Origin of the sequence: Marinicauda salina (assembly GCF_003122085.1) — a bacterium.
GTDB lineage: Bacteria > Pseudomonadota > Alphaproteobacteria > Caulobacterales > Maricaulaceae > Maricicauda_A > Maricicauda_A salina.
In genome coordinates this window covers 54,796-165,669 of sequence record NZ_QEXV01000006.1, presented here as the reverse complement: position 1 = coordinate 165,669, position 110,874 = coordinate 54,796, and the positions used below count along the sequence as shown (strand labels likewise).

Annotated in this window: 109 protein-coding genes and 6 tRNA genes (2 of these 115 cut by a window edge); 94 read left to right on the top strand and 21 right to left on the bottom strand. The window is 68.6% G+C overall.

Annotation, left to right across the window (positions count from 1 at the left end):
• Together astB and DDZ18_RS12670 are read left to right on the top strand one after the other, a co-directional pair.
• Positions 1-1,297, top strand: the 3' portion of a protein-coding gene (astB, locus tag DDZ18_RS12675) for an N-succinylarginine dihydrolase (RefSeq protein WP_109253768.1). 47 nt of this gene lie to the left of the window's left edge; the window shows 1,297 of its 1,344 coding nt (coding positions 48-1,344); its start codon lies beyond the left edge, outside the window; its stop codon occupies positions 1,295-1,297.
• 106 nt (positions 1,298-1,403) lie between these two features.
• Positions 1,404-1,850, top strand: coding sequence for a hypothetical protein (locus DDZ18_RS12670; protein ID WP_109253767.1), 447 nt, complete (start codon positions 1,404-1,406; stop codon positions 1,848-1,850).
• Between the two features lie 4 nt (positions 1,851-1,854).
• Here the strand turns inward: DDZ18_RS12670 and phhA are convergent, their stop codons facing one another.
• The 4 genes from phhA to DDZ18_RS12650 all read right to left on the bottom strand — a co-directional run bounded on the left by phhA (position 1,855) and on the right by DDZ18_RS12650 (position 7,852).
• On the bottom strand, positions 1,855-2,739 hold the full coding sequence (gene phhA, locus DDZ18_RS12665) for a phenylalanine 4-monooxygenase (protein WP_109253766.1): 885 nt from the start codon (positions 2,737-2,739) through the stop codon (positions 1,855-1,857).
• Between the two features lie 92 nt (positions 2,740-2,831).
• Positions 2,832-3,755 (bottom strand): beta/gamma crystallin-related protein, encoded by a 924-nt coding sequence (locus tag DDZ18_RS12660; protein WP_109253765.1) that lies wholly within the window; start codon positions 3,753-3,755, stop codon positions 2,832-2,834.
• 78 nt (positions 3,756-3,833) lie between these two features.
• A complete protein-coding gene (gene ggt / locus DDZ18_RS12655; RefSeq protein WP_408631539.1) occupies positions 3,834-5,567 on the bottom strand; it encodes a gamma-glutamyltransferase in 1,734 nt (577 codons plus the stop codon).
• Between the two features lie 149 nt (positions 5,568-5,716).
• A complete protein-coding gene (locus DDZ18_RS12650; protein ID WP_158272160.1) occupies positions 5,717-7,852 on the bottom strand; it encodes an AsmA family protein in 2,136 nt (711 codons plus the stop codon).
• 173 nt (positions 7,853-8,025) lie between these two features.
• Here DDZ18_RS12650 and DDZ18_RS12645 point away from each other — a divergent pair, with 173 nt between their 5' ends.
• The 3 genes from DDZ18_RS12645 to DDZ18_RS12635 all read left to right on the top strand — a co-directional run bounded on the left by DDZ18_RS12645 (position 8,026) and on the right by DDZ18_RS12635 (position 9,808).
• Positions 8,026-8,808: a M48 family metallopeptidase gene (locus DDZ18_RS12645; RefSeq protein WP_109253762.1), complete on the top strand. Its 783-nt coding sequence runs from the start codon at positions 8,026-8,028 to the stop codon at positions 8,806-8,808.
• A 100-nt stretch (positions 8,809-8,908) separates the two neighbouring features.
• Positions 8,909-8,985 (top strand) — tRNA-His (locus DDZ18_RS12640).
• 136 nt (positions 8,986-9,121) lie between these two features.
• Positions 9,122-9,808 carry a hypothetical protein gene (locus DDZ18_RS12635; protein ID WP_109253761.1) on the top strand — a complete coding sequence of 229 codons (687 nt, stop codon included), beginning with the start codon at positions 9,122-9,124 and terminating at the stop codon, positions 9,806-9,808.
• A 15-nt stretch (positions 9,809-9,823) separates the two neighbouring features.
• Here DDZ18_RS12635 and DDZ18_RS12630 read toward each other — a convergent pair whose 3' ends face one another.
• Positions 9,824-10,222: a DUF6491 family protein gene (locus tag DDZ18_RS12630; RefSeq protein WP_146190674.1), complete on the bottom strand. Its 399-nt coding sequence runs from the start codon at positions 10,220-10,222 to the stop codon at positions 9,824-9,826.
• 75 nt (positions 10,223-10,297) lie between these two features.
• Between DDZ18_RS12630 and DDZ18_RS12625 the strand changes: the two genes are divergently transcribed.
• The 3 genes from DDZ18_RS12625 to DDZ18_RS12615 all read left to right on the top strand — a co-directional run bounded on the left by DDZ18_RS12625 (position 10,298) and on the right by DDZ18_RS12615 (position 13,575).
• On the top strand, positions 10,298-11,464 hold the full coding sequence (locus tag DDZ18_RS12625; protein ID WP_109253759.1) for an NAD(P)/FAD-dependent oxidoreductase: 1,167 nt from the start codon (positions 10,298-10,300) through the stop codon (positions 11,462-11,464).
• Between the two features lie 75 nt (positions 11,465-11,539).
• Positions 11,540-12,343, top strand: a complete 804-nt coding sequence (locus DDZ18_RS13815; RefSeq protein ID WP_233245836.1) for a hypothetical protein — start codon at positions 11,540-11,542, stop codon at positions 12,341-12,343.
• Positions 12,344-12,417: 74 nt separating this feature from the next.
• Positions 12,418-13,575 carry a DUF2336 domain-containing protein gene (locus DDZ18_RS12615; protein ID WP_109253757.1) on the top strand — a complete coding sequence of 386 codons (1,158 nt, stop codon included), beginning with the start codon at positions 12,418-12,420 and terminating at the stop codon, positions 13,573-13,575.
• Positions 13,576-13,584: 9 nt separating this feature from the next.
• On the opposite strand, the gene DDZ18_RS12610 is transcribed toward DDZ18_RS12615, so the two are convergent.
• The 4 genes from DDZ18_RS12610 to DDZ18_RS12595 all read right to left on the bottom strand — a co-directional run bounded on the left by DDZ18_RS12610 (position 13,585) and on the right by DDZ18_RS12595 (position 16,468).
• Positions 13,585-14,079 carry an Hpt domain-containing protein gene (locus DDZ18_RS12610; protein WP_109253756.1) on the bottom strand — a complete coding sequence of 165 codons (495 nt, stop codon included), beginning with the start codon at positions 14,077-14,079 and terminating at the stop codon, positions 13,585-13,587.
• A gap of 18 nt (positions 14,080-14,097) precedes the next feature.
• Entirely contained in the window at positions 14,098-14,544 is a 447-nt protein-coding gene (locus tag DDZ18_RS12605; RefSeq protein WP_158272159.1) for a response regulator, read from the bottom strand.
• 74 nt (positions 14,545-14,618) lie between these two features.
• The gene (locus tag DDZ18_RS12600) at positions 14,619-15,377 is read right to left on the bottom strand and encodes an NAD kinase (RefSeq protein WP_109253754.1); all 759 of its coding nucleotides are present in this window, start codon (positions 15,375-15,377) and stop codon (positions 14,619-14,621) included.
• A 41-nt stretch (positions 15,378-15,418) separates the two neighbouring features.
• Complete coding sequence (locus DDZ18_RS12595) at positions 15,419-16,468, bottom strand: DUF2336 domain-containing protein (RefSeq protein ID WP_109253753.1); 1,050 nt, start codon at positions 16,466-16,468, stop codon at positions 15,419-15,421.
• Positions 16,469-16,562: 94 nt separating this feature from the next.
• On the opposite strand from DDZ18_RS12595, the gene egtB reads away from it, so the two are divergent.
• The 5 genes from egtB to DDZ18_RS12570 all read left to right on the top strand — a co-directional run bounded on the left by egtB (position 16,563) and on the right by DDZ18_RS12570 (position 23,884).
• Positions 16,563-17,852, top strand: a complete 1,290-nt coding sequence (gene egtB, locus DDZ18_RS12590) for an ergothioneine biosynthesis protein EgtB (protein ID WP_109253752.1) — start codon at positions 16,563-16,565, stop codon at positions 17,850-17,852.
• Positions 17,853-17,906: 54 nt separating this feature from the next.
• Positions 17,907-18,677, top strand: coding sequence for a class II aldolase/adducin family protein (locus tag DDZ18_RS12585; RefSeq protein WP_109253751.1), 771 nt, complete (start codon positions 17,907-17,909; stop codon positions 18,675-18,677).
• Positions 18,678-18,762: 85 nt separating this feature from the next.
• Positions 18,763-19,554: a hypothetical protein gene (locus tag DDZ18_RS12580; protein ID WP_109253750.1), complete on the top strand. Its 792-nt coding sequence runs from the start codon at positions 18,763-18,765 to the stop codon at positions 19,552-19,554.
• 73 nt (positions 19,555-19,627) lie between these two features.
• Entirely contained in the window at positions 19,628-20,761 is a 1,134-nt protein-coding gene (locus tag DDZ18_RS12575; protein WP_109253749.1) for an efflux RND transporter periplasmic adaptor subunit, read from the top strand.
• Positions 20,762-20,764: 3 nt separating this feature from the next.
• The gene (locus DDZ18_RS12570) at positions 20,765-23,884 is read left to right on the top strand and encodes an efflux RND transporter permease subunit (protein ID WP_109253748.1); all 3,120 of its coding nucleotides are present in this window, start codon (positions 20,765-20,767) and stop codon (positions 23,882-23,884) included.
• Positions 23,885-23,891: 7 nt separating this feature from the next.
• Here DDZ18_RS12570 and DDZ18_RS12565 read toward each other — a convergent pair whose 3' ends face one another.
• Positions 23,892-24,458: a c-type cytochrome gene (locus DDZ18_RS12565; RefSeq protein WP_109253747.1), complete on the bottom strand. Its 567-nt coding sequence runs from the start codon at positions 24,456-24,458 to the stop codon at positions 23,892-23,894.
• 195 nt (positions 24,459-24,653) lie between these two features.
• Between DDZ18_RS12565 and DDZ18_RS12560 the strand changes: the two genes are divergently transcribed.
• The 5 genes from DDZ18_RS12560 (at position 24,654) to DDZ18_RS13810 (ending at position 30,116) form a co-directional block, all read left to right on the top strand.
• A complete protein-coding gene (locus DDZ18_RS12560) occupies positions 24,654-25,373 on the top strand; it encodes an ABC transporter ATP-binding protein (RefSeq protein WP_109253746.1) in 720 nt (239 codons plus the stop codon).
• A complete protein-coding gene (locus DDZ18_RS12555) occupies positions 25,370-27,745 on the top strand; it encodes an ABC transporter permease (protein WP_109253745.1) in 2,376 nt (791 codons plus the stop codon). The genes DDZ18_RS12560 and DDZ18_RS12555 overlap by 4 nt, the downstream gene beginning before the upstream one ends.
• Positions 27,746-27,752: 7 nt before the next feature.
• On the top strand, positions 27,753-28,949 hold the full coding sequence (locus tag DDZ18_RS12550) for an efflux RND transporter periplasmic adaptor subunit (protein WP_109253744.1): 1,197 nt from the start codon (positions 27,753-27,755) through the stop codon (positions 28,947-28,949).
• A gap of 88 nt (positions 28,950-29,037) precedes the next feature.
• Positions 29,038-29,601: a PAN domain-containing protein gene (locus DDZ18_RS12545; protein WP_158272158.1), complete on the top strand. Its 564-nt coding sequence runs from the start codon at positions 29,038-29,040 to the stop codon at positions 29,599-29,601.
• Positions 29,602-29,738: 137 nt separating this feature from the next.
• The gene (locus DDZ18_RS13810; protein ID WP_146190673.1) at positions 29,739-30,116 is read left to right on the top strand and encodes a hypothetical protein; all 378 of its coding nucleotides are present in this window, start codon (positions 29,739-29,741) and stop codon (positions 30,114-30,116) included.
• Positions 30,117-30,262: 146 nt separating this feature from the next.
• Here the strand turns inward: DDZ18_RS13810 and DDZ18_RS12540 are convergent.
• Positions 30,263-30,338, bottom strand: a tRNA-Thr gene (locus DDZ18_RS12540).
• Positions 30,339-30,417: 79 nt separating this feature from the next.
• Here DDZ18_RS12540 and DDZ18_RS12535 point away from each other — a divergent pair.
• Positions 30,418-31,614, top strand: coding sequence for an APC family permease (locus DDZ18_RS12535; protein ID WP_109253742.1), 1,197 nt, complete (start codon positions 30,418-30,420; stop codon positions 31,612-31,614).
• An 18-nt stretch (positions 31,615-31,632) separates the two neighbouring features.
• Here the strand turns inward: DDZ18_RS12535 and DDZ18_RS12530 are convergent, their stop codons facing one another.
• Together DDZ18_RS12530 and DDZ18_RS12525 are read right to left on the bottom strand one after the other, a co-directional pair.
• Entirely contained in the window at positions 31,633-32,982 is a 1,350-nt protein-coding gene (locus DDZ18_RS12530) for a VCBS domain-containing protein (protein WP_109253741.1), read from the bottom strand.
• 129 nt (positions 32,983-33,111) lie between these two features.
• Positions 33,112-33,549 carry a DUF1761 domain-containing protein gene (locus DDZ18_RS12525; RefSeq protein ID WP_109253740.1) on the bottom strand — a complete coding sequence of 146 codons (438 nt, stop codon included), beginning with the start codon at positions 33,547-33,549 and terminating at the stop codon, positions 33,112-33,114.
• A gap of 105 nt (positions 33,550-33,654) precedes the next feature.
• Between DDZ18_RS12525 and metG the strand changes: the two genes are divergently transcribed.
• Positions 33,655-35,373 carry a methionine--tRNA ligase gene (gene metG, locus DDZ18_RS12520; RefSeq protein ID WP_109253739.1) on the top strand — a complete coding sequence of 573 codons (1,719 nt, stop codon included), beginning with the start codon at positions 33,655-33,657 and terminating at the stop codon, positions 35,371-35,373.
• A gap of 181 nt (positions 35,374-35,554) precedes the next feature.
• On the top strand, positions 35,555-36,058 hold the full coding sequence (locus DDZ18_RS12515) for a hypothetical protein (RefSeq protein WP_109253738.1): 504 nt from the start codon (positions 35,555-35,557) through the stop codon (positions 36,056-36,058).
• Positions 36,059-36,061: 3 nt separating this feature from the next.
• On the opposite strand, the gene DDZ18_RS12510 is transcribed toward DDZ18_RS12515, so the two are convergent.
• The gene (locus DDZ18_RS12510) at positions 36,062-36,646 is read right to left on the bottom strand and encodes a hypothetical protein (protein WP_109253737.1); all 585 of its coding nucleotides are present in this window, start codon (positions 36,644-36,646) and stop codon (positions 36,062-36,064) included.
• Between the two features lie 137 nt (positions 36,647-36,783).
• On the opposite strand from DDZ18_RS12510, the gene DDZ18_RS12505 reads away from it, so the two are divergent.
• The 4 genes from DDZ18_RS12505 to DDZ18_RS12490 all read left to right on the top strand — a co-directional run bounded on the left by DDZ18_RS12505 (position 36,784) and on the right by DDZ18_RS12490 (position 40,525).
• Positions 36,784-38,124 carry a M20 metallopeptidase family protein gene (locus DDZ18_RS12505; protein ID WP_109253736.1) on the top strand — a complete coding sequence of 447 codons (1,341 nt, stop codon included), beginning with the start codon at positions 36,784-36,786 and terminating at the stop codon, positions 38,122-38,124.
• A 49-nt stretch (positions 38,125-38,173) separates the two neighbouring features.
• Complete coding sequence (locus tag DDZ18_RS12500) at positions 38,174-39,370, top strand: DUF819 family protein (protein WP_109253735.1); 1,197 nt, start codon at positions 38,174-38,176, stop codon at positions 39,368-39,370.
• Between the two features lie 82 nt (positions 39,371-39,452).
• Positions 39,453-39,926 carry a hypothetical protein gene (locus DDZ18_RS12495; protein WP_109253734.1) on the top strand — a complete coding sequence of 158 codons (474 nt, stop codon included), beginning with the start codon at positions 39,453-39,455 and terminating at the stop codon, positions 39,924-39,926.
• Positions 39,927-39,931: 5 nt separating this feature from the next.
• On the top strand, positions 39,932-40,525 hold the full coding sequence (locus DDZ18_RS12490) for a YkgJ family cysteine cluster protein (RefSeq protein WP_109253733.1): 594 nt from the start codon (positions 39,932-39,934) through the stop codon (positions 40,523-40,525).
• Here the strand turns inward: DDZ18_RS12490 and DDZ18_RS12485 are convergent.
• Together DDZ18_RS12485 and DDZ18_RS12480 are read right to left on the bottom strand one after the other, a co-directional pair.
• Positions 40,520-42,178: an acyl-CoA dehydrogenase family protein gene (locus DDZ18_RS12485; RefSeq protein ID WP_109253732.1), complete on the bottom strand. Its 1,659-nt coding sequence runs from the start codon at positions 42,176-42,178 to the stop codon at positions 40,520-40,522. The genes DDZ18_RS12490 and DDZ18_RS12485 overlap by 6 nt on opposite strands.
• A 58-nt stretch (positions 42,179-42,236) precedes the next feature.
• Complete coding sequence (locus DDZ18_RS12480) at positions 42,237-43,031, bottom strand: TrmH family RNA methyltransferase (protein ID WP_109253731.1); 795 nt, start codon at positions 43,029-43,031, stop codon at positions 42,237-42,239.
• A 101-nt stretch (positions 43,032-43,132) separates the two neighbouring features.
• Here DDZ18_RS12480 and DDZ18_RS12475 point away from each other — a divergent pair.
• From DDZ18_RS12475 to DDZ18_RS12465, 3 genes are all read left to right on the top strand, one after another.
• Positions 43,133-43,218: transfer RNA gene (locus tag DDZ18_RS12475), tRNA-Tyr, on the top strand.
• 150 nt (positions 43,219-43,368) lie between these two features.
• Positions 43,369-43,442, top strand: a tRNA-Gly gene (locus DDZ18_RS12470).
• Between the two features lie 101 nt (positions 43,443-43,543).
• On the top strand, positions 43,544-44,347 hold the full coding sequence (locus tag DDZ18_RS12465) for a hypothetical protein (protein ID WP_109253730.1): 804 nt from the start codon (positions 43,544-43,546) through the stop codon (positions 44,345-44,347).
• Positions 44,348-44,364: 17 nt separating this feature from the next.
• Here DDZ18_RS12465 and DDZ18_RS12460 read toward each other — a convergent pair whose 3' ends face one another.
• Complete coding sequence (locus DDZ18_RS12460) at positions 44,365-44,937, bottom strand: DUF7010 family protein (RefSeq protein ID WP_109253729.1); 573 nt, start codon at positions 44,935-44,937, stop codon at positions 44,365-44,367.
• Between the two features lie 269 nt (positions 44,938-45,206).
• Between DDZ18_RS12460 and tuf (DDZ18_RS12455) the strand changes: the two genes are divergently transcribed.
• The 48 genes from tuf (DDZ18_RS12455) (at position 45,207) to DDZ18_RS12220 (ending at position 89,825) form a co-directional block, all read left to right on the top strand.
• Positions 45,207-46,382 (top strand): elongation factor Tu, encoded by a 1,176-nt coding sequence (gene tuf, locus DDZ18_RS12455; RefSeq protein ID WP_109253712.1) that lies wholly within the window; start codon positions 45,207-45,209, stop codon positions 46,380-46,382.
• 155 nt (positions 46,383-46,537) lie between these two features.
• On the top strand, positions 46,538-47,299 hold the full coding sequence (locus tag DDZ18_RS12450) for a 2OG-Fe(II) oxygenase (protein WP_109253728.1): 762 nt from the start codon (positions 46,538-46,540) through the stop codon (positions 47,297-47,299).
• Between the two features lie 47 nt (positions 47,300-47,346).
• Entirely contained in the window at positions 47,347-49,425 is a 2,079-nt protein-coding gene (locus tag DDZ18_RS12445) for a tetratricopeptide repeat-containing sulfotransferase family protein (protein WP_109253727.1), read from the top strand.
• Positions 49,425-51,227, top strand: coding sequence for a tetratricopeptide repeat protein (locus DDZ18_RS12440; protein ID WP_109253726.1), 1,803 nt, complete (start codon positions 49,425-49,427; stop codon positions 51,225-51,227). Before DDZ18_RS12445 ends, DDZ18_RS12440 begins: the two co-directional genes overlap by 1 nt.
• 206 nt (positions 51,228-51,433) lie before the next feature.
• Entirely contained in the window at positions 51,434-54,271 is a 2,838-nt protein-coding gene (locus DDZ18_RS12435; protein WP_109253725.1) for a TonB-dependent receptor domain-containing protein, read from the top strand.
• A gap of 131 nt (positions 54,272-54,402) precedes the next feature.
• The gene (locus tag DDZ18_RS12430) at positions 54,403-55,371 is read left to right on the top strand and encodes a class I SAM-dependent methyltransferase (RefSeq protein ID WP_109253724.1); all 969 of its coding nucleotides are present in this window, start codon (positions 54,403-54,405) and stop codon (positions 55,369-55,371) included.
• A gap of 129 nt (positions 55,372-55,500) precedes the next feature.
• Positions 55,501-55,576: transfer RNA gene (locus DDZ18_RS12425), tRNA-Trp, on the top strand.
• A 24-nt stretch (positions 55,577-55,600) separates the two neighbouring features.
• Positions 55,601-55,900: a preprotein translocase subunit SecE gene (secE, locus tag DDZ18_RS12420; RefSeq protein WP_233245835.1), complete on the top strand. Its 300-nt coding sequence runs from the start codon at positions 55,601-55,603 to the stop codon at positions 55,898-55,900.
• A gap of 6 nt (positions 55,901-55,906) precedes the next feature.
• Entirely contained in the window at positions 55,907-56,440 is a 534-nt protein-coding gene (gene nusG / locus DDZ18_RS12415; RefSeq protein WP_109253722.1) for a transcription termination/antitermination protein NusG, read from the top strand.
• A gap of 127 nt (positions 56,441-56,567) precedes the next feature.
• Positions 56,568-56,996: a 50S ribosomal protein L11 gene (gene rplK / locus DDZ18_RS12410; RefSeq protein WP_109253721.1), complete on the top strand. Its 429-nt coding sequence runs from the start codon at positions 56,568-56,570 to the stop codon at positions 56,994-56,996.
• A gap of 5 nt (positions 56,997-57,001) precedes the next feature.
• Positions 57,002-57,709 (top strand): 50S ribosomal protein L1, encoded by a 708-nt coding sequence (gene rplA / locus DDZ18_RS12405; protein WP_109253720.1) that lies wholly within the window; start codon positions 57,002-57,004, stop codon positions 57,707-57,709.
• Positions 57,710-58,022: 313 nt separating this feature from the next.
• Complete coding sequence (gene rplJ, locus DDZ18_RS12400; protein WP_109253719.1) at positions 58,023-58,538, top strand: 50S ribosomal protein L10; 516 nt, start codon at positions 58,023-58,025, stop codon at positions 58,536-58,538.
• 54 nt (positions 58,539-58,592) lie between these two features.
• Positions 58,593-58,970, top strand: a complete 378-nt coding sequence (gene rplL / locus DDZ18_RS12395) for a 50S ribosomal protein L7/L12 (protein WP_109253718.1) — start codon at positions 58,593-58,595, stop codon at positions 58,968-58,970.
• 230 nt (positions 58,971-59,200) lie between these two features.
• Positions 59,201-63,280, top strand: coding sequence for a DNA-directed RNA polymerase subunit beta (gene rpoB, locus DDZ18_RS12390; RefSeq protein ID WP_109253717.1), 4,080 nt, complete (start codon positions 59,201-59,203; stop codon positions 63,278-63,280).
• 84 nt (positions 63,281-63,364) lie between these two features.
• Positions 63,365-67,582, top strand: a complete 4,218-nt coding sequence (gene rpoC, locus DDZ18_RS12385; RefSeq protein ID WP_109253716.1) for a DNA-directed RNA polymerase subunit beta' — start codon at positions 63,365-63,367, stop codon at positions 67,580-67,582.
• Positions 67,583-67,915: 333 nt separating this feature from the next.
• Entirely contained in the window at positions 67,916-68,287 is a 372-nt protein-coding gene (gene rpsL, locus DDZ18_RS12380) for a 30S ribosomal protein S12 (protein ID WP_109253715.1), read from the top strand.
• An 11-nt stretch (positions 68,288-68,298) separates the two neighbouring features.
• A complete protein-coding gene (gene rpsG / locus DDZ18_RS12375; protein ID WP_109253714.1) occupies positions 68,299-68,769 on the top strand; it encodes a 30S ribosomal protein S7 in 471 nt (156 codons plus the stop codon).
• Positions 68,770-68,800: 31 nt separating this feature from the next.
• Entirely contained in the window at positions 68,801-70,876 is a 2,076-nt protein-coding gene (fusA, locus tag DDZ18_RS12370) for an elongation factor G (protein WP_109253713.1), read from the top strand.
• 52 nt (positions 70,877-70,928) lie between these two features.
• Positions 70,929-72,104 carry an elongation factor Tu gene (gene tuf, locus DDZ18_RS12365; protein ID WP_109253712.1) on the top strand — a complete coding sequence of 392 codons (1,176 nt, stop codon included), beginning with the start codon at positions 70,929-70,931 and terminating at the stop codon, positions 72,102-72,104.
• A gap of 95 nt (positions 72,105-72,199) precedes the next feature.
• Positions 72,200-72,514, top strand: coding sequence for a 30S ribosomal protein S10 (rpsJ, locus tag DDZ18_RS12360; protein WP_109253711.1), 315 nt, complete (start codon positions 72,200-72,202; stop codon positions 72,512-72,514).
• Positions 72,515-72,518: 4 nt separating this feature from the next.
• Positions 72,519-73,337, top strand: coding sequence for a 50S ribosomal protein L3 (gene rplC, locus DDZ18_RS12355; RefSeq protein ID WP_109253710.1), 819 nt, complete (start codon positions 72,519-72,521; stop codon positions 73,335-73,337).
• Positions 73,334-73,972 carry a 50S ribosomal protein L4 gene (gene rplD / locus DDZ18_RS12350; RefSeq protein ID WP_109253709.1) on the top strand — a complete coding sequence of 213 codons (639 nt, stop codon included), beginning with the start codon at positions 73,334-73,336 and terminating at the stop codon, positions 73,970-73,972. Before rplC ends, rplD begins: the two co-directional genes overlap by 4 nt.
• Positions 73,972-74,265, top strand: a complete 294-nt coding sequence (locus DDZ18_RS12345) for a 50S ribosomal protein L23 (RefSeq protein ID WP_109253708.1) — start codon at positions 73,972-73,974, stop codon at positions 74,263-74,265. Before rplD ends, DDZ18_RS12345 begins: the two co-directional genes overlap by 1 nt.
• A 24-nt stretch (positions 74,266-74,289) precedes the next feature.
• Positions 74,290-75,126, top strand: coding sequence for a 50S ribosomal protein L2 (gene rplB / locus DDZ18_RS12340; protein WP_109253707.1), 837 nt, complete (start codon positions 74,290-74,292; stop codon positions 75,124-75,126).
• Between the two features lie 17 nt (positions 75,127-75,143).
• The gene (rpsS, locus tag DDZ18_RS12335) at positions 75,144-75,422 is read left to right on the top strand and encodes a 30S ribosomal protein S19 (protein WP_109253706.1); all 279 of its coding nucleotides are present in this window, start codon (positions 75,144-75,146) and stop codon (positions 75,420-75,422) included.
• Between the two features lie 3 nt (positions 75,423-75,425).
• Positions 75,426-75,806, top strand: a complete 381-nt coding sequence (gene rplV / locus DDZ18_RS12330; RefSeq protein WP_109253705.1) for a 50S ribosomal protein L22 — start codon at positions 75,426-75,428, stop codon at positions 75,804-75,806.
• Positions 75,806-76,510: a 30S ribosomal protein S3 gene (gene rpsC, locus DDZ18_RS12325; RefSeq protein WP_109253704.1), complete on the top strand. Its 705-nt coding sequence runs from the start codon at positions 75,806-75,808 to the stop codon at positions 76,508-76,510. The genes rplV and rpsC overlap by 1 nt, the downstream gene beginning before the upstream one ends.
• A gap of 23 nt (positions 76,511-76,533) precedes the next feature.
• Positions 76,534-76,947, top strand: a complete 414-nt coding sequence (gene rplP / locus DDZ18_RS12320; protein WP_109253703.1) for a 50S ribosomal protein L16 — start codon at positions 76,534-76,536, stop codon at positions 76,945-76,947.
• Between the two features lie 13 nt (positions 76,948-76,960).
• A complete protein-coding gene (gene rpmC, locus DDZ18_RS12315; RefSeq protein WP_109253702.1) occupies positions 76,961-77,164 on the top strand; it encodes a 50S ribosomal protein L29 in 204 nt (67 codons plus the stop codon).
• A gap of 4 nt (positions 77,165-77,168) precedes the next feature.
• Positions 77,169-77,405 carry a 30S ribosomal protein S17 gene (gene rpsQ / locus DDZ18_RS12310; RefSeq protein ID WP_109253701.1) on the top strand — a complete coding sequence of 79 codons (237 nt, stop codon included), beginning with the start codon at positions 77,169-77,171 and terminating at the stop codon, positions 77,403-77,405.
• A gap of 42 nt (positions 77,406-77,447) precedes the next feature.
• On the top strand, positions 77,448-77,816 hold the full coding sequence (rplN, locus tag DDZ18_RS12305; RefSeq protein WP_109253700.1) for a 50S ribosomal protein L14: 369 nt from the start codon (positions 77,448-77,450) through the stop codon (positions 77,814-77,816).
• A gap of 2 nt (positions 77,817-77,818) precedes the next feature.
• Positions 77,819-78,136 (top strand): 50S ribosomal protein L24, encoded by a 318-nt coding sequence (gene rplX / locus DDZ18_RS12300; RefSeq protein ID WP_109253699.1) that lies wholly within the window; start codon positions 77,819-77,821, stop codon positions 78,134-78,136.
• Entirely contained in the window at positions 78,129-78,689 is a 561-nt protein-coding gene (gene rplE, locus DDZ18_RS12295; RefSeq protein WP_109253698.1) for a 50S ribosomal protein L5, read from the top strand. Before rplX ends, rplE begins: the two co-directional genes overlap by 8 nt.
• A 50-nt stretch (positions 78,690-78,739) precedes the next feature.
• Positions 78,740-79,045, top strand: coding sequence for a 30S ribosomal protein S14 (rpsN, locus tag DDZ18_RS12290; RefSeq protein ID WP_109253697.1), 306 nt, complete (start codon positions 78,740-78,742; stop codon positions 79,043-79,045).
• Positions 79,046-79,058: 13 nt separating this feature from the next.
• Positions 79,059-79,457: a 30S ribosomal protein S8 gene (rpsH, locus tag DDZ18_RS12285; RefSeq protein WP_109253696.1), complete on the top strand. Its 399-nt coding sequence runs from the start codon at positions 79,059-79,061 to the stop codon at positions 79,455-79,457.
• A gap of 15 nt (positions 79,458-79,472) precedes the next feature.
• On the top strand, positions 79,473-80,006 hold the full coding sequence (rplF, locus tag DDZ18_RS12280) for a 50S ribosomal protein L6 (RefSeq protein ID WP_109253695.1): 534 nt from the start codon (positions 79,473-79,475) through the stop codon (positions 80,004-80,006).
• Between the two features lie 13 nt (positions 80,007-80,019).
• The gene (rplR, locus tag DDZ18_RS12275) at positions 80,020-80,382 is read left to right on the top strand and encodes a 50S ribosomal protein L18 (protein ID WP_109253694.1); all 363 of its coding nucleotides are present in this window, start codon (positions 80,020-80,022) and stop codon (positions 80,380-80,382) included.
• Between the two features lie 13 nt (positions 80,383-80,395).
• A complete protein-coding gene (rpsE, locus tag DDZ18_RS12270; RefSeq protein ID WP_109253693.1) occupies positions 80,396-80,977 on the top strand; it encodes a 30S ribosomal protein S5 in 582 nt (193 codons plus the stop codon).
• 11 nt (positions 80,978-80,988) lie between these two features.
• On the top strand, positions 80,989-81,183 hold the full coding sequence (gene rpmD / locus DDZ18_RS12265) for a 50S ribosomal protein L30 (protein WP_109253692.1): 195 nt from the start codon (positions 80,989-80,991) through the stop codon (positions 81,181-81,183).
• Between the two features lie 29 nt (positions 81,184-81,212).
• Positions 81,213-81,725: a 50S ribosomal protein L15 gene (gene rplO / locus DDZ18_RS12260; protein ID WP_109253691.1), complete on the top strand. Its 513-nt coding sequence runs from the start codon at positions 81,213-81,215 to the stop codon at positions 81,723-81,725.
• Between the two features lie 80 nt (positions 81,726-81,805).
• Positions 81,806-83,155, top strand: coding sequence for a preprotein translocase subunit SecY (secY, locus tag DDZ18_RS12255; RefSeq protein ID WP_109253690.1), 1,350 nt, complete (start codon positions 81,806-81,808; stop codon positions 83,153-83,155).
• The gene (locus DDZ18_RS12250) at positions 83,152-83,718 is read left to right on the top strand and encodes an adenylate kinase (RefSeq protein ID WP_109253689.1); all 567 of its coding nucleotides are present in this window, start codon (positions 83,152-83,154) and stop codon (positions 83,716-83,718) included. Before secY ends, DDZ18_RS12250 begins: the two co-directional genes overlap by 4 nt.
• A 193-nt stretch (positions 83,719-83,911) precedes the next feature.
• A complete protein-coding gene (gene rpsM, locus DDZ18_RS12245) occupies positions 83,912-84,280 on the top strand; it encodes a 30S ribosomal protein S13 (protein WP_109253688.1) in 369 nt (122 codons plus the stop codon).
• A 12-nt stretch (positions 84,281-84,292) separates the two neighbouring features.
• Positions 84,293-84,682: a 30S ribosomal protein S11 gene (gene rpsK / locus DDZ18_RS12240; protein WP_109253687.1), complete on the top strand. Its 390-nt coding sequence runs from the start codon at positions 84,293-84,295 to the stop codon at positions 84,680-84,682.
• 76 nt (positions 84,683-84,758) lie between these two features.
• Positions 84,759-85,778, top strand: coding sequence for a DNA-directed RNA polymerase subunit alpha (locus DDZ18_RS12235; RefSeq protein WP_109253686.1), 1,020 nt, complete (start codon positions 84,759-84,761; stop codon positions 85,776-85,778).
• 48 nt (positions 85,779-85,826) lie between these two features.
• Positions 85,827-86,246, top strand: a complete 420-nt coding sequence (gene rplQ / locus DDZ18_RS12230; RefSeq protein ID WP_109253685.1) for a 50S ribosomal protein L17 — start codon at positions 85,827-85,829, stop codon at positions 86,244-86,246.
• A gap of 168 nt (positions 86,247-86,414) precedes the next feature.
• Positions 86,415-87,860, top strand: a complete 1,446-nt coding sequence (locus tag DDZ18_RS12225; RefSeq protein ID WP_109253684.1) for a DegQ family serine endoprotease — start codon at positions 86,415-86,417, stop codon at positions 87,858-87,860.
• A 432-nt stretch (positions 87,861-88,292) separates the two neighbouring features.
• Positions 88,293-89,825 carry an acyl-CoA carboxylase subunit beta gene (locus DDZ18_RS12220; RefSeq protein ID WP_109253683.1) on the top strand — a complete coding sequence of 511 codons (1,533 nt, stop codon included), beginning with the start codon at positions 88,293-88,295 and terminating at the stop codon, positions 89,823-89,825.
• Between the two features lie 273 nt (positions 89,826-90,098).
• On the opposite strand, the gene DDZ18_RS12215 is transcribed toward DDZ18_RS12220, so the two are convergent.
• Positions 90,099-90,365: a Txe/YoeB family addiction module toxin gene (locus DDZ18_RS12215; protein ID WP_109253682.1), complete on the bottom strand. Its 267-nt coding sequence runs from the start codon at positions 90,363-90,365 to the stop codon at positions 90,099-90,101.
• Complete coding sequence (locus tag DDZ18_RS12210) at positions 90,362-90,667, bottom strand: type II toxin-antitoxin system Phd/YefM family antitoxin (protein ID WP_109253681.1); 306 nt, start codon at positions 90,665-90,667, stop codon at positions 90,362-90,364. Before DDZ18_RS12210 ends, DDZ18_RS12215 begins: the two co-directional genes overlap by 4 nt.
• Before the next feature lie 538 nt (positions 90,668-91,205).
• Between DDZ18_RS12210 and DDZ18_RS12205 the strand changes: the two genes are divergently transcribed.
• From DDZ18_RS12205 to DDZ18_RS12190, 4 genes are all read left to right on the top strand, one after another.
• Positions 91,206-92,174 (top strand): class I SAM-dependent methyltransferase, encoded by a 969-nt coding sequence (locus DDZ18_RS12205; protein ID WP_146190672.1) that lies wholly within the window; start codon positions 91,206-91,208, stop codon positions 92,172-92,174.
• Between the two features lie 90 nt (positions 92,175-92,264).
• On the top strand, positions 92,265-93,239 hold the full coding sequence (locus DDZ18_RS12200; RefSeq protein ID WP_109253679.1) for a YncE family protein: 975 nt from the start codon (positions 92,265-92,267) through the stop codon (positions 93,237-93,239).
• Between the two features lie 72 nt (positions 93,240-93,311).
• Positions 93,312-94,316 carry a hypothetical protein gene (locus tag DDZ18_RS12195; protein WP_109253678.1) on the top strand — a complete coding sequence of 335 codons (1,005 nt, stop codon included), beginning with the start codon at positions 93,312-93,314 and terminating at the stop codon, positions 94,314-94,316.
• A 119-nt stretch (positions 94,317-94,435) separates the two neighbouring features.
• Positions 94,436-95,545 (top strand): serine hydrolase domain-containing protein, encoded by a 1,110-nt coding sequence (locus DDZ18_RS12190; protein WP_109253677.1) that lies wholly within the window; start codon positions 94,436-94,438, stop codon positions 95,543-95,545.
• Positions 95,546-95,560: 15 nt separating this feature from the next.
• On the opposite strand, the gene DDZ18_RS12185 is transcribed toward DDZ18_RS12190, so the two are convergent.
• Positions 95,561-96,433, bottom strand: a complete 873-nt coding sequence (locus DDZ18_RS12185) for a TauD/TfdA dioxygenase family protein (RefSeq protein ID WP_109253814.1) — start codon at positions 96,431-96,433, stop codon at positions 95,561-95,563.
• A gap of 305 nt (positions 96,434-96,738) precedes the next feature.
• On the opposite strand from DDZ18_RS12185, the gene DDZ18_RS12180 reads away from it, so the two are divergent.
• The 6 genes from DDZ18_RS12180 (at position 96,739) to DDZ18_RS12155 (ending at position 103,104) form a co-directional block, all read left to right on the top strand.
• Positions 96,739-98,691, top strand: coding sequence for a BCCT family transporter (locus DDZ18_RS12180; RefSeq protein ID WP_109253676.1), 1,953 nt, complete (start codon positions 96,739-96,741; stop codon positions 98,689-98,691).
• A gap of 62 nt (positions 98,692-98,753) precedes the next feature.
• Positions 98,754-99,275, top strand: coding sequence for a potassium channel family protein (locus tag DDZ18_RS12175; RefSeq protein WP_109253675.1), 522 nt, complete (start codon positions 98,754-98,756; stop codon positions 99,273-99,275).
• A gap of 76 nt (positions 99,276-99,351) precedes the next feature.
• Entirely contained in the window at positions 99,352-101,379 is a 2,028-nt protein-coding gene (locus tag DDZ18_RS12170; protein ID WP_109253674.1) for an acetyl-CoA carboxylase biotin carboxylase subunit, read from the top strand.
• 84 nt (positions 101,380-101,463) lie between these two features.
• Positions 101,464-102,009, top strand: coding sequence for a DUF805 domain-containing protein (locus DDZ18_RS12165; protein WP_109253673.1), 546 nt, complete (start codon positions 101,464-101,466; stop codon positions 102,007-102,009).
• 92 nt (positions 102,010-102,101) lie between these two features.
• Complete coding sequence (locus DDZ18_RS12160) at positions 102,102-102,485, top strand: DUF805 domain-containing protein (protein ID WP_109253672.1); 384 nt, start codon at positions 102,102-102,104, stop codon at positions 102,483-102,485.
• 91 nt (positions 102,486-102,576) lie between these two features.
• On the top strand, positions 102,577-103,104 hold the full coding sequence (locus DDZ18_RS12155; protein ID WP_109253671.1) for a hypothetical protein: 528 nt from the start codon (positions 102,577-102,579) through the stop codon (positions 103,102-103,104).
• On the opposite strand, the gene lipB is transcribed toward DDZ18_RS12155, so the two are convergent.
• Entirely contained in the window at positions 103,105-103,785 is a 681-nt protein-coding gene (gene lipB, locus DDZ18_RS12150; protein WP_233245833.1) for a lipoyl(octanoyl) transferase LipB, read from the bottom strand. It abuts the gene before it with no gap.
• Positions 103,786-103,889: 104 nt separating this feature from the next.
• Here lipB and DDZ18_RS12145 point away from each other — a divergent pair, with 104 nt between their 5' ends.
• The 8 genes from DDZ18_RS12145 to DDZ18_RS12110 all read left to right on the top strand — a co-directional run.
• Positions 103,890-104,135 (top strand): FliM/FliN family flagellar motor switch protein, encoded by a 246-nt coding sequence (locus DDZ18_RS12145; protein ID WP_109253669.1) that lies wholly within the window; start codon positions 103,890-103,892, stop codon positions 104,133-104,135.
• A gap of 76 nt (positions 104,136-104,211) precedes the next feature.
• Positions 104,212-104,298 (top strand) — tRNA-Leu (locus tag DDZ18_RS12140).
• Between the two features lie 167 nt (positions 104,299-104,465).
• Positions 104,466-105,857, top strand: coding sequence for a magnesium transporter (mgtE, locus tag DDZ18_RS12135; RefSeq protein WP_109253668.1), 1,392 nt, complete (start codon positions 104,466-104,468; stop codon positions 105,855-105,857).
• Between the two features lie 37 nt (positions 105,858-105,894).
• Entirely contained in the window at positions 105,895-106,905 is a 1,011-nt protein-coding gene (locus DDZ18_RS12130) for a Kelch repeat-containing protein (protein ID WP_158272157.1), read from the top strand.
• 62 nt (positions 106,906-106,967) lie between these two features.
• Complete coding sequence (locus DDZ18_RS12125) at positions 106,968-108,593, top strand: lysozyme (protein WP_109253666.1); 1,626 nt, start codon at positions 106,968-106,970, stop codon at positions 108,591-108,593.
• A 51-nt stretch (positions 108,594-108,644) separates the two neighbouring features.
• Entirely contained in the window at positions 108,645-109,817 is a 1,173-nt protein-coding gene (locus DDZ18_RS12120) for an isovaleryl-CoA dehydrogenase (protein WP_109253665.1), read from the top strand.
• A gap of 64 nt (positions 109,818-109,881) precedes the next feature.
• Positions 109,882-110,721: an aldo/keto reductase gene (locus DDZ18_RS12115; protein ID WP_109253664.1), complete on the top strand. Its 840-nt coding sequence runs from the start codon at positions 109,882-109,884 to the stop codon at positions 110,719-110,721.
• Between the two features lie 130 nt (positions 110,722-110,851).
• Positions 110,852-110,874: the 5' end (the start) of a flavodoxin family protein gene (locus DDZ18_RS12110; protein WP_109253813.1), read on the top strand. The gene runs 700 nt beyond the window's last position; the window shows 23 of its 723 coding nt (coding positions 1-23); its start codon is at positions 110,852-110,854; its stop codon lies off the right edge, out of view.

The following is a 110,874-nucleotide window of genomic DNA, read 5'->3' as shown; positions in this document are numbered from 1 at the left end:
GCACAATTACGGCGGCCTCGCGCCGGGCAATCTCGCCAGCGCGAAGAACAAGGGCGACGTCTCCTCTCCGCGCGCCGCGGTGATCGAGGGGCTGGCCAAGATGAAGCGGCTGGCCGAAGCCGGCCTCGTCCAGGGCGTGCTGCCGCCCCACGAGCGGCCCTTCATTCCGGGCCTGCGCGCGCTCGGCTTCTCCGGCTCGGACGCCCGGGTCTGGGAGACGGCGTGCCGTCAGGCGCCGGCGATCGCGCGCAACATGGTCTCGGCCTCGCCGATGTGGGCGGCGAACGCCGCCACCGTTTCGCCCGGCGCCGACACCGCCGACGGCCGCCTTCACTTCACGCCGGCCAACCTGCTCACCGCGCTGCACCGCTCGATCGAGGGCCCGCAGACCGAGACCGCGCTCAACGCCATCTTCCCCGAGGCGGACCGTTTCGCCGTGCATCCGACCCTGCCCCACCAGTCGAGCTTCGCCGACGAGGGCGCGGCCAATCATGTTCGTCTCGCCGCCGAGCACGGCGCGCCGGGCGCCGAGATCCTGGTCTATGGCCGCGACGCGTTCGAAGGCTGGCAAGCGAAGTTCCCCGCCCGCCAGACCAGGCAGGCGAGCGAAGCCATCGCGCGCCGCCACGGGCTCGACCCGGCGCGCACGGTGTTCGTGCGCCAGGCCCGCGCGGCGATCGAGGCCGGCGCCTTCCACAATGACGTCGTCTGCGTGGGCGACGGGCCGGTGCTGTTCTTCCACGAGCAGGCATTCGAGGATCGCGACGCCGCGCTCGCCGATATAAGGCGCGCGGCCGAAGGCCTGTTCGAGCCGGTCTTCGTCGAGGTTCCCGCCGACGAGGTTCCGATCGCCGACGCGGTGCGTTCCTACCTGTTCAACTCGCAGCTGCTGAGCTGGCCCGGCGAGGACCGCAAGGTGCTGCTGGCGCCCAAGGAGACCGAGGAGACGGAGTCCACGCGCGCCTACTGCGAGCGCCTGGTCGCGGGCAACGGCCCGATCGGCCGGGTGGAATATGCTGACGTACGCCAATCGATGCGCAACGGCGGCGGGCCGGCCTGCCTGCGTCTGAGGGTGGTTCTCACGGACGTAGACCGCGCCGCGGTCAATCCGGACGTGATCATGGACGACGCCCTGCACGCCCGCCTCGTCGACTGGGCCGAGCGTCACTATCGCGAGGAAATGTCGCCCGACGACTTGGCGGATCCGGCGCTGGTCGACGAATCCCGCGCCGCGCTGGATGCGCTGACGGAGATTCTCGGACTGGGCGCGGGCTTCTATCTGTTTCAGCGGATCTGAACATCGCCCTGGCGGAGGTTTCGCCGATCGGCGGCCTGCAGTAATCTGATTATTACCTGGCGCGGGAATCATGCGCCGGGCGATGCGAGCTGCCGGCGAGCGCCATATGCCTGTCGAGGTCTTTCAGGACGCCCGGGAAAGGGTGCGGCTGACAGTTCTCGGCGGGGTCGTGCGTCCGGAGGAGCTTCGCGCGCTTGGCTCCATCTACGGCGATCGAAAGCGGTTCGACCCCAATGCGCGCGCCTTCGTTCATCTGCAGCCGAACGCCGAGGTCGGCGCAATCGACGTCGACGATCTGCTGGAGCTGGACGCCGCGATGATGGAGGGTTTCTCGAACGATCGCGACGTCGACATCCAGGTCGCCGTCGTCGCCGACACCACCCGCGCGCTGCCGGCGATGCGCCTGTGGCGTGAGATATCGCGGGTGCAGACGCTGTACACGCTGGCCTATACGCTGTTCACGAATTTCGCCGACGCCGTGGACTGGCACGGCCTCGGGCCGCACTGGACGGATCGGTTGGCGAAACGGGACGGCCTGATCCAGGTCCTCTAGCGGGTCACACCCACTCGACTTCCTTCTCGAGCCCGCCGGCCTTGGCGTATTCCTGCGTGCCGCGATGGTAGACCTTGTCGCCGCCGACGATCTCGGAGGCCTTGAAGTCGGGCAGTCCCTTGATGCGCTCGTAGATCGGGCTGAAGTCGACATCGGCGGTCGACCGCATCAGCTCCTCGTAGGAATCGATGACGAAATAGGTCTGCTGGAAGTCGTCATAGCGATAGTCGGTGCGCATGATCCGCTCGAGATCGAAGTGGATCCGGTTCGGCGACCGGCCCTCGAGGCAGAACTTGCTTTCGGACTCCGACGACACGATCCCGGCGCCGTAGATGCGCAGGCCGTCCTCGGAGTCAATCAGGCCGAACTCGACCGTATACCAGTACAGGCGCGTGAGGTTCTCGATCGTGTCGTATTCGATCGCCTTGTAGCCGCCCTCGCCGTAGGCCTGCATGTAGTCGGCGAAGACCGGCTGGGTCAGCAGCGGCACATGGCCGAACACGTCGTGGAAGATGTCGGGCTCGGGCAGGTAGTCGAGCTTGTCGGCGTCGCGGATGAAGCGCCCGGCCACGAAGCGCCGATTGGCCAGGTGATTGAAGAACACGTCGTTGGGAATCAGCCCGTGGACGGGCACGACCTCCCAGCCGGTCAGCTTGCGCAGCTTCGCGTTCATCTTGTCGAAGTCAGGGATGCCGCCCTGGTCGAGGTCGAGCAGCTCCAGCCCCTTGAAGTGTTCGGGCGCGGCGCGGCCCTTCAGCACGTTCATCTGGCGCTTGTAGAGCGTGTCCCAGACCCAGTGCTCCTCGTCCGTGTAGCGGTCCCAGCACTGGTCGATCGTGTGGTCCTCGGCCGGGGTCTGCTCGGCGACGACGGGATCGTTGACGGGCATAGGGGGTCTCCCGAAACAGTTTCATTTGTAACTATCATACACCAACGCCCCGCGCGAAGGCGAGGGGCGCCGCCGACGCAGGACCCGGTTCGTCAGCGGACGCAGAGCAGGTCGACGAGCACGCCCTCGCGGGCGGATCCGTAGCGGCGGGAGCCCAGGAAATAGGCTTCGCCATAACCGCGATCGACGGCGTAATGGGCCGCGCGGCCGTATCCGACCGCTCGACACGCCAGGTCGGCGGCGCGCCGTCCGCAATCCCGGCCGTAGTCGTCCAGGCAAGCCGCCACCGGGCGGCCGCGCACTTCCGGGTGGGGGAAGAACAGGCTGCGCGCGCCGCGCACGCCGTTGTCGATATCCACGCGGCCATAACCGGACCCGCCATAGTCGGGCTGGTTGCGACGCCTGTAGACGTCCAGCGGCGCGACCGAGGACACGCGCCGATCGAGATTGTAGCGCGCGAGATCGCTGGTTCCCCGGCGAAGCACCTCGCAGCGGCCGCGGAAATCCGCGTGCTCGCACACCACCCATTCGCCGGAATGGATTTCGATCGAGCGCGCGTCGTCATTGAACCCGCGCCGCGACAGGTCCTCCACCGTGTCGATGAGGGTCAGGCTGCGGCCGCGATATCCGCGCTCGCTCCACAGGGTCAGACCCTCGTCGCCTCCGCGTCCGCGGAAGCGCACCGGCCGCGCCGAACTGATCCGGTCGTTGAACGCCCAACGGCTCATGTCGGGAAGGTCGGAGTCGATGACCTGGCAGGCGCCGCGATAGTCGGCGTCGATGCAGACCTCCCAGGGCCCGCCCTCGACGCGGATGGAGCTCACCCGGTCATTGAAGCCGAGATACTGGAAATTCGGCGCCGCGCCGTCGATGCGGATCGACCGGCCCGAGAACCCGACATCCTCGTAGAGGACGAGCGCGCCGTCGGAGCGGTGACGCTCGGTCCCCGCCTGCGCGAGCGCGACGGCGGGCAGGATGATGAAGGCGGCGAGCGCGGCGGACAGAAGGCGCAGCATGGTTCAAGCTCTCTACAGTCAACGACTTGCCCGCCATCGTCCGCGGCGGCGGCTGAACGCGTGATGAAGCCGCGCGGCTCAGTAGCCCTGCGCCGCCCCGTCCTTGCGCATCTCGGAAGCGGCCGAATACACGCCGGTCTCCGGATCGCGCAGGATCGCCTGGTAGCCGCCGAACCCGCCGTCGCCGTCCTCGACGACATGGCCGCGGGATTCCAGTTCTTCGCGGACTTCCTGCGGCACGCCGCTCTCGACCTGGAGGACGCCGCGCCCGCCGGCCTCGGTCACCGCATCGGTGGGCTGGGTGGAGCCGGTGTGGCGCCAGCGCGCCGCATCGCCGGCCTCCTGCACGTTGAGCCCGAAATCGATGATGTTGGTGACGATCTGGACGTGACCCTGGGGCTGCATCGCGCCGCCCATCAGGCCGAAGCTCATCCAGGCCTGGCCGTCGCGGGTGATCATCGCGGGAATGATGGTGTGGAAGGGCCGCTTGCCCGGCTCGTAGACATTGGGGTGATCGGGATCGAGCGAGAACAGCTCGCCGCGATCCTGCAGCATGAAGCCGAGCCCGTCGGGCACGAGACCCGAGCCCATGCCGCGATAGTTCGACTGGATGAGCGAGACCATCATGCCGTTCTCGTCGGCGACCGTGAGATAGGTCGTGTCGCCGTCCTCGAGCGCGGCGGGATCGCCGTGGGGAACGCTGTCCATCGCCGCGTCCATGGAGATGAGGTCGCGGCGCGCGTCGGCGTATGCGTCGGAGACCAGCGTCTCGACGGGGGCGTCGGCGAAGTCGGGATCGGCGTAGAAACGCGCCCGGTCCTCGAAGGCGAGCCGCTTGGCCTCGACCATGACGTGGAGCGCCTCGGCGCTCATGAAGCCCATTTCCGCCAGGTCGTAGCCTTCGATGATCTGCAGCATCTGCAGCGCGGCGATGCCCTGGCCCTGCGGCGGCAGCTCCCAGACGTCGTAGCCGCGATAATTGACGCTGACCGGCTCGATCCATTCCGCCTCGTAGCCGGCGAGGTCCTCGTAGGACAGCCAGCCGCCGATGCGCTCCATGTAGGAGTCGATGGTGCGGGCGACGTCGCCCTCGTAGAACTCGCGCCAGCCGTTCTCGGCGAGCGCCTCGAGCGTGTTCGCGAGATCGGGATTGGCGAACATCTCGCCCTCGCGCGGGGCGTCGCCGTCCTCGGTTAGATAGGTCGCCCGCGCGTTGTCGAACTCCTCGAAATTGCCCTGCTCGAACTGGTCGGCGAGGATCGTCATGTTGCGATCCCAGTAATAGGCGATCGTCTCCGGCACCGGGTGGCCCTCGCGGGCGTAGCGGATTGTCGGCGCCAGGATCTCGGCGCGCGACAGCGAGCCGAAACGCTCGTGCATCGCCGCCCATCCGCCGACCGCGCCGGGGACCGAGACGGGCAGGGCGCCCAGCGGCGGGATCGCCCCGTCCTCGCCGACGATGGAGACGATCTCCTCGCGGGTCAGGCTCTGCGGCGAGGGGCCCGCGGCGTTGAGGCCGTAGACCTGCTCGGTCTCGGGGTCCCAGATGATGGCGAACAGATCGCCGCCCATGCCGTTGCCGGTGGGCTCCATCAGGCCGAGCGCGGCGTTGGCCGCGATCGCCGCGTCGACGGCGTTGCCGCCGGCCTTGAGCGTGTCGATCGCGATCTGGGTGGCCAGCGGATGAGCGGTCGCCGCCGCGCCGTGCGGCGCGATCACCGGCGAGCGCGTGGCGAAATGCTCGCCGGAGACGCGGTCGCCGGGATAGCTGGTCTGCGCCTCGGCGGCGGGGGTGTAGTCGGACGCGGCCATGACGGCTCCCAGGCTCAGCGCGGCGGCGGGCAGTCGGATCATGATCTCCTCCCTCGTGCGCCGCGTCAGGGACGGCCCGGGGGCCGGGCGCGGCGTCTGTGTTCGGCCGAAGTAGATAGACCGCCGCAGCGCGGATCAAGCCGACCAGGCTAGCCGTCGCTGGGCGGCTCTTCGGTTTCTTCGGGCTGTTCCTCGCCGAGCGCTCCGGAGAGCAGCCCCTCGAGAATGCTGCGCGCCGGGCCGGGGACCTCGATCGCGGGGTCTTCAGAGTCGGTCTCTGCAGCCGGCTCCGTGTCGGCCTCCGTCTCGCCCGGCGTCTCGGAAGACGCGTCGTCCTCGTCCCGCCCCATCAGCCGGTCGAGCAGGGCCTCGGCCGCCACATCCTCGATCGAGCGGCCTTCGCCGAGCGCCTGGCCGGCCTCGCCGCCGATCAGCTCGCCGGCGCGGGCGCGGACCAGATCGCGGGCGACCGCCTCGAAGTCGACGCCGATGGAGACGTCGTTGAAGCCGCCGCGAATGCGGATCGGCACCTCCAGCCCCTGCAGATCGACATCGCCGCCCTGTCCGGTGAGCGAGCCCACCGCGCGCGGATTGATCCGGTAGTCGATGCGCTGTTCGGCGAGACTCACCTCGCCGTCGCCGCGCACGCGCAGGAGCGGGCTCAGCATCAGCAGGTCGGTATTGCGCGCCAGCCCGTTTTCGATCGCGATCGTGCCCGCCAGCGCTGTGAAGTCCGTCTGCTGGCGCTCGCCGAAGCCGGACGGCAGCTCGCCGGTTTCGACGGCGGTCTGGATGGTGCGGACGACCTGGGCGAGATTGGCGCCCTTGATCGCGCCGTCCTCGAAGCTGAAGCCGCCCTGGCCCGAGATCGAGTCCATGATCGCGGCCGGGCTGGCGCCGCTGGCGGCCAGGTCGAGATTGATCGACCCCAAGCCTTCGAGACGCTCGAAATTCGCCGCGGCGCGCAGGAAGGGCAGGGCGTCGAGCGCGTCCAGCTCGGCGTCCAGCGAGAAGGACGGCGTCGCCGAGCGCGTGTTCGCCACGGCCACCGCGCTGCCCCGTCCGCCGTACAGCAGGAAGTCTTCGAGATCCGCCTGAAGGCGGCCGTTGGCGAGCACGGCGCGCAGCGTCACGTCGGTGACCTCGATGTCGCGGACGCGCAGGCGTCCGACCGCCGCGTCCACCGCGGCGTCGACGAGCGAGAGCGGGCCCAGATCGACGGGCTCGTCGCTCCAGGGCTCCATCGCGCCGGAGTTCGCGTCCTCCCCGCCGGCGGGCAGGTAGGGGTTCAGGTCGAGCGCAGGGATATCGAGCTGGGCGTTGACCGCCGGGCGGCCCTCGCCGTGGTTGATCACGAGGTCACCCGCTGCGGCGATGTCGTCGAGCGCGATCTCGGCGTCCGATAGCGTGATGCGGCCCTGGCGACCGGCGATCTCCGCGTCGGCGTCGAAGCGCCGGAACCCGTCGCCGTCGGGAAGCTCCGAGCCCAGGAAACGCGCCAGCCGGCGCAACGCCAGCGAGACGTCGGCCCGGCCGTCATAGTCGAAGCGCTCGCTTTCCAGCAGCGCGCCGTCGAAGGCGATCTCGGCCATGTCGCTGTCGAGATCGAGCGCCACCGGGGTGCGCGCGCCCTCGAACAGGCCGCGCACCGATCCGGCCTCGAGCGTGAAGTCGATCGCCTCGCCGTCGGCGGTGAACCCGCCGCGGAGCCGCGCCGGCGCGTCGAGCGAGGGCAGGTCGGCCTGGAGATCGAGATCGCGGACCTCGCGCGTTTCGCCGTCGGCGGTGTAGCTGAGCGCGCCGTCCACGATGCGCACGTCGCCGAAGCTCGCCTCGAAGGGCAGGGCGCCCGGCCGGCGGACGAACCCGCCGTCGGGGGCGGCCGGCGCGCCGGCCGCGGTCTCGCGGAATGTCCAGTTGTTGCGGGCGCCGCGCTGCTCCAGCCGGATCACGGGTTCGACCAGGACGAACTCCTCGATCACGATCTGTCGCGTGAGCAGCGGCCAGAGCGCGAGCGTGAAGCGCATCTCGGCCATCTCCGCGAGCGGCTGCTCGCCGAACCCCTCGGCGTTGGCGACGCTGACCTGGCCCGCCCGGGCCTGCACCCGCGGCAGGATCGACAGGCCGACCTCGCCGTCGAGGCGGACCTCGCGGCCGAGGCGTTCGCTCGACTGCGCGCTCAGACGGTCGCGCAGGAAGTCGGACGGGATGAGGACCGGCGCCAGCAGGGCGACGGCGACGAGCACGCCGACAAGCACCAGAATGATCACCAACAGGCGCCGCATGCCGATCTCCATGTCTTCGCCGCTTCAACGCGTGAGGACCGCGATTCGGTTTCCGGTCCCGGGCGAGTGTGATTAAATCTCAAACATCATGGCGGTTCCACGGCGCGATCGAGCCGCAGGGGCCGAAGGGGGCGCGCACCCTTGCGCGCGGCCGCAACAGGATGGGTCGCATCATGCACAAGGTGAAGATGAGTCGCCGCGAGATCATTCGCGGACTGGCGGCGGGAACGGTGTTCCCCATCGCCGCGGGCTGTGCGGAGAACGCCGCGCTCGGCCGCAGCCAGCTCATGCTGGTGTCGGACCAGCAGGTCGCCCAGATGTCGGCGCAGGCCTGGCAGGAGGCGCTGCAGTCCGAGCCGATCAGCCGCGATCCCGCGATGAACGCCCGGGTGCGCCGGGTCGGCGACCGGATCGTTCGCGCCTCCGGCATGAGCCAGTACGACTGGGAGTACGTGGTCTTCGATTCCGACCAGCAGAACGCCTGGACGCTGCCGGGCGGCAAGGTCGCCTTCTATCGCGGCATTCTCGAAACGATGGAGAATGACGACCAGGTCGCCACGGTGATGGGCCACGAGGCCGCCCACGTCGCCGGCCGGCACGCCGCCGAGCGCGCCTCCCAGCAGATGGCCGCCGGGGTCGGGCTCGGTCTGGCCGCGGTCGCGATGGACGGCGCGGACTCGGAGAACGCGCAGCAATGGGCGGGGATCCTGGGAATGGGCGTCACGTTCGGCGTGCTGCTTCCCTTCTCGCGGCGGCACGAGCTCGAGGCCGACCGGATCGGCGTCGACTACATGATGGGCGCCAATTACGACCCCCGCCAGGCGTTGCGATTCTGGCAGGCGAAGGCGGCGCAGAACCAGCGCCAGACCGTCGAGTTGCTGTCGACGCATCCCTCCGACGCCACGCGGATCGCCGCGCTCGAGGAGCACCTGCGCCGGCGCGGCTACTCTGTCTGATCGCGCCCCTGCGCCCGGCGGGGCGCGGGTCTTGCGCGGACCGGGCGCCGGAGCTAGTTTCCGCCGCCTCCGGACGGGCTTCGCCGCCCGTGTCCGATGCGCCGCCTTAGCTCAGTAGGTTAGAGCGCCAGATTGTGGATCTGGAGGTCCCCCGTTCGATCCGGGGAGGCGGTACCATCCTTCTCTTCATGACATTCGCGCCAGCCCGTTCGAAGCCGCTTTTCCACAAGCGGGCTGCGCACCGGCCTTCGGAAAGGTTAACGAATCGCTACACTGACGCGCTCATAAGCAAATCAGCGGCGACGGAGCGATCATGGCGAGGCTTTCCGAGGGCGGCGGCGCGCGCTTCATGATCCTCGACGAGGATCAGCTTTACGACGAGGCGGAGATCGACCGCATTTGCGCCCGCCATCGCATCGAGGGCCAGCAGACTCGGATGGCGTTGTGGCGCACGCTCGAGGAGGCGGGTCGCCGGTTGCTCGATCGTCGCCGGTTGAAGGCGCGACGCGTCCATCTCAGCCGCCTGAAGCAGGAGCTGCAGCTGGGCATGCGCCTGGCCGACCAGCTGTCCTCGCATGTGCCGTCGCCGGAGCAGTTGTCCGGCGATCAGCCCAGCATCGGTCTGAGCCGGCATCACCTCGCCGCCCTGCGCGAAGGCGAACGCCTTCTGGCGCGGGACGATCGCTCGGGCCGCGCCGCGCGGCTCGAGGACGCCGCTGCGGCGCTGTCCTATCTATCGGATGTCTATGAAGCCGCGCTCGAAGCCTGCACTGAGCGCGGCGTGGAGGAGTGCGAGGAAGAGGCCTGGCGCGCGCGGCTCCAGTCCTTCTACACGCGAACGCTGGCCCGGCCGTGGTCGAGCGAGGGGGACAATGGCGGCGAACGTTTTCTCGCCGATTGCCGCGCGCCGTTGCGCGACGGCGAGCCGGATAGCCCCGACGCCTCGGCCGAGGACCGGGATGCGCCGGGTCCTGCGCGCCTCGCCGCGGCGGAAGGCTGACCCGGCGCGGCCGCCTCAGTCTTCGCTGTTCTCGTCAGCGCTGCGCTGTTCGATCAGCTCGCGGGCGGCGTCGATATCGGCCACCGGCTCGATCGACTCGATCGGGCAACGCCAGCCGTCATCGGTGACCAGGTGCTCGACCAGCGGCGGGCAGAGCCGCTCGTTGTCGTCGAAGCTGGCGCCGATCTGGATGCCGAAACGGAGCCCCGAGCAACGCGTGCTCGTGGTGATCAGAAAGTGGCGGCTGGCGCCGCTATTGAGCAGCACGTGGCGGTCGTCGATCACGCTGTAGCCGGTGATGTTGCGCAACTGAACGCAGCGCGATCCGGTTTCCTCCTGGGCTCCTGCGGCCGGCGCGGCGACACACAACGCGGCCATAGCGGCGAAACTCGCGGCGATTGCGGGTTTGAACATCGCGCATTCCCTCACTTGTAGTCTGCTGCGCCCCCTTCTATCGCTCCGCGATCCGGGATCGACGCAACGAAAGCAATGAGCCCCCCGATCATAAACCCTTCCAGCCGGCCGCGCATCCTCGTCGTCGGCGCCGGCGTGTCCGGCCTGTCCATCGCATGGCGGCTGGCGCGCGCCGGCGCGGATGTGCGCGTGCTCGAGGCCGGCCGTGCGACCGCCGGCGCGCTGCCGGCGTCGGGGGGCATGCTCGCGGCGGGTTTCGAATCCTGCCTGGAGCAGGATCCCGATGCGCCGCTGGCCGACGCCTTCGCACGGCTCGCCGGTGAAGGCGCCGGGCGTTGGCGGGATTTCGCCGCCGCCCTCGAAGCCGAAGGCGGCGTCCGCATCGGCTATGAACGGCGCGGCTCGATCACGCCGGCCTACGCCGCCGACGAAGTGGCGCGGCTGTCGGCGGGCCTCGACCGGGCGCGTCGCCGGCGGATCGACGCCCGCCTCGTCGACGCGGAGACGGTGGCCGGGCTCGAACCGTCGCTTGCGACCTGTCTCGGCGCGCTGGTCTTTGACGGCGACGGTCAGCTCGACAACCGCGCGTTGGCGACGGCGCTGGCGGCCGCGGCGCGCCGCGCTGGAGCGGACATCGCCGAGCAGACGCCATGCGCGCGCCTCGCGTTCTCGGGAGACCGCGTCGTCGGCGCCGTGCGCGCCGACGGCGGGCGCGAGCCGGCCGATGCGGTGGTGCTGGCCACGGGCGCCGGCCCGCTCGCCGGGGAGGCCCCTGAGCGGCTCGCAATGACGCCGGTCAAGGGCCAGATGATCTCCTTCGCCGCGGCGCGCCCGCTGGCGCCGGAGCGGATCGTGCGCGGCTTCTCCATCTATCTCGCCGCCAAGCCGGACGGCCGTCTCGTGGCCGGCGCGACGAGCGAGCCCGGCGTTGATGATGGCGCGACCGACGATGAAGCCGTCGAGCGCCTGGCGGCGCGAGCCCGCGAGGTGCTACCCGGGCTTGCGCCGGTTCCGATCTTCGAGCGCTGGGCGGGGGTGCGCCCGGCCGCCGCCGATCGGATGCCCGTTCTCGGTGAGTCCGAGGCGGCCGGCCTCTATTACGCGCTGGGCGCGTACCGGAACGGGGTGCTGCTCGCGCCGGCGGCGGCCGAGGACCTGACGCGCCTGATCCTCGACGGCGCCGCGCCGGACGCGATCGCGCCGTTCTCTCCGCGGCGGTCTGCGCTGCGCGCGGCCGGTTAACGAAGGATTATCCCCGCCGGCGTCAGCCTGCGGAACGAGGCCGTCGATTCGACGGCGCGAGCGAAGGTGGCGGGCGTGTCCGACGCGATCTCCAGCCTGGCCGAACGCAGCGGCGGCGCGATGCGCACGATCGCCGCGGCGGCGCAATCGACCGGCGCGGACTTCGACTTCCTCGTCCGGACCGCCGCGCGCGAGAGCAATTTCGACGCGCAGGCGCGGGCCTCGTCGTCGTCCGCGGCGGGCATGTTCCAGTTCATCGAGCAGACCTGGCTGGCCATGATCCACCGTCACGGCGCCAAGCACGGCTACGCGGCGGCGGCCGGGGCCGTGCGGGAGACGACGGCGGGCCGCTTCGTCGTCGACGATCCCGAGCAGCGCGCCGCCATCCTCGACATGCGCTTCGATCCCCGGGCCGCCAGCGTGATGGCCGGCGAACTCGCCGCGGACAACGCTGCGATCCTGCGCGAGCAGACCGGCCGCGAACCCGGCGCCGGCGAACTCTACGCGGCCCATTTCCTCGGCGCGCGCGGGGCGGCGCGCCTGATCAACGAAGCCGCGGCGAATCCCGACGCCCGCGCCGATCGGCTGTTTCCCGCCGCCGCGGCGGCCAACCGGCCGATCTTCTACGCCGACGGCCGGCCGCGAAGCGCGCAAGAGCTGCTGGCCAATCTCGCCGGCGAAGCGGCGGCGGCCGGCGTCGGCGCGACGCCGGCGCCGTCTTCGCCCGAGCCGCGCACGCCGGTTGTTCCGGCCGCCACGGGCGGCGGCGGGCGGGCTTCGGGCGGCTGGGCGCGATCCTCGCCCGGCGAGCTCTCGCCCCTGCTCGTGGAGATCCTCGCCTCGCTCGAGGCGCCGCGCGCGCCGGAGCGGAAGGCGTGAAGTCCCGCTCCGCAAGGCCGCGTTAAGAATTGCGGCGCAGGATTGGCCGTCAATCGCGTGAAAGGCGGTGCGACATGGGCGTCGAAACGATGCGAGCGCGGCTGACCGCCGACGACGTGCGCCGGATTTGCGATTCCGGCGACGAAAGGGCGCGCGCCGATGCGGCGCGCAAGGTCTGCCAGCGGATTTCATTCGCCGATCTGGGCGCGTCCGACCAGGCCGCCGCCGAGCAGATCGTGCGCATCCTCGCCGCCGACGCCGCCGACCGCGTGCGGCGCGCGCTTGCGGTGACGCTCCAGCGCTCCGACCAGCTGCCCCATGACGTCGCGCGCAAGCTCGCCGAGGACATCGAATCCATCGCCGTGCCCGTGATCGCGGGCTCGCCCGTGCTCACCGACGAGGATCTCGTCGAGATCGTGCGCGGCGGCGACGCCATCCGCCAGACCGCCGTGGCCTCCCGGCCGCGGGTGTCGAGCGGCGTGGTGCGCGAGATCGTCGCGCGCGGCGCGTCCAGCGCGGTCGGCGCGGCGGCGTCGAACGACGGCGCCGATTTCGACGACGAATCCTACGACGCGGCGCTCGAGCGCTTCGCCGACGCGCCGGCGGTGCTGGAACGCTTCGTCGAGCGTTCGCACCTGCCCGTGGAGATCACCGAGCGGCTCATTTCGCAGATTTCAGATGCAGCGCTGGAGAAGCTCGTCTCGCGCCACGCCCTGCCGCCGCAGCTCGCCGTGGAGCTCGCCGAGGGGGCGCGCGAGCGCGCGACCGTCGACCTCGTCGAGCAGGCCGGCCTCGCGCCGGACCCGCGCCGCTTCGCCCAGCAATTGCAGCTCAACGGGCGTCTCACGCCATCGCTCATCCTGCGGGCGCTGTTCCGCGGTCATGTGAGTTTCTTCGAGCACTGCGTCGCCGAGCTGGCCGCGATCGATCACGCCAAGGCGTGGCTGCTGATCCATGACGCCGGGCCGCTGGGTCTGCAGGCCGTGTTCGAGCGCACCGGCCTGCCCAAGCGGATCCTGCCGGCGGTGAAGGCGGCGCTGAGCGCCTGGCATTCCCTCGAGGTCGGCGACGGCGGCGTGCGCGACCAGATCGCGTTCAGAAAGCGCCTGACAGAGCGCATCTTCACCCAGTTCCAGGGCGCGCCCGAGGCGGATCTCAATTACTGCCTGGAACGCCTCGACGCCGACGAGCGCCTTGTCGGCGAGGACGAGGGTCTGCGCGCGGCGTCCTGAGCCCGCGGCTCAGTCGGATTCGCCGACCAGCTCGACCACGTGGCCCTCGAGGGTTTCGACCAGCTGGCGGCCGATCTCGTCGCACTCGTCGCGGACATTCTGCAAGAGCGCGGCGCGGACCGCCCCGACATGGGCGTCGACCAGCTTCTTCGGCGCGGCGGCGCGCTTTTCCTCGGTCTCGATGAGCTTCGCCAGCGAGGCGCAGATCCGCGTCACGATCGGAAACTCGTAGGTCGTGCCGAGACCGCGCAGGTCGTGGGCGACATTGAAGAGTTCCTCGCCGGCTTCCCCGGCCAGGCCTTCCGAGCGGACCTTCGCCATCGCGGCCTCGAGCTTTTCGACCTCTTCCTCGAGCCAGCCGCGAAATTCGTGGCGCAGCTCGTCGAGGGCGGCCTCGGCGCGCGCCACGGCGGCGGGGTCGGTCTGCGGAACCCGCCCGCCGACTTTCACCCGCAACATGTTCGGCGGGTTGATCATTTCGATGGGCTTTTCGGATTCGCTCATGAGGGGGCTCCGGCTGAGCTAGAGGGCGGCTTCGTGAAGGCGGGCCGCAGGGCGAGCGCGCGCGTCGCGGGTCGCCAGCGCCGCGATGGCGTCGAGCAGGGCCGCCGGCGTGATCGGCTTGGTCAGGAGGGAATCGGCGCCGGCCTCGCGGGCTTCGCGGGTCCGCGCCTCGCCGTCATAGGCGGTGAGCATGATGGCGGGCGGCGCGGCGGCGCCGTGCTCGTCGCGGAGGCGGCGCAGCAGGGCCACGCCGTCCATGGTCGGCATCTTCCAGTCGCAGATCAGTAGATCGAGCGATTGCTCGCGTACCATGCGCAGCGCGGATTCGGCGTCGGCGGCCTCGAAGACGCTGCGGCAACCGGCGGCGGACAGGATCGAGCGCAGAAGCCCGCGTACGGCGGGGTTGTCGTCGATGACGCCGACCTGGTGAGGCTCGAGGCCCGATTTGTCGCCTGCACTCGCCAAGCGGCGCTCCTTCGAGAATGACTCTCCGGAGCATCTAGACCGAATTTGTTTAATGTGCGGCTAAACAAGGCCCATCAGGACGTGAACTGCTCCAGCAGGATGCGCTCGTCCAGCGTCCGGCCTTCCTCGAACAGCATGGTCAGCGTGACGTCGCCGGCCTCCGAGATGGTCACCGTCTCGGCGTCGCGAAACTCCTTGTTGTCGCCGACCACGGAGACCGGGCGCTTCTCCGGCTCCAGCACGTCCAGCGTGACCACGCAGGAGTGCCGCAGGAGCGCGCCCCGCCAGCGCCGCGGTCGGAAGGCGCTGATCGGCGTGAGCGCCAGCAGCTGGGAGTCTAGGGGCAGGATCGGTCCGTAGGCCGAGAAGTTGTAGGCCGTCGAACCCGCCGGCGTGGCCACCAGCACGCCGTCGGCGGCGAGCTCCTGCAGGCGCACCTTGCCGTCGATCGATATGCGGATCTTCGCAGTCTGGCGCGTCTCGCGCAGCAGCGAGACCTCGTTGATGGCGAGCGTCTCGAAAGGCCCGCCGTGCACGGTGCGGCCGACCGCGCGAAGCGGGTGGATCGCGGCGCGCTCGGCGCGCTCCAGCCGTTCCGGCAAGCCGTCCTCGTCGGGTTCGTTCATGAGAAAACCGATCGAGCCGAAATTCATCCCGTAGACGGCAATCCCGCGCCCCATGACGGAGTGAAGCGCGTCGAGCATGCTGCCGTCCCCGCCGAGCGCGACGAGCACGTCGGCCTCGTCGAGCGAAGCCTCCCCGTAGGCCGCCTTCAGGCGCTGATGGGCCGCGCGGGCGTCCTCGCGGTTGCTGACATGGTAGGCGATGCGCATGGAAACGAACTCGGCCGGTCGGGGCGGGCGCGCGCCGCCCGTCAGTGGATTGAAGCCGCGGCGCCGAGGCGACGCAAGGCCCGGCGGGCGTCCTCGCACGAATAGAGCCGCTGCATCTCGTCGAGCGCCTGGCGGAACCGCGCCGGTTCGAGCGCGTGCACATGGCCGGCGCGGCGCAGGGATTCGTGGACGGCCTCGACTTCGTCGTCGGCCAGGCCGATCGCGCGTCCCGCCAGCGCGCAGGCGCGCAGGCCGGAGCGCGACACGGCGGTTCGCCAGTCCTCGACATCGACGCCCGCCAGCCGGCTGATCGCGTGATCGAGGACGTCGTGGCGATCGGCCCGCGCCGCCCGCAGCAGATGCACGGTGTCGAGCTGGCCGCGCGCATGGAGCTTGGCGATCAGCGCCGCCGCCGCGGCGTCGCCGTTGCGCGTGTCGGCCTCCGCGGCGGCCTCCGCGGCGGCGTCGAGCCGATCGGCCGGAAGATCGGGAAAGCGCTCGGCGAGCCGCTGGCGGATTGCATCAGCGGCGACGGCCTGCAGCGCGCTTGCAAAGCGTTCGCTCAGATCGGGGCGTTCGGCCAGCAGCGCCTGGAGTTCGGCGTCGTCGCGCGCGACCGAGGCGAAATCGAGCGCGGCGGCGTCAGGCAGAACGGCGCCGGGATTGGCCGCGAGCCGGCGAATGACGGGCGGCTCCAGATGACGCGCCAGGGCCAGCGTCAGACGCGGCGGGGTCTCGCCGCGGCCCGCGAGGGCCAGTCGATGGTCCGGTCCGATCTCCGCGGCCGCGAGCAGATCATCGATCGTCAGCCGCACGGAGCGCTCGAGCACGGGCCGCGCACACTCGATCGCGTCGAACGCCAGCTCCTGGATCACGGCGGGCGGCGCCCACTCGCAATCGGCCAGGCGCTCGGCCATCGCGACGCGGACGCGACGATCGACCGCGCGGACGAGCTCAAGCAGCGTCGGTTCGATCTCGCGGGAGGCGGTTTCCGACAGGCGGCGCGTCGTGCAAAGCTCTGTGACCGCCATCGCGAGGCGGGAGCGCCGATCGTCGCCGGCCTGCCGGGCGCCGGGATCTCGGGCCGTCATGAGCGGGACGCGCTCCTCTCGCGTTTGCGTGATTCGTCAGCCAAGCTGCGCGGATTATGGTTACGACGACGTTAGCGGCGAGCGGAGGCGCGCCATGCCGAAGGACCAGATCTCCGCGCCGGAGGAGAGCCTCGCAGACGCCTTCCAGCGCGTCAGGGCGCGGTCCCTGGCCTGGGCGGAGCCGCTGAGCGCCGAGGATCTGTGCGTCCAGACGATCCCCGACGTCTCGCCGGGCAAGTGGCATCTCGCGCATACGACCTGGTTCTGGGAGGCGTTTCTGCTCGGCCCGTTCTCAAGCGGTTACGACCCCTTCGACCCAAGATTCAACTACCTGTTCAACTCGTATTACGAAGCGATCGGCGAGCGGCATCCCCGGCCGCGCCGCGGCGAGCTGACGCGGCCCTCCCTCGACGAGATCCGGGCCTATCGCGCCCATGTCGACGCCGCGGTGCTCGACTGGCTTGGAGCGGCGCCGGAGGAGGAACTGGAACGCGCCGGGCCCGTCATACGGACCGGCCTCGCCCATGAGGAGCAGCACCAGGAGCTTTTCCTCACCGACATCAAGCACGTCCTGTCCTGCAATTCCTTCCCGGAGGCGGCCTACGAGCAAGGCGCGGGCGCGGCCGTCGGCGCCGCCGCGCCGCGACCGCCCGCTCCGGAGTGGGCGGTCTTCGAGGAGGGGCTGCACGAGTTCGGCCATTCCGGCGACGGTTTCGCCTTCGACAATGAGGGTCCGCCGCACAAGGCCTGGATCGCGCCATTCGCGCTGGCGACCGCGCCGGTGACCAACGCCGAGTTTCTCGCCTTCATCGAGGACGGCGGATATCGGCGCCCGGAGCTCTGGCTGTCCGACGGCTGGGCGGCGATCCAGGCGGAGAACCGTCACGCGCCCTATTACTGGCGCAAGCGGGACGCCGGCTGGGCCGAGCACACGCTTCACGGCGAAGAGCCGCTCGATCCCGCCGCGCCAGCGTGTCACCTGGATTATTACGAGGCGAGCGCTTTCGCCGAGTGGACGGGCTACCGTCTGCCCGAGGAGCGCGAGTGGGAGCTCGCCGCCCGGGCGCTCGACCCCGCCGCCGGTCGATGGGCGGAACCCGGCGGCCGCCTGCATCCGGTCGAACCGCCGGCCGGTGAGGGGCTGCGCGGCGTCTTCGGCGAGGTCTGGGAGTGGACCCGTTCGGCCTACGCGCCCTATCCGGGCTATCGCGCGCCGGCCGGGGCCATCGGTGAGTACAACGGCAAGTTCATGTGCGGCCAGTTCGTCCTGCGCGGCGGATCGGCGCTCACCCCGCCCGGGCACGTGCGGGCGACCTATCGAAACTTCTTCCCCCCGGACGCGCGCTGGCAGATGACGGGTCTGCGGCTTGCGCGCGACGTTTGACCCGGCCTCGCGCCGGCGCGATCATTCCTCGACGCGGCATCAGGAGGCGCTCCGATGGACGACCAGCCCAACATTTCAGTGAAAGAACAGGTTTCCGAAGCCGAGTGGAAGGCGCGTTGCGACCTCGCCGCACTCTACCGGCTGGCCTTCATGCACGGCTGGGACGACCTCTTCTTCACGCACATCTCGATGCGGGTGCCCGGCGAGCCGGACCATTTCCTGATCAACCCCTTCGGGCTGCTCTTTGAGGACGTGACCGCCTCGAACATGGTCAAGGTCGACGAGGAGGGGAACGTGCTTCCGCCGAGCCAGTACGGCATCAACCCGGCGGGCTTCACCATCCATTCGGCGATCCACGCCGCCCGGCCGGACGTCCACGTCGTGATGCATCTCCACACCGACCAGGGCGTGGCGGTGTCGGCCCAGAAGCGCGGGCTCCTGCCGATTTCGCAGCTGGCGATGAACGTGATGAAGGACGTGGCCTACCACGACTACGAGGGCATCGCGCTGGACGCCGATGAAAAGGAACGCCTCGTCGCCGATCTCGGCGAACACAACCTGCTCATGCTGCGCAATCACGGCACGCTGACCTGCGGCGACCATCCCTTCACCGCCTATACGCGCATGTACATCCTCGAGCGCGCCTGCAAGGTCCAGACGCTCGCCCAGGGCGAGGGCGCCGAGCTCATCGAGTGGGACGAGAAAATGCAGAAGCGCGTTTACGAGCAGGGCGAGGAGGCCTTCACGAACGACCTCTTCAAGGAGATCGGCTGGTCGGCGATCCGCGGCCGGGTCGACCGGCAGAGCCCGGGCTACGACGCCTGAATCGCGTGGCGCGCGAGCGGATTCGACTCTTCCCGCATTAGTTGATTAACTGCCTCTCCGTCGCCGGCGCGCGGGGAGGGAGGACATGCCGAATGCGAGGCCCGTCGTCATCGTCCTCGCGTGCGCGCTGGGTCTCGCCTCCGCAGGTCGCGCCGAGGCCGGCGCCTGGGTGCGCAAGAAGGGCGACGGGCTGCTCATCACCACCCTGTCGCACCACCGCCTCGAGGCGCCCTCCGACGGCGCCGCGCTGAACAAGCGCGAGCTGGCCTTGTACGGCGAGTACGGCCTGACCGGCCGGCTGACGCTCGTCGGCCGCGGCGCGTTGCAGGACTTTCGAGCGCCGCCCGCCGAGACCGCAGGGCCGATCGAAACCAGCGTGCGCACGCTGGGCGGTTCGCAGGCGGGCCTGCGGATGCGGCTTTTCGAGAAGGGCCGCTGGGCCGGGGCCGCCCAGGCGCTCGTCACCCTCGAGAGTCCGGGGGAGAACCGGAACAACGCCGAGCTCGGCCAGGGCGGAGGCGACCTCGACGGACGCGTGATGATCGGTCGGGCGATCGGGGATCGCGGCTTCATCGAGGTGCAGGCCGGCTGGCGCGACCCGGCCGATGAAGACGCCGCCGCGGAAGTGCGCCTCGACGTGGTTGCGGGGCTCCCCGTGCGCGAGCGGGTGCGGCTGGTGGTCCAGACCTTCTCGGTGTGGTCGGCGGATTCCGCGACGGCTTCGCTGCCGCACTATTCCGGTCACCGCGCGCAAGTGTCGCTCATGCGCGAGTTCCGCGGCGGCCGCCACGTGCAACTCGGCGTGCTCTCCACGGTGAGGGCGGACTCGATGGCCGATGAATTCGCCGTGATGGCGGGCGTCTGGCAGGAATTCTGAACGAATTTTTAGGTCGCCGTCTTTGATTTCGACCTGCGCGAGCGCATATATCGCTGCGACACAAGGATCATCCATGCGCCGCGCCATTTTCCTGCTCATCGTTCTCGCCGTGTTCGCCGCCATGGCCGCGGCCGTCACGCTTCGCGCCATCGGCCCGTTCGGCGGGGAGGGCGGCGCGGCGGGCGGATTCGGCGGCCGCTCGACGCCGGTGGCCGTCGCCGAGGTTCAGGTCGAGGAATTCGCGGATATCGTCGAGGCGCTCGGCACCGCCAACGCCAACGAATCCGTCACGATCACCGCGAAGGTCTCCGACACGATCGCGCGGCTGAATTTCGATTCCGGCGATTATGTCGAGGCCGGGCGGATCCTCGTCGAACTCTCCGACGCAGAGGAGGCCGCCGGACTGTCCGAGGCGCGCGCGACGCTGCGCGAAGCCCAGCGGGAGATCGACCGCGTGCGCGACCTGACCGAGCGCGGCGTGGCGCCGCGGTCGCGCCTCGACGAGGCGCTGGCGGTCGTGGAGCGTGCGCGCGCGCGAGTCGAGGCGATCGAGGCGCGTGTCGCGGACCGGATCATCCGCGCGCCATTCTCCGGCGTGGTCGGCCTGCGCCAGGTCAGCCTCGGCCAGCTCGTCCGGCCCGGCGACGCGATCGCGCGAGTCGACGACACCAGCGTCATCAAGCTCGACTTCACCGTGCCGGAGCGGTTCCTCTCGGTGATCGAGCCGGGCATGGGCGTTGAGGCGAGAACCTCGGCGTTCCCCGACCGCGCTTTCGAGGGCGAGATCGCCCAGATCGACTCGCGCGTCGATCCCGTGACGCGCACGGTGATGGTGCGCGCATTGATCGATAATGAAGCGGGCATGCTCAGGCCGGGCCAGCTGATGACGGTCGAGGTGCGCCGCGATGTCCGGGAGCGGCCCGCCGTGCCGCAATCGGCGGTCACGCTCGTCCGGGACCAGGCCTTCGTCTACCGCGTCGCGGACAGCGAGGGCGGCGCGGTCGCGCGCCAGACCCCGGTCGTGCTCGGCATGCGCCGGGACGGCCTGGTCGAGATCACGGACGGCTTGTCGGTCGGCGATCGCGTGGTCGCCGAAGGCGTGCACAGGGTGCGCGACGGCGCGCCGGTCTCCGTCGTGGACGGCGGAGAGCGTCGCGAGCGTTCGCAGCGGTCGGGCGGGCCGGCCAGCACGGTCTCCGGAGACTGATCGATGACGCTCTCCGACGTCGCGGTCCGACGCCCCATCCTCGCATTCGTCTTCTCCGCGCTGATCGTGGTGTTCGGCGTTCTGGCGCTTCAGCAGCTGCCTCTGCGCGAGCTGCCGGACGTCGATCAGCCGATCGTGTCGGTTTCGGCGAACTTCCCCGGCGCCAACGCCGAGGTCGTCGAAAACCGCGTCACGCAGGTGATCGAGGACCGCCTGTCGGGCATCGACGGCGTCGACACCATCACCTCGTCGTCGCGCGACGGCGAGTCCCGGGTGACCATCACCTTCAATCTGGGCCGCAATATCGAGGCGGCCGCCAACGACGTTCGCGACGCCGTCTCGCGCACGCGCGACGCGCTGCCCCAGGACGTGCAGGACGTCGAGGTCCGCAAGCAGGATTCCGACGCGCGCCCCTTCCTCTGGTACATGCTCGTCTCCGACCGGATGACGTCGGAGGAGCTGTCCGACTACGCCGACCGCTTCATCATCGACCGTTTCACCGTGCTCGAGGGCGTCGCCCGGGTCCGCATCGGCGGCGAGCGCCGTTACGCCATGCGCATATGGCTCGACCCGCGCGCCATGGCGGCGCGGAACATGACCGTCGCAGACATCGAGTCCGCGCTGCGCGCGGAGAATGTCGAGGTGCCCGGCGGCTCGGTCGAGACCGAGGACACCAATCTCGTCGTCAGGGTCGAAAGGCTGTTCTCCGATCCGGGCGAGTTCGCCCGCCTGCCGATCCGGACCGCCGAGGACGGCCATGTCGTCCGCCTGGGCGAACTCGCCGATGTCGAGCTCGCCGCCGAAGAGCCGCGCAACCTGTTCCGGGGCAACGGGCGGAACATGGTCGGCATCGGCTTCGTCCGGCAGAGCCGGTCCAACGCCGTCGATGTCGCCGACCGGATCCACGCCGAGGTCGAGCGGGTGCGGACCCAGCTTCCCGAAGGCATGGAGATGGTGGCCGGCTCGGACGACACCATCTTCATCAAGGAGTCGATCCGGGAAGTCTGGCGGACGCTCGCCATCGCCGCGGTGTTCGTGCTGGCGGTGATCTATCTCTTCCTCGGCTCGTTCCGCGCGGCGATCGTGCCCGCCGCTGTGGTGCCGGTCTGTCTCATCGGCGTGTTCGCCGTGCTGTCGCTCTTCGGCTTCTCCATCAACATCCTGACCCTGCTGGGCCTCGTGCTCGCAATCGGGCTGGTCGTCGACGATTCCATCGTCGTGCTGGAGAACATCCAGCGCCGCGTCGACATGGGCGAGCCGGCCATGCTCGCCTCGCTGCGCGGCGGCCGGCAGGTCTTCTTCGCCGTGGTCGCGACGACGGCGACCCTGGTGGCGGTGTTCGTTCCGCTCATCTTCCTGCCCGGCTTCATCGGCCGGATCTTCACCGAGCTCGCCGTCACCATCACCGGCGCGGTGGTGCTCTCCAGCCTGGTCGCGCTGACGCTGTCGCCGATGATGGCCTCGAAGCTGCTGGAAGCCTCGAGCGAGCATCGCGGGCCCGCCCGCTGGGTCGACAATGTCGTGCAGCGCGCCCGTTCGGCGTATCGCGACAGCCTCGAGATCGCGATGAGGGGACCCCTGCTGATCGTTCCCGTGGTCGTCGTCGCGCTCGGCGGTTCGGCCTTTCTGTTCACCCAGCTCCCCGGCGAGCTGACGCCGCCGGAGGACCGCGGCGGCTTCTTCGGCTTCTTCTCCGGACCGGAGGGCGCCAGCCACGAATACATGGCCGAGCAGGCGCTCGAGATCGAAGACGTGGTCATGGACTATGTCGAGGCTGGCGAGCTGCGCCGCGCGCTGGTGATCACGCCGGGGTGGGGCGGCGGCTTCAATTCCGGCTTCGTCATCGGATCGATGGTCGACTGGGACGACCGCCGGGACGGGCGCGAGATCGTCAACGAGATCAATGGCCGGTTCGGTCAGCTCACGGGCGTGCGCGCCTTCGCCTCGATGCGTTCGTCGCTCGGCGGCGGGGGCGGCGGCGACGACATCCAGATCGTTCTCCAGGGACCGGAGTACGAGGCCCTCAACCAGGAGGCCGAGCGGCTGCTCGCCGCGATCCGCAGCGAGGCGCCGTTCATGCTGCGGCCGCGCAAGGACTACGAGCCGACCTCGCCGCGACTCATCGTCGACATCGATCGCGAGCGCGCCGCCGCGCTCGGCGTGTCGGTGAGCGAGATCGGCCGCACGCTGCAGACCCATCTCGGTTCGCGCCGCGTCGGCCAGTTCATCGACCGGGGCGAGTCCTACAACGTGATCATGGAGAACCGCCGCGAGGCGCGCTCCAGTCAGAACGATCTCGAGTGGCTCTATGTCCGCGCGGGGTCCGGCGAGCTCATTCCGCTATCCAATCTCGTCGATTTGCGCGAGGTAGGCGAGGCGGCCGAGCGCAGCCGGGTGGACCGCCAGCGTTCGGTCTCGGTCTCGGCGACGCTCGCTGAAGGCGCGACGCTGGGCGACGCCATCGCCTTCCTCGACGCCTGGGCGCAGGAGAACCTGCCGCCGAGCATCGGAACGACCTATCTCGGCGGGGCGAAGGAATTCCTGGAATCCAACAACGCGATCTATTTCGCCTTCGCGATGGCGCTTCTGATCGTGTTCCTGGTTCTGGCTGCTCAGTTCGAGAGCTTCATCCAGCCGCTGGTGATCATGCTGACGGTCCCGCTCGCCGTGGCGGGCGGGCTGTTCGGCCTCTACATGGCCGGCTCCAGCCTCAATATCTACTCGCAGATCGGGCTGGTGATCCTGATCGGGCTGGCGGCGAAGAACGGCATCCTCATCGTCGAGTTCGCCAATCAGCTCCGCGAGCAGGGCCGGGACGTGCGCACGGCGACGCTCGAGGCCGCCGAGACGCGCTTCCGCCCCATCCTGATGACGGGCCTGTCGACCGCCATCGGCGCGCTGCCGCTGGTGCTGGCCGCCGGGCCGGGCTCGGAGAGCCGCATCACGATCGGCGTCGTGATCTTCACCGGCGTGCTCGTGGCGACGCTGTTCACGCTGTTCGTGGTGCCGGTCGCCTACGCCGTGTTCGGGCGCTTCACGAAGACGCCGAACTGGGTCTCGCGCCAGCTGGCCGAGCAAGCGGACGCCCGGGGCGACCGCGCTGTGGAAGTTCCCGCCGAGTAGGACGCGGTTACTCGTCGGCGTGGGTCTCGACGGCGAGATAGGCGATGACGTCGGCCCGGGTCTCCTCGTCGCGCAGACCGGCGAAGCTCATGCGGTTGCCCGGCAGGAAGTCGCGCGGATTGGCGAGCCATTCGTTGAGCTGTTCCGGCGTCCAGGCGAAGTCGGCCTCTTGCAGAGCGTTGGAATAGCGGAAGTCCTCCGCCTCGCCGACATTCCGGCTGAACAGGCCATGCAGGTTCGGCCCGACCATGTGACGGTCGTCCTCGCCCAGCGTGTGGCAGGTCTGGCAGACGCGGAAGGCGCGCCGACCCGCCTCCAAGTCCGCGCTCGCCCAGGGCTCGCCGTACTGCGCCAGTATCTCGCGCGCTTCGGCCGCTTCACCCTCGTCCTCGTGTTCATCCTCGTCCGCCTCGGATTCCCCGCTGCCGGAGGATTGCGTCTCCTCCGTCCCGGACGCGCGGCTCGCCTCCGTCTCGTCGGCGTTCGGTTCGGGCGCCTCCGCGGGCTCCTCGCCGCCGCAGGCGGCCAGGGCGAGAGCGCTCAGGGCGGTGAAGGCGGTCAGCGTGCGGCGCATCGCGGTCTCCTTTGTTCGGTCCGCTCGAAGCGGTCTTAATGCGGTAGCGCGGCGCCGCCCGGGAATCAACGCTGGCGAGGGCGCCGGCGCGTCGCGTGAGAGGAAACGCCGCACGCCCGGATTGGCGATGCCTGCTGCGCCGTGACGCGCTAGGCTGGACCCGCTGTCAACGCGCGAGGAGCCGTGCAAGGCCGGATGGCGGATCGACCGGAGACCCTCTGCTTCGAGACCCGTGACCTCTCGAAGGTCTACGGCTCGGGCGTCAGCGCCGTCCACGCGCTGCGCGGCGTCGACCTGCGGGCGCCGGAAGGCGAGCTGTCGGTGCTGCTCGGCCCGTCGGGGTCGGGCAAGTCGACGCTTCTCAACATCCTGGGCGGGCTCGACCGGGCGAGTTCGGGAGAGGCCTATTTCCGCGGCAAGGCGCTCCACGACGCCAGCGACCGCGAGCTGACGCGCTATCGCCGCGACCATGTCGGTTTCGTCTTCCAGTTCTACAACCTGATGCCGAGCCTGACCGCCGAGGAGAACGTCGCGCTGGTCACCGAGATCGCCACCGACCCGATGGAGCCCGCCGAGGCGCTCGAGATCGTCGGGCTGAAGGCGCGCATCGGCCATTTCCCAGCCCAGCTCTCCGGCGGCGAGCAGCAGCGCGTCGCGATCGCGCGCGCCATCGCCAAGAAGCCCGAGGTCCTGCTCTGCGACGAGCCGACCGGCGCGCTCGACTCCGCGACCGGCATCAAGGTGCTCGAGGCGCTCAAGCACGTGAACGAGACGCTCGGCGCGACGACTTTCATCATCACGCATAACGCCACGGTCGCCGATATGGCCGACCGGGTGATCGTCTTCGGCGACGGCCAGATCCGCGAAACGCGGGTCAACGAGACGAAGGTGGAGCCCAAGGAGCTGAGCTGGTGACCGGCCTCTTCTCCATGCTCGACCGCAAGCTCTTCCGGGAGCTGCGCGCGATGTGGGGGCAGGCGCTGGCGATCGCGGCGGTCATCGCCGGCGGGATTTCGGTCCACGTGGTGATGGCGGGCATGCTCGCATCGCTCGAGGAAACCCGGACAGCCTATTATGAACGCTACCGTTTCGCCGATCTCTGGGCGCCGGTGGTTCGCGCGCCAAACGCGCTGATCGACGACATACGCGCCGTCGAGGGCGTCGCCGCCGCCGAGACGCGGATCCGCGCGCCGGTGCTGTTCGACATGCCAGACATGACCGAACCCGCCAGCGGGGTGATCTACTCCCTGCCGCGGGGGCGGGGCGCGTCGGTGAGCGACATCCATCTCGCCCGCGGCCGCCTGCCGGATCCCGCCCGTCGCGACGAAGTGGTCGTCCTGGAGAGCTTCGCGACCGCCCACGAGCTCGACATCGGCGACGTGGTCCCGGCCACGATCCGCGGCAAGCGCGAGCGGCTGACCGTCGTCGGGCTCGCCCTGTCGCCGGAATATGTCTACGCGATCGCGCCCGGCCAGCTCGTCCCCGATCCGCGCCTGTTCGGCGTGCTGTGGATGGACCGCAATGCGCTGGAGAACGCCGCCGATCTGGAGGGGGCGTTCAACGAGGTGGCGCTCAGGCTGATGCGCGGCGCCGACGCCGCGCCGGTCAAGGACGCCCTGGACCGCATGCTCGAGCCCTATGGAGCGCCCGGCGCCTACGGCCGGCGCGATCACGTCTCCGACGCGTTCCTGTCGAGCGAGATCGAGCAGCTTCAGACGATGGGCGCGCTGATGCCGCCGATCTTCCTGGCCGTGGCGGCCTTCCTGGTGAACGTCGTGATCTCGCGGCTGATCGCCGTCGAGCGCGAGCAGATCGGGCTGTTGAAGGCGTTCGGCTACAGCTCGGGAGCGGTCAGCCGGCACTATCTCAAGCTCGTCGGCGTAATCGCCGTCATCGGGCTGGCCGTCGGCTTCGGGGCCGGCGCCTGGCTCGGCCGGGCGATGGCGGTGATGTACACCCAGTACTACAACTTTCCCTTCCTGGTGTTCGCCTTCACCCCGTCGGTCTACGCCATCGGCGCGCTGGTCACGTTCGCCGCTGCGGGCGGCGGCGCGGCCTGGGCGGTGAGCAAGGCGGCGCGGCTCGAGCCGGCCGTGGCCATGCGGCCGCCCCCGCCGCCGGACTATTCGCGCGGCGCCGGCGCGGCGGTGATCCGCTGGCGCGTCCTCGACCAGCAGACGCGCATGATCCTCAGACAGATCGTCCGCTGGCCGGTCCGGGCGGGCCTCTCCGTGGTCGGGGTGGCGGCGTCGGGCGCGCTGCTGGTGACGTCGCTCTACTTCCTCGACGCCATGGAGGTGATGGTCGAGACCTATTTCGGCGTCGCCAACCGGCACGACGTCTCGGTCAGCTTCGTCGAGGCCCGCGGCATGACGGCCTATCACGATCTCGCCCGGCGCGACGGCGTGCTCCAGTCCGAGCCCTATCGCAGCGCCGCGGCGCGGCTGCAGTTCGAGAATCGCGAGGTGCGCATGGGGATCACCGGCGTCGTCGCCGATCCGGAGCTGTCGCGCATGGTCGACGCCGACAACCGCTCGATCGCGCCGCCGCCGGGCGGGCTGATCCTGTCGCGGGACCTGGCCGACCGGCTGGGCGCCGAGGCCGGCGACACCATCCGCGCGGCGATCACCGAGGGGCGCCGGCCGGTCCTCGAGCTGCCCGTCGTCTCGACGCCGGTGGTGCTGGTGGGCTCGGGCGCGCAGATGCGCCTTGAGGAGCTCAACGCCGCGCTCGGCGAGGGCCGGGTCGTCTCCGGCGCCTATCTGCGCGTCGATCCCGAGCGCGTCGACGCGCTCTACACCGAGCTGAAGCAGGCCCCGGCGGTGGCCGGGGTCGGGCTGCACGGCGTCGCGCGGCGGAACTTCCAGGAGCTCATGGATCGTTCGATCGGGGTGAGCATCTGGGTCTATACCGGCTTTGCGGGAATGATCGCCGCCGGCGTGATCTACAACGCCATGCGCGTCTCGCTCGCCGAGCGCCAGCGCGAGCTGGCCAGCCTGCGCGTGCTCGGATTCTCCAAGGCCGATGTGAGCTACATCCTGCTCGGCGAGGCGGGCTTCCTGACGCTGGCGGCCATCCCGCTCGGGCTGGTCATGGGCACGGGGCTGGCCTGGTCGCTGTCGAAGGCGATGAGCACGGACTTCTTCCGCCTGCCCTTCATCATCACCGCGGGCACCTACGGTTACACGGCGCTGGTGCTCATCCTCATCTCCGCGGCGAGCGCGCTGTTCGTGCGCAACCGCATCGACCATCTCGACCTCGTCGCCGTTCTGAAGACACGCGAGTAACGCCCTGATGAAACTTCGATTCCGCACCGTCTTCTGGAGCGCCGCCGGCGTGATCGTCGCCGCGCTCATCGTCTACGCCTTCCTGCCGCGGCCGGTGCTCGCCGACTTCGCGGTCGTCGAGCGCGGCGACCTCGTCGTGCGCGTGCGCGACGAGGGCTATACCCGGGTGCGCGAGGTCTACGTCGTCTCCGCGCCGGTGGGCGGACGCCTGTTGCGCGTCGATCCCGAGGCCGGCGACGCCGTCGAGGCCGGCGCGACCCTAGCCAATATCCTGCCCTCGGATCCCGCCTTCCTCGACGTGCGCAGCCAGGCCGAGGCGCGCGCCGCGCTGCGTTCGGCGGAGGCCGCGATGGGCTTCGCCGAGGCCGAGCTCGAACGCGCCGAGGCGGAGGCCGAGTTCGCGCGCACCGAGATGAACCGCATCCAGACCCTGTTCGAACGCGGCACCGTGAGCCAGGGCGCGCTCGACCGCGCCCGCCTGCAGCTCAGGTCGGCCGAGGCCGCGCTCAACACCGCCCGGGCCAATGTCCGCATGCGGGCGGCCGAGCGCGACGCCGCCCAGGCGCGGCTCGTCGAACCGGGCCAGAACGGCGAGGTCGAGGGCGTCGTCGAGGTCGCAAGCCCGATCGCCGGCGAGGTGTTGCGCGTCGTCCAGGAAAGCGAATCCGTGGTCCAGCCCGGCCAGCCCATCCTCGAGCTGGGCGATCCGCGCGATCTCGAGATCGTCGCCGAGCTGCTCTCGACCGACGCGGTCCGGGTCGAGGAAGGCGCGCCGGCGATGATCGAGGACTGGGGCGGCGAGGATCCGCTGCGCGCGCAGGTCCGCCGGGTCGAGCCCTACGGCTTCCTCAAGGTCTCCGCGCTCGGCGTCGAGGAGCAGCGCGTCAACGTCATCCTCGATCTCGTCGACCCGCCGGAACAGTGGGCGAGCCTGGGTCACGGCTATCGCGTCGAACCCGCCATCGAGGTCTGGCGCGGCGAGGACGTCGTGCGCGCGCCCTCGGCGGCCCTGTTCCGCCACGAGGGCGGCTGGGCGGCCTTCGTCGTGGAGAACGGCCGGGCGCGCCTGCGCGCCGTCGAGATCGGCCGGACCAACGGCGTCCACGCCCGCGTTGTCTCCGGCCTCGAGCCCGGCGACACGCTCATCCTCTACCCCTCCGACCGCATCGAGGACGGGGTCGCCGTGGAGGAGAGGGAGGCGTAGGGAGCGTCGTGCGCGCCGACCTCAATTCGTGCTCCCGGCTGCGCCGTGCTATCCCTGAGCGACCATGCGTCGCCAGGGGAGGGACGTGATGCGCGTCTTGATAGTGCTTGCAGTCGCATTCTTGCTCGCCGTCGTATTCGCGGACGTCGCGCGAACACAGATGGTCGTGCCCGTGCAGGGGCATCTCGGACGACAATGCAATCTGGACAGCCAGTGTGACGCGCCGCTCGTCTGCAGCCCGGCCGGCCGGTGCGTGCAGGCCTGCGAGACCGTCCGCGACTGTCCCCACGGGCAGTATTGCGTGCAAGGCCGGCCGCAGGACGACTACAGGGTCTGCGCGCCGCGCTCGGCGATCGCGCAGGACTGGTTCCCCGCGCTCGAGCGCAACACCGACCGGCCAGGCAGCGACCTCGTCGGTTTCCCCCTCGACCGGGCCGACCCGATCGCGTGCCATTCCGAATGCGCGAACGATCCCCGGTGCCGGGCCTGGACCTATGTCGAGCCGGGACGGCAGGGCGCCCTGCCGCGTTGCTATCTGAAGAATCCCGTGCCGGATCCCCGTCCGAACCGCCACACGGTGTCGGGCGTCATCCGCGGCCCGTCGGGCGCCTATGCGGTGGGCGGCATGGCCCGTGAGGCCGGGCCGGATTGAGGCGGGGGAGGCGTAGGGCAGTCCGCCTTCGCCTGACGGCTCCGGCGAGACAGCCTTCGCTCGTGGGAACCTAGCTGAAGGTGACGCGCAACGTGCTCGGCGAGCCGCCGTTTACAGGTGAGTTTAAGCGTTAGAGGATGATTTGGCAGCGTTTTGGGTGCCAGAACGATTTAGCTTGGGGGTTCGAAATGCAGGTGCGAACATCCTATGAAACCGACAAGGAATATAGAGAAAAGGTCAATAAATTTGAGAGGGATACCGGACTGGAATGGGATCCCGAACTCGTCGGGAGCATGAACACGTTCGGCGTGCGTGCGGGATACTTGGTTTTCGTTCTCGTGCTCATCGCCGGTGTATGGCTCACCATCGACACCCTCAGCGGATGGGGATGGAGAGTGCTGGGTGTGATCGGTTCGCTCGTTGTTGCAACGATTGTGGCTGCTGTTGTTCAGAACGTTGTGGGGAACCGTGATGCTGATCATCGCTGGAGACGGAAGTCTGGGCGCAACACTTAGCATTAGGCACGGTGTCCCGAGCATTCGTGGGACGAGCCGCCGGGTCGGAGGCCTGCAAACCATCGACAACCCGTTCCGCGCGAGCGTGTCACCCACGTCTTAGGTGCGTTCTGTTACCTATGTGTCCGGGGCGGACAAGCGAAGGCTGGCGCCGGCTGAGGGACTCGAACCCCCGACCTTCGGTTTACAAAACCGCTGCTCTACCAGCTGAGCTAAGCCGGCGCGTTCGGTCCATGTACGCGCCCGGGGTTTCGCGCTCAAGCGTTCCGCCGCACGATGGCGTGCGAAGGGAGGCGGGCGCTTGACCGAACTCCGCCGCGCCGTCGGCCCGCTGGGGCTGTCGCTCTACGGGATCGGCGTCACCGTCGGCGCCGGGATCTACGCGCTCATCGGCGAGGCCGCCGGGCTGGCGGGGCAGTGGACGCCGCTCGCCTTCGTCATCGCCTGCGCGCTCGCCGGCGTAACCGCGCTGTCCTACGCCGAGTTGTCGACGCGCCATCCCGAAAGCGCCGGAGAGGCGGCCTATGTCGCCTCCGGCCTCAGGCGGCGATGGCTCGCCGCAGCGGCGGGCTACGGCGTGGCGTTCACTGGAATGATCTCTTCGGCGACGATATTGCGCGGCTTCGCCGGCTATCTCGCCGAATTCGTCGTCCTGCCCGACTGGCTGACGATGGCCGCGCTGATCACCGTGCTCGCCGGCGTGGCGCTGTGGGGCGTGCGGCAGACGGTGATGGCGGCCGCCGTCGTGACGCTCATCGAGGTCGCCGGGCTGATCTTCGTGATCGTCGCCGCCGCGCCGCAGGCCGTGACCGATCCGCTGCAGATCGACGCGCCGCTCCGCGCGGCCGGCCTGCTGCAGGCTTCGGTGCTCGCCTTCTTCGCCTTCATCGGCTTCGAGGACATCGTCAACATGGCCGAGGAGGCGCGCCGTCCGCACCGCGACATGCCGATCGCGATCGGCGCGACGCTCGCTGCGGCGCTGGTGCTCTACACGCTGGTGGCCTGGACGGCGACGGCGATCGTGCCTGGCGCGGAGCTCGCCGCCAGCGGCGCGCCGCTGGCGCGCGTGGTCGAAGCCGCGCTCGGCGGGGGCGGGCGGCTGATCGCCGGAGTCGCGCTGATCGCCATGGTCAACGGGGTGCTGATCCAGATGGTGATGGCCGCGCGCGTGCTGTACGGCCTGTCGCGCCGCGGCCTTGCTCCGGACGCTTTGTCGGACGTGCACGCCCGCGCCCGGACCCCGCATGTCGCCACGCTGACCGCCGCCGGCGTCATCGCCGTTCTGGCGCTGAGCGCGCCGATCGCGACGCTGGCCGAGGCGACCTCGCTGGTCACGCTCGCCGTCTTCACGCTGGTCAATCTGTCGCTCGCGGCGATCCGTGTCCGCGGCGATGTCAGCGCCGAGCGAGTCTTCGTCGCGCCGGCCTGGACCCCGGCGCTGGGCGCGGCGGCGAGCCTTGCGATGCTCGCCGCCGCGTTGACGCTGCGCTTGATCTAGGGGGGCGATCGAGCGGGGTCAGACCCCGGCGGAGGCCGCCGCCATCATGTCGGCCTCGAGGCCGTCGAGGCCCGGGGCGGCGTTCACCGCGTCGTGCGCGACCGGGCCGGCGTGCGCCGCGCCGGTCGCGGATCCCGGGAAGAAACTGTCGAGCGAGCCCTCGGTCTGGCTTTCGACCATGGTCGCGAAGAGGTCGCCGTCGGTTTCCGACGTCGTGACCGTTTCGGGTTCGGAGACCGACGCCGTGGTCAGGCTCGACGCCGTCGATCCGCTCGTCTCCACGACCAGGTCGGTGATGGTCAGCGTCGGTCCGAAGAAGGGGTCGTCCATGTCGACCGCGCCGAAGCCGATCTCGTAGGTTCCGGCCTCGAGCTCGATGGAGAAGCTCTGCGGGCCCTCCACGCCGGGATACTGCTCGAGCATGATCGGCTCGCCGTTGATGGTGATGAAGCCGAAATCGCGGAAGACCGAGCTGCCCTCGTCGCCGCCGGCGAGGTCGAACGTGAAGCTGAGCGTTCCCGCCGCGTCGAGCGTGACCGTCGTCATAATCGCCGAGCCCGACGCCGCGTCGCCGAGCGAGAAGGCGTCGAGCGTCGTGGTCATGCCGAGGAAGGCCTCGATCTCGGAATCCGTCTGCCGGTCGTCGGTCTCGGCGATGACCTCGATGGTCCCGTCGGCGATCGCGGATTCGCCGATCGTCTGCCAGCCCGACAGCGTCTGCTCGGACGTGTCGGCGGTTCCCGTGATCGTCACCGTGACGACGCCATCGGTGACGTCCTGGCCGTCGCTGGCGGTGAAGCCCACCTCGACGTCGACCGTCTCGCCTTCGCCGAGGCCCTGGTAGGCGTCGCCGGGATCGAAGGTGATTTCGCCGGTTGCGGGATCGAAGCTCACCTCGCCGTCGAAGGCCGAGCCGTCGACGGAGACCAGCGAGACCGCATCGTTCTCGAAGTCCCAGGCGTCGGCGAGCGCGTCGACCGTGACCGCCTCGCCGTCCTCGACGAGATCGACGGCGTGATCGTCGACGACGGGGGCGTTGTTGCGCCCGTCGAGATAGACGGTCGCGTTGTCGAACTGCGCGGCCTCGATCTTGATGAGCACATCGTTTCCGTCTTCGCCGGACACGCTGGCGCCGCGTCCGCTCGTCGCGAAGGCGTAATCGCGCGCGTCGCCGTCGAAGATCACGGTGTCGACGCCGCCGCCGCCGACGAAGGTCTCGTCCGCAGCCGTGCTGACGAAGACGTCATTCTCGCCCGATCCGGCGATACGCGCGCCTGCCGGGCCGCGTCCGGGCGGCGGGCCGCCGGCGGCCTGAGCGGGCGGGCCCTGGACGTCCGGGCGTCCGGGAGTCTCCTGGGGTTTCGGCATGACGGCGCCTTTCTCCAGCCAAAGCGCGTTCCTGCGCGTCCGGGGAAAACGGTGCCGACGGCGCCGCCCGCCGCCAAGGCATCGCTGTTAATCCCGGTTAATGGATGGCTAATGCGCCGACGCGACGTTCTAGAGAGAGGCGGCCTCGACGATGCGCGGCGTCTTGCGCCAGACCAGCACGGCCGCGGCGGCCAGCGCGCCGAGAAGCACGTGGATCGCATCCATCGCGAACAGGCCGAGCGGATAATCCGCGCCGTAGACCCAGCCGTACATGAGCGCGGTGAAGGCGAAGCCGAGCCAGGCGAAGAAGCCGACCTTGAGATGGCCGGCGATGTCGCGCGCCCCGCTCATTTCGATGAGCGCGGAAAGCCCGATCACGGTGAGGATCGGCATGACCGGCGACAGCGCCATCTTCCATTCCTGGCCAGCATAATCGGCCTCCGTGACGCCGGCGAGGCTCATCCAGAGATCCTGGAAGACCACGCCGTAGATCAGGAAGCCGATGAGGTAGATCGCCGCCACGGCGGCGACCGCGGCGATGAGGTCGTGACCGAAAATCCGGGGCATGATGTTTTCCTCCCCCGCCGGGGCGGCTATTGCTGCGCCCTCGACACTGGTTCGGCGCGCGTTCGCGCCGTGAATGAATCATACTCCTCATGGGGATTCGCCGCCATGGCCCGCATCCTGATCACGAGCGCGCTGCCCTACATCAACGGCGTCAAGCACCTGGGCAATCTCGCCGGCTCGATGCTGCCCGCCGACGTCTATGCGCGTTTCGAGCGGATGCGCGGAAACGACGTGCTCGCGATCTGCGCGACCGACGAGCACGGCACGCCCGCCGAGCTGGCCGCGGCGGCGGCCGGCCAGGACGTGAAGAGTTATTGCGACGAGCAGTACGCGATCCAGAAGGCGATCGGCGAGCAGTTCGGTCTGAGCTGGGACTATTTCGGCCGGACCTCGTCTAAGCGGAACGCCGAGCTGACGCGCCATTTCGCCGACGTGCTGGAGGACAAGGGCCTGATCGAGGAGATCGTCGAGGAGCAGGTCTACTCCATCGACGACGGCCGCTTCCTGCCCGACCGCTATATCGAGGGGACCTGCCCCAATTGCGGCTACGAGAAGGCTCGCGGCGACCAGTGCGACATGTGCGGCAAGCTGCTCGACCCGACCGACCTGATCGATCCCTATTCGGTGATCTCGGGTTCGAAGAATCTCGAGGTCCGCGAGACGCGCCATCTCCAGCTCAAGCAGACCAAGATGGAGGCCCGCCTGCGCGAGTGGGTCGACGCCGCCGACGGTTGGCCGTCGCTCGCCAAGTCGATCGCCTACAAGTGGCTCGACGAGGGGCTGCGCGACCGCACCATCACGCGCGATCTCTCCTGGGGGGTGAAGGTGCTGAAGGACGGAAAGCCGCGCCCGGGTTTCGAGGACAAGGTCTTCTACGTCTGGTTCGACGCGCCCATCGGCTATATCGGCGCGACGGCCGAGTGGGCCGACGCCGCGGGCGGCGACTGGGAGGCCTGGTGGCGCACCGACAGGGGCGCCGACGACGTCACCTATGTCCAGTTCATGGGCAAGGACAATGTCGCCTTCCACACCGTGTCCTTCCCCGCGACCATCCTGGGCTCGGAGGAGCCGTGGAAGACGGTCGACCGCCTGAAGGCCTTCAACTGGCTGACCTGGTACGGCGGCAAGTTCTCCACCAGCGAGCACCGCGGCGTGTTCATGGACCAGGCCCTCGAGCTGCTGCCCGCCGACTACTGGCGCTGGTATCTCACCGCCGGCTCGCCGGAGGGCGGCGACGCCCAGTTCACCTGGGAGCATTTCCAGTCGGTGGTGAACAAGGATCTCGCCGACGTTCTGGGCAATTTCGTCAATCGCGTGCTGCGCTTCGGCAAGTCGCGCTTCGACGGCCACATTCCCGCGGGCGGAACGCCGGGCGAGGCCGAGCGCTGGCTCTACGCCGAGGTCGACGAGCGCCTGGCGGCGATCGCGAAGCACTACGACGCCATGGAGTTCCGCAAGGCCGCCGCCGAGACGCGCGCGCTGTGGGCGGCGGGCAACGAGTATCTCACCCGCGCCGAGCCGTGGGCGCATTTCAAGACCGACCACGCCCGCGCCGCGCTGGGCGTGCGCACGGGCGTCAATCTGTGCCGGCTGTTCGCGCTGGCCACATACCCGATCGTCCCGTTCGCCGCCGAGAAGATCGCCCACGCCGTCGGGGTGGCCCACGAGGGCTGGCGCTGGCCCGAGGCGAGCGCCGAGGAGGTGCTCACCGCGCTGCCGCCCGAACGCCCCTTCACCCCGCCCGACGTGCTGTTCGCCAAGATCGAGGACGAGCAGGTCGAAGAGTGGCGCGAGCGCTTCGGTGGCGAGCCGGCGGGCGAGTGACGAATTGAATTCCCGGACGCGCCGCAGGCGCGATCCGGGACCGTGGCGGGATTTGCGTCGGGAGGCCCCGGCTCTCGCTCCGCTCGGCCGGGGTTTCAATCCGTGCGCCTCGCCGCCTTAGCCCTTCTGAAAGCTTGATGCGTCAAGGTCCGGCCGGGATGGAGGAAATCCGGGCGAAGGCATGAGCGAAGCCGCGCACAAGCTGGGCGAGGGCGCGCTGTCGGCGGACAAGCTGGCGGCGGCGAACATCCATCCCGAGACCGGGCTTGCGACCGATTATCTGAACCACTTCAACGAGGTGGCGATGATGATGGAGATGCTGCCCGACATGCCCGATTGCGCCGAGGACGTGCTGGCCTGGGAGCCGCTCGACTACGAGGCGCACTTCGAACGCTCGGGGTTCGCGGCCAAGGCGCTGGCGATCAAGGCGTATCGCGCCGCGCCGCGCGCGCTGCGCGCCCATCTCGAGACCATCGTGCTGTCGCTCAACGCCGAGATCGGCCGCGCCAAGGCCCTGCTCGAGACCGGCGATCCCGACGCGCCGGCGCAGGTCGCGCGGCTGGCGGGCGAGGAGATCCATCCGCTGATCGCCGCGGCGAGCAACGCCATTCACGGCCGCATCGAGGGCGAGGACCTCTGCGAGGACTGCCCCGCCCAGGCCGATGTCGACGCGCTGTTCGCATAGGGCTCAGATGAGACCGCGCGACCGCAGCGCGGAGCGGTAGTGCGTCAGCAGATCGCGGTGGATCCGGGCGATCTCCGGCGACCATTTCTCGGCGCGCTCCGCGCCCTTGAAGCCGGCGCGCTCGGCGAGATTGACGAAGGCGAGATCGGCGCGCGCCGGCGCGTCGCCCACGACCTTCAGGATCACCTCGGCGGCCTTGAGATTGCCCGGGTCGAGCACGGCCTTGAGCGCGTCGTCGTCGAAGGCCTGGGCGTTCATCATCCGGTAGAGCGCCGCGTAGCGCTGGATCGGCAACGCCCCGATGAGCTCCGCCATCGCCGCGTCCACGACGAAGGCGGCCTGCGGCGTCAGCTTCTGCGCCTCGGCCTCGGACAGCATGGCGAACTTGATGAGCTGGAGCAGGTTGGAGCGCTTGCGGATGAGGCTGTTGAGCGTCTGGGCGAAGGCGAGATGCAGGCGCTTGAACTCCACCCACGCCTCGACGGCCTGGCGGAAGGCCAGGTCCGGCGCCGGTCCGGCCGGCGACGCGGTGCGCTCCTCGGCGACCCACAGGCCGGAAAGCGCGCGCTTGAAATTGCCTAGCGCCATGAACTCGGTCTGATCCCTCGCCGTGAGCCAAGCACGGGAGATGTTGCCATGGCGTTAGGCCGCCGGACCGCGCGGCGGCATTGACGCCCCGGCCGGGCCGGTCTCGAATGCGCGCGAAGCAGAGACCGGAGTTCCCCATGCGCCGCCTTTTCTCCGCCGCCGCCTGCGCGCTCGCGCTCGGCGCGCCCGCCTTCGGCCAGGACGCCCTGCGCACCGAGATCGCAACCGACTACGAGAGCCATCTCGAAGGGCTCTACCGGCATTTCCACGCCAATCCCGAGCTGTCCTTCGTCGAGCACGAGACCGCCGCGCGGCTGGCCGAGGAGCTCCGTGAGGCCGGCTTCGAGGTCACCGAGGGCGTGGGGCGGACCGGGATCGTGGCGGTCCTGGAGAACGGCGAAGGCCCGACGGTGATGCTGCGCGGCGACATGGACGGCCTGCCGATGGAGGAGCGCACCGGGCTCGATTTCGCCTCCGAGGTCGTCATGGAGGACCGCAACGGGAACTCCTTCCCGGCGATGCACGCCTGCGCCCACGACACCCACGTCACCGCGCTCATCGGCGCCGGGCGCTGGATGGCGGAGAATCGCGAGGCCTGGTCCGGGACGCTCGTCCTGATCGGCCAGCCCGCCGAGGAGATCGGCCTGGGCGCCTACGAGATGCTCAATGACGGGCTCTACGAGCGCTTCGGCGGCGCGCCCGACGCGGTCGTGTCCTTCCACACCTGGGGCTACATGCCCGCCGGCGAGATCCGCTACGTGCCCGAATACGCCATGGCCAATGTCGACACCGTCGACGTCTATGTGCGCGGCGTCGGCGCCCACGGCGCCTCGCCGCATCTCGGCAAGGACCCGGTCGTGCTGGGCAGCCAGATCGTGATGAACCTGCAGACTCTGGTGAGCCGCGAGCTGTCGCCGTTCGAGACCGGCGTGGTGACCGTCGGCGCGTTCAACGCCGGGACCAAGCACAACATCATCTCCGACGAGGCCCATCTCCAGATCACCGTGCGCTCCTACACCGACGAGGTGCGCGAGCAGCTGCTCACCGGCATCGAGCGCATCGCGCGCGGACAGGCCGAGGCGGCGGGCCTCCCCGAGGCGCTGATGCCGGAAATCGAGATCGAGGAGGTCTACACCCCGGCGGTCTACAACGATCCCGCCCTGTCGGCACGCGCCGGCGAGGTGCTGCGCGACCGTTTCGGCGAGGCCGTCCAGATCGGCCAGCCGGTGACCGGCGGCGAGGACTTCGCCCGCTACGGCCGCACCGACGAGGACGTGCCGATCTTCATGTTCTGGGTCGGCGCGACGCCCGACGATGTGTGGGCCGAGGCTCAGGAAACCGGCGAGGCGCCGCCCTCCAATCACTCGCCCTTCTTCTATCCCGACGCCGAAGCGGCGATCACCACCGCGGGCGAGGGCATGATCGCCATCGCGCTCGACCTGTTCGACGAGGGCGTGCCGGCGGGCGAGACGGAGTAGCCGCCGGAGCGCGGCCTCGACGGCGAGCGGACGAAAAAAGGGGCGGGGCATGGACGACGCGGCTTCGGCCACGCTGATCCCGGCGGGCAATCACATGGCGGTCATGGCGGCGCTGTTCGCCGTGGCGATGTTCGGCTTCCTGATGGAGAAGACGAAGATCGGCGCGCTGCTGACCGGCGCGGTCTGGGCGATTCTCGGCGCGATCCTGCTCGCCAATCTGCGGGTGATTCCCCACGACGCGCCGGCCTACGGCTTCGTCTTCGACTACTTTGTGCCGGTGCTGATCCCGCTCTTCCTGTTCAAGGCGGACCTCAAGCGGATCTTCTTCGAGACCGGGCGGATGGCCGGCGCCTTCATGCTCGCCGCGCTGGGCACGACGGTGGGCGTCGTCATCGCCATGCTGCTTCTGGATTTCGGCGCCCGCGAGCCCGGCGTCGCCGGAGCCTTCACCGCGACCTATGTCGGCGGCTCGGTCAATTACGCCGCGCTGCTGGACATGACCGGACTGCGCGAGGACGAGTCCTTCGTCGCCGCGGCGACCGCGGTCGACAACATGGCGAGCGCGCTCTTCCTGGCGGTCCTCGCCGTGCTGCCGGGCTGGGCGTGGCTGGCGCGGCGCTTCCCCGCGATCGACCACACGCAGGGCGACGACGATCCCGAGGTCCCGGAGGGCACGCCCACGGCCTTCACGCTGACGACGGTGCTCGCGCTCGCGCTGATCGTGGTGGCGCTGGCCGACGCTATCGTCTTCTTCGGCGACCGCTGGGTCGCGGCGAACCTGCCGCCGGCCTGGGACGGCCTGTTCTCGGGCTATCTGCGCTACGTCATCATCACGATCCTCGCTCTGATCCCGGCCACGGCGATGCCCGGCCGCATGGCGAAGCTCCACGGCGGCTACGAGCTGGGACTGGGGCTGGCCTTCGTCTTCTTCGCCGCCATCGCAGCCGGGGCGAACATCGAGGCGATGATCCGCCAGGCGCCGATCCTGATCCCGATGGTGGCGATCATTCTGGCCGGGCATGCGCTGGTGGTGTTCGGGCTGGGCTCGGTCTTCCGCCTGTCGCTGCCCGAGCTGATCACCGCGTCGAACGCCTCGATCCTGGGCGCGACGACGGCGCCGGCGCTGGCCGCCGCGAAAGGCTGGCGCGACCTCGTCACGCCGGGCGTGCTGGTGGGCGTGTTCGGCTATGCGCTGGGCACGGTGCTGGGCTCGGCCGTCTACGGGATCTGGCAGGCGCTCGGCTGACGTCGGGGCGGCTCGCGGGGTGTCGCCGCCTTGCGCGCACTGATATCCTCCGAAGCGAGGCTTCCGGAAAGGGGATGCATCGATGTCCGACAAAACCAGCAAGGCCGCCATGCTCGCGCTGCTCGGGGCGTCGCTCGGCATCGCACCCGCACAGGCGGGGCAATCGCCCGATGGAGAGGACGGCGCCCGTCCGGCCGTCGATCTCGGCGCGGCTCAGGAGGCGCTCGACAGCCGCCAGATCAAGATCGCCGATCCCGAGGCGCGGCAGCACAAGGTCACCGACGAGGAGTCCCGCCAGATCAAGATCGGCGAGCCCGAAACCCGGCAGCACAAGGTCGACGCCGAGTCGATGCAGTACAAGCTGGAGACGCCGCAGGTCGATCCGGAGGCGCTCCGGGAATCGCGGCAGTTCAAGGTCGAGTCTCCGGAATCGCGTCAGATCAAGATTGAGGAGCCGGAGAGCCGCCAGATCAAGATCGACGGCGTCGACGGCGAGGCGGTCGAAGACGGCGCGGGCGGCGGCCCGCACGACGCCGGGGGCGGTCCGCACCGCTAGACCGCATGCAGCGCGACGACGCGTTCTCCTATGTCTGCAACGCCTGCAATCGGTGCTGTCGCGGCAAGATCATCCAGATCAACCCTTATGAACTCGCCCGGCTTGCGCGCCGGCTGGGCGTGAGCGCGTCCAAGTTCGTCGAGCGCTATACCGATGACGGCGTCCGGCTGAAGCGCGACGAGACCGGGACCTGCGTTTTCCTCGGCGAGGCTGGCTGCACGGTTCATCCCGACCGCCCGCTGGTATGCCGGCTCTATCCGCTGGGCCGAATCGTGGGGTCGCAGGGCGAGCGCTTCGAACACATGACGCCCCATCCCGAGACCGAAGGCGTCTACGGGGCGGACGGCCGGATCGCGGACTATCTCGAACAGCAGGGCGCGGAACCCTACATGGCCGCCGCCGACGCCTATTACGCGCTCTATCGCGATCTCTCGATCGGTGAGGGCGAAGGCGCGGAGGCCGAGCCCGAAGACTTCCTCGATCTCGAAGGTTTCGTCGCGCGCGAGTGCGAACGCCGCGGCGAGCCTGTCCCGGAAACCCTGGAGGAGCGCGCCGAACTCCACGCTCGCTGGCTGGCCGAGCGCTTCACCGGGTCATGACGACAGCCGCGCGCGGGCGATGAGCGCCTCCTCGTCGATCGCGGCTTCGCCAGCGCCCAGCATGGTCGAGCACTCCGCGATCTTCCGCGCGACATAGGCCTCCGCGGCGGGCTCCAGCCCGGCGCGGTAGAGCGCTGCGGCGGCGAGCGCATGGGCGGCGAGTTCGGCGAAGCGGCGGGCGTCGGCTTCCCCGATCCCGGAGGCGACCATCTTCTCGAGGCCCGCCAGCCGTTCGTCGAGCGCGGGATGGCGGCCCGCCGCGCCGGCGAGTTCGGCGCGCAGCGCCTCGCGAGCGTTCTCGTCGCGGCCGAGCGCGCGCAGCGTGTCGAGCGCGATGACGTTGCCCGAGCCCTCCCAGATCGCGTTGAGCGGGCTCTGCCGGAAGATTCGGGGCAGGGGGTGCTCCTCGACATAGCCCGCGCCGCCGTGGGCCTCCATCGCCTCGTAGGCGAGATACGGCGCGCGCTTGCAGATCCAGTATTTCGCGATCGGCGTGAGGATGCGCGACAGGGCGCGCTCGTGATCGTCGGCTTCGGCCCTGTCGAAGCTCTCGGTGACGCGGAAGGCGAGCGCCAGCGCGGCCTCGGCCTCGAGCGCGAGATCGGCCAGCACGGCGCGCATGAGCGGCTGGTCGATGAGCCGGCGCTGGAAGGCCGCGCGCCGGTCGGCGTGCCAGACCGACATCGCCGCGACCTGGCGGATCAGGCCCGCCGAGCCCGCCAGGCAGTCGAGTCGGGTGTGGTTGACCATCTCGATGATGGTGCGCACCCCGCGGCCGGGCTCGCCCACGCGCTTGGCCCAGGCCTGCTTGTACTCGATCTCGGAGGAGGCGTTGGAGCGATCGCCGAGCTTGTCCTTCAGGCGCTGGATCTCGATGGCGTTGCGCGTCCCGTCCGGGCGCCAGCGCGGGACGAGGAAGCAGGACAGGCCGGTTTCCGCGCCGCCTTCTTCATAGGCCAGCGTGAGGAAGCCGTCGGACATCGGCGCGGAACAGAACCATTTGTGACCGGTGAGCTCGACCTCGCCGTCGGCGTCGAGCGCCCGGGCCGTCGTCTCGTTGGCGCGCACGTCCGAGCCGCCCTGCTTTTCCGTCATAGCCATGCCGAGGGTGAGGCCGGCCTTCTCGCCATGCGGGATGAAGCGCGAGTCGTAGCGCGCTGCGGTGAGCCCCTCGATCCAGTCGCCGGTCCAGTCGGCGTGGCGCAGGGCGGGGATGGCCGCATAGGTCATCGACAGCGGACAGCACGTGCCCGCGTCGATCATGCCCTGGAGCATCAGCAGAACGGCGTGGGCGGTGTGGCCGCCCGATTCCGCCGTCCAGGCGATCGAGGAGACCTCGTTCGACAGGCCGAGCGCCATGAGCTGGTGATAGGCCGGGTGGAACTCGACCTCGTCGATGCGCCGGCCGTAGCGATCGAACGGCTTGAATTTCGGCGGGTTCTCGTTGGCCAGCCGGCCCCACTCGGTCGCCTCCTCGGAGCCGACGCGCGCGCCCAGCGCCGACAGGCGCTGCAGGTTGGGTCCGGCGCCGGCGCGCTCGGCGCCGTCGCGGAGCATGGCGTCGGCGTCGAACAGGTTCAGCCCGACCATCGGTTCGGACTGGTTGAAGACGGTGTGGGTGGCGAGCTCGGCGCGGGGATTGAGATGCGTCATGGGCGACATCAAACCCGCGCGTCGCGCGTCTGTCGATGGGCCGCGATGCCGCGGCGGCTCAATCCCGCGGATTGATGCGCGGGTCGCGCCGGGACGCCTCGTAGAGCGCGATCGCCGCGGCGTTGGAGACGTTGAGGCTCTCCATGCGCGGGCTCATCGGGATGCGCGCGAGCGCGTCGCAGTGATCCGCCACGCGCGGGCGCAGGCCCTTGTCCTCGGCGCCGAGCGCGATCACGAGGCCCGGCCCGGCGTGCGCCTCGACGAGGCTCTCCAGCGAGGCCTCGGCGTCGCCCGCAAGGCCGATCGCGACGCGGCCCGCCTCGCGCAGGCTCGCCAGCGTGTCGGCGATATTGGTCACGCGGACATGGCCGACGATCTCGGTCGCGCCGACGGCGGCCTTGCACACTGCGCCGAACAGCGGCGGCGACTTGCGGTCCTGCATGAGGATCGCGCGCGCTCCGAACGCGGCCGCCGAACGGAAGATCGCGCCCACATTGTGCGGGTCGGTGATCTGGTCGAGCACGACGAGCGCGCCGTGGGTCGGGTCCGCGACGGCCTGCAGCGGCTCGGGCGCGAGCGCGCCGACGCGCGCGGCGAATCCCTGGTGGACGGCGCCGGCGGGCAGGCGGCCCGCGATTCGGTCGGGATGATCGATCTCGGGCTCGGCGCCGGCGGGCAGGTCGGCTGCGGCGTTGCGCGTGACGTGCAGGGCGCGGACTTCGCGCCGCGGATTGGCCAGTGCGGCGAGGACCGCATGACGGCCCCAGATCCAGCCTTCCGACGGGGCGGCATGAGCGCCCGAACGGCGTGCTGCATCAGGGGATTTGTCGGTGTTGCGCCGCTCAGGGGCCATCAGTATAGTCCGCGCTCGATTCCGGAAGCGGCCTCGTTAGGACGGTGCGCGCAGCAGCGCAACATCGTTCGGCGGGGCGGTTTTTTTCGGGAGGCGCCCTTGGAGGGGTGGGAGAGTGGTTAAATCCACCAGACTGTAAATCTGGCGCCTTACGGCTACGTTGGTTCGAATCCAACCCCCTCCACCAGCCTTCCCCCGGATCCGGTCCGGGGTTCGGCCAGGCAAGCCCGCCAGCGGCTGCGAGCGAAGGCTGTCTCGCCGGAGCCGCGAGACGCGGACGTTCCGGCTCAGCGCTCTTGCATCCCGCGCGGAATGACGCCAAGAACGGCGGCGCAGAGCGGGCGTAGTTCAATGGTAGAACGTCAGCCTTCCAAGCTGAATATGTCGGTTCGATTCCGATCGCCCGCTCCAGCGCGCCGCAAGGCCTGATCGCGCCGCGCGACGCATTCGTCCCGGCCGGGATTCTCGTGTAGTATGGAATATACGCGAAGCTCGTGGCCGGGGAGCCGACGATGCCGTATCCGCGCGCTTATCTCTACGTGCTGGGGCTGATCGGCTTCGCCGTCTGGGCGTTCTGGCCGAGCTATTTCTCGGTGCTCGGAGAGGCGCCGACGGCGTTTCACGTCCACGGCATCACCGCGACGCTGTGGATGGGGCTCGTCGCCTGGCAGGCCTGGTCGATCCACAACAGGCATGCACGGCTCCACCGCCTGACCGGCAAGCTTAGCTTCCTGCTGATCCCCGCCTTCATCGCCGGCGGGATGATGGTCATCGAGTCCTTCCAGATGCGCCCCGGCGACCCCTTCGCCGCTGCGTACGGGATCCGGCTCAGCGCGATCGACGTGCTCGCGCTCGCCGCCTTCGCCTGGCTGACGGCGGGGGCGCTGCGCCACCGGGCCGACGTCGATCTGCATGCCCGCTACATGCTGGCGACGCCGCTTCTGCTGCTCGGGCCGATCTTCGCGCGCCTGTGCTCGCGCTACGTTCCCGGCCTGACGATCACTGGGGTCGAGGAGTTCCCGCGCTTCGTCTATTCGACGCACATCACGCAGGCCCTGACGGTGATCGTCGCGTTGATCCTCTATTCCCGGAGCCGGCCGGCGGGGCGGCCCTTCCTGATCGTCGCTGCGGTCGCGGCGCTGCAGAGCGTCGCTTTCGAGGCGGCCGCCGGCGTTGAGGCCTGGCGCGGGCTTCTGCAGGCATACGCCGGGCTGCCCACAGCCGCGATCATCGCCGCCGGGCTGCTGATCGGCGCCGTTGCGGTCTGGTTCGGGTGGACCCGCCCGGCGGCGACGAGCCCGGCGACGGCGGCCTGAGAGCGGACCCGCGCGCGTCAGGCGGGCTCGGGTTGGCCGCGGCCCCGGAGCGCAAGCTCGAGGGAGAACCCGATCGCGCTGAACGCATAAACCGCGGCCACGAAGGCGGGGACGGCGACGGCTTCGGATTGCGGATCGGGGAGGGCGATGACGATCGCGCACACGCCGAGCGTGCGCAGCGCGATGTGCGCGACGCCCACGCGGCTCTGATACATCCAGCCGACGATCGCCCAGATGGGCGCCGTCGACAGGCCGAGCGCCAGCGGAAACAGGTCGGGCGCCTGGCTGACCAGCGCGGCTGTCACCGGCCAGTGGAGATTGGCGCTGATGACTGCGGGGACGAGCGCGCCGTTGAGCGGCGAGCGCGTCTTCATGAACGGCGCGCGCAGCGGGCGCTGGAGCGCCACGGCGAGGGGGAAGATCAGCCCCAGGCTGGCGCAGCTGAGCATCATCCATTGTTCATAGGCGAGGATGCGGCCGGCCAACGCCAGGCCGGCCCAGACGAGCAGGCCCGCCACGGGCATGGGCAGACCGGCCTTGTTGGCCTGCATCAGCCGGCGACGCTCGGCGTCGAGAGTGGGCGCGTCCATGGGAGCCGTCCTTCATGTGTGAGGCGATGAAACAAGTACTTTGAAAAACAAAGCATCGATGCGCCACAAGGTCAAGGTCCGGGCCGCGGGAAACGGGAACGGCCGGCGCCGGGGGCGAGGCGGCGGGTTCGCCCTTGCCAAGCGCGGGCGCGGACGCTATGCCGCGCCCTCAGTTTTTCGCGGTGTGATGCGGTCCTTCCCTGATCAGTCGATCCGGGCTTGGTCCGGTCCTTCTCGCGGGTTCCTTCTCATCACGAGGATCGAAGGCCATGTCCAAGGAAAAGTTTGAGCGTACGAAGCCGCACGCGAACATCGGCACGGTGGGTCATGTCGACCATGGCAAGACGACGCTGACGGCTGCGATCACGAAGTATTTCGGCGATTTCCGCGCCTATGAGCAGATCGACGGCGCGCCGGAGGAGAAGGCGCGCGGGATCACGATCTCGACGGCGCACGTGGAGTACGAGACGGAGAACCGTCACTACGCCCACGTCGACTGCCCGGGCCACGCCGACTACGTGAAGAACATGATCACCGGGGCGGCCCAGATGGACGGGGCGATCCTGGTGGTTTCGGCCGCCGACGGTCCGATGCCGCAGACGCGCGAGCATATCCTGCTGGCCCGCCAGGTGGGCGTGCCCGCGCTGGTCGTGTTTCTGAACAAGGTCGACCAGGTCGACGATCCCGAGCTTCTCGAGCTCGTCGAGATGGAGGTGCGCGAGCTTCTGTCCTCGTACGACTTCCCGGGCGACGACATTCCGATCGTCGCGGGCTCGGCGCTTGCGGCGATGGAGGGACGCGATCCCGAGATCGGCGAGGAGAAGATCAAGGAGCTGATGGCGGCGGTCGACGACTACATCCCGACACCTGAGCGTCCGAAGGACCAGGACTTCCTGATGCCGATCGAGGACGTGTTCTCGATCTCGGGCCGGGGCACGGTGGTGACCGGCCGGGTCGAGCGCGGCGTGGTGAAGGTCGGCGACGAGATCGAGATCGTGGGCATCCGCGACACGGTCAAGACGACGTGCACGGGCGTGGAGATGTTCCGCAAGCTGCTCGACCAGGGCGAGGCGGGCGACAATGTCGGCGTTCTGCTTCGCGGCGTCGAGCGCGACGGCGTGGAGCGCGGCCAGGTTCTGGCCAAGCCGGGCTCGATCACGCCGCACAAGAAGTTCGAGTGCGAGGCCTATATCCTGACCAAGGAGGAGGGCGGCCGTCACACGCCGTTCTTCACCAACTACCGGCCGCAATTCTACTTCCGCACCACCGACGTGACCGGCGTGGTCACGCTGAAGTCGGGCACCGAGATGGTGATGCCCGGCGACAATGTGGAGCTGGAGGTCGAGCTGATCACGCCGATCGCGATGGAGGAGAAGCTCCGCTTCGCCATCCGCGAGGGCGGACGCACCGTCGGCGCCGGCGTCGTCTCGAAAATCATCGAGTAGGCGCGCGCCTCAAGGGCGTTTCGACAAGGCCGCCTCTCCGCAAGGAGGGGCGGCTTTTTCGTGGGCGCGGGCCGCGCGATTGCGCGGGCTGCTCGACAAGCGGTCGAGGCGGCGGCTATCGATGCCGGCGAAACAGTGCACCCACGAGGCCGCCGATGACGCGTGAAATCGATCTGAGGCTCAATCCCGAGCTCGATCCCGCTCCGTACGCCGACGCCTATGCGCGCGACAAGCTCGTGCGGATTCCCGACGTTCTGGAGCCCGAGTGCGCGAACGCGGTCGCCGATCTGCTCGAGCGCTCGATCGAGTGGCGGCTGGTGTTTCCCGAACCCTCGCCGAACCCGGGCGAGCGCGAGACGGTGGCCCGCCTGACCCGCAGCGACATCGCCGCGATGGGGCGCGAGGAGATGGCGCGGCGGATGCAGGGGGTCATGGAGCGCGCCCGCGACAATTACGGCTATCTCTACAACGCCTATCCGATGATCGAGGCGTATACGGGCGGTTGGGACGAGGGCCATCCGATCCACACCCTGACCGAATTCCTCAATTCGGAGGACTTCCTCGAGTTCGGCCGCCAGGTCATCGGCGTCGACAAGGTCACCAAGGCCGACGCTCAGGCGACCCTCTATACGCGGGGCAATTTCCTGACCCGGCATGTCGACGAAGGCCACGACAAGGAGCGCCGCGCCGCCTACACGTTCGGCTTCACCCGGCAGTGGCAGCCGGACTGGGGCGGCATGCTGATGCTCCTGAACGACGATCTCGACGCCAGCCGGGCGCTGCTCCCGCGGTTCAACGTCCTGTCGATTTTCGACGGATGCATGCTGCATGCGGTGAGCCCGGTCTCGCCGTTCGCCGGCGCCGGGCGCTACCAGATCACCGGTTGGTTCCGCGATGATCCGCCGTATCGCGGATGAGCGCGGCGTCGGTTAGTTTGAAGCATTGTTGACGAGGGGCCGGACACGTGTCGACGAGCAGTGAAGCCGTCCTGGAGCAGGCGAACGCGCTGCGTCTGCAGGGTGATCTCGACGGGGCGGCGGCGCTGTGCCGCCGGGTCCTCGAGGCGGAGCCCGAGCGCGCGCGCGCCCTGAGCCTGCTCGCGGCGTGTCTGGCCGAACAGGGCGACGCGGCGGCGGCGCGCGGCCCGATCGAACAGGCGCGCAGCCTCGACCCCGCCGATCCGATGGTGGCGCTCCACGAGTCCGTCGTCCTCGAGCAGGCCGAGGGCGTGGGCGCGGCGCTGGCGGCGGCCGAACGCGCGAGCGAGCTCGGCCCCGACCGGTTCGAGACGTGGGGGCGGCGCGGCGATCTCGCCGGAAGGGCGGGGCGGTTCGATGAAGCCGCGACCGCGCTCGAGCGCGCCGCCCGGCTCAATCCCGACCATCCCGGCGTCGCGCTCAGGCTCGCCGGCGCGAAGCTCGAGGTTGGCGACCGTGCCGGCGCGGCGGCGGCGCTGGATCTGTACGAACGCCAGGCGCCCGAGACGCCCGACAGCTTGCGGATTCGCGTGGAGCTCCTGCTGCACGCCTCGGATTGGCGGGCCATGGCCGATCGCGCCGAGGCCTGGCTCGCCCAGGAGCCGGGCTCCACCGAGGCCCGCGGCGCGCTGGCGTATGCGCTGGGCCAGCTGGGCTATTACGACAAGGCCTCGCGAATCTTCGGCGAGGTGCTCGCGGTCGAGCCGGACAATGCGGAGCACCACGCCGCGCTCGGCCGGCTGCGCCTCGGCGCGCGCGACATGGAGGAGGCGCGGGCGTGTTTCGACCGCGCGCTCGAGCTGGACCCCGAATGCGCGGAGGCGGCGTTCGGCAAGGCGCGGCTGCTTACATTCCTGGGCGATCTCGATGCGGCCGCGGAGATGTGCCGGCGCACGCTGGCGATCGACTCCGGCCATCTGGAGGCGATGGGCCAGCTGGGCGAGGTTTCGGGCGGCCGGCTGACGGATGACGAGCTGACGCACCTGGAGGGCCTCGTCGCCGACGAGCGCATCGCCGCGGACAAGCGCGCAATCGGCTTGTTCGCGCTCGGCGACGCCCGGCGGCGGCGCGGGGAGCCGGCGGCGGCGTTCGATGCGTGGCGACAGGCCAATGCGCTCAAGGCGTCGCTCGTCTCGCCGACGCGTCCGGGCTACGACCCCGCCGCGCAGGAGGTGCGCCGGGCGACAATCGAACGCCTGTTCCCGGCGCCCGCCCCGCGTTCGGCGGCGCCGGATTCCGCGCGTCCGACGCCGATCTTCATCGTCGGCATGCCGCGGTCCGGAACGACCCTGCTGGAGGCGGCGATCTCGGCCCACAGCCAGGTCGCGCCCGGCGGCGAGCTGCCGAACCTGCCCTACATCCTCGACCAGGTGCTGGACTGGGCGGAGCGGACCGGCTGGACGGGCGGGGCGATTCCCGAGGCGGAGGCGGAGCGCTGGCGCGATCTCTATTTCCGCCAGTACGAGCGGTTCGGGGTGGGCGACGCCCGCTTCGTGACCGACAAGCAGCCCTCCAACTTCGAGAGCGCGGGGCTGATCGCGGCGCTGTTTCCCGACGCCCCGATCCTGCACATCCGTCGCGATCCCGTGGAGACCGGCTTCTCGATCTACCGCCGCAATTTCTCGCAGCAATGGCCGTTCGCCGACCGGCTCGATCACATCGCGCACTATTACGGCCAGTACGCGCGGATGACGGCGCACTGGGACGCGGCGATGCCCGGGCGGGTGAGCTTCATCCAGTACGAGGATCTCGTCGACGACTTCGAGCCGATGCTGCGCGGCGTGCTCGACGCGGCCGGGCTCGGCTTCGAGCCCCAGTGCCTCGAGTACTACAAGGTCGAACGTCCGGTGATGACGTTCTCAGCTTCCCAGGTCCGCAAGCCGCCGTCGCCGGAGCACAAGTCGAGCACGGGGCCCTATCGCGAGCAGCTCGGGGAATTGATCGAGGCGCTTCGCGAGCGGAACATCGATCTCGAGACGGGCGCCTGGCTCGACGCGCCGGCGCCGCCGGCGGCGATCCTGGCGCCGGGCGCCCGGGCGATGCGCACGCTGCGGGAAGTGTTCTGATGGCGACTGCGGACGCGATGGCGGCGCTCAACGAGGCCGCGCGCCTGTTCCAGGCGGGCGACCCCGACGCGGCGCGGCGGCTCTGCGAGACGATCCTGCGCGAGCGGCCGGGCGAGGTGGAGGCGCGGCACCTGCGCGCCATGGCGCTGGGGCGTCTCGGGCGGGTCGAGGAATCCGCCGCCGATTTCCGCAAGGCGGCCGACGGGCACGCCCAGCCCCATGTGATCCTCACGAACCTCGGCAACATGCTGCGCCGCGCGGGGCGGTTTGAGGAGGCCGAGCAGGCTTACGCCGACGCCGTCGCCAAAGCCCCGGAGCATGTGGACGCGCTCGCCGCGCTGGCCTCGGTCCGGTTCGCGCTCGGCAAGCATGAAGCGGCCCGCGCGGCGGCGGACTCCGTGCTGGCTCGGGCGCCGGCGCACGCCGGCGCGCTGAACACGCTGGGGCTCGTCGCCGCCGCCGATGGCCGGGACGACGATGCGCTCGCCGCCTATGGTCGCGCGCTCGAGGCCAGGCCCGGCCTCGTCTCCGCGCTCACCAACCGGGGCGCGCTGCTGCGCCGGCTCGGCCGTCTCGACGACTCGCTCGCCGACCTGGATGCGGCGTGCCGCGCCGCGCCCGCGCAGGCGGAGTCTTGGCACCAGAAGGCGAACACCCTGCGCACGCTGGGGCGCATTCAGGACGCGAAGGCCGCCTTCACCGAGGCGCTGAAGCGCGCGCCGACGCGCGCGGACATTCACAGCGATTACGCCTCGATGCTCTGGGAGGCCGGCGAATCGGCGGGCTTTCTTTCGACGATCGACGCCGTTCTCACGCGTTCGCCGGAGCCCGGGCTGTGCAAGGCGAAAGCGCGCCTGGCGCTGCGTGCGGGGCGCAGCGAGACCGCGCTCAAGGCCGCGGAGGACGCGCTGAAGACTGCGCCCGACGACCCCGATGGGCTCGCGCTGCGCGGCGAGATCCGCCGGCTGGCGGGCGATCGGCCCGGCGGTCTCGACGATCTCCGGCGCGCGCACGCGCTGGCGCCGGAGGATTTCCACATCCGCCACGAGATGGTCGAGGCGCTGCTCGCCAGCGGCGCGTTCCAAGAGGCCGCCGCCGCGCTGGAGGGCGACGCGCCGCTCGAGCATCTGCAGCGCCACGTCGCGCTCAAGACCCTGGCGTGGCGGGCGCTGGACGACCCGCGCTACCGATTCTTCTGCGATTACGAGCGCTTCGCGGCGAAGCTCTTCATCGACACGCCGGCTGGCTATGACTCGATCGAGGCGTTCAACGCCGACCTGGCCGCGACCATCGAGGAGCTGCACGCCACCTCCGCCCAGCCGCTGGATCAGACCCTGTTCGGCGGGACACAGAGCGGCGGCCGTCTCTGGAATTTCCGCCGGCCGGCCATCGACGCGCTGCGCCAGTCGCTGATGGACGCTGCGCGGCGTTACGTGGCGGCCCTGCCGGACGATCCCGACCATCCCTTCCTGATGCGCAAGTCGGCCGACCTCAAGCTGACCGGAGCGTGGTCGGTGCGGCTGTTTTCCGGCGGCGGTCACGTCAATCACTACCACCCCGCCGGGTGGATCAGCGCGAGCTATTACGTCCAGGTGCCGCCCGAGATCGGCGAGCACAGCCGGGCGGGCTGGCTGCGCCTGGGCGAATCGGGCGTGCAGGGGCTCGATCTGCCGGCCGAGAAATGGATCCGGCCCGAGCCCGGATCGGCGATCTTCTTCCCCTCCTACATGTGGCACGGCGTCGAGCCGTTCGAGTCCGACGCGGTTCGCGTGACCGCGCCGTTCGACCTGTTGCCCGCGTGACCGCTAACCATGTGATGTTTTTGTCACGTCGCTCCGCATTCGCCTGATTCAAAGGGCGGTTTGGTTGACCCCGCCATCGTGGCGGAAATACCGTGCCGGCCAGATGTCCCGAATCCGCAAACGGGGTCATCGTCGAACCGACTCCTCCTGTCCGGGCGATATCCGGGTGTCGGGAGTTGTTATTGTTGATTAGCGGGGAGAAAAACATGTCCAAGAAGAGAGCACTGACCACTCAGCTGCTGTGCTCCTCGATGCTGACCGGGGCCGCCTTCGCGGCGCTTCCGGCCATGGCGTCGGCCCAGGAAGAGGCAGCTGACGAAGGTGACGTGATCCAGGTTACTGGTTCGCGCATCATCCGGACTGACACGATTGCTCCGAGCCCGGTCACGAACGTGTCCGAGGAGCTCATGGAGCTGAACAACGTCGTCAACACCGAAGACATCCTGAACTCGCTGCCGCAGCTGGTTCCGGCCTTCGACGCGACGTCGAACAACCCGGGTAACGGCACCGCCACGGCGAGCCTGCGCGGTCTCGGCACGACGCGGACGCTGGTCCTCGTCGACGGCACCCGCTTCGTCGGTTCCGGCGCCGCCAACGTGGTCGACCTCAACAACATCCCCGCCGCGCTCGTCGAGAACATCGACGTCGTGACCGGCGGCGCCTCGGCCGTTTACGGTTCGGACGCTGTCGCGGGCGTTGTGAACTTCATCCTGAAGGACGACTTCGAAGGCGTCGAGCTGAACGCCTCGCACGAGTTCTCGACCGAGGAAGGCGACGCTCAGATCACCGATATCTCGGCGGTCATGGGCGGCAACTTCGACAACGGTCGCGGCAATGTCGTCATCCACGCCGGCTACACGCATCGTGAGCAGGTGCTGCAGGGCGATCGCGACTTCTCGAGCCTGACCTTCTTCGATCCGGGCCCCGGCAACGCGGCCGACGGCTTCATCGAAGGCGGTTCGTCGAACGCCGTCGGCGGCCGCTGGCTCGGACCGGGCTTCTGCTGCTACGACCGTCACATCACCGAGACCGGCGATGTGAAGGACTTCGACGTCCCGGGCGATCTGTACAACTACGCCCCGCCGAACTTCCTGCAGCTCCCGCAGGAGCGGCACGCGATCTCGGCGTTCGGCAATTACGAGATCAACCGGCACTTCGAGCTGTACGGCCGGATGATGTTCTCCAACAACGTCGTCGAGTCGAAGCTCGCCAACACGCCGACCGGCGTGATCGGGATCACCGTCCACAACGACAACCCGCTGATCCCGGGCGACCTGCTGACCGACATCGTGGCCGGCGGCGACAACGGCGACGGCACGTCCGACCTGCTCTTCCTGCGTCGTATGCTGGAGCTGGACGATCGCGCCTATCTGCGTGACACGAACACCTTCCAGGGTGTGTTCGGCATGCGCGGCGAGCTGAACGAAGACTGGTCGTACGACGTCTTCTACAACTTCTCGCGTTCGTCGGTCGCTCAGGCCCTGAACGGCAACATCTCCACGTCTGCCCTGCAGCTGGCGGTGCTCTGCGACGGTGGCCCGACGGCCAGCACGCTCAGCCAGTGCGCGGGCGTTCCGGCCGCCAACATCTACGGCGAAACCACGCTGTCTGATGAGGCCGCCACGTTCATCCAGCGTGACGCGTCGCAGATCGACGTGATCGAGCAGAGCCAGTTCGTTGCGACGGTCAACGGTTCGCTGTCCGACTTCGCCTCGCCGTACGCCGATGCGGCGCCGGCGGTCGTGGCCGGCTTCGAGTACCGGGAAGCCACCGCGAACATCAAGCCCGACTCCGTGCTGGGCCCGGATGTCCGCGGCTTCAACCAGTCGCTGCCGATCCAGGGAGGCTTCGACGTCTATGAGTTCTTCGGCGAGGTGGACGTTCCGCTCGTCACGGGACAGCCGGGTGTCGAGAGCCTGAACTTCACGGGCGCGTTCCGTATCTCCGACTATTCCTCGGTCGGCGACACGCAGTCCTACGCGGCCGGTCTTGGCTGGGAGCCCGTCGAGGGCCTGCGCATCCGCGGCAACTACAACCGCGCTGTGCGTGCTCCGAACGTGGGCGACCTGTTCGCCCCGCTGACGAACGGCTTCCCGGGCGCGTCTGACCCGTGCTCCGGCGGTACGTTCGGCGGCTTCGACTCCGGCGTCATTGTCCAGAACTGCATCGACACCGGCGTTCCCGCCGGCCAGGTCGGCGCTGCGTTCCAGGGCAACGGCCAGATCGAGGCGCTGTTCGGCGGCAACCCGGACCTGACCGAGGAGACGGCCGACACCTTCACCATCGGTGCGGTGTGGCAGCCGGCTCAGGTCGACGGTCTGACGGTCCAGCTCGACTACTACAATATCGAGATCGAGGACGCGATTGCGACGGTGAGCCTGCAGAACCGTCTCAACGAGTGCTATCGTCTCGATATCCAGGAAGCGTGCGACATCTTCAACGGCGCGCGTGACCCGAGCTCGGGCGCGATCATCAACCCGTTCACGCCGAACCTGTCGGCCGCGAACGTGGCGAACCTGACCGCCGAGGGCGTCGACCTTCGCGTCGACTATCTCTGGGACGCCGAGCAGATCGGCCTGTCGCCGGATCTCGGTTCGTTCGGGCTGAACTACTACGCGACCTTCACGACCGAGAACAGCTTCGAGACCTCGCCGGCCGCCGGCGTGGTCGCCTGCGAAGGCACCTACGGTCAGGTCTGCGGCGAGCCGACGCCTGAGTACAAGCACCTGGCCCAGGCCAGCTGGTACTTCGGCCGTCTGACGACCAGCATTCGCTGGCGTCACATCGGCGAGGTCACGGCGGACGCGACCACGCTTCCGCAGGTCAGCGACCTCTCCGACGACATCGAGGGCACCAACTACTTCGACGTGACCCTGGGTTACGACGTGAACGACAACGCGCGTGTCACGCTCGGCATCCAGAACGTCGCGGACGAAGATCCGCCGGTGCTCGGCTCGACGGCGAGCGAGCAGGCCAACACCTGGCCGGCGACGTACGATCCGTTCGGTCGTCGTCTGTTCCTCGGCGCGTCGCTGCGCTTCTAAGCAGCACGCCCAAGGGCGAAACTGGGAATGGCGGGCCTTCGGGCCCGCCATTTTCTTTTTGGGGCGGTGGCCCCGCGGGATCGTCCCGGTATAGTCCGCCGTCCGGGGAGGCGGCGCGGACGGATCGCGGGATGGCCGAAAGTTACGAGAAGTCCTGGTCCGATTACTGGCGCGACGCCGGCGCGGACGCGCAGGCCATCACCGGCGCCGAGCCCGGCGGCGCGCTTGCACGATATTGGCGGGACTTCTTCCTCGACGAATTCGGCCGGCGCGACGCGGCGCGCGTCGTCGACCTGGCGAGCGGGGCGGGCGTCGCTGCCCGCGAGGCCGTGGCGGCGGCCAGCGAGACCGGCTGCGCGACCGCGGTGATCTGCTCGGACATTTCACAAGATGCGCTCGCGCAGGCCGCGCGAAGCTTCCCCGGTCCCGGCGTCGGATACGTTGTCGCCGACGCCGGGCGAGCGCCCTACGTCGCCGGCGCTTTCGACCTGGTCGTGAGCCAGTTCGGGATCGAGTACGCCGGGCTCGACGCGCTGCGCGCCGCGACGGACCTTGTCGCGCCGGGCGGCGCGGCGGCGTTCGTCGCGCACCTGGCCGACGGCGCGATCGCCCGGGAGTGCGCCGGCAATCTCGCGGTGCTTGACGCGCTGCAGGATGCGGAGCTCGTCGCCCGCGTGGAGACCCTGATCGACACGGCGTTCCGCGTCGACGCCGGCCGCGCCGACGCTTCCGGGCTGGCGGCCGCCGAACAGGCGGTGCGCGACGCGGCGGGCCGGGTCTCGCAGGTCATGGAAGCGCAGGGTCCGGGCGGAGGCGCGGCCTTCGCGGGCCAGCTCATTCCGGCGATGGAGACGCTGTATCAGCGCCGGGCGCGTTATGACCGCAAGGACATCGCGGCGTGGCTCTCCCACCAGGCCGGCGCGATCGAGGCCTATGCCGGGCGCATGCGCTCGATGATCGAGGCCGCGATCGACGAGACCGAAATGGCCGAGATCCGGGCGGCGTTCCAGTGCGCGGATTTCTCCTCCGTCGAGGCCGAACCGATGGCGCTCAAGCCCGAGGGCGGGCCGGCGGCCTGGCGCTTTCTCGCGCGGCGCTGAAGAAATTTCGTCCGCCCCCTTTTCCTCGCGACGCGCGGGGAGTAAAAGGCCTGCTTCCAAGGACTGGCCCGCCCGGTCGCGTCGTGCTATCCGGCACGGCCCGGTCGGTCGCGGCCGGGCGTGTTTATTAGGGGTGTAGCTCAGCTGGTAGAGCGGCGGTCTCCAAAACCGCAGGTCGGGGGTTCGAGCCCCTCCGCCCCTGCCAGCTCCGGCGACGGACCTCGAGGACGTGAAAGCAAGCATGGCGCGACAAGGCAAAACCCGCCAGCCGGCGCGAACCGGCGCGAGCGGCAAGGGCGGCGCCGACGCCGCTCCCTCGGCGCCTGCGCGGAAGAAAACGACCAATCCGTTCAAGTTCCTGGGCGAAGTTCGTCAGGAAGGGCGCAAGGTCACCTGGACGTCGCGGCGCGAAACCATCATCTCGACGATCATGGTGGTCGTCATGGCGGCGTTCGCGGCGCTGTTCTTCTTTGTCGCCGACACCGCGATCTCGTTCGTCATCAATCTCTTGCTCGGACTGGGGGCCTGATCGGCGATGTCGGCCAAGTGGTACATCGTTCACGCCTACTCGAACTTCGAGAAGAAGGTCGCGGATTCGATTCGCGCCGAGGCTGCGATGAAGGGGCTCGAGGACAAGATCGAGGAGATTCTCGTCCCGACCGAGGAAGTCACCGAGGTGCGCAAGGGCCGCAAGGTCAACACCGAGCGCAAGTACTTCCCGGGCTACGTGCTGCTGAAGGCCGACCTGACGGACGATCTGTATCACCTCATCAAGAACACGCCGAAGGTCACCGGCTTCCTCGGCTCCGGCAAGCGTCCGCTGCCGGTGCCGGAGAAGGAAGTCCTGGCGATCATGGGCCAGATGGAGGAGGACGCCGAGCGTCCGCGCCCCACGGTCTCCTACGAGATCGGCGAGACGGTGCGCGTCATCGACGGCCACTTCCAGAGCTTCTCGGGCATCGTCGAGGAGGTCGACGAGGACCGCGCGGTGCTCAAGGTCGCGATCAACATTTTCGGTCGGCCCACGCCGGTCGAGCTCGAATACGGTCAGGTGGAGAAGAACGCCTGATCGTCAACTGACGCGGGAGGCCCCGGGAAAGTCCATTCCGGGGCCGCTTACCGCGTCGCCCCATGGCCGCTCCGGCGGCTGTCAGCAGGCGATCGGCCCGCGGGCGGATCGTAAGGAGAAGAGGGATATGGCGAAGAAGATCGCAGGTTACATCAACCTGCAGGTTCCCGCCGGCGCAGCCAATCCGTCGCCGCCCATCGGGCCGGCGCTCGGTCAGCGCGGCGTGAACATCATGGAATTCTGCAAGGCGTTCAACGCCAAGACTGAGGGGATGGAGAAGGGGATTCCGGTCCCGACCATCATCACGGTCTACCAGGACAAGTCGTTCACCTTCATCACGAAGACGCCGCCGGCGTCCTTCTATCTGAAGAAGGCGGCGAAGGTCGACAAGGGCTCCGGCGAGACCGGCTCGCAGACCGTGGGCAAGGTCAGCCGCGCCCAGTGCCGCGAGATCGCCGAGGCGAAGATGCCCGATCTCAACGCCGTGGATCTCGACGCAGCGACAAAGATCATCGAGGGCTCGGCCCGTTCGATGGGTCTGGAAGTGACGGAGTAGGGGCGATGGCGAAGATCGGAAAGAGACTGGCCGCCGCCCGCGAGGGCCTCGACCGCGAAGCCGCCCACGGCGTCGACGAGGCCGTCAAGCTGGTGAAGGAGCGCGCCAAGGCGAAGTTCGACGAAACCGTCGAGCTGGCCGTCAATCTGGGCGTCGATCCGCGTCACGCCGACCAGATGGTGCGCGGCGTGTGCGCGCTGCCGAACGGCACGGGCCGCTCGGCGCGCGTGGCGGTGTTCGCCAAGGGCCCGAAGGCCGAGGAGGCCGAGAAGGCCGGCGCCGAAGTCGTCGGCGCCGAGGACCTCGTCGAGCAGGTCCAGGGCGGCGAGATCAACTTCGACAAGGTGATCGCGACCCCGGACATGATGCCCCTGGTGGGCCGGCTCGGCAAAGTCCTCGGTCCGCGCGGCATGATGCCGAACCCGAAGGTCGGCACGGTGACGATGGACATCGCCAAGGCCGTCCAGGACGCCAAGGGCGGCGCGGTCGAGTTCCGCGTCGAGAAGACCGGGATCGTTCACGCCGGGATCGGCAAGGCGAGCTTCACCGAGGCGCAGCTGGCGGAGAATGTCCGCGCGCTCCTCGAGGCGCTGCTCAAGGCCAAGCCGTCCGGGGCCAAGGGCCAGTACATGAAGAAGATTTCGCTCAGCTCCACGATGGGGCCGAGCGTCAAGATCGACATCTCGGAAGCCTCCGCGCCGGTGGCGGCGTAGAGCTGACGAACACGCGTTTCCCGCGGGGCCGGTTCGCCGGCCGCGCGGGCGGGGAGGCCGAGGGCGCTATCGCGCCTGACGCCTTTCCAACCTGTCCGAGATCACAGGGGGCCGCCTCGCGGCGGACTTAATCCCGCAAGGGCCCTGGGTGAGACAGAGCGAGAAATCGATCAGGGCCGTTTCGCGGCCGGGTCGGTTCGAGCCCTGGGACAGGAATGCGCCGGAGGGCGCGCCTGATCCGCAAGGGAGACGGCGCGCCGGACGGCGTCTTCGGGAACCGTCCATGGGGGACGGTTCAGACAGGGAGACCGCAATGGAAAGACGCGCCAAGGAAGCCGCGGTCGAGGAGCTGAAGGATATCTTCTCCTCGACGGGCAGCGTGGTGATGGCCCGCTATTCGGGCCTGACCGTTGCGGAAATGACCGAGCTCCGCGGCAAGCTCCGCGAAGTCGGCGGCCGCCTGAAAGTGGTGCGCAACCGGCTCGCGAAGATCGCGCTGCAGGGCCAGAAGGGCGAGGGCGCGTCGGACCTGTTCGAGGGTCCGGTCGCGATCGCGTTCTCCGAGGATTTCACGGCCGCGCCGAAAGTCGCGGTCGAGTACGCCAAGGCGAACGACAACTTCGTCATCATCGGCGGCTTCATGGAGGAGGAGGTCTTCGACGACACGGGCGTCGTGAACCTCTCCAAGATGCCGTCGCGCGAGGAGCTCATCGCCTCCATCGCGGCCCGGCTCACCGGCCAGGCCTCGGAGGTCGCGAGCCGGCTCAACGCGCCGGGCGAGAAGCTCGCCTCGCAGATCCAGGCGATCGGCGAGCAGGCCGAAGGCTGAGGTCATTCTCCGCAATTCGAACCGACTAACTGCGAAACGCAAGGAACTGAAAAAATGGCTGATGTTGCGAAACTTGCCGACGAGCTGCTGGGCCTGACCATTCTGGAGGCCAAGGAGCTCAACGACATCCTCGAGGAAAAGGGCATCAAGGTCGCCGCTCCGGTGGCGGTCGCGGGCCCGGCGGCCGGCGGCGACGCCGGCGGCGAAGCCGCCGAGGAAAAGGACGAGTTCGACGTGATCCTCGTCAATGCGGGCGACAAGAAGATCAACGTGATCAAGGAAGTCCGCGCGATCACGGGTCTCGGCCTGAAGGAAGCCAAGGAACTGGTGGAAGCCGGCGGCAAGGCCGTCAAGGAAGGCGCCGCCAAGGACGAGGCCGAGGAAATGAAGAAGAAGCTCGAAGAGGCCGGAGCCCAGGTCGAGCTCAAATAGGCGAGGCCGGAGCCCCGATGCCGCGGGTTCCATCGCCATGAGGTTTCCGGCGGGCGTGCGGGACGGGAGTCCCGCGCGCCCGTCGGGCCGTTTTCAGAGTCAGTCCGCCGCTTCGTGTCATTCCGGAAGCGGCGGCGCCCGGCGCGGGTCGGGTTTTCTACTGGAATGAGCGGGGGCGCGCATCGCCCCGTCTGACGGCGCAAGGCTGAGAGCCTGCAAAGGGAGCGGAAATGGGTCTGTCGTTCACCGGCAAGAAGCGCATTCGCAAATCGTTCGGCCGCATTCCCGAAGCGGTCGACATGCCGAACCTCATCGAGGTTCAGAAGCATTCCTACGACCAGTTCCTGATGAAGGACATGACGCACGCCGACCGCCCCGAAGAGGGCATGCAGGCGGTGTTCAAGTCCGTCTTTCCGGTCAAGGATTTCTCCGAGCGCGCCGTGCTCGAGTTCGTGTCCTACGAATTCGAGCCGCCCAAGTATGACGTCGACGAGTGCATCCAGCGCGATCTTACCTACGCCGCGCCGCTCAAGGTGAAGATGCGCCTGATCGTGTTCGACGTGGACGAGGAGACGGGCGCCCGGTCGGTCAAGGACATCAAGGAGCAGGACGTCTACATGGGCGACATCCCGCTCATGACGGACAAGGGCACCTTCATCATCAACGGCACCGAGCGCGTCATCGTCTCGCAGATGCACCGCTCGCCGGGCGTGTTCTTCGACCACGACAAGGGCAAGACCCACGCTTCGGGCAAGTATCTCTTCGCCGCGCGGATCATTCCCTATCGCGGCTCGTGGCTCGATTTCGAGTTCGACGCCAAGGACATCGTCCATGTCCGCATCGACCGGCGCCGCAAGCTGCCGGCGACGACGCTGCTCTACGCGCTCGGCCTGGACAAGGAGGAGATCCTCTCCACCTTCCACGACCGCGTCACCTACGAGCGCACCAAGAAGGGCTGGACGGTCCCCTACGTCAAGGAGCGCTGGCGCGGCGTGAAGCCCGCGCGCGACCTGGTCGACGCCAAGTCGGGCGACGTCATCGCGCCGGCGGGCAAGAAGCTGTCGGCGCGCGCCGCCAACAAGATCGCCGACGACGGCGTTAAGAAGCTGCTGGTCGCCGATGACGACCTCGTCGGCCGCTACGCCGCGGAGGACCTGGTCAATCTCGAGACCGGCGAGATCTACGCCGAGGCGGGCGACGAGCTGACCGAGGAGGTCCTCCAGACGCTCCAGGACGCCGGCGTGAAGTCGATCGACGTGCTCGACATCGACGACATCAATGTCGGCGGCTACATGCGATCGACGCTGGCCGCGGACAAGAACGAGAACCGCGACCAGGCGCTCGTCGACATCTACCGGGTGATGCGCCCGGGCGAGCCGCCGACGCCGGAGACGGCCGAAGCGTTGTTCCAGGGGCTGTTCTTCGATCCCGAACGCTACGACCTGTCGCCGGTCGGCCGGGTGAAGATGAACATGCGCCTCGACATCGAGTGCCCCGACGACGTGCGCGTCCTGCGCAAGGAGGACATCGTCGAGGTGCTGCGCGTTCTCGTCGGCTTGCGCGACGGCAAGGGCGAGATCGACGACATCGACAATCTCGGCAATCGCCGGGTGCGTTCGGTCGGCGAGCTGATGGAGAACCAGTACCGCATCGGCCTGCTGCGCATGGAGCGCGCGATCAAGGAGCGCATGAGCTCGGTCGATATCGAGACCGTCATGCCCCACGACCTGGTCAACGCCAAGCCGGCGGCGGCCTCGGTGCGCGAATTCTTCGGCTCCTCGCAGCTGTCCCAGTTCATGGACCAGACGAACCCGCTTTCCGAGGTCACCCACAAGCGTCGCCTCTCGGCGCTCGGCCCGGGCGGTCTGACGCGCGAGCGCGCCGGCTTCGAGGTGCGCGACGTGCACCCGACTCATTACGGCCGGATCTGCCCGATCGAGACGCCGGAAGGTCCGAACATCGGCCTGATCAACTCGCTGTCGACCTATGCGCGGGTCAACAAGTACGGCTTCATCGAGAGCCCCTACCGCAAGGTCGAGAAGGGCAAGCTGACCAACCAGGTCGACTATCTCTCGGCGATGCAGGAGGCGAAGTACTCGATCGCCCAGGCCAACGCCTCGGTGACCGCCAAGGGCGAGCTGGAGAACGAGTTCGTCAACTGCCGCGTCGGCCCCAATCGCGACGCCACCCTCGTGCCGCGCGAGGACGTCGACTATATCGACGTCTCGCCGAAGCAGGTGGTCTCGGTCGCCGCCGCGCTCATTCCCTTCCTGGAGAATGACGACGCCAACCGCGCCCTCATGGGCTCGAACATGCAGCGCCAGGCGGTGCCGCTGCTGCGCGCCGAGGCGCCGCTCGTGGGCACCGGCATGGAGTCCGTTGTCGCGCGCGATTCCGGTGCGGCGATCGCCGCGCGTCGGGACGGCGTGGTCGAGCAGGTCGACGCCATGCGCATCGTGGTCCGCGCGACGGGCGACATCGGCGCCGCGGAATCCGGCGTCGACATCTACACGCTGTCGAAGTTCCAGCGGTCGAACCAGTCGAGCTGCATCAACCAGCGCCCGATCGTGAAGGTCGGCGACCAGGTCAAGGCCGGCGACATCATCGCCGACGGTCCCTCGACCGATCTCGGCGAGCTGGCGCTGGGCCGCAACGTGCTCGTCGCCTTCATGCCGTGGAACGGCTACAACTTCGAGGACTCCATCCTCATCTCCGAGCGCATCGTGCGCGATGACGTCTTCACCTCGATCCATATCGAGGAGTTCGAGGTCATGGCGCGCGACACCAAGCTCGGCCCGGAGGAGATCACCCGCGACATCCCCAATGTCGGCGAGGAGGCCCTGCGCAATCTCGACGAGGCGGGGATCGTGGCGATCGGCGCCGAGGTCGAGGCCGGCGACATCCTGGTCGGCAAGGTGACCCCGAAGGGCGAGAGCCCGATGACGCCGGAGGAGAAGCTCCTGCGCGCGATCTTCGGCGAGAAGGCCTCCGACGTGCGCGACACGTCCCTGCGCCTGCCGCCGGGCGCCTCGGGCACGATCGTGGAAGTGCGCGTCTTCAACCGCCACGGCGTGGACAAGGACGAGCGCGCCATCGCCATCGAGCGCGAGGAGATCGAGCGCCTCGGCAAGGACCGCGACGACGAGCTCGCCATTCTCGAGCGCGACATCTTCTCCCGTCTCCAGGACATCCTGGTCGGCAAGAAGGCCGTCTCCGGACCGAAGGGCTTCAAGAAGGGCCAGGTGAGCGAGGAGTCGCTCGCCGACGCGCCGCGGAGCCAGTGGTGGAAGATCGGCCTCGACGACGAGCAGGCGATGGCCGAGGTCGAGGCGCTGAAGAAGCAGTACGACGAGTCCAAGGCGCGGCTCGACAGCCGCTTCGAGGACAAGGTCGAGAAGCTGCAGCGCGGCGACGAGATGCCGCCGGGCGTGATGAAGATGGTCAAGGTCTTCGTCGCGGTGAAGCGCAAGCTTCAGCCCGGCGACAAGATGGCCGGCCGTCACGGCAACAAGGGCGTCATCTCCAAGATCGCGCCGATCGAGGACATGCCCTTCACCGACGACGGCACCCCGGTCGACGTCGTGCTCAACCCGCTGGGCGTGCCCTCGCGGATGAATGTCGGCCAGATCCTCGAGACCCATCTGGGCTGGGCCTGCAAGGGCCTCGGTCGCCAGATCGGCGAGGCCTACGAGGCCTACAAGCGCGACGGCAAGGTCAAGGCGCTCAAGGGCGTGATCGAGGAGGCCTACGGCGACAAGCAGGAGCTGCCGTCCTCGGGCGAGGAGGTCTCCGAGCTCGCGCGCAACCTGTCGAACGGCGTGCCGATCGCGACGCCGGTGTTCGACGGCGCCCGCGAGCCGGACGTCGTCGAGATGCTCAAGCGCGCCGGGCTCGACGAGAGCGGGCAGGTGACGCTGTATGACGGCCAGACCGGCGACGCGTTCCGTCGTCCGGTGACCGTCGGCATCAAGCACCTGCTGAAGCTGCACCACCTCGTGGACGACAAGATCCACGCCCGCTCGATCGGCCCGTACTCGCTGGTCACCCAGCAGCCGCTGGGCGGCAAGGCGCAGTTCGGCGGTCAGCGCTTCGGCGAGATGGAGGTCTGGGCGCTGGAAGCCTACGGCGCGGCCTACACCCTCCAGGAAATGCTGACGGTGAAGTCCGACGACGTCGCCGGCCGCACCAAGGTCTACGAGGCCATCGTGCGCGGCGACGACACCTTCGAGGCGGGCATCCCCGAGAGCTTCAACGTGCTCGTCAAGGAGATGCGCTCGCTCGGACTGAACGTCGAGCTGGTGAACGAATAAGGGCCGTAAGGCGCTGAACACTTCTAAGGCGGCGGGGCCGATGCCCCTCGCGCTCCGCCGCCGCCACCGTCAAGGAGACGGACCATGAACCAAGAGGTCATGAACATCTTCAACCCGGCCGCCGAAGGCCCGACCTTCGACCGGATCCGGATCTCGCTGGCCAGCCCGGAGAAGATTCTCTCCTGGTCCTACGGCGAAGTGAAGAAGCCCGAGACGATCAACTACCGGACCTTCAAGCCGGAGCGCGACGGCCTGTTCTGCGCGCGCATCTTCGGTCCGGTGAAGGACTATGAGTGCCTGTGCGGCAAGTACAAGCGCATCAAGTACAAGGGCATCGTCTGCGAGAAGTGCGGCGTCGAAGTCACCCTGGCGCGGGTGCGCCGCGAGCGCATGGGCCATATCGAGCTGGCCGCGCCGGTCGCCCACATCTGGTTCCTCAAGTCGCTGCCCTCGCGCATCGCGCTGATGCTCGACATGCCGCTCAAGGAAGTCGAGCGGGTGCTCTACTTCGAGGCCTACATCGTCACCGAGCCGGGCCTCACCCCGCTGCAGCCCAACCAGCTGCTGACGGAGGAGGAGTACTACGAGGCGATCGACGAGTACGGCGAGGACGCCTTCACCGCGGGCATCGGCGCCGAGGCGATCCGCGAGATCCTCATGGGCATCGATCTCGAAAAGGAGGTCGAGCGCATTCGCGAGGACATGACCGAGACCGGCTCGGAGCTGAAGCTCAAGAAGTACGCCAAGCGCCTGAAGCTGATCGAATCCTTCCTGGTCTCGAAGAACAAGCCGGAATGGATGATCATGACCGTGGTGCCGGTCATCCCGCCGGAGCTGCGCCCGCTGGTGCCGCTCGACGGCGGCCGGTTCGCCACGTCGGATCTCAACGACCTCTATCGCCGCGTCATCAACCGGAACAACCGCCTCAAGCGGCTGATCGAGCTGCGCGCGCCCGACATCATCATCCGCAACGAGAAGCGGATGCTGCAGGAGGCCGTCGACGCCCTGTTCGACAACGGCCGCCGCGGCCGCGTCATCACCGGCGCCAATAAGCGTCCGCTGAAGTCGCTCTCCGACATGCTCAAGGGCAAGCAGGGCCGCTTCCGCCAGAATCTGCTCGGCAAGCGCGTCGACTATTCCGGTCGCTCGGTCATCGTGGTCGGCCCGGAGCTGAAGCTGCAGGAATGCGGCCTGCCCAAGAAGATGGCGCTCGAGCTGTTCAAGCCGTTCATCTACGCCCGGCTCGACGCCAAGGGGCTGTCGGGCACGGTCAAACAGTCGAAGAAGATGGTCGAGAAGGAGCGTCCCGAGGTCTGGGACGTGCTCGACGAGGTGATCCGCGAGCACCCGGTCCTGCTCAACCGGGCGCCGACGCTGCACCGTCTCGGCATCCAGGCCTTCGAACCCAAGCTCATCGAGGGCAAGGCGATCCAGCTCCACCCGCTGGTCTGCGCGGCGTTCAACGCCGACTTCGACGGCGACCAGATGGCCGTGCACGTCCCGCTGAGCCTGGAGGCGCAGCTCGAGGCGCGCGTGCTGATGATGTCGACGAACAACATCCTCAGCCCGGCCAACGGCAAGCCGATCATCGTGCCGTCGCAGGACATCGTGCTGGGGCTCTACTATCTCTCGATCGCCAAGGACGGCGAGCCGGGCGAGGGCAAGATCTTCGCGACCATGGCCGAGATCGAGGCCGCGCTGGAATCCGGCGATGTCACGCTGCACACCAGGATCAAGGCGCGCTACGACGCCGCCGATCCCGACGGCACCGTCCGCGCGCGCGTCATCGAGACGACGCCGGGCCGGATGAAGATTCTCGAGCACATGCCCAAGCATCCCGAGCTCGGGCCGCACCTGCTCGAGGACCTTCTGACCAAGAAGGCGATCGGGTCGATGATCGATCAGGTCTATCGCCACACCGGCCAGAAGGCGACGGTGATCTTCTGCGACAAGATCATGGGACTCGGCTTCCGCGAGGCGGCCCGGGCGGGCATCTCGTTCGGCAAGGACGACATGCTCATTCCCGACGCCAAGCACGATCTCGTCGGCGAGACCCGCGCGCTCGTCGCAGATTACGAGCAGCAGTATGTCGACGGTCTGATCACCAAGGGCGAGAAGTACAACAAGGTGGTCGACGCCTGGGCGAAGTGCACCGACAAGGTCGCCGACGCCATGATGGACGAGATCTCCAAGCCCCAGGCGGGCGAGGACGGCCGGGAAGGCGAGGTGAACTCGATCTACATGATGGCCCACTCCGGCGCCCGGGGTTCGAAGAACCAGATGAAGCAGCTCGCCGGCATGCGCGGCCTGATGGCCCGTCCGGACGGCTCGATCATCGAGACGCCAATCATCTCGAACTTCAAGGAAGGCCTCACCGTGCTCGAGTACTTCAACTCGACGCACGGCGCGCGTAAGGGCCTGGCCGACACGGCGCTCAAGACCGCGAACTCGGGGTATCTCACCCGCCGCCTGGTCGACGTCGCCCAGGACTGCATCGTCACCGAGGACGATTGCGGCACCTCGGACGGCATCGAGCTCTCCGCGGTGATCGAGGGCGGCGAGGTCGTCGCGTCCCTGTCTTCGCGCATTCTCGGCCGCACGACCGCCGAGGAGGTCAAGGAGCCCGAGAGCGGCGAACTCATCGCGCCCGTCGACGCCTATCTCGACGAGGATCTGTGCGCCGCGATCGAAAAGGCCGGCGTGGTGTCGGTGAAGGTGCGCTCGCCGCTGACGTGCGAGACGCGAACCGGTGTCTGCGCGACCTGCTACGGCCGCGACCTGGCCCGCGGAACGCGGGTCAATATCGGCGAAGCCGTCGGCGTCATCGCCGCCCAGTCGATCGGCGAGCCGGGCACCCAGCTGACGATGCGGACCTTCCACATCGGCGGCACCGCCCAGGTCTCCGAGCAGTCCTTCATCGAGACCACGCATGAAGGCAAGATCGCGTTCACGGACCGCTCCACGGTGAAGAACTCCGAGGGCGCGTTCATCGTGATGAGCCGCAACATGCAGGTCGCGGTCGTCGATTCCGACGGCAAGGAGCGCGAGAGCTACAAGCTGCCCTACGGCGCCAAGCTGCGCGTCGACGAGGGCGCCAAGGTCAAGCGCGGCGAACGCATCGTCGAGTGGGACCCCTACACCATGCCGATCGTCACCGAGGTCGGCGGCAAGGTGAAGTTCGTCGACGTCACCGAGGGCGTGTCGGTCAAGGAAGAGACCGACGAGGCCACCGGCATCTCCTCGAAGGTGGTTATCGACTGGCGCGGCGCGTCGACGAAGTCGAGCTCGATCCAGCCCGCCGTGATCGTCACCGACGACAAGGGCGAGCCGGTCAAGCTGCCTAACGGAGCGCCGGCCAACTACATGCTGTCGGTGGGCGCGATTCTCTCGATCGCCGACGGCGACGAGGTCCAGCCAGGCGACATCATCGCGCGGATCCCGACCGAGGGCGCCAAGACCCGCGACATCACCGGCGGTCTGCCGCGGGTGGCGGAGCTGTTCGAGGCGCGCCGGCCCAAGGATCACGCGATCATCGCCGAGATCACCGGCCGCGTGGAGTTCGGGCGCGACTACAAGAACAAGCGCCGGATCGCCATCGTGCCGGAAGAGGAGGGCGCCGAGCCCGCCGAATACCTCGTGCCGAAGGGCAAGCACCTCACCGTGCAGGAAGGCGACGTCATCCAGCGCGGCGAATACCTGCTCGACGGCAATCCCGCGCCGCACGACATTCTGAGGATTCTCGGGGTGGAGGCGCTCGCCGACTACCTGATCAACGAGATCCAGGAGGTCTACCGGCTGCAGGGCGTGCCGATCAACGACAAGCACATCGAGGTCATCGTCCGGCAGATGCTCCAGAAGGTCGAGATCATGCAGCCCGGCGATTCGGGCTATCTCGCCGCTGAACAGATCGACAAGATCGAGTATCTCGAGACGAACGAGCGCCTCGAAGCCGAGAAGAAGAAGCCGGCGGTCGGCGAGCCCGTCCTGCTGGGCATCACCAAGGCGTCGCTGCAGACGCGCTCCTTCATCTCCGCGGCTTCGTTCCAGGAGACGACCCGCGTCCTCACCGAGGCGGCCGTCCAGGGCAAGACGGACACGCTCGAGGGCCTCAAGGAGAACGTCATCGTCGGCCGGCTCATTCCGGCGGGCACCGGCGGGCTCATGCGCGAATACCAGGCGGTCGCCGACGAACGCGACCGCGAGCGCATCGCCGCCCAGAAGGAGGCCGCCGAGGCTGGCGCCGAGGCGCTGCCCGCCGAGATCGAGGAGGCCGCCGAGGAGGAGAAGCACGCCGACGGGTGAGTCGTCGCGCGGCCGCTTCGGCCCTGATCGGGAAAGCCCGCGGACGCCGGTCCGCGGGCTTTTCTTTCCTGCAGGGGCAGGCGAGGCGCGCGCCTGCATATTTCCCGTCATGGCGCGCTTGACTGGAACCGGCGGTGCGAATAGGTTCCGCGCTCGTTTTCGGGGGTGAGCCGTAATCCGCTCGCGGATTAGACGTCGCCCGGAACACTGGAAAAAGACTTGGACACCGTCCGGATGCGCCGGCGCTCGGCTGACGCTTTCCGGACGGGTTTTACGCGTCATCCCGCCAGAGCGGGTGACGTGGACGCTGGATCAGGAACGGACGAGAGCCGGATGCCGACAGTCAATCAGCTCATCCGCAAGCCGCGGAAAGACAAGCCGAAGCGCAACAAGGTGCCGGCCCTGCAGGCCTGCCCGCAGCGTCGCGGCGTGTGCACGCGCGTCTACACGACCACGCCGAAGAAGCCGAACTCGGCGCTTCGAAAGGTCGCCAAGGTGCGCCTGACCAATGGCTACGAAGTGGTGAGCTATATCCCGGGCGAAGGTCACAACCTTCAGGAACACTCGGTCGTTCTCATCCGCGGCGGCCGCGTGAAGGACCTTCCCGGCGTCCGCTATCACATCCTTCGCGGCGTGCTGGACACCCAGGGCGTCAAGGACCGCAAGCAGCGCCGTTCGAAGTACGGCGCCAAGCGTCCGAAGTAGGAGAGGCTCGCATGTCCCGTCGTCACCGCGCAGAAAAACGCGAGATCTTCCCGGACCCGAAGTTCGGCGATCGCGACCTCACGAAGTTCATGAACTACATGATGCGCGCCGGTAAGAAGTCCGCCGCCGAGCGGATCGTCTACGGCGCGCTCGACATCGTCGAGGACAAGGCCAAGCGCGAGCCCGTGCGCGTCTTCCACGAAGCGCTCGACAATGTCGCGCCCGAGATCGAGGTGCGTTCCCGCCGCGTCGGCGGCGCCACCTACCAGGTGCCCGTCGAGGTGCGTCCCGAGCGCCGCAAGGCGCTGGCGATCCGCTGGCTCGCCGCCGCGGCGCGCGCCCGCAACGAGCACACCATGCGCGAGCGGCTGGCTGCGGAGCTGCTCGACGCCTCCTCCAACCGCGGGTCGGCTGTGAAGAAGCGGGAAGACACCCACCGCATGGCCGAAGCCAACCGCGCCTTCTCCCATTACCGCTGGTAACCGCACGCCCGACCCGACGAGGACCCTCCCCATGGCCCGCGACTACAAAATCGAGGATTACCGCAACTTCGGCATCATGGCGCACATCGACGCCGGGAAGACGACGACGACCGAGCGGATCCTCTATTACACCGGACGTTCCCACAAGATTGGCGAAGTCCATGACGGCGCGGCCACCATGGACTGGATGGAGCAGGAGCAAGAGCGCGGCATCACGATCACGTCGGCCGCGACGACCTGCTTCTGGCGCGAGAAGCGTCTGAACATCATCGACACGCCCGGCCACGTGGACTTCACGATCGAGGTCGAGCGTTCGCTGCGCGTCCTCGACGGGGCGGTGTGCGCCCTTGACGCCAACGCCGGCGTCGAGCCTCAGACCGAAACGGTCTGGCGGCAGGCCGACAAGTACAAGGTTCCGCGGATCGTGTTCATCAACAAGATGGACAAGCTCGGCGCCGACTTCTTCAACTGCGTGAAGATGATCGAGGACCGCCTCGGCGCGCGTCCGCTCGTCGCCCAGCTGCCGATCGGCTCGGAGAGCGACTTCAAGGGCGTCGTCGATCTGGTGAAGATGAAGGCGATCATCTGGGAGGAAGAGGGCCTCGGCGCGGCGTTCCACGAAGAGGACATTCCCGCCGACCTCGCCGACCAGGCCGCGGAGTATCGCGAGAAGCTGGTCGAGACCGCCGTCGAGCAGGACGAGGCCGCGATGGAGGCCTATCTCGAGGGCGAGGAGCCGTCGGAAGACACGCTGCGCGAGCTGATCCGCAAGGGCACGATCCATCTGGACTTCGTGCCGGTGCTGTGCGGCACGGCGTTCAAGAACAAGGGCGTTCAGCCGCTGCTCGACGCCGTCGTCGACTATCTGCCTTCGCCGGTGGACGTGCTGAACATCCAGGGCGTCGACGCCAAGACCGGCGAGCCGATCGAGCGCAAGTCGTCGGACTCGAGCCCGCTCGCCCTGCTGGCGTTCAAGGTGATGAACGACCCGTTCGTGGGTTCGCTCACCTTCTGCCGCATCTATTCGGGCGTGCTCACCCAGGGCTCCTCGGTGCTCAACACCGTCAAGGACAAGAAGGAGCGCGTCGGCCGCATGCTGCTGATGCACTCCAACTCGCGCGAGGACATCAAGGAGGCCTACGCCGGCGACATCGTCGCCATCGCGGGTCTGAAGGACACCACGACCGGCGACACGCTGTGCGATCCGTCCAGCCCGGTCATCCTCGAGCGCATGGAATTCCCCGATCCGGTCATCGAGATCGCGATCGAGCCGAAGTCGAAGGCCGACCAAGAAAAGCTCGGCCAGGCGCTACAGCGTCTCGCCGCCGAGGACCCGTCCTTCCGCGTGTCGACCGACGAGGAGTCGGGTCAGACGATCATCGCGGGCATGGGCGAGCTTCACCTCGACATCCTGGTCGATCGCATGAAGCGCGAGTTCAAGGTCGAGGCGAATATCGGTCAGCCGCAGGTCGCCTATCGCGAGACGATCGGTCAGGCCTACGAGATCGATTACACGCACAAGAAGCAGACCGGCGGTTCGGGCCAGTTCGCGCGCGTGAAGATCAATTTCGAGCCGCTCGAGCCGGGCGAAGGCTTCGAGTTCGAGTCGAAGATCGTCGGCGGCAACGTGCCCAAGGAATACATCCCGGGCGTCGAAAAGGGCATCGACTCGGTGCGCGAGAACGGCCTGATGGCCGGCTTCCCGCTGATCGATTTCAAGGCGACGCTCGTCGACGGCGCCTATCACGACGTCGACTCCTCCGTGCTGGCCTTCGAGATCGCCTCGCGGGCGGCCATGAAGGAAGCCAAGCCGAACCTCAAGCTGAAGCTGCTCGAGCCGGTGATGAAGGTCGAGGTCGTCACGCCGGACGAGTACACCGGCACGGTCATCGGCGACCTGAACTCGCGGCGCGGCCAGATCCGCGACCAGGAGATGCGCGGCAACGCGACCGTCGTGAACGCGATGGTGCCGCTCGCCAACATGTTCGGTTACGTCAACACGCTGCGTTCGGCGACTCAGGGCCGGGCCCAGTACACCATGCAGTTCGATCACTACGAGCCGGTGCCGCAGGCGGTGGCCGATGAAGTGATCGCGAAAATCGCCTGAGAATGAAGGCCAGCATCGTCAGCGCTGCCAGAGACGAGAGTGAGTAGAGACCATGTCCAAGGAAAAGTTTGAGCGTACGAAGCCGCACGCGAACATCGGCACGGTGGGTCATGTCGACCATGGCAAGACGACGCTGACGGCTGCGATCACGAAGTATTTCGGCGATTTCCGCGCCTATGAGCAGATCGACGGCGCGCCGGAGGAGAAGGCGCGCGGGATCACGATCTCGACGGCGCACGTGGAGTACGAGACGGAGAACCGTCACTACGCCCACGTCGACTGCCCGGGCCACGCCGACTACGTGAAGAACATGATCACCGGGGCGGCCCAGATGGACGGGGCGATCCTGGTGGTTTCGGCCGCCGACGGTCCGATGCCGCAGACGCGCGAGCATATCCTGCTGGCCCGCCAGGTGGGCGTGCCCGCGCTGGTCGTGTTTCTGAACAAGGTCGACCAGGTCGACGATCCCGAGCTTCTCGAGCTCGTCGAGATGGAGGTGCGCGAGCTTCTGTCCTCGTACGACTTCCCGGGCGACGACATTCCGATCGTCGCGGGCTCGGCGCTTGCGGCGATGGAGGGACGCGATCCCGAGATCGGCGAGGAGAAGATCAAGGAGCTGATGGCGGCGGTCGACGACTACATCCCGACACCTGAGCGTCCGAAGGACCAGGACTTCCTGATGCCGATCGAGGACGTGTTCTCGATCTCGGGCCGGGGCACGGTGGTGACCGGCCGGGTCGAGCGCGGCGTGGTGAAGGTCGGCGACGAGATCGAGATCGTGGGCATCCGCGACACGGTCAAGACGACGTGCACGGGCGTGGAGATGTTCCGCAAGCTGCTCGACCAGGGCGAGGCGGGCGACAATGTCGGCGTTCTGCTTCGCGGCGTCGAGCGCGACGGCGTGGAGCGCGGCCAGGTTCTGGCCAAGCCGGGCTCGATCACGCCGCACAAGAAGTTCGAGTGCGAGGCCTATATCCTGACCAAGGAGGAGGGCGGCCGTCACACGCCGTTCTTCACCAACTACCGGCCGCAATTCTACTTCCGCACCACCGACGTGACCGGCGTGGTCACGCTGAAGTCGGGCACCGAGATGGTGATGCCCGGCGACAATGTGGAGCTGGAGGTCGAGCTGATCACGCCGATCGCGATGGAGGAGAAGCTCCGCTTCGCCATCCGCGAGGGCGGACGCACCGTCGGCGCCGGCGTCGTCTCGAAAATCATCGAGTAGGCGCAGGGGCTGAAGTTCGCATCGGGGCGGCGCGCCCATGAACACCGCGTCGCCCCGCTCTGCGTTTTGAGAGACTGGAACACGGGACCGGACCGATGGCGCAACAGAATATCCGCATCCGCCTGAAGGCGTTCGACCACCGCGTGCTGGACAACTCCGCACGCGAGATCGTCTCCACGGCGAAGCGCACCGGCGCAAACGTGCGCGGGCCGATCCCGCTGCCCACGCGCATCGAGAAGTTCACGGTGCTGCGGTCTCCGCACATCGACAAGAAGGCCCGCGAGCAGTTCGAGATCCGCACGCACAAGCGGATGCTCGACATCGTGGACCCCACGCCGCAGACGGTCGACGCGCTGATGAAGCTCGACCTGTCGGCCGGCGTGGACGTTGAAATCAAGCTGGGAGCGTGAGGCGATGGCTCAGGCTCAACAACTCCGCACCGGCGCGATCGCCCGCAAGCTGGGCATGACGCGCGTCTTCACCGAAGAGGGCAATCACGTCCCGGTGACGGTGCTGCAGATGGACGACGTCCAGGTGGTCGCCCAGCGCACCGCCGACCGCGACGGCTACACCGCGCTCCAGCTCGGGGCGGGCAAGGCGAAGGCGCGCCGCACGCCGAAGGCGATGCGCGGCCATTTCGCCAAGGCCTCCGTCGAGCCCAAGCGCAAGCTGGTCGAGTTCCGCGTGTCCGAGGACGGGCTGATCGACGCCGGCGCGAAGCTTGCGGCCGATCACTTCGTGCCCGGCCAGAAGGTCGATGTTGCGGGCATCTCGATCGGCAAGGGCTTCGCCGGCGGCATGAAGCGCTGGAACTTCGGCGGTCTGCGCGCCACGCACGGCGTGTCGATCTCGCACCGCGCCCACGGCTCGACCGGCCAGTGCCAGGACCCCGGCAAGGTGTTCAAGGGCAAGAAGATGGCCGGCCATCTCGGCATGGAGCGGGTGACCGTCCAGAATCTCGAGGTGGTCCGGGTCGATCCCGAGCGCGGCCTGGTGCTGGTGCGCGGCGCGGTGCCGGGCGCGGCCGAGGGCTGGGTCGAGATCCGCGACGCGGTCAAGGGCGCCAAGGCCGAGGATCTGCCGTTCCCGGGCAAGTTCGCCACGCTCGACGAGCAGAACGCGCCGGTCGACTCGCCCGAGCCCGCTTCCGAGGAGGCCGAGATGGTCGCCGAGGGCGCGCCGGTCGACGAGGGCGCCGAGGGCGAGGCCGGCGAAGAGGACTCGAAGTCATGAAAATCGACGTGATCAAGCTCGACGCCGGCAAGGCCGGATCGGTCGATCTCGACGACGCCATCTTCGGCATCGGCGAGATCCGCGGCGACATTCTCCAGCGCGCGGTCAAGTGGCAGCTCTCGCGGCGTCAGTCGGGGACCCACAAGACCAAGGAGCGCGGCGAGATCGCCCGCACCAAGAAGAAGATGTACCGCCAGAAGGGCACCGGCGGCGCGCGTCACGGCGCGCGTTCGGCGCCGATCTTCGTCGGCGGCGGCGTCGCCCACGGCCCGCGCGTGCGCTCGCACGCCACGAGCCTGCCGAAGAAGGTCCGCGCGCTCGCGCTCAAGCACGCCCTGTCGGCCAAGGCGGGCGCGTCCGACCTGATCGTCATCGATGAGGCCCGCCTCGACGCGCCCAAGACCAAGGCGCTCGCCGACGCGTTCGAAAAGCTCGGCGTGGCGAACGCGCTGGTCATCGACGGCGAGACGCTGGACGAGAACTTCGCCCGCGCCGCGCGCAACATCCCGAATGTCGACGTGCTGCCCGCCCAGGGCCTGAACGTTTACGACGTGCTTCGCCGCGACAAGCTGGTCCTGACCAAGGCGGCGATCGAGAAGATCAACGAGCGGCTCGCGCCGCAGGAGGCCGCGTAATGCCCGCCGCGCGTCATTACGACACCATCCTGGCTCCGGTGATCACCGAGAAGTCGACCCTGCTGTCGGAGGACAACAAGGTCGTGTTCAAGGTGCCGCTGGAGGCCACCAAGAAGGACATCGCCGAGGCGGTCGAGGAGCTGTTCAAGGTCAAGGTGAAGGCCGTGAACACGCTGCGCCAGAAGGGCAAGACGAAGCGCTTCCGCGGAATCGTCGGCCGCCGCGAGGACGTCAAGAAGGCGGTCGTGACCCTCGAAGAGGGCCACTCCATCGACGTCACGACCGGGCTGTAGGCGCGCCCCGAGGAGGTTTGAATCATGGCTCTCAAGACTTACAAGCCGACTTCGCCGGGCCGCCGCGCGCTCGTTCTCGTCAATCGCGGGGACCTTCACGTCGGCAAGCCCGAGAAGACGCTGGTCGAAGGCCTGCGCAAGAAGGGCGGCCGCAACAACACCGGCCGCATCACGACGCGCCGCCGCGGCGGCGGGGCCAAGCGGCTCTATCGCGTCGTCGACTTCAAGCGGCGCAAGTTCGATGCGCCCGCGACCGTCGAGCGGCTCGAATACGACCCGAACCGGACCGCGTTCATCGCGCTGATCCGCTATGAGGACGGCGAGCGCGCCTACATCCTGGCGCCGCAGCGCCTGTCGGTCGGCGACACGGTCGTTTCCGGCGCCAAGGTCGACGTGAAGCCGGGCAACACGATGCCCCTGCGCGCCATGCCGGTCGGCACCATCATCCACAATGTGGAGATGAAGCCGGGCAAGGGCGGCCAGGTCGCGCGCTCGGCGGGCGCCTACGCTCAGCTGGTTGGCCGCGACGCGGGCTACGCGCAGATCCGGCTGATGTCGGGCGAGCTGCGCATGGTCCACCAGGACTGCCTGGCGACCGTCGGCGCGGTGTCCAATCCCGATCACCTCAACATCAATCTCGGCAAGGCCGGCCGGAAGCGTCACATGGGCCGCCGTCCGGCGGTGCGCGGCGTGGCGATGAACCCGGTGGATCACCCGCACGGCGGCGGCGAAGGCCGCACCTCGGGCGGTCGTCATCCGGTGACCCCGTGGGGCCGTCCCACCAAGGGCCACAAGACCCGGAAGAACAAGGCCACCGACAAGTTCATCATCCGCTCGCGCCACGAGCGCAAGAAACGCTAAGGGAGCGCGCTGCAGTCATGCCCCGTTCTGTCTGGAAAGGTCCGTTCGTCGACGGATACCTCCTGAAGAAAGCCGACGCCGCCCACGAGGCCGGCCGGAAGCAGGCCATCAAGACCTGGTCGCGGCGCTCGACCATCATGCCGCAATTCGTCGGCCTGACCTTCCAGGTCCACAACGGCTCGAAGTTCATCCCGGTGCTCGTCACCGAGGACATGGTCGGCCACAAGCTCGGCGAGTTCGCGCCGTCGCGGACCTATTACGGGCACGCGGCCGACAAGAAAGCGAGAAGGAAGTAAGCGATGGGCAAGGCGACAAATCCCCGCCGCGTCGCTGAGAACGAGGCGCGCGCCAAGCTGCGGATGATGCGCATCAGCCCGCAGAAGCTGAACCTCGTGGCGTCGATGATCCGCGGCAAGCCCGTGGAGCGCGCGCTCAACGATCTCAGCTTCTCGCGCAAGCGCGTCGCGAAGGACGTCAAGAAGGTCCTCGAATCCGCGATCGCAAACGCCGAGAACAATCACGGTCTCGACATCGACTCGCTGGTCGTGTCCGAGGCCTATGTCGGCAAGAACCTGGTGATGAAACGCTTCCGGGCCCGCGCTCGCGGCCGCGGCGCGCGCATCATGAAGCCGTTCTCCGAACTCACGATCGTCGTGCGCGAAGTCGAGGAGGCCGCGTAATGGGTCAGAAAATCAATCCGATCGGCCTGCGCGTCGGCATCAACCGGACCTGGGAGTCGCGCTGGTACGCGCGCGGCGAGGAATACGCCGACCTGCTCCACGAGGACCTGCGCATCCGCAACTTCCTGAAGGACCGGCTGAAGAACGCCTCGGTCTCGAAGATCGTCATCGAGCGCCCGCACCGGAAGTGCCGCATCACCATCCACACCGCCCGCCCGGGCGTGGTGATCGGCAAGAAGGGCGCGGACATCGAGAAGCTGCGCCGCGAAGTCGCGAAGATGACCGACGGCGAGGTCTTCCTGAACCTGGTCGAGGTCCGCAAGCCGGAGATCGACGCCAACCTGGTCGCCGAGAGCATCGCCCAGCAGCTCGAGCGCCGCGTGGCCTTCCGCCGCGCCATGAAGCGTTCGCTGCAGTCGGCCATGCGCATGGGCGCCCAGGGCTGCAAGATCATCTGCGGCGGCCGTCTCGGCGGCGCGGAGATCGCGCGCACCGAGCAGTACAACGAGGGCTCCGTTCCGCTTCACACGCTGCGCGCCGACATCGATTACGGCTTCGCCGAGGCGAAGACCGCGATGGGAATCATCGGCGTGAAGGTGTGGATCTACAAGGGCGAGATCCTCGAACACGATCCGATGGCGCAGGAGCGCCGCCTCCAGGAAACCGGCGAGCAGCGCGCCCGTTCGGGCCGCCAGGCCGCTTGATCAGGTCCGAGGGAGCTTGAGACATGCTTCAACCGAAGCGCACCAAATTCCGGAAGGCTCACAAGGGCCGGATCCACGGCAACGCCAAGGGCGGCTTCGCGCTGAACTTCGGGTCGTACGGCCTGAAGGCCCTCGAGCCGGAACGCGTCACCGCGCGCCAGATCGAGGCGACGCGCCGGGCGATCACGCGCCACATGAAGCGCGCCGGCCGCGTCTGGATCCGCGTCTTCCCCGACCTGCCGGTGTCGAAGAAGCCGACCGAGGTCCGGATGGGCAAGGGCAAGGGCTCGCCCGAGTACTGGGTGGCCAAGGTCAAGCCGGGCCGGATCATGTTCGAGATCGACGGCGTACCCGAGGACGTCGCCCGCGAGGCGCTGCGCCTCGGCGCGGCGAAGCTGCCGGTGCGCACCAAGGTCGTGACCCGGCCGGGCGAGTAAGGGAGTCGATCCGATGAACGCCGAAGACGTCCGCGCCATGAGCGACGACCAGCTCCAGGACGAGCTCCTGAAGCTGAAGAAGGAACAGTTCAATCTGCGGTTCCAGCAGGCCTCGGGCCAGCTCGAGAACACCGCGCGCGTGCAGACGGTCCGCCGGGACATCGCCCGGCTCAAGACCGACATGCGCCGCCGCGCGCTTGAGAAACAAGGGAGCTAGGGCGATGCCGAAGCGAATCCTGCAAGGCGTCGTGGTGAGCGACAAGCAGGCCAAGACCGTCGTGGTCCGGGTGGAGCGGACATTCCTCCACCCGCTGCTGCGCAAGACGGTGCGCCGCTCGAAGAAATACCACGCGCACGACGAGTCGGGCGTGCGGAAGGTCGGCGACAAGGTGCTCATCCAGGAGTGCGCGCCGAAGTCGAAACTGAAGCGGTGGGAGGTCGTCTCGGAGCAGGCGTGAGCGCCGATCCGGTCCGACCCTCGAGTTTAACGGAGGATCACGATGATCCAGATGCAATCCAATCTGGACGTGGCCGACAATTCCGGAGCCCGCCGCGTGCAGTGCCTGAAGGTGCTCGGCGGCGCCAAGCGCCGCTACGCCGGCGTGGGCGACATCATCGTCGTCTCGGTGAAGGAGGCCGCGCCCAAGGGCCGCGTGAAGAAGGGCGATGTCCGCCGGGCGGTCGTCGTGCGCACGGCGCGCGACATCAAGCGCCGCGACGGCAGCGTCATTCGCTTCGACAACAACGCGGCGGTGCTGCTGAACAATAACAACGAGCCGATCGGCACCCGGATCTTCGGCCCGGTTCCCCGTGAGCTGCGCCAGAAGAACCAGATGAAGATCGTCTCGCTCGCCCCGGAGGTCCTGTAACCATGGCCGCGAAGATCAAGAAGGGCGACAAGGTCGTCGTGCTGGTCGGCCGCGACAAGGGCAAGACCGGCGAGGTGACGCGCGTCATTCCCGAGACCGGCCGCGTGGTCGTGTCCGGCGTGAACGTGGTCAAGCGCCACCAGCGCCCGACCCAGTTCCAGCAGGGCGGGATCGAGGAGAAGGAGGCGTCGATCGACGCCTCGAACGTCGCGATCGCCGATCCCAAGACCGGCGAGCCGACCCGGGTCGGCTTCACCGTCGGCAAGGACGGCAAGAAGGTTCGCGTCGCGAAGAAATCCGGCGAGGTCATCGATGGCTGAAGTTGCTGAATACGAGCCGCGCCTGCGCACGCGCTACCGCGAGGAGATCCGCGCGCGCCTGAAGGAGACGTTCGGCTACAAGAACGACATGGAGATCCCGCGCCTGGAGAAGGTCGTGATCAACATGGGCGTCGGCGAGGCCGCGCAGGACTCCAAGAAGATCCAGGCCGCGCTCGCCGATCTCGAGGCGATCTCCGGTCAGAAGCCGGTGGCGACCCGGGCGAAGAAGTCGATCGCGGGCTTCAAGGTCCGCGAGGAGCAGGTGATCGGCGCGAAGGTCACGCTTCGCAAGGATCGCATGTACGAGTTTCTCGATCGTCTGATCACGATCGCGCTGCCCCGCGTGCGCGACTTCCGCGGTCTCCGCGGAAAGAGCTTCGACGGGCGCGGCAATTTCGCGATGGGGCTCAAGGAGCACATCGTGTTTCCCGAGATCGACTACGACAAGGTCGAGAAGATCCGCGGCATGGACATCATCGTGTGCACCACGGCGCGGACGGATGAAGAAGCGAAGGCCCTGCTGGCCGAGTTCGATTTCCCGTTCTCGAACTGACGCGGCAGGAGCGCGGATCCATGGGGGATCCGCACGCAGGAGAGGAATGAATGGCTAAGAAGAGCGCAATCGAGCGTAACCGGCGGGTCCGCCGCCTGGCCAAGCGGTACGAGGCCAAGCGCGAGCGGCTCAAGGCGATCGCGCGCGACACGTCGAAGCCGGTCGAGGAGCGGTTCGCCGCCCAGCTGAAGCTGGCCGAGCTGCCTCGGAATTCGGCGCCGACGCGCATCCGCAATCGTTGCGAGGTGACCGGTCGTCCGCGCGCCTACTACCGGAAGGTGAAGATGTCGCGCATCGCGCTTCGCAATCTGGCCAGCCACGGTCTCGTGCCGGGCATGGTCAAGTCGAGCTGGTGAGGGAGGACGTCCGATGCCCATGATCGATCCGCTCGGCGACATGCTCACGCGTATCCGCAACGCGCTCATGCGCAACCGCACGACGGTGACCACGCCGGCGTCGAAGCTGCGCAAGCACGTGCTCGAGGTGCTCCTGGAGGAAGGCTTCATCCGGGGCTACTCGGAGAAGGCCGACGCCAAGGGCTTCAAGGAATTCGAGATCGAGCTCAAGTATTTCGAGGGCGCGCCCGTCATCAGCGACATCCAGCGGGTGTCGAAGCCGGGCCGCCGTGAGTACCGCAAGGTCAGAGATCTGCCGCTCATCCAGAACGGGCTCGGCATCGCGATCGTCTCCACGCCGAAAGGCGTGATGTCGGACGCGGCCGCCCGGGCTGAGAACGTGGGCGGCGAGATTCTCTGCCAGGTCCGATAGACGGGAGAGACGAAGATGTCGCGTTTGGGCAAGCTGCCTGTCGAGATCCCGTCGGGCGTCGAGGCGTCGCTGGACGGCTCCACCATCCGTGTGAAGGGCCCGAAGGGCGAGCTGAACTTCACGGCCCCGTCGCTGGTCGACGTGCGCCACGAGGACGGCGCCATCCACGTCAATCCGGCCAACGACACCCAGAAGGCGCGTGCGCTGTGGGGCACGGTTCGGGCCCAGGTGAAAAACATGGTCCATGGCGTCACGCAGGGCTTCGAGAAGAATCTCGAGCTCGTGGGCGTGGGCTATCGCGCCCAGATGCAGGGCGCCGACCTGAAGCTTTCGCTGGGACTCAGCCACGACGTGGTCTATTCCCCGCGGCCCGGCGTGACGATCGCCACGCCGAAGCCGACCGAGATCAAGATCGAGGGCGCCGACCGGCAGGTCGTCGGTCAGACCGCCGCGGAGATCCGCGAGTTCCGCCCGCCGGAGCCCTACAAGGGCAAGGGCGTGAAGTACGCGGACGAGCAGATCCGCCGCAAGGAAGGCAAGAAGAAGTAAGGGCCGCCGAGCAATGAAAACCTCACGCGAGAAGATGCATCGCCGGGCGCTGCGCAACCGCAGTCGCCTGGCCCGGCATTCCGGCGGTCGGCCCCGGCTTTCGGTGCACCGGTCGTCCAAGCACATCTACGTGCAGATCATCGACGACTCGAAGGGCGAGACCGTCGCCGCGGCCTCGACGCTGGAAAAGGACGTCGCCGGCAAGGGCGCGAGCGGCGCCACCGTCTCCGCTGCGGAGCAGGTGGGCAAGCTCGTCGCCGAACGCGCGAAGAAGAAGGGTCTGACCGACGTGGTGTTCGACCGCGGCGGCTACATCTATCACGGGCGCATCAAAGCGCTCGCCGACGCCGCCCGCGAGGGCGGCCTGAACTTCTAGAAGGAGGCGGCGCATGGCTCGAGAAGATAATCGCGGTCGCGACCGCAGGCGCAGGGACGACGACGACGGCGGCGAAGAGCTCGTCGACAAGCTCGTCCACATCAACCGCGTCGCCAAGACGGTGAAGGGCGGGCGGAACTTCCAGTTCGCCGCGCTCGCCATCGTTGGCGACCAGAAGGGCCGCGTCGGCTTCGGCCAGGGCAAGGCCCGCGAAGTGCCGGAGTCGATCCGCAAGGCCACCGACGAGGCCAAGAAGACGATGATCCGCGTGCCGCTGCGCGAGGGCCGGACGCTGCATCACGATGCGCGCGGCCGCTGGGGCGCGGGCAAGGTGATCCTGCGCGCCGCGCCTCCGGGCACGGGCGTGATCGCCGGCGGTCCGATGCGCGCGGTGCTGGAGAGCCTCGGCGTCCAGGACGTCGTGGCCAAGTCCACCGGCTCGTCGAACCCCTACAACATGGTTCGCGCGACCTTCGAGGCGCTCAAGGCCCAGGAAAGCCCGCGCAATGTGGCGGCCAAGCGCGGCATGAAGGTCGGCGACCTGGCCGGCCGGCGCAATGACGGCGCCTCGGCGCCCGAAGCGATCGAGTCGTAGGAGGCGGGACGATGGCTCAGAAGAAGACCCTCGTCGTGCGCCAGACCGGCAGCGCGATCCGCCGTCCGAAGGACCAGGTCGCCACGCTGCGCGGTCTCGGCCTCGGCCGGATCGGCCGCGAGCGCGCGCTGGAGGACACCCCGGCCGTGCGCGGCATGGTCGCCAAGGTCGCCCACATCGTCGAAATCGTCGAGGAGCGCGGCTAGCGCCGCCGCTCGGCTGAAGGAGAATTCTCATGCGCTTGAACGAACTGCGCGACAACGCCGGCGCGGTGAAGGAACGCACGCGCATCGGCCGGGGCATCGGCTCGGGCAAGGGCAAGACCGGCGGCCGCGGCGTGAAGGGCCAGAAGTCGCGCTCCGGCGTGGCGGTCAAGGGCTTCGAGGGCGGCCAGATGCCGCTCCACCAGCGCCTGCCCAAGCGCGGCTTCACCAAGCCGAACCGCAAGCAGTTCGCCGAGGTGAGCCTCGGCCGGCTGCAGGCGGCCGTCGACGCGAAGAAGCTGGACGCCAAGAAGCCGGTCGACGCTGCGGCCTTGGTCGCCGCCGGCGTGATCCGCCGGCCCAAGGACGGCGTGCGGGTGATCGGCGGGGGCGAGCTCAAGACGAAGCTCGACCTGTCGGTGGCGGGCGCCTCGAAGCCGGCCGCGGCGGCCGTCGCGAAGGCCGGCGGCTCGGTGACCGTGCTCGCCGCGAAGGCGGACGCCGGCGAGGCCAAGGCGTCGAAGAAGAAGTCCGAGAAGAAATAGCAGGCGGATCCGCGGCGGCTTCCCATATCGAGGGGCCGCCTCCGTCCTTTCCGGACGCGCGCATGGAGTGATCGACCGACATGGCGTCAGCCGCTGAACAGCTCGCATCGAACATGAACTTCAGCGCCTTCGCCCAGGCGAAGGAGCTGCAGAAGCGCATCCTGTTCACGCTGTTCGTGCTGATCATCTACCGGCTGGGCACCTACGTGCCGATGCCCGGCGTCGATCCCGCAGTCTTCGCCAACGCCTTCCAGCAGCAGCAGGGCGGCATTCTCGGCGTCTTCAACATGTTCTCCGGCGGCGCCGTGGAGCGCATGGCGATCTTCGCGCTGAACGTCATGCCCTACATCTCCGCGTCGATCATCATGCAGCTGATGGCGGCCACCGTGCCGGCGCTGGAGAAGCTGAAGAAGGAAGGCGGCGAGGCGGGCCGCAAGCAGATCAACCAGTATTCGCGCTATCTCACCGTCGTGCTCGCCGGGGTTCAGGCCTTCGCCATCGCGATGGGCATGGAGAGCCCCGACCCGACGACGGGGGCGACGATCGCCGTCGATCCGGGCTGGTTCTTCCGCATCACCACGGTGGTGACGCTGGTCGGCGGCACGATGATGCTGCTCTGGCTCGGCGAGCAGATCACCGCTCGCGGCGTCGGCAACGGCGTGTCTCTGATCATCTTCGCGGGCATCATCGCGGAAATGCCGCGCGCGCTGTTCCAGACCCTGCAGCAGGGCCGCACCGGCGCCATCTCGGGCGCGCTGATCATCGCCATGCTGGTGATGGTGGTCGCGGTGCTCCTGTTCGTCGTGTTCATGGAGCGCTCGCAGCGACGGCTGCTGGTGCAGTATCCCAAGCGCCAGGTCGGCAACCGCATGATGGGCGGGGAGTCGAGCTTCCTGCCGCTGAAGCTCAACACCGCCGGCGTCATCCCGGCGATCTTCGCCTCCTCGCTGCTGCTGCTGCCGACGACGATCGCGGGTTTCTCCGCGCAGTCGGGACCGGAATGGCTGCGCACGCTGAGCGCCATGCTCGGCCCGGGCCAGCCGCTTTTCCTGATCTTCTACGCGGCGATGATCATCTTCTTCACGTTCTTCTACACGTCGATCGTCTTCAATCCGGAGGACACCGCGGAGAACCTGAAGAAGTACGGCGGCTTCCTGCCGGGCATCCGGCCGGGCCGGCGCACGGCGGAATATCTCGACTACGTGCTGTCGCGGCTCACCGTCATCGGCGCGGCCTATCTCACCGCGGTCTGCCTGCTGCCCGAGATCCTGCGCGCGCAATACCAGATCCCGTTCTATATCGGCGGCACGGCGCTGCTCATCGTGGTGTCGGTGACGCTCGACACGGTCGGACAGGTCCAGTCCCACCTGCTCGCGCACCAGTATGAGGGCCTGATCAAGAAGACGAAGCTGAGGGGCCGGAAGCGATGAACATCATCCTGTTCGGTCCGCCGGGCGCCGGGAAGGGCACCCAGGCCAAGAAGCTCGTCGCCGAGCGCGGCTGGGTCCAGCTGTCGACCGGAGACATGCTGCGCGCCGCCAAGGAGGCGGGCACCGAGCTCGGCCGGCGCGTCGCGGCGATCATGGATCGCGGCGACCTGGTCTCCGACGAGATCGTCATCGAGCTGATCGAGGAGCGCCTGCCCGACGCCGAGCGCGCCGGCGGAGCGATCTTCGACGGCTTCCCGCGCACGGTCGCCCAGGCCGAGGCGCTCGACGCGCTGCTCAAGGGACGGGGCGCGGAGATCGACCGGGTGGTGCGCCTCGTAGTCGACCAGGACGAGCTGGTCCGCCGCATGGCCAAGCGCGCCGAGGAGGAAGGCCGCGCCGACGATACGGTCGAGGCCTTCAAGGTGCGCCTGAAGAACTACAACGACCAGACGGCCGCGCTCATTCCGTACTACAAGGCCCAGGGAAAGCTGGCCGACGTGGATGGGATGGGAACGGTGGACGAGGTCGCCGCGTCGATCGCCAGTGCGCTCGACGCAGATTAGGCCGTGGTGCGCGCGGGAGGCGCGGCCGCGGGAGGCAGAGCTGGGCGCAGACGCCGGTTGACGGCGGTTGCGCCTGCAATATAAGTAGCGCCCTTCGCCAAAAGGGCCGGAACAGCCGGGCGCGTTCGCACTTTCGGGAGCGCGCAGGTTCGGCGACCCGGGGCGAGGCGGCACGAGAGACAGGGAGAGCGTCGTGGCACGGATCGCCGGCGTCAACATTCCGACGAACAAGCGCGTCGCGGTCGCGCTGCAGTACATCCACGGCATCGGCAAGTCCCGCGCTGCGGAGATCGCCGAGAAGGTCGGCGTCGCTCCGGAGAAGCGCGTCAACGAGCTCACCGACGCCGAGGTGCTGCAGATCCGCGAGGCGATCGACTCCGACTACACGGTCGAAGGCGATCTTCGGCGCGAGACGGCGGTCAACATCAAGCGGCTGATGGATCTGGGCTGCTATCGCGGCCTGCGCCATCGTCGCGGCCTGCCGGTTCGCGGTCAGCGCACCCACACGAACGCCCGCACCCGCAAGGGTCCGGCCAAGCCGATCGCCGGCAAGAAGAAGTAAGGACCAGGGTCTATGGCCAAGGAACCGTCCCGCGTTCGCCGTCGCGAGCGGAAGAACATCACCGCCGGCGTCGCGCACGTGAACGCCAGCTTCAACAACACGATGATCACCATCACCGACGCCCAGGGCAATGCGATCTCCTGGTCGTCGGCGGGCGCGATGGGGTTCAAGGGCTCGCGCAAGTCGACGCCCTACGCCGCCCAGGTCGCCGCCGAGGACGCGGGCCGCAAGGCCGCCGAGCACGGCATGAAGACGCTCGAGGTGAAGGTTTCCGGTCCCGGTTCGGGCCGCGAGTCCGCGCTGCGCGCGCTGCAGAATATCGGCTTCACGATCACGACCATCCAGGACGTGACGCCGATCCCGCATAACGGCTGCCGGCCGCCGAAGCGCCGTCGCGTCTAGAGGCGACGGCCGAACAGTTTGGAACAGCCTGGCGCGCGGTTCGTTCGCGCGCATCCCGCTTGAAAGGGGTAGGTCCGTGATCGAGAAGAACTGGCAGGAACTCATCCGCCCGATGAAGCCGGAGATCGAACCCGGCTTCGACCCCGCGCGCCACGCGAAGATCGTGGCCGAGCCGCTCGAGCGCGGCTTCGGCATGACGCTCGGCAACGCGCTGCGCCGGGTGTTGCTGTCGTCGCTGCAGGGCGCGGCGATCAGCGCGGTCCAGATCGACGGAATCGTCCACGAGTTCTCGTCCATCCCGGGCGTGCGCGAGGACGTCACCGACATCATCCTCAACATCAAGCAGATCGCCCTGCGCATGCACGCCGAGGGCCCGAAGCGCCTGACGCTCAAGAAGACGGGCCCGGGCGAGGTGACCGCCGGCGACATCGAGGAAGTCGCCGACATCGAGGTGATCAACAAGGATCACGTCATCTGCACCCTCGACGAGGGCGCCGAGGTCCGCTTCGTGCTGACGGTGAACACCGGCAAGGGCTACGTGCCCGCCGAGCGCAACCGGCCCGAGGACGCCCCGATCGGCCTGATCGGCGTCGACGCGCTGTACAGCCCGGTCAAGCGCGTGGCCTATCGCGTCGAGAACACGCGCGAGGGTCAGGTGCTGGACTATGACAAGCTGATCCTGGACGTGGAGACCAACGGCGCGGTGACGCCGGAGGACGCGGTGGCCTACGCCGCGCGCATCCTGCAGGACCAGTTCCAGATCTTCGTCAATTTCGAGGAGCCCTCCGAGGCCCGCGGGCCGGAAGAGGAAGTTCCGGAGCTCGAGTTCAATCCGGCGCTTCTGAAGAAGGTCGACGAGCTGGAGCTGTCGGTCCGCTCGGCGAACTGCCTGAAGAACGACAACATCGTCTATATCGGCGACCTGATCCAGAAGTCGGAAGCCGAGATGCTCCGCACGCCGAACTTCGGACGCAAGTCGCTCAACGAGATCAAGGAAGTTCTCGCCCAGATGGGTCTGCATCTGGGCATGGAGGCCCCGAACTGGCCGCCGGAGAACATCGAGGAACTGGCCAAGAAATACGAGGATCAGATCTAGGTCGGCCGCCGAGAGGCGTTCCGAAACCGTTTCTGAAGGAGACTTCCCATGCGCCACGGCGTCGCCCACCGCAAGCTCAACCGCACGGCCTCGCATCGCCGGGCGATGCTGGCCAACATGGCCGCGTCGCTCATCGAGCACGAGCAGATCGTCACGACCCTGCCCAAGGCCAAGGAGCTCAAGCCCTTCATGGACAAGCTCATCACCCTGGCCAAGCGCGGCGGTCTGCATGCGCGCCGCCAGGCGGTGTCGAAGATCCGCAATCGCGACCAGGTCGGCAAGCTGTTCGAGACGCTCGGCCCGCGCTACGAGGACCGCAATGGCGGTTACACGCGCGTGCTGAAGGCCGGCTTCCGCCATGGCGACAACGCGCCGATGGCCGTCATCGAGCTGGTCGATCGCGATCCCGAAGCCAAGGGCGCCGGCGACCGCGCGCGCCTGGCCGAGGAGGAGGCCGCGGAGGAGTAGAACTCCGCGTCATCTCTGACGAATGAGACAGGCCGCGCCCGCCGGGCGCGGCCTTTTTCGCGCCGGCGTTCCGTCTTAACTTTCGGTCAGATGCGGCTTCAGCCCCTGTTCAGCCGCATTCGGTTCTCCTAAATGGACGCCGACGCAATGATCGAGGGGAGCACGCCCATGGGCCGCACGATCTTCGCCGCGTTCAGCCTGGCGCTGGGGCTGGCCGCCGCCGCTTGCGGGCAGGCCGAGGAAGCCGCCCCCGCACAGCCGGAAGCGCCGCAGACTCCGCCCTCCGAAATCGAGCGCGCGGTTCCCGACAGCCAGGCCGAGGTCCGGCTCTCCTTCGCGCCCGTGGTGCGCCAGGCCGCGCCGGCCGTCGTGAACGTCTATTCCCGGCGCGTCATCGCCCAGCGCTCGCCCTTCGCCGGCGACCCCTTCTTCGAGCGTTTCTTCGGCCCGCAGACGCGCGAGCGCGAGGTGCAGTCGCTCGGCTCGGGCGTCATCGTCGATCCTTCGGGCGTCATCGTGACCAACAATCATGTCGTCGAGGGCGCCGAGGAGCTGCGGGTCGTGCTCAACGACCGCCGCGAGTTCGAGGCCGAGGTCCTGCTCGCCGACGAGCGCACCGATCTCGCCGTGCTCAGGGTCGAGGCCGGCGAGGCCCTGCCGGTCCTGCCCTATGACGAGACCGACGACACCGAGGTGGGCGACCTGGTGCTGGCCATCGGCAATCCGTTCGGCGTCGGTCAGACGGTGACGTCGGGCATCGTGTCGGCGCTGGCGCGCACCCATGTCGGCATCACCGACTACGCCTTCTTCATCCAGACTGACGCCGCCGTGAACCCGGGCAATTCCGGTGGCGCGCTCGTTGACATGGACGGCGAGCTGATCGGGGTGAACACGGCGATCTTTTCGCGCTCGGGCGGGTCGAACGGCATCGGCTTCGCCATTCCCGTCGACATGGTCCGCTCCGTCGTCGAGGCCGCCCTCGACGGCGGCGAGATCGTCCGGCCCTGGCTTGGCGCGCGGCTGCAGCCGGTGACCAGCGATCTGGCCCAATCGCTGGGCCTCGACCGGCCGCGCGGCGCCATCGTCGCCGAGCTCTATCCCGACGGACCGGCCGCCGACGCCGGGCTGGAGACCGGCGACGTGGTCGTCGCCGTCGACGGCGTCGCGGTCAATGACGAGGCCGGCGCCCGCTTCCGCTTCGCCACCCGCGCGATCGGCGAGACGGCGGAGCTGACCGTGCTGCGCGACGGCGAGGAGCGCACCTACGAGATCACCGCCGAACCCGCGCCGGGCGAGGAAGACGCCGAGCGCGTGGCGATCCGCGGCCGCAACCCGTTCCAGGGCGCCCAGGTCGTCCAGCTCTCGCCGGCCTTCAACGAGGCCAACGGGCTCGACCCGTTCCGCGAGGGCGTCATCGTCGCCGGAGTCGCGCGGCGCTCGGCGGCGGCCTATTACGGGTTCCAGCCGGGTGATCGCATAGTTTCAGTGGCCGACCGCGAGATCGCCACGGTCGAGGACCTCCTCGCCGTGCTCGACGCCCGCGACGATGCGGCGGCCTGGCCCGTCGAGATCGAGCGCCAGGGCGAGCGCTTCGCGCGGACGCTGCGGCTTTAGTTCCCTCGCGGCCCATGGATTTGATGGAGGCGCGGCGTCCGCGACTCCCTCCCCTTGAGGGGAGGGTAAGGGTGGGGTGGCCACGGCTTTCGTGAGCTTGCTCTTGAGGCCCTCATCCTGAGGGCCCCGATCCCCGTCCCCTTCGAGACGCTCGCTTTGCTCGCTCCTCAGGATGAGGGGATCGGGGCGTCTCGAAGGACGAGGGCCTTCCCCCCTGGGGCTCGCGAGCGCGCGTCTTCCCATCCTTCGAGGCCCGGCTGACGCCGGGCGCCTCAGGATGAGGGCCGTGCGATGTTTCTCTCCTCCCTCATCTTGAGGTGCGAGCCGAAGGCGAGCCTCGAAAGATGCGAAGCGAGCGCCCCCCATTTGCCGGGCGCGGCGAAGCGGTGCTAACCAGCAGCCTCCAGTCATGTCGCCGGGAGCGGGCATTCCATGAAAGACGTCATCGAGCAGCTTGACGCCAAGCGCGCCGCCGCGCGCGCCGGGGGCGGGGAGAAGCGCGTCGCCGCCCAGCACGAGAAGGGCAAGCTGAGCGCGCGCGAGCGCCTCGAGGTGCTGCTCGACGACGGCTCCTTCGAGGAGTTCGACATGTTCGTCGAACACCAGTGCTCGGACTTCGGCATGGAGGACAAGAAGATCCCCGGCGACGGGGTGATCACCGGCTCGGGCACGATCAACGGCCGGCTGGTCTACATCTTCGCCAAGGACTTCACCGTGTTCGGCGGCTCGCTGTCGCTGGCCCACGCCCGCAAGATCACCAAGGTCCAGGACGCCGCGCTGAAGAACGGCGCGCCGATCATCGGCCTGTTCGACGCGGGCGGCGCGCGCATCCAGGAAGGCGTGGACGCGCTGGGCGGTTACGCCGAGATCTTCCAGAGGAACGTGCTGAGCTCCGGCGTCGTGCCGCAGATCTCGGTGATCATGGGCCCGTGCGCGGGCGGCGACGTCTACTCGCCGGCGATGACCGACTTCATCTTCATGGTGAAGGACACGTCATACATGTACGTGACCGGCCCGGACGTGGTGAAGACGGTCACCAACGAGGTCGTCACCCACGAGGAGCTGGGCGGCGTCTCGGTCCACGCGAAGAAGTCCGGCGTCGCCGACGGCGGCTTCGAGAACGACATCGAGGCGCTGATCCAGATCCGCCGGCTGGTCGACTTCCTGCCGCTGTCCAACCGCGCGAAGCCGCCGGCCCGGCCCAGCTACGACCCCGTCGATCGCGCCGAGCCCAGCCTCGACACGCTGGTCCCGCCGAATCCGAACAAGCCCTACGACATCAAGGAGCTGATCGAGAAGGTCGCCGACGAAAACGACTTCTTCGAGATCGCCCCCGACTACGCCCAGAACATCGTCACCGGCTTCGGCCGGCTGGAGGGCGCGCCCGTCGGGTTCGTCGCCAACCAGCCGCTGTCGCTGGCGGGCGTCCTGGACATCGACGCCTCGAAGAAGGCCGCTCGCTTCGTGCGCTTCTGCGACGCCTTCTCCATCCCGATCGTGACCTTCGTAGACGTGCCGGGCTTCCTGCCGGGCACGAAGCAGGAGTATGGCGGGCTCATCAAGAACGGCGCGAAGCTGCTCTTCGCCTACGCCGAGGCCACCGTGCCCAAGCTCACCGTGATCACGCGCAAGGCCTATGGCGGCGCCTATGACGTCATGGCCTCGAAGCATCTCCGGGGCGACATCAACTACGCCTGGCCGACTGCCGAGATCGCGGTGATGGGCCCGAAGGGCGCCGCGGAGATCATCTTCCGCAAGGATCTCGGCGACGAGGAGAAGATGGCCGAACACGTCAAGGAGTACGAGGATCGCTTCGCCAACCCCTTCGTGGCGGCCTCGCGCGGCTATCTCGACGATGTCATCCAGCCGAAGAACACGCGCTGGCGGCTGATCCGCGCGCTCCGGACGCTGCGCGACAAGCAGCTCTCCAACCCCTGGAAGAAGCACGACAATATTCCGTTGTGAGGGGGGCGGTCTCTGCGTGCGCTTTCCTTCTCTTCCCCGACGCAAGTCGGGGCCCAGAGGAAGCAGGCTGAGCGCCGGGTCATCTCTGGGTCCCGGCGTACGCCGGGAAAGAGAGGAAGGGTGCGACAGGGGGGGGCGGCGCCTCAGGACGAGGGTGATGCGGACAATACCCATCTCCGACGCCGGAGAGATCTCCGCGCTCGCATGAGAACACGGGGACGAAAATTTCAGTTGGCGGGGACCATGCAGGAGGCGGGACGCCCCCCGCCTTTCTCAATAATGATACCGGCACTGGACGATCTGCAGCCGCGCCCCGTCACCCGACCCCACCACCCGATAGACCAGCCGGTGCTCTGAATCCACGCGCCGCGACCAGAGGCCGGAGAGCTCGCCCTTGAGGGGTTCCGGCTTGCCAAGGCCCTCGAAGGGATCGCGCCTTATGTCCTCGATGAGTTTCAGGATGCGTTTGACCTGGCGCGGCTCCTTTTCGGCGAACCAGCGCAGATGATCGAGCGCGCGCGGCGTGAACTCGACCTTCATCCGTTGAAGAAAGCGGCCGGATCCTCGGCGAGCTGACGCAGATCCTCTTCCGTCAGCTCGCGCGTCTGGCCTGACTCCGCCTCAGCGAGACTCTTGCGCAGTTCCTCGGCGTTCGCCGGGCTCTTCAGAAGATAGTTCGTCTCCTGGATGGCCTCCCATTCCGACAGCGAGACCATCACCACCGGCTCGCCGCCGCGCCGTGTGATGACGGCGGGCGACTTGTCGCCGGTCACGCGGTCCATCAGGGCTTTGAGCCCTTGCCGGGCCTCGGTGAACGAGACGATGTTCGAGGGCTTGTTCATGAACGCAAATGTACGGTTCATTGTACAGAAGTGCAAGCCTGCCCGGCGTCAGGGAGCGAGCCTATGGCGGGCGGCGCGCGATCGCCCACGCGAAATCCCCGGCGCCGGAGGCCTCTCCGCGCTCGGATGACAAGACGGAATGCGCGCGGCGGGACGCGTGATCCCGGCCGCTCAACGCGCCGCCCTCTCGCGAATGGGGCGCGTCCGGACGCGCCGGCTGGGCGGGACAGCGCCGCGCATTATGGGTCCGATGGGCGGGGCGGGGATTAGTTGGTTCTCTGTTGTCATCCCGGAAGCCCGAAGGGCTATCCGGGACCTACCGACAGCCCTTCCAGAAATCGGGTCGCGAGTCCGGTGGATCCCGGCTCTCCGCGCTTCGCGCTCCGGCCGGGATGACATCGTCTCGTTTCGCGGGGATGACGAGGCGAGCGTTGACGCGTCCGGGAATCCGCCGCGTCCCCCGAATCCGCTGCGCCGCTTGGCGAGACATGGTAAAAAGCGCGCCGGGAAAAGCGCCGACGCGCAAAAGGGGAACGAGATGAAAGCACTCTGGATGTCCGCCGCTGCGGCGGTTCTGCTCGCCGCCTGCGGCCCGCAGGGCGAGGATCAGGCGCCCGCCGACGACATGGACGCCGCCGAGGCCGACGCAGCGGCCGCGACCGAAGACGCGCTCGCGGGCGGGGAAGACGCCGGCGAGGCCATGGATATGACCGATGCGGAGGAGGCCGACGCGCTCGCCGCCGTGCTCGACCACGAGCGCCGCGCCGACGACATGGCGCGCGACCAGTTCCGCCATCCCCGGGAGACGATGGAGTTCTTCGGCCTCGAGCCCGACATGACGATCGCCGAGGCGCTGCCCGGCGGCGGCTGGTACACGCGCATCCTGCTGCCCTGGGTCGCCGAAGACGGCCGCTATGTCGCGTTGAACTACCAGATGGACCTCTGGGAGCAGATGTACGGCGACAACTGGACCGAGGAGACGGCCGCCGAGATGGCCGCCTGGCCGGACACCGCGCCGGGCGAGCTGGCCGAAAACGGGCCCGAAACGGCCGCGCCGATCACCGCCTTCATGCTCGACGACATCCCGTACGCCCAGGAGGGTGAGGCCGACGCGGTGCTGTTCATCCGCGCGCTGCATCACCTGAACCGGTTCGATCCGGCCTTCCTGGAGGAGGCGCTCGACGAGACCTACGACTTTCTCCGCCCGGGCGGGATCGTCGGCGTGGTCCAGCATCGCGCGCCGGAGGATCAGCCGCATGAAATGACGACCGGCGACCGCGGCTACATGAAGCAAACCGACGTCGTCGCGGCGTTCGAGGCGGCGGGCTTCGAGCTCGAGGCGAGCTCCGAGCTCAACGCCAATCCCGCCGATGCGGCCGATCACGAGCAGGGCGTGTGGGGCCTGCCGCCGACGAACGCCGGCGACAGCGAGGACGAGGATGTCGACCCGCCGCAGTCGACGGGCGAATCCGACCGCATGACGCTGCTCTTCCGCAAGCCGGAATAGGCCGACGGCCGGCGCGCGGCTGATCGGAAGGTCGGCCGCGCGCTCCGTCGGCGCGCAAGCGCGCCCCTGCGGTCTTCAGGGGAGGAGATCATGGCGATACGCACGGCGGTCCTCGCGCTCGGCGCGGCGATGGCGACGGTGTTCTGCGCGCAGGCGCAGGACCGGCTCGTCGTCGTCAACAAGAGCGACGACACGGTCTCCCTCGTCGACGCGGCGAGCTACGCCGAGCAGACCGTCATCGCCGTCGGCGAGAATCCCCACGAGGTCGCGATCTCGCCGGACGGGTCCACGGCGTATGTGTCCGATTACGGTCCCGAGGCGCGCGGCGAAACGATCAGCGTGATCGATCTCGACGCCGGCGCCGTCTCCGCGAGGTGGGACCTCGACGGCAATCTCGGCCCGCACGGCATCTGGGCGAGCGCCGACGGCGCGAATGTCTGGACGACGACGGAGACCACGGGCACGGTCGTCGAGATCGACGCCGCGACCGGAGACGTCACGCGCGTCTGGGAGACCGGCCAGCAGCTCAGCCACCAGCTCGTCCCCGCGCCGGACGGGTCGAAGCTGTTCGTGGCCAACATCACGTCCGGATCGGTCAGCGTCATCGACCGCGCCTACGACTCTGTGACGACGGTGCGGACCGGGCCCGGCGCGGAGGGGATCGACGTCTCGCCCGACGGCGCCGAGGTCTGGGTGACCAACCGGGATAGCGGAACCATCTCCGTCATCGACGCGGCGACCGACGCGATCCTGGAGAGTTTCCCCTCGGGCGGCCAGGTGCCGATCCGGCTGAAGTTCACCCCCGACGGCGAGGAGGCCTGGGTGTCGAACGCCGCCTCCGGCGAGGTGACGGTGTTCGACGTCGAAACGCGCGAGCTGATCGCCGCCGTCGAGGTGGGCGCTGCGCCGGTCGGCCTGCTGATGTCGCCGGACGGGTCGCGCGTCTTTGTCGCCAACACCGGCGCCGATCGCGTGAGCGTCATCGATCGGGAAACCTATGCGGTCGTCGACAGCTTCGAGGCCGGCGACGAGCCCGACGGGCTGGGCTGGGCGCCCGCCGAGTAGGCGATTCATCGTCTTCTAACGCCTGTGCGCGATGCTTTCCGGCGGAGAACCGTCAGAGAAAGGCGCGCCGCCATGACCGCCGAACTGTCCGCCGTCACCGCCCGCGTGACCGCTTCGGGCCGCATCACCGAGGCCGATGTCCGCGAGATCCGCGGCGTCGTCTATCCCGATATGACCCTCGATCCGCGCGAGGCCGACGCGCTGTTCGCGCTGGACGAGGCCGCGACGGACAGGGATCCCGCCTGGACCGACCTGTTCTGCGAGGCGATGACCGATCTGCTGGTCCGCCAGGCCGAGCCGCAGGGCTATGTCGACGACGAGGCGGCGGCCTGGTTCATGGAGCGCATTTCGCAGGATGGCGAGGTGAGGTCGGATACCGAGCTCGAGGCCGTCGTGCGCGTGCTCGAACAGGCCGAGCGCGCCCCCGAGGCGCTGAGCGCCTTCGCGCTCGACCAGGTCCGGCGCGCCGTCGTCGAGGGGACGGGGCCGCTGCCGCGGAAGAACGCCGGCGGCGGGGCGTTGACGCCTGGCCGGGTGGGCGAAGCCGAGGCCGAACTCGTCCGCCGCATCCTCTACGCCTTCGGCGGCGACGGCGCCGTCGCGGTGACCAAGTCCGAAGCCGAGGTGCTGTTCGACATCAACGACGCCGTCGAGGGCGCGGACAATCACCCCGCCTGGACGGACCTGTTCGTGAAGGCGCTGGCCAACTTCCTGATGGCCGCCTCGGGCTACGAAGCCCCGTCGCGGCGCGAGGCGTTGCGCCGCGAGGAATGGCTCGAGAGCGAGACCGGCGGGGTCGGCGACTTCATGGCGCGCATGGCCAAGACGGGCTTCTCCGGCCTCATCCGCCAGTATCGCGCGCCGAGCCTCCGCGAGGCCTGGGCGGATCGCAACGAGGTCATGGACGCCCGTCAGGAGGAAGCCGAGGCCGTCACCTCCGACGAGGCCGAATGGCTCGCCCGCCGGATGCGGCGCGACGGCGAATTCGGCGAGGCCGAGCGTGCGCTCCTGAAGTTTATCGGCGAGGAATCCCCCGACATCCATCCCGCGCTGAAGCCGCTCATCGACGCGGCCTGATCCGTTTCCCGGGGCTCCGGACCCGCCGCCCGCGGCCCCCGTCTTACGCCTCCGTAATTTGACTTGCGTGCGCCCGCGGACCGTATGTCGCGCATGTCTCAGCCAATACGGAGAACAGGATGCGGTTGACGATTCCGCGGGCGGGCGCGCTTGCCCTGCTCCTCGCGACGGCTTGCAGCGATACGGGTGTCGTCGATGGCGCTCCGGCGTCATCGCCGCCGGAGGCGCTGCAGTCGTTTCTCGAATCCGAGACCGAGAGCGGCCGGTTCTCCGGCGTCGTGTTGGTGCGCCACGGAGAGGAGACGATCCTCGAGTTCGCGGGCGGACGCGCGAACCTGGAACTCGACGCGCCGATGACGCCGGACGCGCGGTTCAAGATCCACTCAACATCCAAGCTCGTCACGGCGACCGGCGTGATGCGCGCGGTCGCCGACGGGCGGCTGGCGCTCGACGACTCGGTTTGCGTGCACCTCCAGCCGTGCCCGCCGGCCTGGGAGCCGGTCAGTCTCCGTCAGCTGCTCAACCACAGTTCGGGAATCCCGGACGCCACGCAGATTCTGTTCGATGAGTGGGCGGGCGGCGTGACGGCCACGATCGAGGCGCGATACGAGGATTTCGCCGCGCTCGAGCCCGCCTTCGAACCGGGCTCGGATTTCCGCTATTCCAATTTCGGCCCGACCCTCGCCGGCGAGATCCTTGCCGCCGCTTACGACACGGATCTTGAAACCGCGTTGGCTGAGCTTGTCTTCACGCCGCTGGACATGACCAACACCAGTCTCGAGGCCGCCCCGCCCGCGGACGGGTATGACGGCCCCGTCGTCGAGCCGGGCCTGGCGTCGGGCTATAACGGAACGGCCGAGCAGCCGATCGTCGCCTACAGCCTCATGTACGTCATTCCCGGCGGCGGCGGCATGATCTCCACCGCAGACGATCTCACGAAGCTCCTTCACGCCGTCTTCGACCCGGACGCCGGTTTTCTGCCCGAAGAGCTCATCGCGGAGATGACGTCGCCGGGGCCGATTCCTCAGGCGGGCCTCGGCGTGTTTGTGCGCGGGGAACCGGTCGTCTGCTATCTGCACACTGGCGGGAACAACGGCTATATCTCCATCGCCGCGTACTATCCCCGGGAGGCGACCTCGATCGTCATGCTTTCGAATTTCGGTTTCCTGGACCTCGATGTCGGCGCGTTGGAGGACAGGCTCGGCCTCGCGCCTCCCGAGCAGGAGTGAACAAGCCGGGCGGTCTCAGGCCGCCTTTGCGTCGCGCTCGGGCGGCGCATCCGCGATCGTGGTGCGGTGAAGCAGGCGGGCGTGGCCGTCATAGCCGCCCGTCGCCATGTGCTGGGTGCAGCGATTGTCCCACATCACCAGCATGTCCGGCTCCCATTGGTGGCGATAGACGAAGCGCTCGTCATGGGCGGTCTCGTAGAGCTGGACGAGCAGGGTGAAGGCCTCCTCGTCGCTCAGGCCCTCGATCGTGCGGACATAGCCCGGATTGACGAACAGCGTCTTGCGGCCGGTCTCCGGGTGGACCCGGACGACGGGATGGGTGCGCATGGAGCGCGCCTCCGCGCTGGGCCGGATCGTCATCGAGCGGTCGGCGGCGTCGTTCTCGCCGTAGACGCCTTCCGGGGCGTAGGCCAGCGCGGCGGAATGCACCGCTTGCAGCGGCTCGATCCGCTGCTTCAACTCGTCGCTCAGCGCTTCGTAGGCCGCATAGCCGTTGGCGAACAACGTGTCGCCGCCGGCGGGCGGGACGATCTTGGAATGCAGCACCGTGCCCGCCGGCGGGACGTCCTGGAAACTCCAGTCGGAATGCCACGCCGCGGCGAAGACCGGCGCGGTCTCGTCGGCGTCCCGGCGCACCTCGATGATGTGGGGATGATCGGGCAGGGGCGTGATGAAGGGATCGTCGCCGAACGGGCCGAAATACTCGGTGAAACGCTCGAGATCGGCGTGGCTCATCGGCTGGTCGGGAAACGCCAGAACCAGGTGGTCGAGCCAGGCCTTGCGGATGGCGGCGACCGTCGCGGCGTCGAGCGGCTGCGAGAGATCGACGCCGGTCACAAAGGCGCCGAGCGCGGCGCCGGTCGGCGTCACCTTGAGAGCGGCGGGCATGGCGCGATCCTCCTCCATCAGTCCGTCTTCAAGCGTCGCTCCGGGCGGGTCGCGCGGTCAAGCGCGCCGCCGCGCGTTTGACTTCGCCCGACGGGATCGCCCATAAGCGCAATGAAGGCCGTCCGAGGGGAAGTCATCGCGCGATCGGCGGACAATGATGCGCCTGTATCGCGGTGGTTTGCGGCCCGTCCCGCGTCCGGGGATTCGTCCCGACGTTCCGCGGCGATTATGTCTCCTTTTCCGAATGCGGTCGCGCCGTTGCGCCGCCGCGCTGAGACGTTCTGGAACGACCGCAGAGGTCCGTGATGAAGAAGCTCGAGCCCGCCGTTTTCTTCCCCGCCGCCATGCTGGTCGTCGCCGGGGTGGCGTACGCGGTGTTCGCGCACGACCAGGCCGAATTCATCTTCAACGAGATCCGCGAGACCATCACCGACACGATGGGCTGGCTCTACACGGTCGGCGTCGGCGCCTTCCTGGTCGCGGCGCTGATCGTGGCGCTGTCCGACTGGGGGCGGATCAAGCTGGGCCCGCAGGAATCCGAACCCGAGTACGATTTCCTGCCCTGGTTCGCGATGCTGTTCTCGGCGGGGATGGGCATCGGGCTGATGTTCTTCGCCGTCGCCGAGCCGATCAACCACTTCGCGCTCCCGCCGGACGGCGAGGCCGGCACCCTCGAGGCGGCGCGCCGGTCGATGGTGCTGACCTTCTTCCACTGGGGCGTGCACGCCTGGGCGATCTATGTCGTGGTGGGGCTGAGCCTCGCCTATTTCACCTATCGCCACGGCCTGCCGCTGACCATCCGCTCGGCGCTCTTCCCCCTGATCGGCGACCGCATCTACGGCCCGATCGGCCATCTCGTGGACGTCCTCGCCGTGATCGGGACGCTGTTCGGCGTGGCGACCTCGCTGGGTTACGGCGTGACCCAGATCAACGCCGGCCTGAACGACCTGTTCGGCCTGCCCATCTCCGAAGAGGTGCAGATGGCGCTGATCGCCATCATCACGGCGATGGCGACGACCTCCGTGGTGGCGGGGCTCGACGCGGGCATCAAGCGGCTCAGCGAGTGGAATCTCTATCTCGCCATCGCGCTGATGCTGTTCGTCTTCATCGTCGGGCCGACGGTCTTCCTGCTCAGCGCCTTCGTCCAGAACATCGGCGATTATCTCGACCAGCTCGCCGTGCTCACCTTCAACATCGACGCCTATGGCGGCGGCGAGTGGATCGGCGACTGGACGCTGTTCTACTGGGGCTGGTGGATCTCCTGGTCGCCCTTCGTGGGCATGTTCATCGCGCGCATCTCGCGCGGGCGCACGATCCGCGAATTCATCCTCGGCGTGCTGATCGGGCCGACCCTGTTCACCTTTTTCTGGATGACGGTCTACGGCAATTCGGCGCTGCGCGAGGTGATGGGGAACATGGCGCACCCGATCGTCACAGCGGTCACGGGCGGCAATTCCGAGCTGGCCCTGTTCGCCTTCCTCGACACGCTGCCGCTGAGCGGGATCACCTCGGTGATGGCGATCGTGCTGGTGACGACCTTCTTCGTGACTTCGTCGGATTCCGGTTCGCTCGTTAAGTCGACCCTGACCTCCGGCGGCATGCTCAACCCCCCGCTCGGCCAGCGCCTGTTCTGGGCGATCAGCGAGGGCGTGGTCGCCGCGGTGCTGCTGCTCGTCGGCGGGCTCGCCGCGCTGCAGTCGGCGACGATCGCCGCGGCGCTGCCCTTCACGATCGTGATCATTCTCGCGCTGGTCGGCCTGGTGCGCGCCTGGTCGCTGGAGACCGCGCGCCGGGCGGGACGCAAGACGGCCGCCCAGCTGCCCATCCAGGGCGCCTCGGTGCCCTGGCGGACCCGGCTCAAGCTGATGTTCACCCAGCCCAATCGCGACGAAGTGATCGCCTTCATCCAGACCACCGTCGTCGAGGCGTTCCAGGAAGTCGCCGAAGAGCTGCGCGGACTGGACGTCGACGCCTCCGTCGAGCGCGGCGAGGACTACGCCAAGATCGTGGTCGATCACCAGGATCAGCCCGACTTCGTCTACTCCGTGGCCTATGCCGAGTACGAGGAGCCGCATTTCCCGGTCTCCGACGAGGAGGCGGAGAAGGATCTGCGCTATGGCCGCGCCGAGGTGGCGCTGAGCGAGGGCGGCCAGCATTACGACGTGTACGGCTACTCGAAGAACCAGGTGATCCGAGACCTGCTGCGCCAGTACGAGCGTCACCTGCAGTGGATCCACCACATCACGCGCGCCAACTAGGCGCTGACCGGCGGGGCGTCCGGAGCTAGGCTCGCTCCCGATCGAATCGGGAAGGGTCGCCCATGCCAGTCGCTCCTCTGGCGGTCGCTTCGCTGATGGTGCTGGTGACCATCGTCATCCAGATCGCCGGGCTGACGCTGCTGATCCTGCTCATGCGGTCGCGGCTCGATCACGAGCGTGCGCATCGCTACGTCATCAACCAGCTCGGCCTGGTGCTCGGGGTGGCGCTCGGCCTGTTCCTCATCCACACCATCCAGATCTGGCTCTACGCTCTTGTTTTCATGTGGGTCGGGGCGTTCGACACCTTCGAGCCCGCGCTCTATTTCTCCACATCGAGCTTCACCACCGTGGGCTATGGCGACATCGTCCTCGAGACCGACTGGCGTCTGCTGGGCGCGATCGAGAGCGCCAACGGCTTCCTGGTGCTGGGGTGGTCGACGGTCTTTCTCATCTCGGTGATCTCGCGCCTGCGCTCGATCGAGTTCCAGTGGCTTGAGCGGCGCGAGGCGGAGGCCGATCTCTTCGAGGCCCAGCAGGCCAGGGATGACGCCGATGAGGACCCGGGCCGGAACGGCGACGCATGACGCCGGCTTGCTCCGGCGAAGCCGGGCGCGGTAAACGGAGCGCCTCTCCGAACACCGTCAGGAACGGCGCACGCTGATGTTCAAGAAAATCCTCATCGCCAATCGCGGCGAGATCGCCGTGCGGGTCATCAAGACCTGCAAGCGGCTGAAGATCCCCACCGTGGCGGTCTACTCGGAGGCCGACGCCGACAGCCTCGCCGTCGAAATGGCCGACGAGGCGGTCTTCATCGGCCCGCCGGCGCCGGGCGAATCCTACCTGGCGATGGACAAGATCCTCGACGCGATCGACCAGACCGGTGCCGACGCGGTCCATCCCGGCTTCGGCTTCCTGTCGGAGAACGCGAAGTTTCCCGAGGCGCTGGCGAAGAAGAAGGTCGCCTGGATCGGCCCGAACCCGCGCGCCATCGCGGCGATGGGCGACAAGCTGGAATCCAAGAAACTCGCCGCCGAGGCCGGCGTCAGTACGGTGCCGGGTTTCCGCGGCGAGATCGAGAGCGATACCCAGGCCGTCGAGGTCGCCGAGGACATCGGCTATCCGGTCATGATCAAGGCCTCGGCCGGCGGCGGCGGCAAGGGGATGCGCATCGCGCGCTCCGCCGAGGAGGTCAAGGACGGCTTCAAGGCCGCCCGCAACGAGGCGAAGTCGTCCTTCGGCGACGACCGCATCCTGATCGAGAAATTCGTCGAGCGGCCGCGCCATATCGAGATCCAGGTGCTCGGGGACAAGCACGGAAACGTCATCCATCTCAACGAGCGCGAATGCTCGGTGCAGCGCCGAAACCAGAAAGTGCTCGAGGAGGCGCCGTCGCCCTTCCTCGACGAGAAGACGCGCAAGAAGATGGGCGAGCAGGCCGTCGCCCTGTCGCAGGCGGTCGATTACGACAGCGCCGGCACGGTCGAGTTCATCGTCGACCCGGACAAGAATTTCTACTTCCTCGAGATGAACACCCGGCTGCAGGTCGAGCATCCGGTCACCGAGCTCACCCACGACATCGATCTCGTCGAGCAGATGATCCGCGTCGCCGCCGGCGAGAAGCTGGCGCTCGCCCAGAAGGACGTGAAGATCAAGGGCCATGCCGTGGAGGCCCGGCTCTACGCCGAGGACCCGTATCGCGGCTTCCTGCCCTCGATCGGGCGGCTGAGGCGCTATGTCGAGCCCGAGGAGGGCCCGATGGGGCGGGGCCGGCTGCGCATCGATTCGGGCGTGCGCGAGGGCGACGAGATCTCGATGTTCTACGATCCGATGATCGCCAAGGTGATCGGCTCGGGGAAGGACCGGCTCGCCGCGATCGACGCGCTCAACGAGGCGCTGGACCGGCTCCATGTCGAGGGCGTGCAGTCCAACGCGCCCTTCCTGTCTGCGGTGCTCGACGAGGCCGATTTCCGCGCCGGGAAGATCCACACCGGCTACATCGCCGAGCACTTTCCAGACGGGTTCGCCGGGACCGAGCCGCGCGCCGAGCAGCTTCTCTGGATGAGCGCGGCGGCGGCCTTCATCCACACCGCGCTCGTCCAGCGCGGCGCGCAGATCGAGGGGCGGCTGACGCCGCCTCCGCCGCCGGGCCATCTCCACGAATGGGTCGTCATCCTGGGCGGCGACGCCTATCCCGTGCGCATCCGCCTGCCCGAGGACGCCGTCGGCGGCGAGGCCCCGGCCGAGCTGTGGGCGCCGAGCCTGTCGAACGAGCGCCTGTCTCTGGTCTCGACCTGGCGGCCGGGCGGGCACCTCTTCGAGGGCGAGCTCAATGGCGAGGGCTTCGCGCTGTCCTTCGCCGACCGGACCGAGGGCTATGCGCTGCGCCATCGCGGCTTCTCCGCGGTCGCGCTGGTGTGCACGCCGCGGGCGGCCGAGCTGCACGCCAAGCTGCCCGAGAAGGAGGCCGTCGACACCGCCAAGCTGGTGACCAGCCCGATGCCGGGCCTCGTGGTGGCGGTCAATGTCGAGACGGGTCAGGAGGTCAAGGCCGGCGAGCCGCTGGTCACCGTCGAGGCGATGAAGATGGAGAACGTGTTGCGCGCCGAGATCGACGGGATGGTCAAGACCATCGCCGCCGAGCCGGGCGCCAGCGTGGCCGCCGACGAACTCCTCATCGAGTTCGAATAGAACATTAACTTTCTTGGCGGGCTTGATTGACACCGCTGGCGACGCAGCGGACGCTTTTCCGATCAGAGAATCGGGGAGGCACCCATGAATATCGGCCATCTTCTGTTCAGCCCAAACGGCCGGATCGGGCAGCAGGAATACTGGATCGGCGTTCTCATCATCATCGCGGCGAACATCGTCGCCAATTTCATTCCGATCCTCGGCTTCATCGTTTCGCTCGGCCTCATCTATGTCGGCGTCTGCGTCTATGGAAAACGGCTCCATGACACCGGCCGGACCGCCTGGATCCATGCGGTGCCGTGGGCTGTCTCGATCGTGCTCGGCATCATCGGGATGATCATGGTCGGCGGCGCGGTGTTCGCCGCCATGTCGGGCAGCGGCGAGGTCGACATGGCCGCGATGATGGCCGGGTCCAGCGGGGCCTTCCTCGTGTTTTCGCTGAGCTTTCTCGTCTGGATCGCCTACACCATCTGGGTCGGCGTCCTGAAGGGCGACGCCGGCGCCAACCAGTACGGCGAACCGGTGCTGGCCGGGGCCGCCGCGGGCGGCGCCGCGCCGGCCCAGCCGAGCGCTCCGCCTGCGAGCGATCCCGCCGAAGGCGGTTCGGACGAAGACAAGCCGCAGGGTTGAACGCGGCTGATGCGAATTGGGCGTCCGCATGAGATGCGGGCGCCCGGTGCGCCTCACAAGGCGATGAAAAGCAAGCGCTGGGGAGAACCGCGATGACGTTCGTCGAAGCCGTAAAGGCCGTCTACTCCAACTATGTCGGATTTGAAGGGAGAGCCGAGCGCAGCGAGTTCTGGTGGTTCTTCCTGTTCTACATCCTGGCCTATTGGCTGCTGCTCCTGATCGAGGCGGGCGTCTTGGGCGGACCGGGCGCGCTACCCGGATTGTTCGCGCTCGCGACGCTTCTGCCCGCCCTGGGCGTGAGCGTTCGCCGGCTTCACGACACGGGCAAGTCCGGCTGGTGGATCCTGCTCGGCTTCATCCCGATCGTGGGCGCGATCATCCTCATCATCTTCTACGTGCAGCCCAGCAATCCGGGCTCGAACCAGTTCGGGGAATCGCCGGTCGGGTCGGCCGGCGGCGGCGCGGAGCCGGCCTAGGCAGGCGCGTCTCCGGCTTGAGACGCGGCGCGCGTCGGGGCATACCCGGCGCGCGCCGTTTTTCGTTTCAACCCCGGCGGAACCGCGAACGATGAACCTTCACGCCGCCTTCCTGCCGGGCCGACGGGCCGACGCCGACGATTACTGGCTCGGCCTCGGCGTCGTCGCGCTGCTCGACGCCATCCGGCTGAGCGTGTTTCCCGCCGGCACGGGCTGGCTGGTCTGGCTGTTCGTGCTCGTGCTTCTCTTCGTCGTGCACGCCAACCGGCTGCGCGACGCGAGCCGACCGCGCGCGCTCGCCCTGGCGCCGATCGGCGCCGGCGTGCTGGCCAAGACCTTGGGCGCGACGGTCGGGATCACTGCGGCGATCTGGCCGGTCTATCTCGAGTTTCTCGATCGGCGGGGGATCGATCTCGCCGACGCCGAGGCGGTCGAGCGCGCCGCGCGCGACCAGGCGTTGATGGAGGATTTCCAGGCCTGGATGCTCGACCAGGAGACGATGATGATCGACGCGCTCGCCGCCGGCGGCTGGCCGTCCATGATCGCCTTCTGGGGCGTCGTGTTCGCGCTGGGATTCTGGTTCGCGGGCATGACCGCGCGGGGCCCGCGCCCGGCCTGATCAGGCCGGCGGATCGGCCGGCGCCGTCGGGCCGAACACGGTTTCGAAGCCGCGCTTCAGCGCGGCGTCGGCGTCGTCCATCGTCACCGGCAGGCCGAGATCGACCAGGCTGGTCACGCCGTAGCGCGGATCCGAGACGCCGCACGGCGTGATGCCGGCGAAGTGGGACAGGTCCGGCTCGACATTGAGCGCGATCCCGTGGAAGGACACCCAGCGTCTCAGCCTCACGCCGATGGCGGCGATCTTGTCCTCGCGCTCGGGCCCGCCGGGCCGGGTGCGGTCGACCCAGACGCCGACGCGGTTCTCGCGGCGCTCGCCGGCGACATTGAAGACGCCGAGCGCCTCGATGATCCACTGCTCGAGATTCTGCACGAAGCCGCGCGCGTCGCGCCCGCGCCGCCTGAGATCGAGCATGACGTAGGCCACGCGCTGGCCCGGCCCGTGATAGGTGAACTGGCCGCCGCGCCCGGACTTGAACACCGGGAAGCGGTCGGGATCGCGCAGATCAGCCTCGCGCGCGCTCGTGCCGGCGGTGTAGAGCGGATCGTGCTCCAGCAGCCAGACCAGCTCGCCGGCCTCGCCGGCGTGGATGGCCGCGGCGCGCGCCTCCATCGCCGCGACGGCGTCGGGGTAGGGAACGCGCTTGGGCGAGACGGCCCAGCCGACGGGCGAATCTGTCATGGTCAGCAGGCTCTTAACGGGTCGGAAACCGGCTCGGAACATCGTGATTGAGAACGCGCCTGGCAAGGGCGGGGCGCGGCGACGCAGAATCGACGGGACGTGTGATGAGCCAGCTCGGCGCCGTGCAGGTGGAGATTTCGGTCATTCTCGGCCGTTCGCGCCTGCCCATTCACCAGTTCCTGCGCATGGGCCGAGGCGCGGTCATTCCCCTCGACGTCGCCGAGCACGACGAGGTGTGGATCCTCGCCAACAACCACCCGATCGCGCGCGGCGAGATCATCATCCAGGGCGACCGCGTCGCGGTGTCGATCACCGGCACGGCGGACGTGAATGACTATTACGCGGCCTGACGGAAACCGCCCGGACGCGCAGATCGGCCCTTCACAAACCGGGCCGGTGTTGCTAAATGCCCGCCTCCCAAGTTCTGCGGCCGTGGCGGAATTGGTAGACGCGCAGCGTTGAGGTCGCTGTGGGGTAAAACCCGTGGAAGTTCGACTCTTCTCGGCCGCACCATAGTTCGTCGCGTACGCCGCGACTCGAAGGCCCGGGCCGCATGCGGCGCCGGGCCTTTTCGATTCCCGTCGAATCGTTGCGCCAAGCGGCTCCCGCCGCTCGATTTCGCCTGCGCTTCGCCCTATCGTCCGCCGCACTGTCGCCGCTGATCATTGCGTGAGGCCTGCATGAGCGACCCGGTCGAAACGATCGATGAAACCGCCGAGGCCGCGCCGTCGGTCGACGTGCCCGCGCAACTGATCGCCGATATCGTCGAGGCGCTCCTGGCGCGCGACACGGCGGGCCTGCTCGCGCTGTTCGAGGAGCTGCACCCGGCCGACGCCGCCGACGCGATCGAGCAGCTGACCTGGGAGCAGCAGGTCCTGCTCGTCGAGCTCGCGCCTGAGCTGCTCACCGGCCCCGTCCTGGCCGAACTGGTCGAGGAGACCCGCGCCGACATCGCCGGCGTGCTCGAGCCGCGCCATCTCGCCGAGGCGATCCAGGGCCTCGATTCCGACGACATGACGATGATCGTCGAGGAGCTCGACGAGGCCAAGCGCGAGGCCGTGCTCGCCGAGCTCTCCGAAGCCGATCGCATTCAGCTCGAGACCTCGCTCGCCTTCGAGGAGGACACGGCGGGCCGCCTGATGCAGCGCGAGTTCGTCGCCGCGCCGCATTTCTGGAATGTCGGCCATACGATCGATCACATGCGCAAGGCGGGCGAGGATCTGCCTTACCTCTTCTTCGAGATCTTCATCGTCGACGAGAGCTTCAAGCCGATCGGCGTGGTGCCGGTGAGCCGGCTGATGCGCACGAAGCGCGAGGTTCCGCTCTCCGAGCTGATGGAGCCCAACCACGTCATCATCCGCCCGGAGATCGACCAGGAGGAGGCCGCCTACCTGTTCGAGAAATACCACCTGATCTCGGCGCCGGTGGTCGACGAGGACGGCCGGCTGTCGGGCATGCTCACCGTCGACGACATGGTCGACGTCATCCAGGAGGAGAACACCGAGGACCTCTACGCGCTCGCCGGCGTCAACGACGCCAGCCTCGCCGACACCGTGTTCTCCTCGGTGAAGTCGCGCGCGCCGTGGCTGCTGGTGAACCTGGGCACGGCCGTGCTGGCTTCGGGCGTGATCGCGCTCTACGACGACGCCATCGCCCAGCTCGTCGCGCTCGCCGTGCTGATGCCGATCGTCGCCTCGATGGGCGGCAATGCGGGCACCCAGGCGCTGGCCGTCGCGGTCCGATCCATCGCCTCGCGCGACCTGACGGTGTCCAATTCCATGCGGGTGATCTGGCGGGAGTTCGCCGCCGGCGCGGTGAACGGCCTGATTTTCGCCGTGGTTATGGGTCTGGTGGCCGGGTTATGGTTCCAGAACGCGGCGCTGGCCTGGGTGATCGCCGCGGCCATGGTGATCAACCTCGCCTGCGCGGGGCTCGCCGGCATCCTCGTGCCGCTGGGGCTCAAGCGTTTCGGGGCGGATCCCGCCGTGGCCTCGTCGGTCTTCGTTACCACGGTGACGGACGTGGTGGGGTTTTTCGCGTTTCTCGGGCTGGGCGCGATGGTGCTTTTGTGACCGCCGGAACAGGCGGCGCAGGTGGATGGAGTCGATGATGCGGACTGCGATCGGAGCGGGCGTGCTTGCGGCGATGCTGATCGCCGGCGGGCCGGGCGCAGCCCTGCAGACCCAAGACGTGACGACGGGTGCGATCGAGCTGCCCGGTTCGGAGGGCCTGACCATGTCCGGACCGTGGCGGACCGGCCCGGCGCTGGACATGCCCCGGGCGGGGCTGAGCGCGGCGACGCTGGACGGGCGCATTTTCGCCGCCGGCGGCGCCGGCGTCGTCGACCCGCAGGACGATTTCGAAGCCTACGAGCCCGACGTCAATCGCTGGCGGCCGCTGTCGCCCATGCCCGTCGGGCTCGAGCGCTTCGGCATGGCCGCCGCCGACGGCCGGCTCTGGGTCGCGGGCGGCTACAGCGCGGAGTCCGGCGCCGAGCCGATCGCGGAAATGTGGTCCTACGATCCCGCTTCCGACGTGTGGGAGGCCGAGCCGCCGCTGCCGGGGTCGAAAGCTGCGTTCTCCCTGCTGGCGGCCGACGGGCGGCTGTTCGCGGTCGGCGGCGAGGACGGCGCGCCGGGGGTCTTCGTGTTCGATCTGGAGTCGCGGACCTGGTCGGCGATCGCCGCGCCGCGGGAGACCAATCGGCGCGGGGCCGGCGCGCTCGTCTTCGACGGCGCGCTCTGGCTGATCGGCGGCGCGTCCGACGGAGTCGCGACAGCGCGCGTGGACATCTTCGACCCGGAGGCGCGCGCCTGGCGGCGCGGACCGGACCTGCCGGCGCCGCGGGCCGGTCACGCCGCGGCGGCCGCCGACGGGGCGATCCACGTCTTCGGCGGGCGCAGCTCCGACATGCGCCGGACGCTGTCGGATCACCTGGTGCTGGCCGATGACGGTTCGGGCTGGACCGAGGCGCCGGGCCTGCCGGTTCCTCGGACCGAGGCCGCCGCCGCAACGCTCGACGGCGAGGTGTTCCTCATCGGCGGCGGGGCGGGCGCAGGCTTCTTCGCGCCGTTCACCGCGGTGGATTCGGTCGACATATTTTCGACGGGAGGCGAGTGACGGCGTCCTACTTGCAGTGTCGAGCGGCGGATGACGGCCTGCCGTTTCGGAACGGGACAGCGATGAAACCGCGACTGAAGAGCACGCGCGCCGCGCGCGACCTCATAATGGCCCACGAGCCCTTCGTGCCGGAGGCGCGTCGGCGTGGCCGGCGCTGGGTGGTCGGCTTCGGCCACACGGCTTCGGCCAAGGAAGGCGTGGCGGTGTCGCGCGAAAACGCCGAGCTCTTGCTGATCTACGATGTCCTTCAGGCCGAGCGCGCCGTCGAGCAGGCCGTCGGCGAGGATCTCCCCGAACCGACCCGCGACGCGCTGGTGTCGTTCGCCGCCTCGATCGGCCCGGGCGCATTCAAGGTGTCCGACGTCGCGCGGCTGGCGCGGGCGGGCAAGCATCGCGAGGCCGCCGCTGCGATCGAGACCTGGGTGCGCGCCGAGGAGGACGGCCGGCTGGTCGTCTCCGAACGGCTCGTGCGCCGCCGCGCCGCCGAGAAGGCGCTCTATCTCAAGGGGCTGGAGGCCGACGAACGTCCCGCCCCGGACGCCGGAGCGTCCGCGCAGGAGGAACCGCGCATCGGTCCGCTGGTCGATCTCGAGATCGAGTTCGAGGAGCCGCCCGAGGAAGCCGAAGCGGAAGCTCCGGAACCGGAGGCGTCGGCCGCCGAGACCGAACCCGTCGCGCAGCCGGCGCCCGCGGAGCCCGAACCCCGGCCAGAGCCTGCGCCCGAAGCGGAGGCCCCCCCCGAGCCCGAACCTGAATCCGAACCCGCGCCCGAGGTTTCCCCGGAGCCGACCGGGGCGCCCGAGCCGGCGGCCGCATCCGGTGAAGAAGAGACCGCCCCGGCCGATCAGGGCGCGGTGGTGCGCGAAGTCATGGCGCGCATGGCCGCCCAGATCAGCAGCGGCGCGCAGCGCGCCTCGTCCGAAGCTCAAGCCGAAGCGCCGGAGCCCCAGGTCGAGATCGAGAGCGGCGAGCCGCCGGCGCCCGCACCGGCTCCGGAACCGGCGCCCGCCGTCGAGCCGGACGCGCAGCTCGGCTACAGCTTCCTCACCCCCGCCGTTGCGCGCGTGAGCAGCGATGCGGCGGCGGCCGTCGTCGAGGAGGTCGAGGCGCCGGTCGCTGAAGTCGCCCCGGCGCCCGAGCCCGAGCCGGAACCCGCGCCGGAGGCGGTCGAGCCTGAGCCCGCCGCGCCCGAGGTCGACGCGCAGGAAGAGGCCGGGCCGGGGCCCGCGGCGGGACCCGAACCCCAGCACTCCCCGGTCAAGCGCGGTACCGCTGCGAGGCCCGGCGGCGCGGCCGGTCCGCGCGAGGCGGCCGGCTATTCCGGCGAGGTCGCCGGCGCCGGCCGGCTCGCCGAGTTCGAGCCCGAGGAGCCGGAGGTCGAGGAAGACGAGGTCTCGCCGCGCCATGTCGCCGGCGCCGAGGCCGAGGACGAATTCGCCGCCGAGGAGGAGCCCGTCCAGGCGCGCCAGGGCGGCGGCGACTGGATCTACGTCGCCAATCTCGTCGTCGGCCTGGTGCTGTTCGGCGTCGGCGCGTGGGATCTGCTGACGAGTTTCGCGCGCTATCAGCGCGAGGGCTTCCTGTTCTTCGGACCGGTCGCGTTCTTCATGGGCGCGCTGCTCAGCCTCGCCTCGGGCTGGTTCGTCGCCGCGCGCTTCTTCCGCCGGCGGAGTTCGTCCGCCCGGTGACGGGGCCGCGGCGCGCTTGACCCGCGCCGCCCCCGTGGTATCTCGGCGGCCATGATCTCGAACCAGTACCCGACCCTCGAATTCCCGCACGGCGACACCGCGGAGATGCTCCGCGACACCGTGCAGTCCTTCGCCTCCGACAAGATCGCGCCCCGCGCGGCGGAGATCGACGAGAAAGACGAATTTCCCGCCGATCTCTGGCCGCAGCTCGGCGAGCTCGGTCTGCTCGGCCTGACTGTCGAGGAGGAGCTGGGCGGCTCGGGGCTGGGCTATCTCGAGCACTGCATCGCCATGGAGGAGATCTCCCGGGCGAGCGCCTCGGTCGGCCTGTCCTACGGCGCGCACTCCAATCTGTGCGTCAACCAGCTGCGGCTGAACGGAAACGACGCCCAGCGCGAGAAGTATCTGCCCAAGCTGATCTCCGGCGAGCATATCGGCGCGCTGGCGATGTCGGAGACCGGCGCGGGCTCCGACGTCGTCTCGATGAAGCTCAAGGCCGAGAAGAAGGGCGACCGTTACGTCCTCAACGGCTCGAAGATGTGGATCACCAACGGGCCGAGCGCCGACACGGTCGTGGTCTACGCCAAGACCGATCCCGAGGCCGGCTCGAAGGGCATCACCGCCTTCATCATCGAGAAGGGCATGAAGGGCTTCTCCATCGCCCAGAAGCTCGACAAGCTCGGCATGCGCGGCTCGGAGACCGGCGAGCTCGTCTTCGAGGACTGCGAGGTCCCCGAGGAGAACGTGCTCGGCCAGGTCGGCGGCGGCGTGAAGGTGCTGATGAGCGGGCTCGACTACGAGCGCGCCGTGCTGGCGGCCGGACCGATCGGCATCATGCAGGCCTGCCTCGACGTGGTGATGCCCTATGTCCACGAGCGCAGGCAGTTCGGCAAATCGATCGGCGAGTTCCAGCTCATCCAGGGCAAGCTCGCCGACATGTACACGCGCATGAATGCGAGCCGGGCCTATGTCTACGCCGTCGCCCAGGCCTGCGACGCGGGCAAGGCGACGCGCAAGGACGCCGCGGGCGCGATCCTGTTCGCCGCCGAAGCCGCGACGCAGACCGCGCTCGACGCCATCCAGGTGCTCGGCGGCAACGGCTATATCAACGAATACCCGACGGGCCGCCTGCTGCGCGACGCCAAGCTCTACGAGATCGGCGCGGGCACCAGCGAGATCCGACGCTGGCTGATCGGCCGCGAGCTGTTCGAAGAGAGCCGGTAGACGACGCATCCAGGCCGCCGGCTGGTGCGTTGGAAACGACGAACGCAACACCGGAGACCCCGCGATGAACGACGTCCCCACGCTCGCCGCCCAAGGCGCGACGATCCCGAAGCTCGGCTTCGGCACCTGGCAGATCACCGGCGAGGACTGCGTCGACGCGGTCAAGCACGCGCTGGCGACGGGCTATCGCCATATCGACACGGCGCAGGCCTATGAGAACGAGCCAGAGGTCGGCGAGGCGATCGAACAATCCGACGTCCCGCGCGAGGAGATCTTCCTGACCACCAAGATCTGGATGGCCAACATGGCCGCCGGCGATCTCGAGCGCTCGGCGCGGCGCAGCGTGGAGAAGCTCAAGGTCGACCGGGTCGATCTCCTGCTGCTGCACTGGCCCAATCCCGACCATCCGCTCGAGGAGATGATCGCCGCGCTCAACGCCGTGCGCGCCGAGGGTTTGACGCGGCATATCGGCGTGTCGAACTACACTGTCGATCTGCTGGACCAGGCGGTCGCGATCTCGGACGCGCCGCTGGTGACGAACCAGGTCGAGTATCACCCCTTCATTGATCAGGGTCCGGTCCTCGACGCCGTGCGCCGCCACGGCATGGCGCTGACGGCCTATTCGCCGATCGCCCAGGGCGGGGTGAACAAGTCCGACGTCATCGCCGACATTGCGAAGGTCCACGGCAAGAGCGCGATCCAGGTCTCTCTGCGCTGGCTCGTTCAGCAGGACGACGTCGTCGCCATCCCGCGCTCGGGCAAGCCCGAGCATATCGAGTCCAATTTCGACGTCTTCGACTTCGAACTGACGGACGAGGAGATGGCGCGGATCGCCGCGCTCGGCTCCGACGACGGCCGCCTGATCGACCCGAGCTGGGCGCCGGACTGGGACCGCGCGGCCTGAGCGGTCACGATCGCGTGGGCGGGCTGGTCCCGCCGGGGCCCGCGCCTATCCTGTCCGGGTTGCACGGCGGAGATAGAGCGAGCGCATGGTTCTGGGACTGTTCAGGCGCGGCGAGAAGGAGGGCGAACCGATGGCTTCCGACGACCGAAAGGC

What these genes read in the sequence shown, in the direction of transcription:
- DDZ18_RS12670 (WP_109253767.1), top strand. Translation starts at nt 1,404, where the DNA reads ATGCCTGTCGAGGTCTTTCAGGACGCCCGGGAAAGGGTGCGGCTGACA.
- phhA (WP_109253766.1), bottom strand. Translation starts at nt 2,739, where the DNA reads ATGCCCGTCAACGATCCCGTCGTCGCCGAGCAGACCCCGGCCGAGGAC.
- DDZ18_RS12660 (WP_109253765.1), bottom strand. Translation starts at nt 3,755, where the DNA reads ATGCTGCGCCTTCTGTCCGCCGCGCTCGCCGCCTTCATCATCCTGCCC.
- ggt (WP_408631539.1), bottom strand. Translation starts at nt 5,567, where the DNA reads ATGGCCGCGTCCGACTACACCCCCGCCGCCGAGGCGCAGACCAGCTAT.
- DDZ18_RS12650 (WP_158272160.1), bottom strand. Translation starts at nt 7,852, where the DNA reads ATGCGGCGCCTGTTGGTGATCATTCTGGTGCTTGTCGGCGTGCTCGTC.
- DDZ18_RS12645 (WP_109253762.1), top strand. Translation starts at nt 8,026, where the DNA reads ATGCACAAGGTGAAGATGAGTCGCCGCGAGATCATTCGCGGACTGGCG.
- DDZ18_RS12635 (WP_109253761.1), top strand. Translation starts at nt 9,122, where the DNA reads ATGGCGAGGCTTTCCGAGGGCGGCGGCGCGCGCTTCATGATCCTCGAC.
- DDZ18_RS12630 (WP_146190674.1), bottom strand. Translation starts at nt 10,222, where the DNA reads ATGTTCAAACCCGCAATCGCCGCGAGTTTCGCCGCTATGGCCGCGTTG.
- DDZ18_RS12625 (WP_109253759.1), top strand. Translation starts at nt 10,298, where the DNA reads ATGAGCCCCCCGATCATAAACCCTTCCAGCCGGCCGCGCATCCTCGTC.
- DDZ18_RS12615 (WP_109253757.1), top strand. Translation starts at nt 12,418, where the DNA reads ATGGGCGTCGAAACGATGCGAGCGCGGCTGACCGCCGACGACGTGCGC.
- DDZ18_RS12610 (WP_109253756.1), bottom strand. Translation starts at nt 14,079, where the DNA reads ATGAGCGAATCCGAAAAGCCCATCGAAATGATCAACCCGCCGAACATG.
- DDZ18_RS12600 (WP_109253754.1), bottom strand. Translation starts at nt 15,377, where the DNA reads ATGCGCATCGCCTACCATGTCAGCAACCGCGAGGACGCCCGCGCGGCC.
- DDZ18_RS12595 (WP_109253753.1), bottom strand. Translation starts at nt 16,468, where the DNA reads ATGACGGCCCGAGATCCCGGCGCCCGGCAGGCCGGCGACGATCGGCGC.
- egtB (WP_109253752.1), top strand. Translation starts at nt 16,563, where the DNA reads ATGCCGAAGGACCAGATCTCCGCGCCGGAGGAGAGCCTCGCAGACGCC.
- DDZ18_RS12585 (WP_109253751.1), top strand. Translation starts at nt 17,907, where the DNA reads ATGGACGACCAGCCCAACATTTCAGTGAAAGAACAGGTTTCCGAAGCC.
- DDZ18_RS12580 (WP_109253750.1), top strand. Translation starts at nt 18,763, where the DNA reads ATGCCGAATGCGAGGCCCGTCGTCATCGTCCTCGCGTGCGCGCTGGGT.
- DDZ18_RS12575 (WP_109253749.1), top strand. Translation starts at nt 19,628, where the DNA reads ATGCGCCGCGCCATTTTCCTGCTCATCGTTCTCGCCGTGTTCGCCGCC.
- DDZ18_RS12570 (WP_109253748.1), top strand. Translation starts at nt 20,765, where the DNA reads ATGACGCTCTCCGACGTCGCGGTCCGACGCCCCATCCTCGCATTCGTC.
- DDZ18_RS12565 (WP_109253747.1), bottom strand. Translation starts at nt 24,458, where the DNA reads ATGCGCCGCACGCTGACCGCCTTCACCGCCCTGAGCGCTCTCGCCCTG.
- DDZ18_RS12560 (WP_109253746.1), top strand. Translation starts at nt 24,654, where the DNA reads ATGGCGGATCGACCGGAGACCCTCTGCTTCGAGACCCGTGACCTCTCG.
- DDZ18_RS12550 (WP_109253744.1), top strand. Translation starts at nt 27,753, where the DNA reads ATGAAACTTCGATTCCGCACCGTCTTCTGGAGCGCCGCCGGCGTGATC.
- DDZ18_RS12545 (WP_158272158.1), top strand. Translation starts at nt 29,038, where the DNA reads ATGCGCGTCTTGATAGTGCTTGCAGTCGCATTCTTGCTCGCCGTCGTA.
- DDZ18_RS13810 (WP_146190673.1), top strand. Translation starts at nt 29,739, where the DNA reads ATGATTTGGCAGCGTTTTGGGTGCCAGAACGATTTAGCTTGGGGGTTC.
- DDZ18_RS12530 (WP_109253741.1), bottom strand. Translation starts at nt 32,982, where the DNA reads ATGCCGAAACCCCAGGAGACTCCCGGACGCCCGGACGTCCAGGGCCCG.
- DDZ18_RS12525 (WP_109253740.1), bottom strand. Translation starts at nt 33,549, where the DNA reads ATGCCCCGGATTTTCGGTCACGACCTCATCGCCGCGGTCGCCGCCGTG.
- metG (WP_109253739.1), top strand. Translation starts at nt 33,655, where the DNA reads ATGGCCCGCATCCTGATCACGAGCGCGCTGCCCTACATCAACGGCGTC.
- DDZ18_RS12515 (WP_109253738.1), top strand. Translation starts at nt 35,555, where the DNA reads ATGAGCGAAGCCGCGCACAAGCTGGGCGAGGGCGCGCTGTCGGCGGAC.
- DDZ18_RS12510 (WP_109253737.1), bottom strand. Translation starts at nt 36,646, where the DNA reads ATGGCGCTAGGCAATTTCAAGCGCGCGCTTTCCGGCCTGTGGGTCGCC.
- DDZ18_RS12505 (WP_109253736.1), top strand. Translation starts at nt 36,784, where the DNA reads ATGCGCCGCCTTTTCTCCGCCGCCGCCTGCGCGCTCGCGCTCGGCGCG.
- DDZ18_RS12500 (WP_109253735.1), top strand. Translation starts at nt 38,174, where the DNA reads ATGGACGACGCGGCTTCGGCCACGCTGATCCCGGCGGGCAATCACATG.
- DDZ18_RS12495 (WP_109253734.1), top strand. Translation starts at nt 39,453, where the DNA reads ATGTCCGACAAAACCAGCAAGGCCGCCATGCTCGCGCTGCTCGGGGCG.
- DDZ18_RS12490 (WP_109253733.1), top strand. Translation starts at nt 39,932, where the DNA reads ATGCAGCGCGACGACGCGTTCTCCTATGTCTGCAACGCCTGCAATCGG.
- DDZ18_RS12485 (WP_109253732.1), bottom strand. Translation starts at nt 42,178, where the DNA reads ATGACGCATCTCAATCCCCGCGCCGAGCTCGCCACCCACACCGTCTTC.
- DDZ18_RS12480 (WP_109253731.1), bottom strand. Translation starts at nt 43,031, where the DNA reads ATGGCCCCTGAGCGGCGCAACACCGACAAATCCCCTGATGCAGCACGC.
- DDZ18_RS12465 (WP_109253730.1), top strand. Translation starts at nt 43,544, where the DNA reads ATGCCGTATCCGCGCGCTTATCTCTACGTGCTGGGGCTGATCGGCTTC.
- DDZ18_RS12460 (WP_109253729.1), bottom strand. Translation starts at nt 44,937, where the DNA reads ATGGACGCGCCCACTCTCGACGCCGAGCGTCGCCGGCTGATGCAGGCC.
- tuf (WP_109253712.1), top strand. Translation starts at nt 45,207, where the DNA reads ATGTCCAAGGAAAAGTTTGAGCGTACGAAGCCGCACGCGAACATCGGC.
- DDZ18_RS12450 (WP_109253728.1), top strand. Translation starts at nt 46,538, where the DNA reads ATGACGCGTGAAATCGATCTGAGGCTCAATCCCGAGCTCGATCCCGCT.
- DDZ18_RS12440 (WP_109253726.1), top strand. Translation starts at nt 49,425, where the DNA reads ATGGCGACTGCGGACGCGATGGCGGCGCTCAACGAGGCCGCGCGCCTG.
- DDZ18_RS12435 (WP_109253725.1), top strand. Translation starts at nt 51,434, where the DNA reads ATGTCCAAGAAGAGAGCACTGACCACTCAGCTGCTGTGCTCCTCGATG.
- DDZ18_RS12430 (WP_109253724.1), top strand. Translation starts at nt 54,403, where the DNA reads ATGGCCGAAAGTTACGAGAAGTCCTGGTCCGATTACTGGCGCGACGCC.
- nusG (WP_109253722.1), top strand. Translation starts at nt 55,907, where the DNA reads ATGTCGGCCAAGTGGTACATCGTTCACGCCTACTCGAACTTCGAGAAG.
- rplK (WP_109253721.1), top strand. Translation starts at nt 56,568, where the DNA reads ATGGCGAAGAAGATCGCAGGTTACATCAACCTGCAGGTTCCCGCCGGC.
- rplA (WP_109253720.1), top strand. Translation starts at nt 57,002, where the DNA reads ATGGCGAAGATCGGAAAGAGACTGGCCGCCGCCCGCGAGGGCCTCGAC.
- rplJ (WP_109253719.1), top strand. Translation starts at nt 58,023, where the DNA reads ATGGAAAGACGCGCCAAGGAAGCCGCGGTCGAGGAGCTGAAGGATATC.
- rplL (WP_109253718.1), top strand. Translation starts at nt 58,593, where the DNA reads ATGGCTGATGTTGCGAAACTTGCCGACGAGCTGCTGGGCCTGACCATT.
- rpoB (WP_109253717.1), top strand. Translation starts at nt 59,201, where the DNA reads ATGGGTCTGTCGTTCACCGGCAAGAAGCGCATTCGCAAATCGTTCGGC.
- rpoC (WP_109253716.1), top strand. Translation starts at nt 63,365, where the DNA reads ATGAACCAAGAGGTCATGAACATCTTCAACCCGGCCGCCGAAGGCCCG.
- rpsL (WP_109253715.1), top strand. Translation starts at nt 67,916, where the DNA reads ATGCCGACAGTCAATCAGCTCATCCGCAAGCCGCGGAAAGACAAGCCG.
- rpsG (WP_109253714.1), top strand. Translation starts at nt 68,299, where the DNA reads ATGTCCCGTCGTCACCGCGCAGAAAAACGCGAGATCTTCCCGGACCCG.
- fusA (WP_109253713.1), top strand. Translation starts at nt 68,801, where the DNA reads ATGGCCCGCGACTACAAAATCGAGGATTACCGCAACTTCGGCATCATG.
- tuf (WP_109253712.1), top strand. Translation starts at nt 70,929, where the DNA reads ATGTCCAAGGAAAAGTTTGAGCGTACGAAGCCGCACGCGAACATCGGC.
- rpsJ (WP_109253711.1), top strand. Translation starts at nt 72,200, where the DNA reads ATGGCGCAACAGAATATCCGCATCCGCCTGAAGGCGTTCGACCACCGC.
- rplC (WP_109253710.1), top strand. Translation starts at nt 72,519, where the DNA reads ATGGCTCAGGCTCAACAACTCCGCACCGGCGCGATCGCCCGCAAGCTG.
- rplD (WP_109253709.1), top strand. Translation starts at nt 73,334, where the DNA reads ATGAAAATCGACGTGATCAAGCTCGACGCCGGCAAGGCCGGATCGGTC.
- DDZ18_RS12345 (WP_109253708.1), top strand. Translation starts at nt 73,972, where the DNA reads ATGCCCGCCGCGCGTCATTACGACACCATCCTGGCTCCGGTGATCACC.
- rplB (WP_109253707.1), top strand. Translation starts at nt 74,290, where the DNA reads ATGGCTCTCAAGACTTACAAGCCGACTTCGCCGGGCCGCCGCGCGCTC.
- rpsS (WP_109253706.1), top strand. Translation starts at nt 75,144, where the DNA reads ATGCCCCGTTCTGTCTGGAAAGGTCCGTTCGTCGACGGATACCTCCTG.
- rplV (WP_109253705.1), top strand. Translation starts at nt 75,426, where the DNA reads ATGGGCAAGGCGACAAATCCCCGCCGCGTCGCTGAGAACGAGGCGCGC.
- rpsC (WP_109253704.1), top strand. Translation starts at nt 75,806, where the DNA reads ATGGGTCAGAAAATCAATCCGATCGGCCTGCGCGTCGGCATCAACCGG.
- rplP (WP_109253703.1), top strand. Translation starts at nt 76,534, where the DNA reads ATGCTTCAACCGAAGCGCACCAAATTCCGGAAGGCTCACAAGGGCCGG.
- rpmC (WP_109253702.1), top strand. Translation starts at nt 76,961, where the DNA reads ATGAACGCCGAAGACGTCCGCGCCATGAGCGACGACCAGCTCCAGGAC.
- rpsQ (WP_109253701.1), top strand. Translation starts at nt 77,169, where the DNA reads ATGCCGAAGCGAATCCTGCAAGGCGTCGTGGTGAGCGACAAGCAGGCC.
- rplN (WP_109253700.1), top strand. Translation starts at nt 77,448, where the DNA reads ATGATCCAGATGCAATCCAATCTGGACGTGGCCGACAATTCCGGAGCC.
- rplX (WP_109253699.1), top strand. Translation starts at nt 77,819, where the DNA reads ATGGCCGCGAAGATCAAGAAGGGCGACAAGGTCGTCGTGCTGGTCGGC.
- rplE (WP_109253698.1), top strand. Translation starts at nt 78,129, where the DNA reads ATGGCTGAAGTTGCTGAATACGAGCCGCGCCTGCGCACGCGCTACCGC.
- rpsN (WP_109253697.1), top strand. Translation starts at nt 78,740, where the DNA reads ATGGCTAAGAAGAGCGCAATCGAGCGTAACCGGCGGGTCCGCCGCCTG.
- rpsH (WP_109253696.1), top strand. Translation starts at nt 79,059, where the DNA reads ATGCCCATGATCGATCCGCTCGGCGACATGCTCACGCGTATCCGCAAC.
- rplF (WP_109253695.1), top strand. Translation starts at nt 79,473, where the DNA reads ATGTCGCGTTTGGGCAAGCTGCCTGTCGAGATCCCGTCGGGCGTCGAG.
- rplR (WP_109253694.1), top strand. Translation starts at nt 80,020, where the DNA reads ATGAAAACCTCACGCGAGAAGATGCATCGCCGGGCGCTGCGCAACCGC.
- rpsE (WP_109253693.1), top strand. Translation starts at nt 80,396, where the DNA reads ATGGCTCGAGAAGATAATCGCGGTCGCGACCGCAGGCGCAGGGACGAC.
- rpmD (WP_109253692.1), top strand. Translation starts at nt 80,989, where the DNA reads ATGGCTCAGAAGAAGACCCTCGTCGTGCGCCAGACCGGCAGCGCGATC.
- rplO (WP_109253691.1), top strand. Translation starts at nt 81,213, where the DNA reads ATGCGCTTGAACGAACTGCGCGACAACGCCGGCGCGGTGAAGGAACGC.
- secY (WP_109253690.1), top strand. Translation starts at nt 81,806, where the DNA reads ATGGCGTCAGCCGCTGAACAGCTCGCATCGAACATGAACTTCAGCGCC.
- DDZ18_RS12250 (WP_109253689.1), top strand. Translation starts at nt 83,152, where the DNA reads ATGAACATCATCCTGTTCGGTCCGCCGGGCGCCGGGAAGGGCACCCAG.
- rpsK (WP_109253687.1), top strand. Translation starts at nt 84,293, where the DNA reads ATGGCCAAGGAACCGTCCCGCGTTCGCCGTCGCGAGCGGAAGAACATC.
- rplQ (WP_109253685.1), top strand. Translation starts at nt 85,827, where the DNA reads ATGCGCCACGGCGTCGCCCACCGCAAGCTCAACCGCACGGCCTCGCAT.
- DDZ18_RS12225 (WP_109253684.1), top strand. Translation starts at nt 86,415, where the DNA reads ATGGGCCGCACGATCTTCGCCGCGTTCAGCCTGGCGCTGGGGCTGGCC.
- DDZ18_RS12220 (WP_109253683.1), top strand. Translation starts at nt 88,293, where the DNA reads ATGAAAGACGTCATCGAGCAGCTTGACGCCAAGCGCGCCGCCGCGCGC.
- DDZ18_RS12215 (WP_109253682.1), bottom strand. Translation starts at nt 90,365, where the DNA reads ATGAAGGTCGAGTTCACGCCGCGCGCGCTCGATCATCTGCGCTGGTTC.
- DDZ18_RS12210 (WP_109253681.1), bottom strand. Translation starts at nt 90,667, where the DNA reads ATGAACAAGCCCTCGAACATCGTCTCGTTCACCGAGGCCCGGCAAGGG.
- DDZ18_RS12205 (WP_146190672.1), top strand. Translation starts at nt 91,206, where the DNA reads ATGAAAGCACTCTGGATGTCCGCCGCTGCGGCGGTTCTGCTCGCCGCC.
- DDZ18_RS12200 (WP_109253679.1), top strand. Translation starts at nt 92,265, where the DNA reads ATGGCGATACGCACGGCGGTCCTCGCGCTCGGCGCGGCGATGGCGACG.
- DDZ18_RS12195 (WP_109253678.1), top strand. Translation starts at nt 93,312, where the DNA reads ATGACCGCCGAACTGTCCGCCGTCACCGCCCGCGTGACCGCTTCGGGC.
- DDZ18_RS12190 (WP_109253677.1), top strand. Translation starts at nt 94,436, where the DNA reads ATGCGGTTGACGATTCCGCGGGCGGGCGCGCTTGCCCTGCTCCTCGCG.
- DDZ18_RS12185 (WP_109253814.1), bottom strand. Translation starts at nt 96,433, where the DNA reads ATGCCCGCCGCTCTCAAGGTGACGCCGACCGGCGCCGCGCTCGGCGCC.
- DDZ18_RS12180 (WP_109253676.1), top strand. Translation starts at nt 96,739, where the DNA reads ATGAAGAAGCTCGAGCCCGCCGTTTTCTTCCCCGCCGCCATGCTGGTC.
- DDZ18_RS12175 (WP_109253675.1), top strand. Translation starts at nt 98,754, where the DNA reads ATGCCAGTCGCTCCTCTGGCGGTCGCTTCGCTGATGGTGCTGGTGACC.
- DDZ18_RS12170 (WP_109253674.1), top strand. Translation starts at nt 99,352, where the DNA reads ATGTTCAAGAAAATCCTCATCGCCAATCGCGGCGAGATCGCCGTGCGG.
- DDZ18_RS12165 (WP_109253673.1), top strand. Translation starts at nt 101,464, where the DNA reads ATGAATATCGGCCATCTTCTGTTCAGCCCAAACGGCCGGATCGGGCAG.
- DDZ18_RS12160 (WP_109253672.1), top strand. Translation starts at nt 102,102, where the DNA reads ATGACGTTCGTCGAAGCCGTAAAGGCCGTCTACTCCAACTATGTCGGA.
- DDZ18_RS12155 (WP_109253671.1), top strand. Translation starts at nt 102,577, where the DNA reads ATGAACCTTCACGCCGCCTTCCTGCCGGGCCGACGGGCCGACGCCGAC.
- lipB (WP_233245833.1), bottom strand. Translation starts at nt 103,785, where the DNA reads ATGACAGATTCGCCCGTCGGCTGGGCCGTCTCGCCCAAGCGCGTTCCC.
- DDZ18_RS12145 (WP_109253669.1), top strand. Translation starts at nt 103,890, where the DNA reads ATGAGCCAGCTCGGCGCCGTGCAGGTGGAGATTTCGGTCATTCTCGGC.
- mgtE (WP_109253668.1), top strand. Translation starts at nt 104,466, where the DNA reads ATGAGCGACCCGGTCGAAACGATCGATGAAACCGCCGAGGCCGCGCCG.
- DDZ18_RS12130 (WP_158272157.1), top strand. Translation starts at nt 105,895, where the DNA reads ATGCGGACTGCGATCGGAGCGGGCGTGCTTGCGGCGATGCTGATCGCC.
- DDZ18_RS12125 (WP_109253666.1), top strand. Translation starts at nt 106,968, where the DNA reads ATGAAACCGCGACTGAAGAGCACGCGCGCCGCGCGCGACCTCATAATG.
- DDZ18_RS12120 (WP_109253665.1), top strand. Translation starts at nt 108,645, where the DNA reads ATGATCTCGAACCAGTACCCGACCCTCGAATTCCCGCACGGCGACACC.
- DDZ18_RS12115 (WP_109253664.1), top strand. Translation starts at nt 109,882, where the DNA reads ATGAACGACGTCCCCACGCTCGCCGCCCAAGGCGCGACGATCCCGAAG.